The sequence below is a fragment of the Neisseria sp. P0007.S010 genome, assembly GCF_051962875.1.
GTDB lineage: Bacteria > Pseudomonadota > Gammaproteobacteria > Burkholderiales > Neisseriaceae > Neisseria > Neisseria subflava_A.
Map to the genome: position 1 here is coordinate 86,571 of NZ_JBQCUX010000003.1, position 115,343 is coordinate 201,913.

The 115,343-nt window shown below is 49.7% G+C and carries 100 protein-coding genes, 2 tRNA genes, 3 pseudogenes and 1 riboswitch; of the genes and pseudogenes, 59 read left to right on the forward strand and 46 right to left on the reverse strand.

Annotation, left to right across the window (positions count from 1 at the left end):
* From ACTHR7_RS03245 to ftsZ, 11 genes are all read left to right on the forward strand, one after another.
* Positions 1 to 483: tetratricopeptide repeat protein (locus ACTHR7_RS03245; protein ID WP_440344900.1), on the forward strand; the 483-nt coding region annotated here is incomplete at its 5' end.
* 86 nt (positions 484 to 569) lie between these two features.
* Positions 570 to 1,907: a UDP-N-acetylmuramoyl-L-alanine--D-glutamate ligase gene (gene murD, locus ACTHR7_RS03250; RefSeq protein WP_070459558.1), complete on the forward strand. Its 1,338-nt coding sequence runs from the start codon at positions 570 to 572 to the stop codon at positions 1,905 to 1,907.
* Positions 1,908 to 1,920: 13 nt separating this feature from the next.
* The gene (locus ACTHR7_RS03255; RefSeq protein WP_070459555.1) at positions 1,921 to 2,481 is read left to right on the forward strand and encodes a L,D-transpeptidase family protein; all 561 of its coding nucleotides are present in this window, start codon (positions 1,921 to 1,923) and stop codon (positions 2,479 to 2,481) included.
* Between the two features lie 203 nt (positions 2,482 to 2,684).
* Positions 2,685 to 4,181 (forward strand): amidase, encoded by a 1,497-nt coding sequence (locus ACTHR7_RS03260; protein ID WP_440370312.1) that lies wholly within the window; start codon positions 2,685 to 2,687, stop codon positions 4,179 to 4,181.
* Positions 4,182 to 4,452: 271 nt separating this feature from the next.
* A complete protein-coding gene (locus tag ACTHR7_RS03265) occupies positions 4,453 to 5,715 on the forward strand; it encodes an FtsW/RodA/SpoVE family cell cycle protein (RefSeq protein ID WP_440370313.1) in 1,263 nt (420 codons plus the stop codon).
* A gap of 4 nt (positions 5,716 to 5,719) precedes the next feature.
* Positions 5,720 to 6,787 carry an undecaprenyldiphospho-muramoylpentapeptide beta-N-acetylglucosaminyltransferase gene (gene murG / locus ACTHR7_RS03270; protein ID WP_440370314.1) on the forward strand — a complete coding sequence of 356 codons (1,068 nt, stop codon included), beginning with the start codon at positions 5,720 to 5,722 and terminating at the stop codon, positions 6,785 to 6,787.
* A gap of 166 nt (positions 6,788 to 6,953) precedes the next feature.
* Positions 6,954 to 8,363, forward strand: coding sequence for a UDP-N-acetylmuramate--L-alanine ligase (gene murC / locus ACTHR7_RS03275; protein ID WP_250579027.1), 1,410 nt, complete (start codon positions 6,954 to 6,956; stop codon positions 8,361 to 8,363).
* Between the two features lie 87 nt (positions 8,364 to 8,450).
* Positions 8,451 to 9,365 (forward strand): D-alanine--D-alanine ligase, encoded by a 915-nt coding sequence (locus ACTHR7_RS03280; protein WP_295709142.1) that lies wholly within the window; start codon positions 8,451 to 8,453, stop codon positions 9,363 to 9,365.
* Entirely contained in the window at positions 9,355 to 10,074 is a 720-nt protein-coding gene (locus ACTHR7_RS03285; protein WP_440370315.1) for a cell division protein FtsQ/DivIB, read from the forward strand. Before ACTHR7_RS03280 ends, ACTHR7_RS03285 begins: the two co-directional genes overlap by 11 nt.
* A gap of 74 nt (positions 10,075 to 10,148) precedes the next feature.
* On the forward strand, positions 10,149 to 11,402 hold the full coding sequence (gene ftsA, locus ACTHR7_RS03290) for a cell division protein FtsA (protein WP_003682483.1): 1,254 nt from the start codon (positions 10,149 to 10,151) through the stop codon (positions 11,400 to 11,402).
* 252 nt (positions 11,403 to 11,654) lie between these two features.
* The gene (ftsZ, locus tag ACTHR7_RS03295) at positions 11,655 to 12,854 is read left to right on the forward strand and encodes a cell division protein FtsZ (RefSeq protein ID WP_063076120.1); all 1,200 of its coding nucleotides are present in this window, start codon (positions 11,655 to 11,657) and stop codon (positions 12,852 to 12,854) included.
* A 119-nt stretch (positions 12,855 to 12,973) separates the two neighbouring features.
* Here ftsZ and ispH read toward each other — a convergent pair whose 3' ends face one another.
* From ispH to carA, 14 genes are all read right to left on the reverse strand, one after another.
* Complete coding sequence (ispH, locus tag ACTHR7_RS03300) at positions 12,974 to 13,942, reverse strand: 4-hydroxy-3-methylbut-2-enyl diphosphate reductase (RefSeq protein WP_070765631.1); 969 nt, start codon at positions 13,940 to 13,942, stop codon at positions 12,974 to 12,976.
* 13 nt (positions 13,943 to 13,955) lie between these two features.
* Positions 13,956 to 14,462, reverse strand: a complete 507-nt coding sequence (gene lspA, locus ACTHR7_RS03305) for a signal peptidase II (protein ID WP_107868019.1) — start codon at positions 14,460 to 14,462, stop codon at positions 13,956 to 13,958.
* A gap of 148 nt (positions 14,463 to 14,610) precedes the next feature.
* Positions 14,611 to 15,510: a glycine--tRNA ligase subunit alpha gene (glyQ, locus tag ACTHR7_RS03310; protein ID WP_003685919.1), complete on the reverse strand. Its 900-nt coding sequence runs from the start codon at positions 15,508 to 15,510 to the stop codon at positions 14,611 to 14,613.
* Positions 15,511 to 15,591: 81 nt separating this feature from the next.
* A complete protein-coding gene (yacG, locus tag ACTHR7_RS03315; protein WP_003682475.1) occupies positions 15,592 to 15,774 on the reverse strand; it encodes a DNA gyrase inhibitor YacG in 183 nt (60 codons plus the stop codon).
* Entirely contained in the window at positions 15,771 to 16,391 is a 621-nt protein-coding gene (coaE, locus tag ACTHR7_RS03320; protein WP_107868020.1) for a dephospho-CoA kinase, read from the reverse strand. Before coaE ends, yacG begins: the two co-directional genes overlap by 4 nt.
* A complete protein-coding gene (locus ACTHR7_RS03325; protein WP_107868021.1) occupies positions 16,391 to 17,278 on the reverse strand; it encodes a prepilin peptidase in 888 nt (295 codons plus the stop codon). Before ACTHR7_RS03325 ends, coaE begins: the two co-directional genes overlap by 1 nt.
* 1 nt (position 17,279) lies before the next feature.
* Positions 17,280 to 18,521, reverse strand: coding sequence for a type II secretion system F family protein (locus tag ACTHR7_RS03330; RefSeq protein WP_107868022.1), 1,242 nt, complete (start codon positions 18,519 to 18,521; stop codon positions 17,280 to 17,282).
* A gap of 78 nt (positions 18,522 to 18,599) precedes the next feature.
* Complete coding sequence (gene pilB, locus ACTHR7_RS03335; RefSeq protein ID WP_070824176.1) at positions 18,600 to 20,279, reverse strand: type IV-A pilus assembly ATPase PilB; 1,680 nt, start codon at positions 20,277 to 20,279, stop codon at positions 18,600 to 18,602.
* A 392-nt stretch (positions 20,280 to 20,671) separates the two neighbouring features.
* Complete coding sequence (locus tag ACTHR7_RS03340) at positions 20,672 to 21,733, reverse strand: DNA polymerase beta superfamily protein (RefSeq protein WP_440370316.1); 1,062 nt, start codon at positions 21,731 to 21,733, stop codon at positions 20,672 to 20,674.
* A 14-nt stretch (positions 21,734 to 21,747) separates the two neighbouring features.
* Positions 21,748 to 22,506 (reverse strand): nucleotidyltransferase domain-containing protein, encoded by a 759-nt coding sequence (locus ACTHR7_RS03345; RefSeq protein WP_440370317.1) that lies wholly within the window; start codon positions 22,504 to 22,506, stop codon positions 21,748 to 21,750.
* A gap of 91 nt (positions 22,507 to 22,597) precedes the next feature.
* Positions 22,598 to 25,813 carry a carbamoyl-phosphate synthase large subunit gene (carB, locus tag ACTHR7_RS03350; protein WP_440370318.1) on the reverse strand — a complete coding sequence of 1,072 codons (3,216 nt, stop codon included), beginning with the start codon at positions 25,811 to 25,813 and terminating at the stop codon, positions 22,598 to 22,600.
* A gap of 25 nt (positions 25,814 to 25,838) precedes the next feature.
* The gene (locus ACTHR7_RS03355; protein WP_049344526.1) at positions 25,839 to 26,591 is read right to left on the reverse strand and encodes an LEM-3-like GIY-YIG domain-containing protein; all 753 of its coding nucleotides are present in this window, start codon (positions 26,589 to 26,591) and stop codon (positions 25,839 to 25,841) included.
* 277 nt (positions 26,592 to 26,868) lie between these two features.
* On the reverse strand, positions 26,869 to 27,126 hold the full coding sequence (locus tag ACTHR7_RS03360) for a SemiSWEET family transporter (RefSeq protein WP_049225703.1): 258 nt from the start codon (positions 27,124 to 27,126) through the stop codon (positions 26,869 to 26,871).
* Between the two features lie 136 nt (positions 27,127 to 27,262).
* Positions 27,263 to 28,393 (reverse strand): glutamine-hydrolyzing carbamoyl-phosphate synthase small subunit, encoded by a 1,131-nt coding sequence (gene carA / locus ACTHR7_RS03365; protein WP_440370319.1) that lies wholly within the window; start codon positions 28,391 to 28,393, stop codon positions 27,263 to 27,265.
* A gap of 483 nt (positions 28,394 to 28,876) precedes the next feature.
* Here carA and pilC point away from each other — a divergent pair, with 483 nt between their 5' ends.
* Positions 28,877 to 32,392: a PilC family type IV pilus tip adhesin gene (gene pilC / locus ACTHR7_RS03370; protein WP_440370320.1), complete on the forward strand. Its 3,516-nt coding sequence runs from the start codon at positions 28,877 to 28,879 to the stop codon at positions 32,390 to 32,392.
* A 276-nt stretch (positions 32,393 to 32,668) separates the two neighbouring features.
* On the opposite strand, the gene ACTHR7_RS03375 is transcribed toward pilC, so the two are convergent.
* The 3 genes from ACTHR7_RS03375 to tal form a co-directional block, all read right to left on the reverse strand.
* Entirely contained in the window at positions 32,669 to 33,403 is a 735-nt protein-coding gene (locus ACTHR7_RS03375; RefSeq protein ID WP_070459495.1) for a LytR/AlgR family response regulator transcription factor, read from the reverse strand.
* A gap of 238 nt (positions 33,404 to 33,641) precedes the next feature.
* Positions 33,642 to 34,529 (reverse strand): tRNA glutamyl-Q(34) synthetase GluQRS, encoded by an 888-nt coding sequence (gene gluQRS, locus ACTHR7_RS03380; protein WP_440370321.1) that lies wholly within the window; start codon positions 34,527 to 34,529, stop codon positions 33,642 to 33,644.
* Between the two features lie 152 nt (positions 34,530 to 34,681).
* A complete protein-coding gene (tal, locus tag ACTHR7_RS03385; protein WP_296184796.1) occupies positions 34,682 to 35,737 on the reverse strand; it encodes a transaldolase in 1,056 nt (351 codons plus the stop codon).
* Between the two features lie 134 nt (positions 35,738 to 35,871).
* Between tal and ACTHR7_RS03390 the strand changes: the two genes are divergently transcribed.
* From ACTHR7_RS03390 to hpf, 8 genes are all read left to right on the forward strand, one after another.
* The gene (locus ACTHR7_RS03390; protein ID WP_070459486.1) at positions 35,872 to 36,846 is read left to right on the forward strand and encodes a KpsF/GutQ family sugar-phosphate isomerase; all 975 of its coding nucleotides are present in this window, start codon (positions 35,872 to 35,874) and stop codon (positions 36,844 to 36,846) included.
* Between the two features lie 66 nt (positions 36,847 to 36,912).
* On the forward strand, positions 36,913 to 37,449 hold the full coding sequence (locus ACTHR7_RS03395) for a KdsC family phosphatase (protein ID WP_063069321.1): 537 nt from the start codon (positions 36,913 to 36,915) through the stop codon (positions 37,447 to 37,449).
* Entirely contained in the window at positions 37,446 to 38,027 is a 582-nt protein-coding gene (gene lptC, locus ACTHR7_RS03400; RefSeq protein ID WP_003686789.1) for an LPS export ABC transporter periplasmic protein LptC, read from the forward strand. Before ACTHR7_RS03395 ends, lptC begins: the two co-directional genes overlap by 4 nt.
* A complete protein-coding gene (lptA, locus tag ACTHR7_RS03405; protein WP_063069322.1) occupies positions 38,008 to 38,538 on the forward strand; it encodes a lipopolysaccharide transport periplasmic protein LptA in 531 nt (176 codons plus the stop codon). Before lptC ends, lptA begins: the two co-directional genes overlap by 20 nt.
* A 70-nt stretch (positions 38,539 to 38,608) precedes the next feature.
* Complete coding sequence (gene lptB / locus ACTHR7_RS03410; RefSeq protein ID WP_063069323.1) at positions 38,609 to 39,343, forward strand: LPS export ABC transporter ATP-binding protein; 735 nt, start codon at positions 38,609 to 38,611, stop codon at positions 39,341 to 39,343.
* 45 nt (positions 39,344 to 39,388) lie between these two features.
* Positions 39,389 to 40,030 (forward strand): energy transducer TonB, encoded by a 642-nt coding sequence (locus ACTHR7_RS03415; RefSeq protein ID WP_157686130.1) that lies wholly within the window; start codon positions 39,389 to 39,391, stop codon positions 40,028 to 40,030.
* A gap of 135 nt (positions 40,031 to 40,165) precedes the next feature.
* Positions 40,166 to 41,521 (forward strand): RNA polymerase factor sigma-54, encoded by a 1,356-nt coding sequence (gene rpoN, locus ACTHR7_RS03420; RefSeq protein ID WP_063069325.1) that lies wholly within the window; start codon positions 40,166 to 40,168, stop codon positions 41,519 to 41,521.
* A 49-nt stretch (positions 41,522 to 41,570) separates the two neighbouring features.
* Complete coding sequence (hpf, locus tag ACTHR7_RS03425) at positions 41,571 to 41,885, forward strand: ribosome hibernation-promoting factor, HPF/YfiA family (RefSeq protein WP_049335299.1); 315 nt, start codon at positions 41,571 to 41,573, stop codon at positions 41,883 to 41,885.
* A 73-nt stretch (positions 41,886 to 41,958) separates the two neighbouring features.
* Here the strand turns inward: hpf and ACTHR7_RS03430 are convergent, their stop codons facing one another.
* Together ACTHR7_RS03430 and pgi are read right to left on the reverse strand one after the other, a co-directional pair.
* On the reverse strand, positions 41,959 to 43,209 hold the full coding sequence (locus tag ACTHR7_RS03430; RefSeq protein ID WP_440370345.1) for an AmpG family muropeptide MFS transporter: 1,251 nt from the start codon (positions 43,207 to 43,209) through the stop codon (positions 41,959 to 41,961).
* 229 nt (positions 43,210 to 43,438) lie between these two features.
* Positions 43,439 to 45,079: a glucose-6-phosphate isomerase gene (gene pgi / locus ACTHR7_RS03435; protein ID WP_440370322.1), complete on the reverse strand. Its 1,641-nt coding sequence runs from the start codon at positions 45,077 to 45,079 to the stop codon at positions 43,439 to 43,441.
* A 257-nt stretch (positions 45,080 to 45,336) separates the two neighbouring features.
* On the opposite strand from pgi, the gene ACTHR7_RS03440 reads away from it, so the two are divergent.
* From ACTHR7_RS03440 to ACTHR7_RS03470, 7 genes are all read left to right on the forward strand, one after another.
* Complete coding sequence (locus ACTHR7_RS03440) at positions 45,337 to 46,380, forward strand: LacI family DNA-binding transcriptional regulator (protein ID WP_440370323.1); 1,044 nt, start codon at positions 45,337 to 45,339, stop codon at positions 46,378 to 46,380.
* Positions 46,381 to 46,580: 200 nt separating this feature from the next.
* Positions 46,581 to 47,903: an MFS transporter gene (locus ACTHR7_RS03445; RefSeq protein ID WP_440370324.1), complete on the forward strand. Its 1,323-nt coding sequence runs from the start codon at positions 46,581 to 46,583 to the stop codon at positions 47,901 to 47,903.
* A gap of 206 nt (positions 47,904 to 48,109) precedes the next feature.
* Positions 48,110 to 50,413 (forward strand): DNA topoisomerase IV subunit A, encoded by a 2,304-nt coding sequence (gene parC / locus ACTHR7_RS03450; protein ID WP_440370325.1) that lies wholly within the window; start codon positions 48,110 to 48,112, stop codon positions 50,411 to 50,413.
* A 70-nt stretch (positions 50,414 to 50,483) separates the two neighbouring features.
* Positions 50,484 to 52,070: a two-component system sensor histidine kinase NtrB gene (locus ACTHR7_RS03455; protein ID WP_070712140.1), complete on the forward strand. Its 1,587-nt coding sequence runs from the start codon at positions 50,484 to 50,486 to the stop codon at positions 52,068 to 52,070.
* A complete protein-coding gene (locus ACTHR7_RS03460; RefSeq protein ID WP_070712141.1) occupies positions 52,063 to 53,691 on the forward strand; it encodes a sigma-54-dependent transcriptional regulator in 1,629 nt (542 codons plus the stop codon). Before ACTHR7_RS03455 ends, ACTHR7_RS03460 begins: the two co-directional genes overlap by 8 nt.
* A gap of 48 nt (positions 53,692 to 53,739) precedes the next feature.
* On the forward strand, positions 53,740 to 54,492 hold the full coding sequence (locus ACTHR7_RS03465) for a class I SAM-dependent methyltransferase (RefSeq protein ID WP_070585113.1): 753 nt from the start codon (positions 53,740 to 53,742) through the stop codon (positions 54,490 to 54,492).
* 102 nt (positions 54,493 to 54,594) lie between these two features.
* Positions 54,595 to 55,278 carry a 2,3-diphosphoglycerate-dependent phosphoglycerate mutase gene (locus tag ACTHR7_RS03470; RefSeq protein ID WP_036493345.1) on the forward strand — a complete coding sequence of 228 codons (684 nt, stop codon included), beginning with the start codon at positions 54,595 to 54,597 and terminating at the stop codon, positions 55,276 to 55,278.
* A gap of 133 nt (positions 55,279 to 55,411) precedes the next feature.
* On the opposite strand, the gene ACTHR7_RS03475 is transcribed toward ACTHR7_RS03470, so the two are convergent.
* Positions 55,412 to 56,203 carry a DsbC family protein gene (locus tag ACTHR7_RS03475; RefSeq protein WP_003748365.1) on the reverse strand — a complete coding sequence of 264 codons (792 nt, stop codon included), beginning with the start codon at positions 56,201 to 56,203 and terminating at the stop codon, positions 55,412 to 55,414.
* A 135-nt stretch (positions 56,204 to 56,338) separates the two neighbouring features.
* Here ACTHR7_RS03475 and ACTHR7_RS03480 point away from each other — a divergent pair, with 135 nt between their 5' ends.
* Complete coding sequence (locus tag ACTHR7_RS03480; RefSeq protein ID WP_107792117.1) at positions 56,339 to 58,528, forward strand: primosomal protein N'; 2,190 nt, start codon at positions 56,339 to 56,341, stop codon at positions 58,526 to 58,528.
* 79 nt (positions 58,529 to 58,607) lie between these two features.
* Here the strand turns inward: ACTHR7_RS03480 and ACTHR7_RS03485 are convergent, their stop codons facing one another.
* The 3 genes from ACTHR7_RS03485 to ACTHR7_RS03495 form a co-directional block, all read right to left on the reverse strand.
* On the reverse strand, positions 58,608 to 59,282 hold the full coding sequence (locus tag ACTHR7_RS03485; RefSeq protein WP_070585107.1) for a hypothetical protein: 675 nt from the start codon (positions 59,280 to 59,282) through the stop codon (positions 58,608 to 58,610).
* A gap of 335 nt (positions 59,283 to 59,617) precedes the next feature.
* A complete protein-coding gene (gene erpA / locus ACTHR7_RS03490) occupies positions 59,618 to 59,956 on the reverse strand; it encodes an iron-sulfur cluster insertion protein ErpA (RefSeq protein ID WP_003680162.1) in 339 nt (112 codons plus the stop codon).
* A gap of 132 nt (positions 59,957 to 60,088) precedes the next feature.
* Positions 60,089 to 60,775: a S24 family peptidase gene (locus ACTHR7_RS03495; protein ID WP_003680158.1), complete on the reverse strand. Its 687-nt coding sequence runs from the start codon at positions 60,773 to 60,775 to the stop codon at positions 60,089 to 60,091.
* Positions 60,776 to 61,036: 261 nt separating this feature from the next.
* On the opposite strand from ACTHR7_RS03495, the gene ACTHR7_RS03500 reads away from it, so the two are divergent.
* Positions 61,037 to 61,312, forward strand: coding sequence for a hypothetical protein (locus ACTHR7_RS03500; protein WP_003748371.1), 276 nt, complete (start codon positions 61,037 to 61,039; stop codon positions 61,310 to 61,312).
* 77 nt (positions 61,313 to 61,389) lie between these two features.
* Here the strand turns inward: ACTHR7_RS03500 and argC are convergent, their stop codons facing one another.
* The 5 genes and pseudogenes from argC to ACTHR7_RS03525 form a co-directional block, all read right to left on the reverse strand.
* The gene (gene argC / locus ACTHR7_RS03505) at positions 61,390 to 62,436 is read right to left on the reverse strand and encodes an N-acetyl-gamma-glutamyl-phosphate reductase (protein WP_070645868.1); all 1,047 of its coding nucleotides are present in this window, start codon (positions 62,434 to 62,436) and stop codon (positions 61,390 to 61,392) included.
* A 47-nt stretch (positions 62,437 to 62,483) separates the two neighbouring features.
* Complete coding sequence (locus ACTHR7_RS03510) at positions 62,484 to 62,669, reverse strand: hypothetical protein (RefSeq protein ID WP_141752518.1); 186 nt, start codon at positions 62,667 to 62,669, stop codon at positions 62,484 to 62,486.
* 150 nt (positions 62,670 to 62,819) lie between these two features.
* Positions 62,820 to 64,516, reverse strand: a pseudogene (locus ACTHR7_RS03515) (ABC transporter ATP-binding protein/permease).
* Between the two features lie 131 nt (positions 64,517 to 64,647).
* Positions 64,648 to 66,855: pseudogene (locus ACTHR7_RS03520) on the reverse strand (TonB-dependent siderophore receptor).
* Between the two features lie 427 nt (positions 66,856 to 67,282).
* Complete coding sequence (locus tag ACTHR7_RS03525; RefSeq protein WP_293203615.1) at positions 67,283 to 69,487, reverse strand: TonB-dependent siderophore receptor; 2,205 nt, start codon at positions 69,485 to 69,487, stop codon at positions 67,283 to 67,285.
* 321 nt (positions 69,488 to 69,808) lie between these two features.
* On the opposite strand from ACTHR7_RS03525, the gene serB reads away from it, so the two are divergent.
* Complete coding sequence (gene serB / locus ACTHR7_RS03530) at positions 69,809 to 70,639, forward strand: phosphoserine phosphatase SerB (protein WP_440370326.1); 831 nt, start codon at positions 69,809 to 69,811, stop codon at positions 70,637 to 70,639.
* 70 nt (positions 70,640 to 70,709) lie between these two features.
* On the opposite strand, the gene lpxH is transcribed toward serB, so the two are convergent.
* From lpxH to rpsT, 6 genes are all read right to left on the reverse strand, one after another.
* The gene (gene lpxH, locus ACTHR7_RS03535) at positions 70,710 to 71,420 is read right to left on the reverse strand and encodes a UDP-2,3-diacylglucosamine diphosphatase (protein ID WP_199903538.1); all 711 of its coding nucleotides are present in this window, start codon (positions 71,418 to 71,420) and stop codon (positions 70,710 to 70,712) included.
* Positions 71,421 to 71,573: 153 nt separating this feature from the next.
* Positions 71,574 to 72,959, reverse strand: a complete 1,386-nt coding sequence (locus tag ACTHR7_RS03540; RefSeq protein WP_440370327.1) for a PIG-L deacetylase family protein — start codon at positions 72,957 to 72,959, stop codon at positions 71,574 to 71,576.
* 239 nt (positions 72,960 to 73,198) lie between these two features.
* The gene (gene aspS / locus ACTHR7_RS03545; protein WP_101755990.1) at positions 73,199 to 75,007 is read right to left on the reverse strand and encodes an aspartate--tRNA ligase; all 1,809 of its coding nucleotides are present in this window, start codon (positions 75,005 to 75,007) and stop codon (positions 73,199 to 73,201) included.
* 65 nt (positions 75,008 to 75,072) lie between these two features.
* Positions 75,073 to 75,774, reverse strand: a complete 702-nt coding sequence (locus ACTHR7_RS03550; RefSeq protein WP_101756094.1) for a DUF502 domain-containing protein — start codon at positions 75,772 to 75,774, stop codon at positions 75,073 to 75,075.
* A gap of 151 nt (positions 75,775 to 75,925) precedes the next feature.
* Positions 75,926 to 77,065, reverse strand: coding sequence for a phospholipase A (locus ACTHR7_RS03555; RefSeq protein ID WP_440370328.1), 1,140 nt, complete (start codon positions 77,063 to 77,065; stop codon positions 75,926 to 75,928).
* Between the two features lie 167 nt (positions 77,066 to 77,232).
* Positions 77,233 to 77,496, reverse strand: coding sequence for a 30S ribosomal protein S20 (gene rpsT / locus ACTHR7_RS03560; RefSeq protein WP_002212556.1), 264 nt, complete (start codon positions 77,494 to 77,496; stop codon positions 77,233 to 77,235).
* A 308-nt stretch (positions 77,497 to 77,804) separates the two neighbouring features.
* Here rpsT and ACTHR7_RS03565 point away from each other — a divergent pair, with 308 nt between their 5' ends.
* A complete protein-coding gene (locus ACTHR7_RS03565; protein WP_440370329.1) occupies positions 77,805 to 78,947 on the forward strand; it encodes an extracellular solute-binding protein in 1,143 nt (380 codons plus the stop codon).
* 70 nt (positions 78,948 to 79,017) lie between these two features.
* Here ACTHR7_RS03565 and ACTHR7_RS03570 read toward each other — a convergent pair whose 3' ends face one another.
* Entirely contained in the window at positions 79,018 to 79,449 is a 432-nt protein-coding gene (locus tag ACTHR7_RS03570; protein WP_107792106.1) for an EamA family transporter, read from the reverse strand.
* Between the two features lie 178 nt (positions 79,450 to 79,627).
* Between ACTHR7_RS03570 and ACTHR7_RS03575 the strand changes: the two genes are divergently transcribed.
* Entirely contained in the window at positions 79,628 to 81,304 is a 1,677-nt protein-coding gene (locus tag ACTHR7_RS03575) for a formate--tetrahydrofolate ligase (protein WP_440370330.1), read from the forward strand.
* 64 nt (positions 81,305 to 81,368) lie between these two features.
* Here the strand turns inward: ACTHR7_RS03575 and ACTHR7_RS03580 are convergent, their stop codons facing one another.
* Together ACTHR7_RS03580 and fba are read right to left on the reverse strand one after the other, a co-directional pair.
* Positions 81,369 to 82,298, reverse strand: coding sequence for a glycosyltransferase family 2 protein (locus tag ACTHR7_RS03580; protein ID WP_107868104.1), 930 nt, complete (start codon positions 82,296 to 82,298; stop codon positions 81,369 to 81,371).
* 128 nt (positions 82,299 to 82,426) lie between these two features.
* The gene (fba, locus tag ACTHR7_RS03585) at positions 82,427 to 83,491 is read right to left on the reverse strand and encodes a class II fructose-bisphosphate aldolase (RefSeq protein ID WP_070829890.1); all 1,065 of its coding nucleotides are present in this window, start codon (positions 83,489 to 83,491) and stop codon (positions 82,427 to 82,429) included.
* Between the two features lie 150 nt (positions 83,492 to 83,641).
* Between fba and ACTHR7_RS03590 the strand changes: the two genes are divergently transcribed.
* From ACTHR7_RS03590 to ACTHR7_RS03635, 10 genes are all read left to right on the forward strand, one after another.
* On the forward strand, positions 83,642 to 84,070 hold the full coding sequence (locus ACTHR7_RS03590) for an acyl-CoA thioesterase (RefSeq protein ID WP_440370331.1): 429 nt from the start codon (positions 83,642 to 83,644) through the stop codon (positions 84,068 to 84,070).
* 1 nt (position 84,071) lies between these two features.
* On the forward strand, positions 84,072 to 84,968 hold the full coding sequence (locus tag ACTHR7_RS03595) for a tyrosine recombinase XerC (protein ID WP_440370332.1): 897 nt from the start codon (positions 84,072 to 84,074) through the stop codon (positions 84,966 to 84,968).
* A gap of 352 nt (positions 84,969 to 85,320) precedes the next feature.
* Positions 85,321 to 86,250 carry an energy transducer TonB gene (locus tag ACTHR7_RS03600; RefSeq protein ID WP_150536857.1) on the forward strand — a complete coding sequence of 310 codons (930 nt, stop codon included), beginning with the start codon at positions 85,321 to 85,323 and terminating at the stop codon, positions 86,248 to 86,250.
* A 102-nt stretch (positions 86,251 to 86,352) separates the two neighbouring features.
* Positions 86,353 to 87,012, forward strand: a complete 660-nt coding sequence (locus tag ACTHR7_RS03605) for a MotA/TolQ/ExbB proton channel family protein (protein ID WP_049321979.1) — start codon at positions 86,353 to 86,355, stop codon at positions 87,010 to 87,012.
* A 3-nt stretch (positions 87,013 to 87,015) separates the two neighbouring features.
* Positions 87,016 to 87,450, forward strand: coding sequence for an ExbD/TolR family protein (locus ACTHR7_RS03610; protein ID WP_049328855.1), 435 nt, complete (start codon positions 87,016 to 87,018; stop codon positions 87,448 to 87,450).
* Between the two features lie 132 nt (positions 87,451 to 87,582).
* Positions 87,583 to 89,244: an electron transfer flavoprotein-ubiquinone oxidoreductase gene (locus tag ACTHR7_RS03615; protein WP_440370333.1), complete on the forward strand. Its 1,662-nt coding sequence runs from the start codon at positions 87,583 to 87,585 to the stop codon at positions 89,242 to 89,244.
* Positions 89,245 to 89,327: 83 nt separating this feature from the next.
* Positions 89,328 to 90,179 carry a dihydropteroate synthase gene (gene folP / locus ACTHR7_RS03620; protein ID WP_440370334.1) on the forward strand — a complete coding sequence of 284 codons (852 nt, stop codon included), beginning with the start codon at positions 89,328 to 89,330 and terminating at the stop codon, positions 90,177 to 90,179.
* A gap of 93 nt (positions 90,180 to 90,272) precedes the next feature.
* Positions 90,273 to 90,348: transfer RNA gene (locus tag ACTHR7_RS03625), tRNA-Ile, on the forward strand.
* Between the two features lie 23 nt (positions 90,349 to 90,371).
* The gene (locus tag ACTHR7_RS03630) at positions 90,372 to 90,590 is read left to right on the forward strand and encodes a hypothetical protein (RefSeq protein ID WP_315038185.1); all 219 of its coding nucleotides are present in this window, start codon (positions 90,372 to 90,374) and stop codon (positions 90,588 to 90,590) included.
* 325 nt (positions 90,591 to 90,915) lie between these two features.
* Positions 90,916 to 91,257, forward strand: a complete 342-nt coding sequence (locus tag ACTHR7_RS03635) for a hypothetical protein (RefSeq protein WP_440370335.1) — start codon at positions 90,916 to 90,918, stop codon at positions 91,255 to 91,257.
* Between the two features lie 735 nt (positions 91,258 to 91,992).
* On the opposite strand, the gene ACTHR7_RS03640 is transcribed toward ACTHR7_RS03635, so the two are convergent.
* Positions 91,993 to 92,451 (reverse strand): RrF2 family transcriptional regulator, encoded by a 459-nt coding sequence (locus ACTHR7_RS03640; protein WP_296186551.1) that lies wholly within the window; start codon positions 92,449 to 92,451, stop codon positions 91,993 to 91,995.
* Positions 92,452 to 92,597: 146 nt separating this feature from the next.
* Between ACTHR7_RS03640 and ACTHR7_RS03645 the strand changes: the two genes are divergently transcribed.
* Both ACTHR7_RS03645 and ACTHR7_RS03650 read left to right on the forward strand, forming a co-directional pair.
* A complete protein-coding gene (locus ACTHR7_RS03645) occupies positions 92,598 to 92,978 on the forward strand; it encodes a hemerythrin domain-containing protein (RefSeq protein WP_070459407.1) in 381 nt (126 codons plus the stop codon).
* Positions 92,979 to 93,064: 86 nt separating this feature from the next.
* Positions 93,065 to 94,222: an NnrS family protein gene (locus tag ACTHR7_RS03650; RefSeq protein WP_315611170.1), complete on the forward strand. Its 1,158-nt coding sequence runs from the start codon at positions 93,065 to 93,067 to the stop codon at positions 94,220 to 94,222.
* Positions 94,223 to 94,324: 102 nt separating this feature from the next.
* On the opposite strand, the gene ACTHR7_RS03655 is transcribed toward ACTHR7_RS03650, so the two are convergent.
* The 3 genes from ACTHR7_RS03655 to ispB form a co-directional block, all read right to left on the reverse strand.
* Positions 94,325 to 94,399 (reverse strand) — tRNA-Arg (locus ACTHR7_RS03655).
* Positions 94,400 to 94,417: 18 nt separating this feature from the next.
* Positions 94,418 to 94,864, reverse strand: a complete 447-nt coding sequence (locus ACTHR7_RS03660; protein WP_440370336.1) for a DUF441 domain-containing protein — start codon at positions 94,862 to 94,864, stop codon at positions 94,418 to 94,420.
* A 4-nt stretch (positions 94,865 to 94,868) separates the two neighbouring features.
* On the reverse strand, positions 94,869 to 95,843 hold the full coding sequence (ispB, locus tag ACTHR7_RS03665; RefSeq protein WP_440370337.1) for an octaprenyl diphosphate synthase: 975 nt from the start codon (positions 95,841 to 95,843) through the stop codon (positions 94,869 to 94,871).
* A gap of 262 nt (positions 95,844 to 96,105) precedes the next feature.
* Here ispB and rplU point away from each other — a divergent pair, with 262 nt between their 5' ends.
* The 3 genes from rplU to ubiM all read left to right on the forward strand — a co-directional run bounded on the left by rplU (position 96,106) and on the right by ubiM (position 98,173).
* A complete protein-coding gene (rplU, locus tag ACTHR7_RS03670; protein ID WP_002216394.1) occupies positions 96,106 to 96,414 on the forward strand; it encodes a 50S ribosomal protein L21 in 309 nt (102 codons plus the stop codon).
* Positions 96,415 to 96,441: 27 nt separating this feature from the next.
* Positions 96,442 to 96,714 carry a 50S ribosomal protein L27 gene (gene rpmA / locus ACTHR7_RS03675; protein ID WP_002212328.1) on the forward strand — a complete coding sequence of 91 codons (273 nt, stop codon included), beginning with the start codon at positions 96,442 to 96,444 and terminating at the stop codon, positions 96,712 to 96,714.
* Positions 96,715 to 96,988: 274 nt separating this feature from the next.
* Positions 96,989 to 98,173: a 5-demethoxyubiquinol-8 5-hydroxylase UbiM gene (gene ubiM / locus ACTHR7_RS03680; protein WP_440370338.1), complete on the forward strand. Its 1,185-nt coding sequence runs from the start codon at positions 96,989 to 96,991 to the stop codon at positions 98,171 to 98,173.
* A 68-nt stretch (positions 98,174 to 98,241) separates the two neighbouring features.
* Here the strand turns inward: ubiM and ACTHR7_RS03685 are convergent, their stop codons facing one another.
* Both ACTHR7_RS03685 and queF read right to left on the reverse strand, forming a co-directional pair.
* Entirely contained in the window at positions 98,242 to 98,919 is a 678-nt protein-coding gene (locus ACTHR7_RS03685) for a 7-cyano-7-deazaguanine/7-aminomethyl-7-deazaguanine transporter (RefSeq protein ID WP_440370339.1), read from the reverse strand.
* A gap of 101 nt (positions 98,920 to 99,020) precedes the next feature.
* Positions 99,021 to 99,494 carry a preQ(1) synthase gene (queF, locus tag ACTHR7_RS03690; RefSeq protein WP_003748427.1) on the reverse strand — a complete coding sequence of 158 codons (474 nt, stop codon included), beginning with the start codon at positions 99,492 to 99,494 and terminating at the stop codon, positions 99,021 to 99,023.
* 3 nt (positions 99,495 to 99,497) lie between these two features.
* A riboswitch (PreQ1 riboswitch) is annotated at positions 99,498 to 99,542 on the reverse strand.
* A 148-nt stretch (positions 99,543 to 99,690) separates the two neighbouring features.
* Here queF and rfaQ point away from each other — a divergent pair.
* Entirely contained in the window at positions 99,691 to 100,773 is a 1,083-nt protein-coding gene (gene rfaQ, locus ACTHR7_RS03695; RefSeq protein ID WP_440370340.1) for a putative lipopolysaccharide heptosyltransferase III, read from the forward strand.
* 6 nt (positions 100,774 to 100,779) lie between these two features.
* Here the strand turns inward: rfaQ and ACTHR7_RS03700 are convergent, their stop codons facing one another.
* Positions 100,780 to 101,760, reverse strand: a complete 981-nt coding sequence (locus tag ACTHR7_RS03700) for a hypothetical protein (protein ID WP_440370341.1) — start codon at positions 101,758 to 101,760, stop codon at positions 100,780 to 100,782.
* 362 nt (positions 101,761 to 102,122) lie between these two features.
* Here ACTHR7_RS03700 and ACTHR7_RS03705 point away from each other — a divergent pair, with 362 nt between their 5' ends.
* Entirely contained in the window at positions 102,123 to 103,418 is a 1,296-nt protein-coding gene (locus ACTHR7_RS03705) for a M23 family metallopeptidase (RefSeq protein WP_070734840.1), read from the forward strand.
* 92 nt (positions 103,419 to 103,510) lie between these two features.
* Entirely contained in the window at positions 103,511 to 104,731 is a 1,221-nt protein-coding gene (pncB, locus tag ACTHR7_RS03710) for a nicotinate phosphoribosyltransferase (protein WP_049332299.1), read from the forward strand.
* Positions 104,732 to 104,772: 41 nt separating this feature from the next.
* Here the strand turns inward: pncB and mtgA are convergent, their stop codons facing one another.
* Together mtgA and aroE are read right to left on the reverse strand one after the other, a co-directional pair.
* Entirely contained in the window at positions 104,773 to 105,474 is a 702-nt protein-coding gene (gene mtgA, locus ACTHR7_RS03715; RefSeq protein WP_003684244.1) for a monofunctional biosynthetic peptidoglycan transglycosylase, read from the reverse strand.
* 2 nt (positions 105,475 to 105,476) lie between these two features.
* On the reverse strand, positions 105,477 to 106,286 hold the full coding sequence (gene aroE, locus ACTHR7_RS03720) for a shikimate dehydrogenase (protein WP_440370342.1): 810 nt from the start codon (positions 106,284 to 106,286) through the stop codon (positions 105,477 to 105,479).
* Positions 106,287 to 106,480: 194 nt separating this feature from the next.
* On the opposite strand from aroE, the gene ACTHR7_RS03725 reads away from it, so the two are divergent.
* From ACTHR7_RS03725 to ACTHR7_RS03765, 9 genes and pseudogenes are all read left to right on the forward strand, one after another.
* Complete coding sequence (locus tag ACTHR7_RS03725) at positions 106,481 to 106,867, forward strand: surface-adhesin E family protein (protein WP_128581119.1); 387 nt, start codon at positions 106,481 to 106,483, stop codon at positions 106,865 to 106,867.
* A 238-nt stretch (positions 106,868 to 107,105) separates the two neighbouring features.
* On the forward strand, positions 107,106 to 108,524 hold the full coding sequence (glnA, locus tag ACTHR7_RS03730) for a type I glutamate--ammonia ligase (protein WP_049328869.1): 1,419 nt from the start codon (positions 107,106 to 107,108) through the stop codon (positions 108,522 to 108,524).
* A 384-nt stretch (positions 108,525 to 108,908) separates the two neighbouring features.
* Positions 108,909 to 109,559 (forward strand): site-2 protease family protein, encoded by a 651-nt coding sequence (locus ACTHR7_RS03735; protein WP_293203642.1) that lies wholly within the window; start codon positions 108,909 to 108,911, stop codon positions 109,557 to 109,559.
* Positions 109,560 to 109,690: 131 nt separating this feature from the next.
* Positions 109,691 to 110,695, forward strand: coding sequence for a tRNA dihydrouridine synthase DusB (dusB, locus tag ACTHR7_RS03740; protein ID WP_440370343.1), 1,005 nt, complete (start codon positions 109,691 to 109,693; stop codon positions 110,693 to 110,695).
* Positions 110,696 to 110,765: 70 nt separating this feature from the next.
* Positions 110,766 to 111,005, forward strand: coding sequence for a Fis family transcriptional regulator (locus ACTHR7_RS03745; protein WP_070459344.1), 240 nt, complete (start codon positions 110,766 to 110,768; stop codon positions 111,003 to 111,005).
* Positions 111,006 to 111,185: 180 nt separating this feature from the next.
* Positions 111,186 to 112,061: a DMT family transporter gene (locus tag ACTHR7_RS03750; RefSeq protein WP_070459340.1), complete on the forward strand. Its 876-nt coding sequence runs from the start codon at positions 111,186 to 111,188 to the stop codon at positions 112,059 to 112,061.
* A gap of 277 nt (positions 112,062 to 112,338) precedes the next feature.
* Entirely contained in the window at positions 112,339 to 113,919 is a 1,581-nt protein-coding gene (gene purH, locus ACTHR7_RS03755; RefSeq protein ID WP_070585032.1) for a bifunctional phosphoribosylaminoimidazolecarboxamide formyltransferase/IMP cyclohydrolase, read from the forward strand.
* 202 nt (positions 113,920 to 114,121) lie between these two features.
* On the forward strand, positions 114,122 to 114,250 hold the full coding sequence (locus ACTHR7_RS03760; RefSeq protein ID WP_256388401.1) for a hypothetical protein: 129 nt from the start codon (positions 114,122 to 114,124) through the stop codon (positions 114,248 to 114,250).
* Positions 114,251 to 115,015: 765 nt separating this feature from the next.
* Positions 115,016 to 115,312: pseudogene (locus tag ACTHR7_RS03765) on the forward strand (ESPR domain-containing protein); the annotation flags it as partial.
* Positions 115,313 to 115,343 lie beyond the last annotated feature (31 nt).

A 115,343-nucleotide genomic window follows, 5' to 3' on the forward strand; every position in this document is an offset into this window, starting at 1 on the left:
GGGTATGCTGGTGCCCAAGTTAATTTGGGCCTGATGTATGAACAAGGGCAAGGCGTCCGTCAAGACTATGCACAGGCGGTGCAGTGGTATCGCAAGGCGGCAGAACAAGGGTATGCTGGTGCCCAAGTTAATTTGGGCCTGATGTATGAACAAGGGCAAGGCGTCCGTCAAGACTATGCACAGGCAGTGCAGTGGTATCGTAGGGCTGCAGAACAAGGGAATGCCGATGCCCAAGTTAATTTGGGTCTGATGTATGCCAACGGGCAAGGAGTCCGTCAAGACTATACACAGGCGGTGCAGTGGTGTCGTAGGGCTGCAGAACAAGGGCATGCTGGTGCCCAATTCAATTTGGGTGTGATGTATGCCGAAGGACGCGGCGTGCGCCAAGACCTTGCGCTCGCTCAAGAATGGTTTGGTAAGGCTTGTCAAAACGGAGACCAAGACGGCTGCGACATTTACCAACGCCTGAAGGCGGGTTATTGAACAGCTCGCGATGCCGTCTGAAAGCGGCTTGAGCAGGAGCGGACATCCCCCCTGCACAATATGATTTGTTTTAGGACAAAACCAAAATGACTTTTCAAAACAAAAAAATCCTCGTCGCCGGACTTGGCGGCACGGGTATTTCCATGATTGCCTACCTGCGTAAAAACGGCGCGGAGGTTGCCGCGTATGATGCGGAGCTGAAACCGGAGCGCGTGTCGCAAATCGGTAAGATGTTTGACGGGCTGGTGTTTTACACGGGTCGTTTGAAAGATGCGCTGGACAACGGTTTCGATATTCTGGCGCTCAGCCCCGGCATCAGCGAGCGGCAGCCGGATATTGAGGCGTTCAAGCAAAACGGTGGACGTGTGTTGGGCGATATCGAATTGTTGGCGGACATTGTGAACCGCCGTGGCGACAAGGTGATTGCGATTACCGGCAGCAACGGTAAAACCACGGTAACGAGCCTGGTCGGCTATCTCTGCATCAAGTGTGGTCTGGATACCGTTATCGCGGGCAATATCGGCACGCCGGTTTTGGAGGCGGAATTGCAGCGTGAAGGCAAAAAGGCGGACGTGTGGGTGTTGGAGCTTTCCAGCTTCCAACTGGAAAACACTGAAAGCCTGCACCCGATGGCGGCGACGGTGCTGAACATTTCTGAAGACCATCTCGACCGCTACGACGACTTGCTCGACTATGCGCATACCAAGGACAAGATTTTCCGTGGCGATGGCGTGCAGGTTTTGAATGCGGATGATGCGTTCTGCCGCGCAATGAAACGCGCCGGGCGCGAGGTGAAATGGTTTTCGTTGGAACACGAAGCCGATTTTTGGTTGGAACGCGAGACAGGCCGCCTGAAACAAGGCAATGAAGATTTGATTTCTACGCAAGACATTCCGTTGCAAGGCTTGCACAACGCCGCCAACGTTATGGCTGCCGTGGCTTTGTGCGAGGCTATCGGTTTGCCGCGCGAAGCATTGCTCGAACACGTTAAAACCTTCCAAGGCTTGCCGCACCGCGTCGAAAAAATCGGCGAGAAAAACGGCGTGGTGTTTATCGACGACAGCAAAGGCACGAACGTCGGCGCGACCGCCGCCGCGATTGCCGGTTTGCAAAATCCGCTCTTCGTGATTTTGGGCGGCATGGGCAAAGGGCAGGATTTCACGCCCCTGCGCGACGCGCTTGCCGGCAAGGTAAAAGGCGTGTTCCTGATCGGCGTCGATGCGCCGCAAATCCGCCGCGATTTGGACGGCTGCGGTCTGAATATGACCGACTGCGCCACTTTGGAAGAAGCGGTTCAGACGGCATATGCCCAAGCCGAAGCGGGCGATATCGTGTTGCTTAGCCCGGCTTGTGCGAGCTTCGATATGTTCAAAGGCTATGCGCACCGTTCGGAAGTGTTTATCGAGGCGTTCAAAGCTTTGTAAGGCCGTCTGAAAGATGAAAGTGGGTTTGAAGATCGGCTTGGCGGCAGTCGTGTTTTCGGCTGTCGCTGCTTTGGTGTTTTGGTTTGCCGCGCCGATTCGTTCCACGATAACCGTTGCCATGCCAAGCGAAGCGCCGTTGCCTGAAGATGCGGTTATCGACAGATTGGTCGTACATAAAAGCAAACGCACCATGTCGGCGTACTCGCAAGGCAGGTTGCTGAAAACCTATCCCATTTCGTTGGGCAAGCAACCGGTCGGGCATAAACAGTTTGAAGGCGACGGCAAAACGCCCGAAGGGAAATACCGCATTAATGAGCGTAATCCCAATAGCGGCTACCATAAAAATCTCGGCGTTTCCTATCCCAATGAAGCCGACAAAGCCTACGCTGCGGCACAAGGCAAAAGCCCGGGCGGGCTGATTAAAATCCACGGCATGAAAAACGGCTGGGGTTTTATCGGTAAAAAACACCTGCAAAAAGACTGGACCAACGGCTGCATCGCGGTAACGGACGAGGAAATCGACGAACTCTACCGCAGCGTGAAACACAATGCGGAAATTGAGATTCTGCCGTAAACCTTGTGCGCTATTGCCTCAAAGGTCGTCTGAAAACGTCAAGGCGGTTTCAGACGACCTTTTTGCAGCAACGATAAATTTGTTCTTTTCCTTTAACCCGTGTTACTGTTTCTTAAAGTTTGCCTATGCGGGCAAACGGCGAGGCGGCGGGCAGCCATGCCTGACCGAAAAAACGTGTGTTCATCAATCCGAAAGGAAAACCCATGAATTTTCAAGACTACATCCGTTACGATGCCGTCGGTTTGGCAGAGCTGATCCGCAAAAAAGAAGTGTCCGCCGATGAAGTGTTGCAGGCTGCTTTAAACCGCTTGGACGAAGTTAATCCCAAGCTCAATCTGTTGGCGCATGATTTGCGCGAACGCGCGGCGGCATGGCAGGGGTCGTCTGAAAATGCCGATACGCCGCTGGAGGGCGTACCGTTTTTGCTCAAAGACCTGCTGGCGGATTGGGAAGGTGCGCCGACATGGTCGGGTTCGCGCATGATGCAGCATTACATTGCCAAACAAAACAGCGATTTGACCCAAGCCTATCTCGATGCTGGGCTGCGCGTGTTCGGCAAAACCACCACGCCCGAATGGGGCGCGTATCCTGTTACCGAAACCGAAATTTACGGCATCACGCGCAATCCGTGGCATTTGGATTACACCGCGGGCGGCAGCAGCGGCGGTGCAGCGGCGGCAGTGGCTTCGGGCGTCGTACCCGCAGCGCACGGCAGCGACGGCGGCGGCTCCATCCGCTTACCCACGCACAACTGCGGCGTGTTCGGGCTGAAACCCACGCGCGGTCGCAGCAGTTACGCGCCGAACGCATCGGAGGCATGGCAAGGCTTGGTATGCGACCATGTGTTGACCCGCAGCGTGCGTGACAGCGCGGTTTTGCTGGACATCGCCGCCCAAACCCAAGCCCGCGCCCTGTATGCTTGCCCGCCGCCGCCCGAAAACGGTTTTGCAGGCAGCCTGAAACAAGAAACAGGTCGTCTGAAAATAGCTTTTTGGAAACAGGCATGGTTTGGCGGCGGCAACGACGAAGGCACGGAAGCCGCGTTCGCCCATAGTTTGAAACTGATACAAGACGCGGGACACGAATTGGAAGAAGCCACGCCCGATTTTGCGCCGCCTGAACAGCTCAACCGAGCCGCCCGCATCATCGTCATGGGCGAAACGGCAAAACTGTTCTACCAATATCAATACGAAACCGGACAAAAACTGCCGCACCGCCTGCTTGAGCCGACAACGTGGGCAATGATTGTGCAGGGTCGGCAAATCAGTGCGGGCGAAATGGCATGGGCGCGCGACGTGATGCTGGCGCAGGAACGTGCCGCCAAAGCATTTTTCACACGCTACGACGTGTTAATGACGCCCGTCTGCCCGCGCACCACGCCGAAAATCGGCGAGATGATGCCGCCGCCCGCCGCACAAAAAGCCATGCGCCTGCTGTTTGGCACGCTGCGCTTGGGTTTTCTGTTGAAAAACAACCCGTTTTTAGAAAAAGAAGCCGCCGCCGCGCTGCAATACGTCGGTTATACGTCGCCGCTGAACATGAGCGGCAACCCCGCCATGAGCGTGTCGCTTTACCGGCATAACGAGCTGCCCGTCGGTACTCAGTTTGCCGCCGCTCACGGACGCGAAGACACGCTGCTCCGCCTTGCAGCGCAGTTGGAACAGATACAGCCGTGGGTGGAAATACCGCAGTTGGCTTAGGGTTTGTATTGGATAAAAAGTAGCCTATTTTTCTGAAGAAAAAATTTATACAAGGCCGTCTGAGAACATAAAAGCGTTTTCAGACGGCCTTTTGCCGGTATCAAAGGGTAGGGGAGGGCGCAAAGAACGTCGGAATCCGGCATCTTTAAAGATTCTGAATTGTTGGTTTGGAAATAAACCTTTAAAATAACGTTAATTCATTTTTTCAGACGGCCTCTTGCCCATTAGCAGGCCGTCTGAATATTTTATTCAAGCCGTTACGGATGTTTTCATGATTAGTCTTTCCAAAATGCTTGACCGGCCGATTGCGCGCGATGGTCGGAAGTTTGATGTTTCTCTCTTGTGGATGGTCGCCTTAATGACGGTCTTCAGCCTGATTATGATTTATTCGGCTTCTATTGCGTATGCGGCATCGGAAGGGGGCAGCCAGTTTTCTTTTGTGTCTAAGCAGGCAATGTTTATCCTGTTTACGGTGGCTATATGCTTGCCGCTTTTCCTGCTGAAGATGAGTTTCTGGCGGCGGATTATTCCGTTTTATTTTGCTGTTTCAGGTTTGCTGTTGCTGCTGGTATTGTTTGTCGGCCGTGAGATTAACGGCGCGACGCGCTGGATTCATATTGGACCGCTCAACTTGCAACCGACTGAATTTTTCAAATTGGCGACGGTCTTGTATTTGTCCAGCCTGTTTACGCGCCGTGAAGAAATGTTGCGCGATTTGGATTCTTTGGGTTGGTCGTCTTTGTTTACCGGTATTGGCGATTTGGTGTGCAGCCCTTTTAAAAGTGAAGCTTGGGTAAGGGTAAAGGAACGCTTCCGCAAGTTTAAGACCTTGATTCTGCCGATTATGTTGGTGGCGTTCGGTTTGGTTTTGATTATGGGCCAGCCGGATTTCGGCTCGTTTGTCGTGATTGTCGTGATTACCATGGGTATGCTGTTTTTGGCAGGTTTTCCGTGGAAGTATTTTGCCGTATTGGTGGCGACCGTTGTGAGCGGAATGGGCTTGTTGATTTTGGCTGCACCTTACCGTATGGCGCGTGTAGCGGCGTTTTTGGACCCTTGGAGCGATCCTTTGGGTAAAGGCTATCAGCTGACACATTCCTTGATGGCGATTGCGCGCGGCGGCTGGTTTGGCGAGGGCTTGGGTGCGAGTTTGGAAAAACGTTTCTACTTGCCTGAAGCGCACACGGACTTTATTTTTGCCGTCATTGGCGAGGAGTTCGGCTTTGTCGGGATGCTGGTTTTGGTGTTTTGCTACGGCTGGCTGGTGTGGCGTGCGTTTTCCATCGGCAAGCAGGCGCGTGATTCGGGCTTGATGTTCAGCGCGTACATTGCCAACGGTATCGGTATTTGGATTGGTATTCAAAGTTTCTTCAATATCGGTGTAAACATCGGTATCCTGCCCACTAAAGGCCTGACTTTGCCGTTTATGTCTTACGGCGGTTCGGCTGTCTTTATCATGCTGGTGTGCGTTACTTTGTTATTGCGCATTGATTATGAAAACCGCCAAAAAATGCGCGGTTATTCGGTGGAGTAAAACCATGAGCGGTAAAACTTTTATGCTGATGGCCGGCGGTACGGGCGGTCATATTTTCCCTGCATTGGCGGTTGCCGAGTCGCTGCAAAAGCGCGGCCATCATGTGATTTGGCTGGGCAGTCAGGATTCGATGGAAGAGCGTATCGTGCCGCAATACGGCATACGCTTGGAAACGCTGGCCATTAAAGGCATTCGTGGCAATGGCATCAAGCGCAAGCTGATGTTGCCGTTTACGCTGTATAAAACCATCCGCGCGGCGCAGCAGATTATTAAGAAACACCGTGTCGAGTGCGTTATCGGTTTTGGCGGTTTTGTTACTTTCCCCGGCGGCTTGGCGGCAAAAATTTCCGGTGTGCCGATTGTGATTCACGAGCAAAACGCCGTAGCCGGTTTGTCCAACCGCCAACTGTCGCGTTGGGCAAAACGTGTCCTGTACGCTTTCCCCAAAGCATTTCAACATGAAGGCGGATTGGTGGGTAATCCTGTCCGTGCCGATATTGCGGCATTGCCTGTTCCCGAAGAACGCTTTGAAAACCGTCAAGGCCGTCTGAAAGTTTTGGTGGTGGGTGGCAGTTTGGGGGCGGATGTGTTGAACAAAACCGTTCCGCAGGCTTTGGCATTGTTGCCTGAGGCGGCCCGTCCGCAAATGTATCATCAGTCCGGCCGCAATAAATTGGGCAACCTGCAGGCGGATTATGATGCATTGGGTGTGCAAGCCGAGTGCGTCGAATTTATTACCGATATGGTATCCGCCTACCGCGATGCCGATTTGGTAATTTGCCGTGCCGGTGCGCTGACGATTGCCGAGTTGACGGCTGCCGGTTTGGGCGCATTGTTGGTGCCGTATCCGCACGCAGTGGACGACCATCAAACAGCCAATGCGCGTTTTATGGTGCAGGCCGAAGCTGGTTTGCTGCTACCGCAAACCCAACTGACGGCAGAAAAACTGGCCGAAATCCTCGGCGGATTAAACCGTGAAAAATGCCTGAAATGGGCGAAAAATGCCCGTACCTTAGCGTTGCCGCACAGTGCGGACGATGTGGCGGAAGTTGCCATCTCTTGTACCGAATAAGCAGGCAGACTTCGATTAAAGGCCGTCTGAAAAGTTAATTAACGGCGATTCAGACGGCCTTTATTGCTTTTGTTAAAATTCCTTTACAATAAAAGCATAGCGCAGAAGCGGATAGCCCTTTAAAATAACGCCCTTACGCACTAAAAACCAACTGGAACGCAACATTATGATGAAAAATCGAGTGACCAACATCCATTTTGTCGGAATCGGCGGCGTCGGCATGAGCGGTATTGCCGAAGTTTTACACAATTTGGGCTTTAAAGTTTCCGGTTCGGATCAGGCGCGTAATGCCGTTACTGAACATTTGAGCGCTCTCGGCATCCAAGTTTACCCAGGTCATACTGCCGAACACGTCAATGGCGCCGACGTGGTTGTTACCTCTACTGCGGTCAAAAAAGACAATCCTGAGGTTGTTGCCGCGTTGGAACAGCAGATTCCCGTGATTCCGCGCGCGTTGATGTTGGCAGAGTTGATGCGCTTCCGCGATGGTATCGCTATTGCCGGTACGCACGGCAAAACCACAACCACCAGCCTGACCGCTTCTATTCTCGGCGCAGCAGGACTTGACCCGACTTTCGTTATCGGCGGCAAGCTCAACGCCGCTGGTACCAACGCCCGTTTGGGTAAAGGCGAATACATTGTTGCCGAAGCCGACGAATCCGATGCTTCTTTCCTGTATCTGACGCCGATTATGTCCGTCGTGACCAATATCGACGAAGACCACATGGATACTTACGGCCACAGTGTTGAGAAACTGCATCAGGCGTTTGTGGATTTCATCCACCGTATGCCGTTTTATGGTAAGGCATTCTTGTGTATCGACAGCGAACACGTCCGCGCGATTTTGCCCAAAGTGAGTAAGCCTTACGCCACTTACGGCTTGGACGATACTGCCGATATCTACGCGACCGATATTGAAAACGTTGGCGCGCAAATGAAATTTACCGTTCATGTCCAAATGAAAGGACATGAGCAAGAGCCGTTTGAGGTTGTTTTGAATATGCCCGGCCGCCACAACGTCCTCAATGCGTTGGCGGCTATCGGCGTTGCGCTGGAAGTTGGTGCATCGGTTGAAGCAATCCAAAAAGGTTTGCTCAGCTTTGAAGGTGTCGGCCGCCGTTTCCAAAAATATGGCGACATCAAATTGCCAAACGGCGGAACCGCGCTGCTGGTGGACGATTATGGCCACCATCCTGTCGAAATGGCGGCAACTCTGGCCGCCGCACGCGGTGCATACCCTGAAAAACGCTTGGTCTTGGCTTTCCAACCACACCGCTATACCCGCACACGTGATTTGTTCGAAGATTTCACCAAAGTCCTCAATACCGTCGATGCGCTGGTGTTGACCGAAGTTTATGCCGCAGGCGAAGAGCCGATTGCCGCAGCCGATTCCCGCGCCTTGGCGCGCGCCATCCGCGTATTGGGCAAACTTGAGCCGATTTACTGTGAAAACGTTGCCGATCTGCCGCAAATGCTGCTGAATGTTTTGCAAGACGGCGATGTTGTTCTGAATATGGGTGCCGGCAGCATCAACCGCGTTCCGTCTGCATTGGTGGAATTGTCGAAACAATCATAATAAACAGGCATATTGGCCTTTGAGGACAGATAGGTCGTCTGAACAATATTCAGACGGCCTCTATCAGTATTTAAGAAAGTGGAAATTATGCAGAATTTTGGCAAAGTGGCCGTGTTGATGGGGGGCTTCTCCAGCGAGCGCGAAGTGTCGCTGGACAGCGGCGCCGCTATTTTGGCTGCCTTGAAAAGCAAAGGTATTGATGCCCATGCGTTCGACCCCAAAGAAACCCCGTTGTCTGAATTGAAAACACAAGGTTTTCAGACGGCCTTCAATATTCTGCACGGCACTTTCGGCGAAGATGGCGCGATTCAAGGAGCGTTGGAACTAATGGGTATTCCTTATACCGGCAGCGGGGTGGCTGCTTCCGCGCTGGGTATGGACAAATACCGCTGCAAACTGATTTGGCAGGCCGTGGGCTTGCCTGTGCCTGAGTTTGCCGTATTGCATGACGACAGCGACTTTGATGCCGTTGAAGAAAAATTGGGACTGCCGATGTTTGTGAAACCCGCCGCAGAAGGCAGCAGCGTCGGTGTGGTAAAAGTCAAAGAAAAAGGCCGTCTGAAAAGCGTTTACGAAGAATTGAAACATTTGCAGGGTGAAATTATTGCCGAACGCTTTATCGGCGGCGGCGAGTATTCTTGCCCGGTATTGAACGGCAAAGGCCTGCCGAGCATTCATATTATTCCAGCTACCGAGTTTTACGACTACGAAGCCAAATACAACCGCGACGATACGGTTTATCAATGCCCGTCGGAAGATTTGAGCGAGGCGGAGGAAAACCTGATGCGCGAACTCGCTGTGCGTGGTGCGCAGGCGATTGGTGCGGACGGCTGTTCGCGCGTGGATTTTCTGAAAGATACGGACGGTAAACTGTATCTCTTGGAAATCAATACCTTGCCTGGTATGACCAGCCACAGTTTGGTGCCAAAATCTGCAGGCCATACCGGCGTGGATTTTGCTGATTTATGTATTGAGATTTTGAAGACCGCTCATGTGGGATGATGCAGGCGCACTGGGTCGGCTGACCCGCCGGCTATTGTTGCTGATGACCTTTCTGCTGATAGGTTCGGGCATAGCTTGGCTTTACAATTCCAAATATTTTCCTGTGAAACAGATTGCTATTCAGGGTAAGCTGAAATATGCTTCCAGCAAAGAATTGCAAACCGTTGCACGAGAGCATATCAGGGGTAATATGTTCCGCGCCGATATTGATTCGGCGCAGGCCGCTTTTCAGGAGTTGCCTTGGATTGACTCGGCAATGGTACGCCGCCGTTTTCCGGAAACCGTGGAAATTATCCTGACCGAGCGTGTGCCGGTTGCACACTGGCGCGCTGGCGGCTTGGTGGACAGTAAGGGTAATGTGTTTGCCGCAAGCCTGAAACAGGACCTGCCTATATTTGAAGGGCAGCAGGGGACAGGCAAAGACATGGTCAAACATTATGCGGACTTTTCCGGAATTTTGAGCCCGTTGAAACTGACCATCAAAGAATTGATCTACACGCCGCGTTCGGCATGGCTGCTTGTATTGAACAACGGCATTACCGTGCGCTTGGGGCGTGAAAACGAAATCAAACGTTTGCAGCAGTTTGCACAGATTTGGCCATCGCTGCTGCATAAAAAACAAAGTCGTATCGAGTATGTCGATATGCGTTATAAGGATGGTTTTTCAGTCCGTTACAGGCCGTCTGAAAAACCTTCCGACAGTGAATAGCCGATTAGACGTGAAGCAATCTTGTTTCAAAAATAATCAAACCGTCAGTCAGACAACATAGCGAACGAGCAATTATGGAACAACAACAAAATAAATATATCAGTGCCTTAGACATTGGTACGTCCAAGGTCATCGCCTTAATCGGTGAGATTCGGGAAGATAACGAAATCCACATTGTTGGCTTGGGTCAAAGCCCTTCACGCGGCCTGCGTGCAGGTATGGTGACCAACATTGACGCCACTGCACAAGCCATTCGTCAGGCGGTGGAAGATGCCGAGCTGATGGCAGATACCAAAATTTCCCACGTCGTCACCGGTATTGCTGGTAACCATATCCGCAGCCTGAATTCACAAGGCGTGGTAAAAATTAAAGATGGCGAAGTATCGCAAGCCGACATCGATCGTGCCATCGAAACGGCCAAAGCCATCAATATTCCGCCTGATCACAATATCTTGCATACTGTGGTTCAAGAGTACATCATCGACAACCAGCCAGGTGTGAAAGAGCCTATCGGCATGAGCGGCGTGCGTTTGGATACCCGTGTTCACATCATTACCGGTGCGAACACTGCCTTGCAAAATATCCAAAAATGTATCCAACGTTGCGGCCTGCAAATGGATCAAATCATGCTTCAGCCTTTGGCAAGCGGTCATGCTGTTTTGACTGAAGACGAAAAAGATTTGGGTGTGTGCGTCATCGATATCGGTGGCGGTACAACCGATATCGCGGTTTATACCAATGGTGCAATCCGCCATACCGCGGTTATTCCCGTTGCCGGCGATTTGATTACCAAAGACTTGGCGCAAGCCCTGCGTACGCCGCACAGTGCAGCCGAGTACATCAAAATCCATTACGGTGCCGCCATTCCGACTATGGACGGCTTGGATGAAATGATTGAAGTTCCTAGCGTTGGCGATCGTCAATCACGTCAAATTTCACGCCGCGTCTTGGCTGAAATCATCGGCCCGCGTGTAGAAGAGATTTTGGAATTGACGCTGAACGAATTGCGCCGTTCTGGCTTCCCTGAAGAAGTGCTGACTTCCGGTATCGTTTTGACCGGCGGTGCTTCTATGTTGACCGGTATTGTTGAGTTGGCGGAAGAAGTCTTCAACCTGCCGGCGCGTATTGGTGTTCCACAAGAAATGGGCGGCGTATCTGAGCGTATCCGCAATCCACGCTATTCAACAGCGATCGGCCTGCTTCAGACGGCCTATGCCGCAGAAGAGGGTGAACAAACCAGCCGAACCGGTGCGATTGCCCTGAATGATTCAGGCAAAAAAATGGGTCTGTGGGAAAAAATCCAAAGATTCTTTAGAGATAATTTCTGATAAAAGCGTTCAGGGCAGGCGGTGTAAAATCCATTTGTCCTGAATATTTAAGTGGAATTAAACGGTTTTAAATAATTGCTAAGTGAATAATTTAAAACTTGTATATTTTCTGTTAAAAATTGTAGTAAAAATATAACGCCGACAGTCGGATGATAAGAAGATTTTTGCCAGTATCAGGATACTTCTTATATAATACGGATAATGAGTTATTTTTGAACCGTCCTTATAAAGCGGGGCGCGGAGGATTATTGAATGGAATTTGTTTACGACGTAGCAGAATCAGCAACAAGCCCTGCTGTTATTAAAGTTATCGGTTTGGGTGGCGGTGGCTGTAATGCCATCAACAACATGGTTGCCAACACTATCCATGGTGTTGAGTTCATCAGTGCCAATACCGATGCGCAATCATTGGCTAAAAACAATGCGGCTAAACGCATTCAATTGGGTACAAACCTGACTCGCGGTTTGGGTGCCGGTGCAAATCCTGAAATTGGCCGCGCCGCCGCTCAGGAAGATCGCGAAGCCATCGAAGATGCCATCCGCGGTGCAAACATGCTGTTCATCACGACCGGTATGGGTGGCGGTACAGGTACCGGCTCCGCTCCTGTTGTGGCTGAAATCGCTAAAGAAATGGGTATCCTGACCGTTGCGGTTGTAACCCGTCCGTTTGCTTACGAAGGCAAACGCGTACATATCGCTCAAGCAGGTTTGGATCAGCTTAAAGAGCGCGTGGATTCCCTGATTATTATCCCGAATGACAAATTGATGACTGCTTTGGGCGAAGACGTGACCATGCGCGAAGCTTTCCGTGCGGCAGACAATGTACTGCGTGATGCGGTTGCCGGTATTTCTGAAGTGGTGACTTGCCCTAGCGACATGATCAACTTGGACTTCGCCGACGTGAAAACCGTGATGAGCAATCGCGGTATCGCCATGATGGGTTCAGGTTTCGCACAAGGTATCGACCGTGCCCGATTAGCAACCGATCAAGCTATCTCCAGCCCGCTCTTGGATAACGTTACTTTGGATGGCGCACGCGGTGTATTGGTAAACATTACCACTGCTCCTGGTTGCCTGAAAATGTCTGAGTTCAACGAGATTATGCGTATCGTCAATCAAAATGCACACCCTGAAGTGGAATGCAAATTTGGTGCTGCCGAAGACGAGAGCATGAGCGAAGACGCTATCCGTATTACCATCATTGCTACCGGCTTGAAAGAAAACGGTACTGACAACCAACTACGCGCTGCTGCCCGTACCCAACAATTGGTACGCGGTGCGGAAGAAGCACCTCAAGCTCAAAGCCAAAGTAGTGCTGAAAGCCTGGTTCGTACCAACCGCAATATCCGTTCTATGAATCTGACTGCGGCTGATTTCAGCAACCAGTCTGTGCTGGATGACTTTGAAATTCCTGCTATCTTGCGCCGTCAGCAACATACTTCTGATAAATAATCAGGATCATATATGAAAAGACCTGCCTTTAAGGCAGGTCTTTTTTATTGGCAAAATAAACTCAAGGCCATCTGAAAATTTTCAGACGGCCTTAAGTTCAAATAAAGCAAATAACAAACTTACCCTTTATTTAGGATTTGCTTGTTTTCGCCCTCGCGACGCAACTCTTTGGGTAAGACAAATACAATGCTTTCTTCTGCACCTTCTCCTTCGCGTATGGTCTCATGTCCCCAATCTTGAATGGTTTGTAAGACTTCTCGAACCAAGACTTCGGGCGCAGATGCACCGGCAGTTACACCAACCTTGGTTTTGTTTTCAAACCATTCTTTTTTCAGATAGGAAGCATTATCGACCATATAGGCATCGACTCCGCGCAATGCGGCTACTTCACGCAAGCGGTTGCTGTTGGAAGAATTGGGCGAGCCGACAACAATCACGAGGTCGCATTCTTCCGCCAATTCTTTAACGGCAGTTTGGCGGTTGGTTGTGGCGTAGCAGATGTCTTCTTTGTGCGGATTGCGGATATTGGGGAAGCGTTGATTCAAAGCTGCAATAATGTCTTTGGTTTCGTCTACCGATAAAGTGGTTTGGCTGACGTAGGCAAGTTTGTCAGGATTTTTGACGTTCAGTCCGGCTACATCTTCCACTGTTTCAACCAGAAACATTTTGCCCGGGGGTAACTGTCCCATCGTGCCTTCTACTTCGACGTGGCCTTTGTGGCCGATCATGATGATTTCGTAATCTTGCTCATCGAGGCGGGCTACTTCTTTATGGACTTTGGTTACCAGAGGGCAGGTGGCATCAAAAACGCGGAAACCACGTTGTGCCGCTTCTTCCTGGACGGCTTTGGATACGCCGTGAGCCGAGTAAATCAGTGTGGCACCCTTTGGGACATCCGCCAAGTTATCGACAAATATAGCACCTTTTGCACGAAGATTATCCACGACGAATTTGTTGTGAACGACCTCATGGCGGACGTAAATGGGTGCGCCGTATTCTTCGAGTGCACGTTCAACAATGCTGATGGCACGGTCAACGCCGGCACAAAAGCCGCGGGGATTGGCAAGGATAATGGTTTTTTGAGTCATGTGCATTCCGTTTTCAGACGGCCTTTGTGTCGTTTGAAGGTGTTTTTTTGTGCAGCAAACCATCTATTACCAAGCAAACTGCGCCAACGCAGATAAAGCTGTCGGCAATGTTAAATGCTGGATAGAACCAGTTTTGCCAATAGAAAAGCAGAAAATCGACAACGTGGCCGTGAATTAGACGGTCAACCACATTGCCAATTGCGCCGCCGATAATCATGGCTGCCCCCAGTTTGCCCCAGCGTCCAAACTCATCGCGCCAGATGGCACGGGCCAAATACAGGCTGATGACGACGGCCAGACCTAAAAAGAAGAATTTTTGCCAGCCGCCTTGGTCGGCCAAAAAGCTGAATGCCGCGCCTGGATTATAGGCAAGCGTCAGGTCAAAAAAGTCTGGAATGATATTGAGGCGTTCGCCTTCGGTAAAGTGTTTCAAGATTTCCCATTTGCTCAGTTGGTCAAGAATGATGGCAACGAGGGAAAGTAAGAAAAAGGGCGTTTTTGTAGGAGAGGATGAACTCATGTTTTCAGACGGTTTATGTAGTAAAGGGCTTATTTTACCTGAAAGCAGGCTGGAAGTGTTTGCAATGGCATCGACGTCAAGGCCGTCTGAAAATAGAAACGCCGCAACTTGAATATATCAAAGGGCGGCGTGGTAAGTATATGCAGGCTTATTGGTTTTTAAGCAATGGGAAGCCCAGTTTCTCGCGGCTTTCAACGAATTTTTGAGCAACGATACGGCTCAGTGCACGAATACGGCCGATGTAGGTTGCGCGTTCGGTAACGGAAATGGCACCGCGTGCATCCAGGAGGTTGAACGTATGGCCGGCTTTGAGTACAAGCTCGTAAGCAGGCAGGGCAAGACTGGTGTCCTCAACTGCAAGCAGGCGTTTGGCTTGTTCTTCATAGTCGTTGAATTGGCGCAAGAGCCAATCGGCATCGCTGTATTCGAAGTTGTAGGTGGATTGTTCGACTTCGTTTTGATGATAAACGTCGCCGTAAGTTACGATGTTGCCATCAAGGGTTTTTGCCCAAACGAGGTCGTACACGTTTTCCACGCCTTGCAGATACATGGCGAGACGCTCGATACCGTAGGTAATTTCACCAAGTACAGGGGAGCAGTCGATACCGCCGACTTGTTGGAAATAGGTGAATTGGGTTACTTCCATGCCGTTGAGCCAAACTTCCCAACCCAAGCCCCAAGCGCCGAGAGTAGGGTTTTCCCAGTCATCTTCGACAAAACGGATGTCGTGTACTTTAGGGTCGATACCCAATTCGCGCAGGGAGTCGAGGTAGAGGTCTTGAATATTGGCCGGTGCAGGTTTGAGTGCAACTTGGAATTGATAGTAGTGTTGCAGGCGGTTAGGGTTGTCGCCATAGCGGCCGTCTTTAGGGCGGCGGCTGGGTTGAACGTAAGCGGCAAACCAAGGCTCCGGGCCTAATGCACGCAGGCAGGTGGCTGGATGCGAAGTACCGGCACCGACTTCCATATCGAAAGGTTGGATAACGGTGCAGCCTTTGTCTGCCCAGTAGTTTTGTAATTTGAAAATAATTTGTTGGAAGGTGAGCATGGTGGATGGAATAGATTGGAATAAAGAGGGTATTTTACTGTTTTGAGCCTGTTTTGGATAGGCTGAAGGAAGCGGCGCAGTTTATTTGCCGTCCAACAGGTCTGAAAAGGGGTCGTCTTCCGAAGAAACGGTGTATTTTTCTTGTGCCCATTCGCCTAAATCAATGAGCTTACACCGTTTGCTGCAGAAAGGGCGGTAGGGGCTGTCGGTGTTCCAAACGACTTCTTTGTGGCAGGTCGGACATTTTACAACAGGAGCAGTCATGCAGTTTCTTTCAGTGATTGTGCAATGGATTGATAGTATTGATGCAAGCGGCCAACCTTGATTTTTGCTTCTTCCATACTATGAGTATTGTCCAATACATCGTCGGCATGCAGCAGTCTGTCAGATCGAGAAGCTTGGGTGGCCATGATTTGACGCGTTTGTTCATCTGAAAAACCATTGCGCTGGTGTACGCGTTCGATTTGGACGGACTCTGGAACATCTACAACCAAAATGCGGTCGGTCTCCGCTTTAAATGCCGGATTCTCAATTAAAAGCGGGACATCGATAATGCCGTAGTTGGATGAGACAAGTTGTTGTTTCTTTTGTTGGATTTTGTTTAAGATTAATGGCAGAAGCAGGTTCTCCAGTTGTTTTTTGGATTGAGGCCGTCTGAAAACTTCTTCCCGTAAAGCGATACGATTCAGACGGCCTTCACTGTCAAAAACCTCATCGCCGAAAAGCTGGCGGATGGCAGGAAGGGCTTCGCCGTTTTCAGCTGTCAGTGAGCGGCTGATGGCATCTGCATCGATAATGGGTACGCCAAGTTCGGCAAACATTTGGGCAATAGATGATTTGCCGCTGCCGATACCGCCGGTCAAGCCTATCCATAATGTCATTATCGTAACCCTGATTGTACGAGCCACCATTGTACCAGTTGGGTAATAGATGCATTGGCAACCAAAATAATCCATCCTGCCACAGCAAGGCTGGGACCAAAAGCAAAATATTGACCTTTACCGACGCGGGCGATGAGTGCGCCCACCAGCCCGACCAAGGCAGCCATGAAGATCAGAACAGGCAAAATTCCTACGCCCAGCCATGCACCGAGTGCGGCCAAAAGTTTGAAGTCGCCATTGCCCATGCCGATTTTACCGGTCAGAAGTTTATAGACGGCGCATAAAGTATAAAGGCTCATATAGCCTGCGATTGCACCCCAAACGGCTGAATGCAGGGGCACGAATGTATCATTCAGATTAAACAGCAGGCCGATCCAGATTAGGGGCTGAGTCAGGCTGTCGGGTAAATATTGAGTATCGGCATCGATAAAGGTCAGCGCAATCAATATGGCAGTCAGAATGAATCCGCCAATAGTCGCCCATGACCAGCCGTATTGCCACGCGACAATACCGAATAAGATGCCTGTCAGCAGCTCAATCAGCGGATAGCGTATGCTGATCGCGGTTTGGCAGGAGTGGCATTTCCCACCCAGTAAAATATAGCTGAGGATGGGGATGTTTTGCCAAAGTTTGACTGGGCTTTTGCATTTGGGGCAGCGTGAATCCGGTTTGCGCAGATTAAATGGCTGTTTTTCTTCGTCTGTCAGCTCGATGCCCAAATGCTCTTTAGAAAATTGTGTCCATTCGCGTTCCATCATTATCGGCGTACGATAAATGACAACGTTCAGAAAGCTGCCAATCAGCAATCCCAAAATAACGGCTAAAGGAATAGCGAATGGCGCAAGAACGGAGAGGGTGTCGATGGCGGAGTAAATACTATCAAACATATCAACCTACGACATTACCCAAGTTAAACAACGGCAGATACATGGCAATCAGCAAGATACCGATGAGCGAACCCAATACCACCATGATGATAGGCTCCATCAAGGCAGATAAGCGGGAGACGGAGTTGTCTACTTCATCTTCGTAGAATTCGGCTGCTTTGTTCAGCATATCATCCAAAGAGCCAGACTCTTCGCCGATGGCCGCCATTTGGATTACCATATTGGGGAACATATCTGTACTTTGCATACTGGATGTCAGAGACAGGCCTTGGGTTACCTTGGCTCGAATGTCTTGAGTGGCTTCTTCATAGAGAATATTGCCGGATGCGCCTGCAACTGAATCTAATACTTCCACTAAAGGAACACCGGCTGCGAAGAGGGTGGAAGTCGTACGCGCCCAACGGGCGATGGTTGCTTTTCGGACGATGGTGCCAAAAACAGGCAGTCTCAAAATCAAAGCATCGATTCGTTTTTGGAAAGTAGGCGATTTTTCATGGAGTTTGTACAGGCCGAAGGCCAAAACAATCAAAAGGATGATCATAATCCAGCCGTAGTCGACGAATAAATCGGACAAGTTCATGACAAGTTGGGTGAGACGTGGCAGCTCTGCACCCATATTGGCATAAACTTCTTTAAAGGCAGGCAGTACAAACATCATCATGATGAAGATAAGCGCAATCGCCACCACGATAATGGCAATCGGGTAGGTCAGCGCGGTTTTAACCTTTTTCTTAATAGCCTGGGTTTTTTCTTTATAGACAGCCAGTTTGTCCAATAGGCTTTCCAGTACGCCGCCGGACTCGCCTGCGCTGACCAGATTGCAATAGAAACGGTCGAAATATTTTGGATATTTGGAGAAAGATTTACCCAATGCGCTACCTTGTTCGACATCGGAGCGAACCTGCATCAGCATTTCGGTCATGCTCGGATTGGAGTGGCCGCGCGCAACGATTTCAAAAGCCTGCATCAGCGGCAAGCCTGCCTTCATCATTGTTGCCAGTTGGCGGGTGAACACTGTAATGTCTTCTTGGGTAATACGGCGTTTGCGTGCGGTTTTGACTTTGCTGATACGCAAAGGGCGAATGCCTCTGCGTTGGAGTTTTTTGCGTGCTTCTTCTTCGTCTTTGGCAACTACTTCACCACGGACAAGACGTTCGGTCTCGGTATTTTTTCCTTCAAATGTAAAACGCTTGCCTTTGCTTCTTGAGCCGAACAGACTTCTTTTTTGCTCTGCTTGAGCCATGAGTTATCCCTTGTTAGTAAGAAATAAAGCGGACTGTTTCCCCGTGCCGCTTTATTTTAATTTTGAAAATATGGCAGTTTAGTCATTGGTATGAGCAGTCACTTCTTCCAACGAGGTCAGGCCTTGCATGACTTTCATGAGGCCGGCGCGACGCAAATCTACCATGCCTTCCTGATAGGCCATGTTCATGATATCAACTTCTGTACCGTTGTTCATAATGACCTTTTGCATTTCATCGCTGACCGGCATGACTTCATAAATACCGACGCGGCCTTTAAAGCCTTTGCCGCGGCAGCTGTCGCAACCAACCGGGCGGTAGAGTTTCCAATCTTGAGCCAAGTCCGCATCGGTAAAGCCGGCTTTTTTCAATGCCGGAACCGGCGGGCGCTCCACTTCGCGTTTGCAGTTTGGGCACAGTCTGCGCAACAGTCTTTGCGCCATAATCAGGCTGACCGAGCTGGCGATGTTGAAAGGCGCTACGCCCATGTTCAAAAGGCGGGACAGCGTGGCCGGTGCATTATTGGTATGCAGGGTAGAGAAAACCATGTGGCCGGTTTGGGCAGCTTTAATGGCGATGTCGGCGGTTTCCAAGTCACGAATCTCACCGACCATAATAATATCAGGATCTTGCCGCAAGAAGGATCGGAGTGCGGCAGCAAACGTCAGGCCTTGTTTTTCATTGACGTTGACTTGGTTGACGCCCGGCAGGTTAATCTCGGCCGGATCTTCTGCCGTTGAAATATTCACATCTTCCGTGTTCAAAATGCTCAGGCAGGTATAGAGCGAAACGGTTTTGCCCGAACCTGTCGGACCGGTAACCAATACCATGCCGTAAGGGCGGTTGATGGCCTCAAGCAGCATTTCTTTTTGGAAAGGCTCTAAACCGAGCTGGTCGATATTGAGCGATGTGCCATCGGAATTTAGGATACGCATCACCACTTTTTCGCCGAACAATGTCGGCAATGTGCTGACACGGAAGTCAATCGGACGGCCGTGTTTATGGAAGGCAATTTGAATTCTGCCGTCTTGCGGAATACGTTTTTCAGAAATATCCAAACGTGCCATCACTTTGATGCGCGATGCCAACTGGCCGCGTACGGCGACAGGCGGCTGTACGACTTCACGCAATTGTCCGTCCACACGGAAACGGACACGCGCCATTTGTTCGTAGAATTCAAAGTGGATGTCCGATGCGCCCGCGTTCAGGGCATCGGATAAAGTTTTGTGGATGAAGCGGGGGATAGGGCCGTCTTCAGCTTCTTCATTGTCGATATAAAGCGATTGAGATTGCTGCGTTGCTTCATGTTCGTCGTTGATTTCTTTCAGAATGGTGGTCGAGCGTTGGCCTAGCCATTCCAGCAATGAGCTGAGCTGGTCATCTGGCACTACGACCAAGTCGACACTTAAACCTGAAGCAAAAGCGATTTTTTGAAAGTTTTGGATTTGGGTCGGATCGGATACGGCGAAATAAACCTTGCGTCCGCGTTTGAAAATCGGAATGCAACGGTTTTGCACCATTTGCTCTTCCGTCAGAATGTCGCTGACTACATTATTGCGTGGGTAGTAGCGCAAATCCAAAAGAGGATAGCTGAATACGCGCGCGACTAATTCTCCCAAAGCTTTAGGGGAGATGATGCCGTCTGAAAACAGGTTGGGCAGGATTTCTTTGCCCGATTGTAAAAGGCTGTTGTAATGTTCCGCTTGTTGATTTGAGATGGTCTGGCTTTGAACCAAAACACGCAATAATCCGACACTCATTTTATTTTCCGTTTCTTGTGCAGTTTTCCCTTTAATTTAGAGGAAAGCCGTATTATTTTATCATTATTATGATTAAAGCATATATTTAATTATGCAAATCTGCTTAAGTTGCAAAGACATGCTTCTGCTTTAATTGTATTTTTATTTCAGACGGCCATTATAAAGCAAGGAGAATAGGCGTTAAACTCGATATTTTTGGATTATGATGAAAAAACAACAATTTTGTCGTATGAATCCAATCAATAACGAAATTATATTTCATGTTGCTATTGCTTGTTTGGAGATGGCAGAAAAGGTTGTTTTGATGGACAGACGGTTAGAATTTGAAATATGAAAAGGCCGTCTGAAAAGCGGAAACACATAATTTCAGACGGCCTCTGTTTTTGATTTTCTTATCCGTAAATCTTGGTTCGGATTTCGACGAGGGCATTGATTGCCAAAGTGCTGTTTACAGCTTCTGACAGATCGGACTGGGCGAACAAATTTTCTACTTCGTTAATCAATGTTTCTGCACGCGCCAACAGTTCGCCGTAAGGAAAAGAGCCGCGCTTGATGGCCAGCAATTCGTCACGATTGGGACGGCGTGGCCGGATTTCGCCATGAAGGGCAATATCGCGCGCGGTTTCAAGCAGGCGGAAAGTGTGCATCATATTTTTTGCATCGTAACCGTGACCGTGCGCCTGCGTGCCTTGATAGCGTGTTTCGTTGCGTTCTGCCAGCCATTGTTGATAAGAGGCATATTCGCGGCAGTAGCTGCTGTATCCGTCTTGGTTGAAGGATAGATGGGCAAGCGGTGTTTCGTCTTCTGGAATAGTGCTGAGTGACAGCGTTGTGGCTTCGGGTTTGGGTGCAATACCGTGATAGCCCATCGTGCCGTCGGCATCGTAAAACAGTGCATAAAGTTCTCGGGCGTGGGCTATTTTGATTAAGCCTACACGCCTTTGTTCCATTCCGCGTTGTGCAAGCCAGTACTGTAACGGTACGGTTTGCCTGCCTTCTATGATGTGGCAGAAATCAAGGATGCTTTTCTTTTCAGACGGCATCGGATTGCTGATTTTTTTATTCAATCCCCGTGCTTTTTTGATTTGTCCGTAGGCATAACCTGCAAAACTTTGCTGGCAGGTTTTGGAGATAAACCATTCGGTTTTGAACGCATCCATCAATGGCGAACGGTATCGCACACAGTCGGAAGGGGAAGCCAGCAGCTCCAGCGTGTTTGGATTACTTTGCAACAGCAATTCGATAAACCGTCCCAGTTCGTAATACACAATATCGTTGGTTTCATTGCTGATTTGAGGGATGTATTCCATACCGTAAAACATGGATTTAGGCAGGTAAAACACGCCTTTGATGTCGGTATCGGACTCGGGCGTTGCCAAACCGTAGGCGCGGCTGCCGGACACGGCTTCAAGCAGAATCAGATTTTGCGTGTGCAAGTCTTCGAGGGTCAGCATATTCAGACGGCCTTTTATGGATAAATACTTGCCAAGGTGGAACGGAATAATTCGTTCAAAGGCCCGCTATCGGCAGGTTCGGCAGTAGGGGCAGACAAGGCAGAAACTTCGTTGTATAGGTCAACAGTCAGCTTTTGCAGCTCTGGCGATAATGTGTGCAGATAACTTTCGTCTTGTCCTGTTTTCAATGCGACTAGATCAGTAATTTGGGTAGCACAATCTGTCTGCCACTCATTCATCAACTCAACCAAAGTCATTGGCGGAATACCGCCTTGTTTCACTGCCCAGCGTGCCGCCAATAAAGGACGCAAGACGTAAAACCATTTCTTCAATTTAATCGGCTGCGCCAAATCCATGGCTTTCAAAGCATTGCCGGCGATACCGCGATAATGGTGCAACAACGCGGCGGCTTGGACGTATTGGGGCGCAAGTTTGTTCAGACGGCCTATGAATGCCTCATCTTGTGTATAAACAATCGGAGAACGCAGCCATTCCAGCAATACGGCATTGCTTTTTCTCAACAGACGCAAAGCCTTGCGGATGTCCCAGCCGCCTACGTCAAACCATTGGTTTTCAATAAATTCAAACGTATCTTTTGCTTCATCAATTTGCAGATAATGTTCTTGCGGACGGATATAAATGGCGCGTACATCATAATCGCTGTCGGGCGAAGCAAAGCCCCATGCGCGGCTTCCGCTCTCCGCCGCCAGCAGAAAATGCAGTGGTTCGGCAAGTGAAATTTGAGTCAGTTTTTCTTGAATAGTTTGTTTCATTACGTTTTCCTAATTTTTACAGAAAGGCCGTCTGAAACTGAGTAATCAGGTTTCAGACGGCCTTTTAACTATTTAAATCCGATAGGATTGATTAGGCTTTGTTTTTCAGACGGCCATGCAATTCCTGTACGCTGTACACGCCCAAGTGCTCGCGGCTTTTTGCGCCTTCGCTCATGGCTTCTCCGCCGGCGATGGTGGTGTATTGCGGTACGCGTTGGGTGAGGGAGGTGCGGCGGATGCTGTGGCTGTCGGTAACAGATTGTACTGTGCTGCCGACGGTGTTGACCACCAGGGCGATTTCGCCGTTTTTAATGGCGTCCACGATGTGTGGGCGGCCTTCCTGAACTTTGTTGACCGCTTGCACGATGATGCCGTGTTCTTTCAAGTATTCGGCGGTACCGCGTGTGGCGCAGACACCGTAGCCGAGTGCTTGGAAGTTTTGTGCGGTTTTGACGATGAGCGGTTTGTCTTCGTCGCGTACGGCGAGGAACACTTTGCCGGTTGTGCTCAAGCGTTCGCCTGCGCCGAGTTGGGCTTTGAAGTAGGCTTCGCCGAAGCTTGCGCCTACGCCCATGACTTCGCCGGTAGAGCGCATTTCAGGGCCGAGAATGGTGTCCACACCCGGGAATTTGATGAATGGGAACACGGCTTCTTTAACGGCGTAGAAGTCTGGGATGACTTCTTTTTCTACGCCTTGCTCTTTCAGCGAAATGCCTGCCATCACGCGTGCGCCGACTTTGGCGAGCGGTACGCCGGTGGCTTTGGATACGAACGGTACGGTACGGCTGGCGCGTGGGTTCACTTCCAGTACGAAGACCACGCCGTCTTGTACGGCAAACTGTACGTTCATCAAGCCGACCACGCCCAGTGCGTATGCCATGGCTTTGGTTTGACGGCGGATTTCGTCTTGAATTTCTTCGTCCAATGAGTATGGAGGCAACGAACAGCCGGAGTCGCCGGAGTGGATACCTGCTTGTTCGACGTGTTGCATGATGCCGCCGATAACGACATCTTGGCCGTCTGAAACGCAGTCTACGTCCACTTCGATGGCGTTGTTCAAGAAGAAGTCGAGCAATACAGGGCTGTCTTCGGAAACTTGTACGGCTTCGCGCATGTATTTTTGCAACTCTTCGGCAGAGTGAACAATCTGCATGGCGCGGCCGCCGAGTACGTAAGAAGGACGGACAACCAACGGATAACCGATTTCTTCGGCTTTAACGAGGGCTTCTTCTTCGTTGTGGGCGATGCGGTTAGGCGGTTGACGCAGGCCTAAGTCGTTCAATACTTTTTGGAAGCGTTCACGGTCTTCGGCGGCGTCGATGCTGTCGGCAGATGTGCCGATGATGTTCACGCCGTTTGCCACCAAGGCATTGGCCAGTTTGAGCGGGGTTTGGCCGCCGTAATGAACAATCACGCCCCATGGGTTTTCGGTGCGGACGATTTCCAATACGTCTTCCAAGGTCAGCGGCTCGAAGTACAGGCGGTCGCTGGTGTCGAAGTCGGTAGATACGGTTTCAGGGTTACAGTTGACCATGATGGTTTCAAAACCGGATTCGCGCAGGGCGAGCGCGGCGTGAACGCAGCAGTAGTCAAATTCGATACCTTGGCCGATACGGTTTGGACCGCCGCCGAGAATCATCACTTTTTTACGGTCGGAAGGACGGGATTCGCATTCTTCTTCGTAAGTAGAGTAGAGATAGGCGGTTTCGGTGGCAAACTCGGCGGCACAGGTGTCGACGCGTTTGTAAACCGGATGCAGTTTCAGCGCGTAGCGGTGTTCGCGGACTTCTTTTTCGCTTACGTTCAATAATTGTGCCAAACGCTTGTCAGAGAAGCCTTTGCGTTTCAGACGGCGTAAAGCGGCATAATCCAAGTCTTGTAATTGGCCGTCTGAAACTGATTTTTCTTCTTTCACCAAGTCTTCGATTTGTGCCAAGAACCAAGGATCGATGGCGCAGATTTCGTGGATTTTTTCCAGCGTGAAGCCTGCACGGAACGCATCGGCTACAAACAGCATACGCTCAGGGCCCGGGTTGGCCAGTTCGCGGCGGATTTCCGCTTTGTCTTCGCTGCGCGGATTGAAGCCGCACAAGCCGGTTTCCAAACCGCGCAAGGCTTTTTGGAAGCTTTCTTGAATGGTACGGCCCATCGCCATTACCTCGCCCACAGATTTCATCTGCGTGGTCAAGCGGTCGTCTGCGGCAGGGAATTTTTCAAATGCGAAACGCGGGATTTTGGTTACCACATAGTCGATGGAAGGCTCGAACGATGCAGGCGTGCGGCCGCCGGTAATGTCGTTGCGCAACTCGTCCAGCGTAAAGCCGACCGCCAGTTTGGCTGCTACTTTGGCAATCGGGAAGCCGGTTGCTTTAGAGGCCAACGCAGAAGAACGGCTCACGCGCGGGTTCATCTCAATCACAATCATCTCGCCGTTTTCAGGGTTCACCGCAAATTGCACGTTCGAGCCACCCGTGTCCACGCCGATTTCGCGCAATACCGCCAACGAAGCGTTGCGCATGATTTGGTATTCCTTGTCCGTCAGCGTTTGCGCCGGCGCAACCGTAATCGAGTCGCCCGTATGCACGCCCATCGGGTCGAAGTTTTCAATCGAGCAAATGATGATGCAGTTGTCGGCCTTATCGCGTACCACTTCCATCTCGTACTCTTTCCAGCCGAGAACGGACTGCTCAATCAGCAACTCATGCGTAGGCGACGCATCAAAACCGCGTTCGCAAATCGCCAAAAACTCATCTTTGTTATAGGCAATGCCGCCGCCCGAACCGCCCATGGTGAAAGACGGACGAATCAGGGTAGGGAAGCCGACCTGTTCTTGCGCCGCCAAAGCTTCGTTCATTGTGTGGCAGACAAAAGATTTCGGGCAAGACAAGCCGATTTTTTCCATCGCTTCTTTAAAGCGGCCGCGGTCTTCCGCCTTGTCAATCGCGTCTTCGGTCGCACCGATTAATTCGACATTGTATTTCGCCAACACGCCGTTGCGCGCCAAATCCAGCGCACAGTTCAGCGCGGTCTGGCCGCCCATCGTGGGCAGAATCGCGTCAGGCCGCTCTTTGGCAATAATTTTTTCCACCGTCTGCCACATAATCGGCTCGATGTAGGTAACATCCGCCATTTCAGGGTCGGTCATGATTGTGGCGGGGTTAGAATTCACCAGAATGACTTTATAGCCTTCTTCACGCAAGGCTTTGCAGGCCTGTGCGCCCGAATAGTCAAATTCGCAGGCTTGACCGATAACGATAGGGCCGGCGCCGATGATAAGGATGGATTTTAGGTCGGTACGTTTGGGCATGGTGTTTTACCTTAGAGATTTCAGGTTATTTAAAACTATATTTAACGGGATTGCTGGCACCCCGTTTACGATATTCTTCAGGCAGCCTTTTACGTTGGTATTTTTGGCGGACTTCATCATTTTTAGAAAGTGATTCGCCGTGAAAACCAAAACGTCCTACTATGGTTTCATTAAGCTCAGGAAAATTTTCCTTAGTAGCTGGCAGCCATTCATGCGCTTGTAAAACATCCACAATTAAGCCTTTTTCAACCGCCAAGATGTAATGCGCACGTTTTGCCCGCTCAACATCAAGCCGCCAGGCTAGGCGAACAGCATCATAAGCCGATTTTTCTTTATCTAAAGAACGATTAATATTAATAATCAATAGATTATGATCGCTGTCAAATTGTGCAACAGGTGCATCGTATTTATCTTGTATTTCAGATACATGCATCGAACCAAATTCACTATTGCCATGTCCGCTTTGTTCATTTGATAGCCCCGGATAGGCATCTATTAAAGCAGCTTCTACTTCAAAAGCGGTTTTCTCATTCATGCCATGTCGATGAATGACATGGATAACTTCCAATTTGGCTTTTTGGATAGCGCGAATCCTACTATATTTTAAATTCAGTTCATCTTCGCCATCTTCCGCTATTTTCAAACATTGTTTCAAATGTTCAAAAACCCGGTTGTCTTTGCCTTTGCCTACATAAAAAGTTTCACCATTTCTTGGGTCAATTAAGCGGTAAACGTAATATGCAAGGGCTTTGCAAACTTCAGATGAAAACTTGTCCATATTCTTTTTTCCTCAAATGTATTTAGATAGCAAGCTATTAGCTTGTATGCAGGGTGCGTGCGATACGCACGCGTTCTCCATTTTCCCTGCACTTTAACCCATCGCGTGCGTGCCTTGCGGTACATATTAAAGGCCGTCTGAAAAAACGCTCGCGGGGTTTGTTCCATCTGCCTTGCGATAAAAAACTACCTGAAAAATTCCTGCTATTGATATTTTGGCCACTTTTTTCAGACGACCGTTTGCGTTTTTATTTTGCACAGGCCGTCTGAAAACTTCCTTAAAAACTAGTGATAAATGTAATCAAACCCAAAATAATGCCTGGGGCGTTTGCCAGTATGATGGGGTAGTCGCGTTTTTCTTTCAAAAAGCCGTAGGCAAACCATAATGTGCAGTTGATGGCGGCGACGAGGGGTTGCAACGGCGAGCCGGGGTTGCCGGCAAGGTTGTTTTGGATTTGCGGGATATAAGAAACGTACATACCGACGCCGGCCAGGGTGGCGGTGACGGAAAGAATGTGCATTTGTTTTTCAGTCATTGGTTTTCCTTTCTGATTAGACGATTGGGTTTTCAGGCTGTACAGATGTTGAGAGGGGGCTGAATTTATATTTTTGAAGTTTGGTTTTCAGACGGCCTGTTGTCGAGTTGAGTGTGGCCGTCTGAAAAAATCAGCTTTATTGTTTTGCTGCTTTGATATTGTCAATGAATTTGTCGAATAGATAGCCGACGTCTTGCGGGCCCGGGCTGGCTTCGGGGTGGCCTTGGAAGCAGAATACAGGTTTGTCTGTCAGTTCGATGCCTTGCAAGGTGTTGTCGAACAAGGATTTGTGGGTAATGCGTGCGTTGGTGGGCAGAGTGTCGGCATCGACGGCGAAACCGTGGTTTTGGCTGGTGATGACGACTTTGCCGCTGTCTAAATCTTGTACAGGGTGGTTGGCACCGTGATGGCTGAAGCGCATTTTCAGGGTTTTGGCGCCGATGGCGAGGCTGATCAGTTGGTGTCCCAAACAAATGCCGAAAATCGGTTTGCCGCTTTCCATCAGTTTTTGTACGGCTTTGATGGCGTAGTCGCAAGGCTCGGGGTCGCCGGGGCCGTTGGATAGGAATACGCCGTCAGGATTGAGTGCCAAGACGTCTTCCGCGCTGGTTTGTGCGGGAACGACGGTCAGGCGGCAGCCGCGTGAGGCGAGCATGCGCAGGATGTTGGTTTTGACACCGAAATCGTAGGCGACGACGTGGTAAGGCTGTTCGGAAGGTGTAACGAAACCTTTGCCCAATTCCCATTCGCCTTCGGTCCATTCGTAAGTTTCTGTGCAGGAAACTTCTTTTGCCAAGTCTTTGCCGACCATGCTGCCGAATGCGGCAATCAGTTCTTGTGCTTTTTCAACCGTAGCGTCCGCACCGGTCAAGATTGCACCGCCTTGCGCGCCTTTTTCACGCAACAGGGTGGTCAGGCGGCGGGTATCGATATCGGCGATGGCGACGGTTTTGTTGCGTACCAAATAGTCGTGCAGGCTTTCGGATGCGCGGAAGTTGCTGTGCAAGAGCGGCAAGTCGCGGATAATCAAACCGGCGACGTAAACGCAGCGGCTTTCTTCATCTTCGGCGTTGGTACCGGTGTTGCCGATGTGTGGATAGGTAAGGGTAACGATTTGTTTGCAGTAGGAAGGGTCGGTCAGGATTTCCTGATAGCCGGTCATGGAAGTGTTGAACACGACTTCGCCGGAAGTCGAACCTTCGTAACCGATTGATGTGCCGTGAAATACGCTGCCGTCAGCGAGAACGAGAAGAGCCGGAGTGGTCATGATGGAATCCTGTTTGCCTGATGATGGTCGGTTCGAAAAAATGGGTCAGGCCGTCTGAAAAAATAAAAATTGTTTACAAAAAAGACAGCCTTCGGAAATCTCGGCTAAAAAAAAACACGCTCCGCAGCTTTGATTTTGCTGTGTAACGTGCTTTTTCAGACATAGCGGTCTATGCCGTAGAAGCAGTGTATTTTAAGTCAAAGTAATAGGAATTTCAAGCATAGAGCAAGGAATCGATAATTTAAAAATGTTTTGCCTTTACGGGGCAATCCCTTGCTTTTGGAATGCTTGATGAGTAAGGATTGAACTAAATATCCAGTCAGGCCGTCTGAAAACTGAGCAGGCGGATTGTTTCATTTTTGTTGTGCTTGAAATGCGCGCTTAGGGAAATTCAGCCGAATCAAACATGAAATAGGCTATTTATGCTAAAATCGTAGCCCCATAAAAAATAAAAACAACGTCATTTTTAACTGAGATTATCCGATGAAAAAAGAACACATTATACAAAACGCTCCATCAGGCCGCCATCGCCTCATTCATGCAAGCATCGCTTCCGCTTTAGCCCTCATTAGCTTTTCCGTTCAGGCAAATCCCCAGCAATCTAAAGAAAAAAATGGTTTTGCCGAAATTCCGTTTTATCTGAAAAACGTAAACGAGCCTATCGGCCAACCCAAAGTCAAGCATAATATTATGTTTTTGATTGATGACTCGGGCAGTATGTTGGCTGATGCAGAGGGTAAATATTATGTAGATAATGGGAATGAAGAAATCAATGCGAATAGAAAAATCAATATTGCAAAATCGGCATTAAAGAAGATTTTGGAGCGGTATAAAGATCAGTTTAACTGGGGCTTGCAGACTTTACACAATAATCCTCGGTATTGGAAATGGGATGAGGAAAAAAGGAAAAAGGATAATGCTCTTTACGCATATGTAAAACTGTCTAAACCCGACGATACCAAAGGCGATATGAAGGATAATGAAGGCTTTACGGATGGTTCTGCCGATCGGAACTGGAAATATGTCAGTAAGAAGGTAGATGAGATGTTGGCTTACCAAGCTACGCCGACAACGCGCCGTTATTATGAAGTCGTCAAAAATTTTGTCATACCGAATATCAAATACCGCTGTCAGAAATCCTATGTTGTCGTGGTTTCTGATGGCGATGCCAATATGAGTTGTAGCAATCAGGCCTCTGGAGAAAATCCAAGTAATTCTGACAATACTAACTTCAATTATGACCGAAAATATTATTATTCAAACTATTACCGTGCTATTGATCGTAGCTCGGATGAGGTCTATGAATATTTTGGGCCGTCTGAAGTAAAAGCTTATGAAGATAAACATGGGCAAGGCAAATATTTTTCAGGAAATGGTCTTGAAGGATATTTTGATCTGCCGATTTATGATCCGAGATCGAAGACTCCTGATGGGGAGAAAAAGTTTCAATGCCAATATATGGGCGATAAAGAAATCATTGTTCCTTATTGGGATAGAAACTATGGTAATGAGAAACGCGGTATGCGTTTCTTTAGTCAGACTTTGGCAGAAAAAGATATTAAACCTGCGATTAAGTCAGAAAATCGTCTAGATGCTGCGATTAAGCCAGAAGATCGTCGAGATGCTGCAGGCAAGAGCTGGGATGGTGATCCAAGCGATCCTAAAGGCGTAGATTATAGCAAGCAATTGGTTCAGACTTTTACCGTGGGCTTTGGTGAGGGAATCTCTCCAGTCGGGAAGAAGTATCTGGAAAAGGGTGCCAGTCGCCCGGAATGGTATTTCAATGCCTCAAAACCTGAAAAGTTGCTTGAGCACTTTAAAACCATTATCGACAATATTGAAACTGACAGCAAAATAATGAAATTTGAAGGGGCAGCTTCAACTGCGCCGGTGACGACCAGTACAGGTATTCCCGATATGGCGGCAACGGTTCATTTAAATACCGGCTCTTGGAGCAGTCAGTTGCGGTTTTATAAATTAAAACGCGATGGTACGCCTATTAATACGACTGAGTTTGTTCAGCCATCATTTAATAACCGTCTTACTTTGGTTAATGATGGCAGTAAGACCTATTTCATCGATAGAGTTGCAGATAATGAGGCTTCAAACGCCGATTTTGGCATTTCAGACGGCAGTGCGAAAGATGAGTTGAAGTTGGAATGGAAAAATGCATTGTTGAAATGGACTGGCCGAGCAGGTAGTGATGAAGACATTAAAGCAAATGCAGTAGCAAAAGGTTATAGCCAGTCTTATCGTATCCGTCCGACTGACCCTAATGATCCAAATAAAGATGAACGTAATTTGGGCGATATTTTAGACGGTTCGGTTGCAGCTATTGGGGATAAGGATAAAGGCCGTCAAGAGTTTTTGGTCGCCGCTGCTAATGATGGCATGGTACATATTTTCCGTCGCAATGATACGTCAAGCAATCCTTATGACTTGAAACTCAGCTATATTCCGGCAGGCATGGAACGCGAGGACGAGAAAGGTCAAGCGACAACTTTGGGTAAAGTCCTGAAGGATATTGCTCGTGAGGGCTATGGTTCCACAAAAGGACAACCACACCGCTATATGGTCAATGGTGGTTTTGTTCTCCGTCAAACGCCTGATAAGAAGCAAACCTTTATGTTTGGTGCGATGGGTCAGGGTGGACGCGGTGCGTATGCGTTGAATATTGGTGCAGTGGCTGACAGTGTTCGTAGTAGTAGTTGGAATACGACTGTACCTTTGTTTGAAACTGCAAAAGGCACTGGCAATAAGCTGGGTTATACCATTGGTTCGACACAAATCGGCCGTGTTTCCATCAAGCGCGATACTACTCCGGTTAATCTGGAATCGAATGTGCGCTATGCGGGTTTCTTGGCCAGCGGCTATCGTACTGAAGATGTGAACAGTGTCGACAATGAAACGGCTTTATATGTCTATGATATGACAGGTAAAGAAGCTGGTACGCAAGATACCGGCAAAAATGTTTCTAGTGCCGGTAATCTCTTGGCTAAAATTCCTGCACCGAATGGCAAAGGTGGCCTCTCCACCCCCACTTTGGTAGACACCGATTTTGACGGTATTGTCGATATTGCCTATGCAGGCGACCGTTATGGCAATATGTTCCGCTTCGACTTGAGAGGTAAAACCCCGTCTGAATGGTCGGCGCAAATGATTTTCCAAGGTTCGGGTAATCAACCGATTACGTCTGCGCCTGCGGTATCACGTCGTGGTAAAGACAAGTATGTCGTCATTTTTGGTACGGGTAGCGAGATTTATCAGAATGAACTAGAAGGTACCAACGGACAAATCAATGCCGTTTATGGTATTTACGACGATGTGTCTACTGATGAATCTAAAAAAGCGGTTTTGGCAAACAGCAGTGAGTTGGAGCAGCAAACCAGAGAAAGTGACGGCGAACATATTTATGTCAGCAACAATAAGGTTGGTGAAGGCAAAAAAGGCTGGAGTCTGACTTTAGGTCCGAATGAACGTGTGACTGTCAAACCGACGATGATTTTGCGTACAGCTGTTCTGACCATTCGTAAGTATGAAAGCAAAACAATTCATACTGATTCTTCCAGTACCGATGTTTGTTTGCCGGACAGCACGTCCACACAAACGACAGCGAAAACGATTATTCTGGGCGTAAATGCCGAAAACGGCGGCCGTTTGGGCTTGCGTGATGCTCGTATCTCCAGTAAGGATCGTAAGTTTATCAGGCGCGAGAATAATGGCCAGATTGATTACGCCAACGGTATGACTTTTGATGGCGTTATCAACTTTACTTATATGAATTCCAGTAAAGCCGACGATTCTCCGGTAACTGCCGATGGCGATAGTGGTGGCATGGGTACGGATAAGGAGCTGAACGCCACGCCGAGCGTGCCAAATAATAAATGTTTTGCAACCAAAGGTGATCGCAGTCTCTTGTCTAACCAACTGGTCAGCCTAAAAGTAGAAGGCCGTACATGCGGACTCAAACGTATCAGCTGGCGTGAATTGTTCTTTTAATTTGTAAGGCTTGAATATCGAGGCCGTCTGAATTTTTCAGACGGCCTTTTCTGTTGAGTAGTAGTAATTCAAAAATGTTGGATTGGTGGATAGAAAAGCTTGTTTGAGGGCAAAACAAGCTTTGATCAAATTGAAAGCTTGGATAGAGCTAAACGACAGATTTGGACTATTCTTTTTTTAAATTTCTACCATTTGGCTGATAAGTTAAAAGGCCGTCTGAAAAGTATCTTTTCAGACGGCCTTTGATTTAAAGAGAACGAGTCAAGGAGCGCATTGTTAGATGCTGTTTTTAATGATTTTCCGCAGGGTGGAGAGTTGCCGGCGGCTGACGGGCAACGGGGTCGGAATATCGAGAATTTTAGCGCTCCACGTGGATGCGGATTCATCGTTTTCGTCATCGTCCAGTCGAATCAGACTGTCTAGGGTGTGGCGGAAGACGAGGGCATTGCGGTGGATGCGGATGACTTTGTCGCCCAGCAATTCTTCCCAGTAAACCAAGGTCTTCGGTAATTCGTAGCTTTGGCCGTCGCCAGTAAACAGATAGACGGTTTTGTGTTCCGCCATCAGGTAACGCGCCTGTTGCCATGGAATTTCAACCATGCGTTCGCGGTTGTACACTTTGAAATGGGTAAAACTGTCTGCTTTTTCGCGGTTTTTCTCGATGATGCGGTCAAGCGCGGTTTGCAGGCGGGTCATTTTGATCGGTTTGAGCAGATAGTCTGCGGCAGCCAGCTCAAATGCGCGCAGGGCGTGTTCTTCGTAGGCTGTGGTGAAGACAATTTCCGGCTGGCGCTTGGCGGTACGCTTAATGCGTTCGACAAATTCGAGACCGTCGATTTCCGGCATGCCGATGTCGGCAAAGACGATGTCAACTTCGTGGACGCTCAGCCACTCCAATGCTGGCATGGCATGGTGAAAGACGTTGAGCAGTACGACATTGCACTCTTCCAATAATACACGTAAGCGTTCTGCTGCTAATACTTCGTCTTCTACAATAATGGCACTTGGCATAGCGGTATTCTTTTTGTTGTATCGTGGGAGATCTGTCGCGCTTTGTCGTCCTTGATAACGCGTCAGCCGTATGTTGTTGTCAGCTTGAAATTATCAGTTTGTGACAATTTTAGGAAATTTTTAAAATATACATGATTTTTCGCTTCTTGGGCATGGTTTGGGATGAATCGGAAGATTACTTACATAATTTTATGAAATATTGTAATACCTAGAGTAATTTTGTTGTAATTGCGCTAATTCAGTCCGTGATAATGGACGATTTTGGGATTTTGTCCATTTGCCAGTGTACCACCGCCCAATCAAGCAATTCCTGCGGACGGTTCACGGTAGGTGCATCGGGTAGGTTGAGGTAGGTTAGGACTTGGCGTAGGAGTTGTTCTTTTTGATTCAAATCCAAAGCCGGGGCAAGGGTTTGTTTCGACCATTTTTGCCCTTGGCGGTTGGTCAGTAGGGGAAGGTGGGCGTAGGCCGGTGTGGGAACGCCGAGGCATTGTTGCAGATAGATTTGGCGCGGCGTGGAAACGAGCAAATCTTGACCGCGGACAATATGGGTTATTCCTTGATCGGCATCGTCGGCAACCACGGCAAGTTGATATGCCCAATAGCCGTCGGCACGAAGCAGGACAAAATCGCCGATGTCGTGTGCCAGATTTTGTGCGTAATGTCCGACAATGCCGTCTGAAAAACCGATCACGCGATCGGGAACTTGAATGCGCCATGCCGGAGTTTTGTTTTGCATGTCGGGTCTTTGCTGAGGATTGCGGCAACGGCCGTTATATACAAATCCGTCTGTGCCATGTGTTGCCGCCGCCTGCCAGTCTTTGCGGCTGCAATAGCAGGGATACACCAGCCCGGCTGCTTTGAGGCGGTCGAGGGTGTCTTGATATAGGTCGTAACGGCGGCTTTGATAGGCGACTTCGCTATCCCACTCAAAACCGAAAGCTTCAAGCGTACGCAAAATGTCGGCAGCGGCGCCGGGCATTTCGCGTGGGGGGTCAAGGTCTTCAATGCGGACCAGCCATTTACCCTGATGAGCGCGCGCGTCAGCATAGGAGGCAACGGCGGTCAGTAGGGAGCCGATATGAAGTAGGCCGGTAGGGCTGGGGGCAAAACGTCCTATATACATGGCAGGGTGGTTTTGTAGGGCAGGGGCAGTATGCCTGCACGGTATTCAAATCGTGATAGAAAAGGGTGTGCCGTACACGCCCGAATTTGGGTTTCAGACGGCCTGAGACTTTTCAAAATGATTTAAGTTTCTTTGCCGCCCGTTCAATCCGCTTAAGCCAAGGGAGCCAGTAGGTTGGCGAAGGCTTCTTCAAATTGTTTCAAACCGTCTTCCTGTAAACGAGTTGCCAAAGTTTCAACATCAATGCCGAGTTTCGCGGTTTCGGCAAGCTGCGCTTGGGCTTCGTTCACACCTTCGGTTAACGTGGCTTTGGCGGTGCCGTGGTCGATAAAGGCTTTGAGTGTGGCATCGGGAACGGTGTTGACGGTATGGGCGCCAATCAGGCTGTCAACGTACAAAGTGTCAGGATAGGCAGGGTTTTTCACGCCGGTAGATGCCCACAGAAGTTGTACGCGGTTGGCACCTTTTTCGGCAAGTACGGCAAATTCGCTGCTGCCGAAGTATTGCGCCCAATCTTGATAGGCGGCTTTGGCCAGCGCAATGGCGATTTTGCCTTTGAGGTGGTCAGGCAGGGTGGCGTCCAATGCGGCATCGACACGGGAAATAAAGAAGCTGGCGACAACTTGGATACGGGAAACGTCGTGTCCTGCCTCCAAACGTTTGGCAATGCCGCGCGTGTAGGCTGCATAGGCTTTGAGGGTTTGGGCTCGGGAGAAAAGCAGGGTCAGGTTGACGCTGATGCCGTCTGAAACGAGGGTTTCGAGTGCTTCGATGCCTTCGTCGGTTGCCGGTACTTTAATCATGGCATTTTTGCGGCCGATGGCGGCGTGCAGGCGGCGCGCTTCTTCAACCGTGCCTTGTGCGTCTTTGGATAATTCAGGCGAAACTTCGAGGCTGACGAAGCCGGTTTTGCCGCCGGTGGATTCATGTTCGGCAAGGCACACGTCGCAGGCGGCTTGTACGTCGGCAACCGCCATGGTTTCGTAGCGTTGTTTCGGGGTCAGGTCCTGCTGTTTGAGCGCGGCTACTTCATCGGCGTACAGGGCGTCTCCGGCAAAGGCTTTTTGGAAAATGGCAGGATTGGAAGTTACGCCACACACACCTTGCTTCAGCATTTCTGCCAATTCGCCGCTTTGTACCAGCGAACGGGAGAGATTGTCCAACCAGATTTGTTGTCCTAATGCTTTAACGTCCGATAAAATAGTCATCTCTGATTCCTTTTACATAATAGGTTTGTTTGTGAAGTGGCGGTAATGCTACGCCGATTCGATGAATTTGAACAGTTTACAGCCGATTAATTTGGGCAAAACAAACCTAAATTCAAGCACGAAAGGCGGCTTTGATGGCGGAAAACACACTTTATCTCGACTGGGCGCGCGATGTATTGGATACGGAAGCCGAAGGTTTGCGTGAAATTGCGGCGGCTTTGAACCATGATTTTGTCCGTGCGGCGGAAGCGTTGTTGCACTGCAAGGGCAGGGTGGTCATTACCGGCATGGGTAAGTCCGGACACATCGGCCGCAAAATGGCGGCAACCATGGCTTCCACCGGCACGCCTGCGTTTTTCGTCCATCCTGCCGAAGCAGCGCACGGCGATTTGGGCATGATTGTGGACCACGATGTCGTGGTTGCCATTTCCAATTCCGGCGAAAGCGATGAAATTGCAGCGATTATTCCGGCGTTGAAACGCAAAAACATCACGCTTATTTGTATCACTGCTCATCCGACTTCGACCATGGCGCGTCATGCCGATATCCATATTACCGCGGCAGTTTCCAAAGAAGCCTGCCCGCTCGGCCTTGCGCCGACTTCCAGTACGACCGCCGTGATGGCGTTGGGGGATGCGCTGGCAGTGGTATTGCTGCAGGCGCGTGCGTTTACGCCGGACGATTTTGCTTTAAGCCATCCGGCTGGCAGCTTGGGCAAACGCCTGCTGCTGCGCGTGGCGGATATTATGCACAAAGACGAAGCCTTGCCTGCTGTTTTGTTGGGTACGCCGTTGAAAGAGGCCATTGTCCGCATGAGTGAAAAAGGCTTGGGCATGTTGGCGGTAACTGATGCCGAAGGCCGTCTGAAAGGCGTATTTACCGATGGCGACTTGCGCCGTCTGTTTCAAGAACGCGACAGCTTTGCCGGTTTGAAAGTGGACGACATTATGCATGCTTCGCCGAAAACCATCTCCGCCGACCGCCTTGCCACTGAAGCTTTGAAAGCCATGCAAAGCGGCCATGTGAACGGTTTGCTGGTTGTCGAAGAAAACGGCGTGCTGATTGGTGCTTTGAACATGCATGATTTATTGATGGCACGAATTGTCTGAGTTGACGGCAAAAACGTTTTCAGACGGCCTTATGCTAGAATAGGCCGTCTGAAATAAGGAAACCTTATGCAAAACCTCTCTTCCGACCTGCAACAACGCGCTTTAGGCATCAAACTGCTGATATTAGATGTGGACGGCGTTTTGACCGACGGCCGCATTTTTATCCGCGACAACGGCGAAGAAATCAAATCGTTCCACACTTTGGACGGACACGGTTTGAAAATGCTTCAGGCCGGCGGCGTGCAAACGGCGATTATTACCGGCCGCGATGCGCCTTCCGTCGGTATCCGCGTGAAGCAGCTCGGTATCAACTATTACTTCAAAGGCATTCACGACAAACGTGCCGCCTACGCCCAATTACGCGAACAGGCAGGTGTGGAGGAGCATGAGTGCGCCTTTGTCGGCGACGATGTCGTCGATTTGCCCGTGATGGTGCGTTGCGGATTGGCGGTCGCCGTCCCTGAAGCACATTGGTTTACGTTGCAATACGCCCATTATGTAACCCGACGTTCCGGCGGCGCAGGCGCGGTGCGAGAAGTGTGCGATTTGATTATGCAGGCGCAAGGTACGCTTGAACCTGCTTTGAAAGAGTATGTACGATGAAAATCAGATGGCGTTACGGAATCGCCTTTCCGCTGGTGTTGGCCGTTTCACTCGGCGCACTGGCGGCGTGGCTCGGCCGCATCAGCGAAGTACAGGTCGAAGAAGTTGTCCTCAATCCGAATGAGCCTCAATATTCGATGAAAGGCATCAACGGCAAACGTTTTGACCAAGAAGGCCGTCTGAAAGAAAACCTGAGCGCGGTCGATGCCGTCCAATATCCGAATAGCGCGGACGTGCATTTGGATAAACCACACCTTTCGTTTTACCGCGACGGCAGCCTGTTGTACGAAGTCGGCAGCGACAAGGCAGCATACAATATTCAAAACAAAAAAGTCGTTTTTGAACAAAATGTTGTCTTAAACAAAGCGGCAGATGCCAAGCGTTTGGCCGGCATAGTCAAAACCGAACGTTTGAATGTCGATACCGAAGCGCAATACGCCCATACCGACAGCCCCGTTACTTTCCAATACGGACAGTCCGGCGGTCAGGCAAACGGCATGACTTATGACCACAAAACCGGTTTGCTGAATTTCCCTTCCAAAGTGAAAGCCACAATTTATGATACAAAAAATTTGTAAAACCTTAGCCCTTGTTGCCGTTTTTGCCGCCAGCCCGGCCTTTGCCCTGCAAAGCGACAGCAAGCAGCCGATTCAAATCGAAGCCGACCAAGGCTCGCTTGACCAAAACAATCAAAGCACCACCTTTTCCGGCAACGTCATCATCAAACAAGGCACGCTCAATATCCGTGCCGGCAGCGTGACCGTTTCGCGCAACGACAAAAGCGAGCAGTTGATGAAAGCCACCGGCTCGCCCGTCAAATTCAGCCAAGAGTTGGACGGCGGTAAAGGCGTGGTTAACGGCCAAGCCAATACTGTAACGTATTCTTCCGCAGCCAACCTCGTTACCCTGACCGGCAATGCCAAAGTACAGCGAGGCGGCGATGTAGCCGAAGGTGCGGTCATTACCTACAACACCAAAACCGAGGTTTACACCATCAACGGCAGTGCCAAGTCCGGTGTGAAATCCGCCGCGAAATCCGGCCGCGTCAGCGTGGTCATCCAGCCGTCCAGCACGCAGAAAAACAAATAAGAAAACACACAAAAAGGCCGTCTGAAAAAGGTTCAGACGGCCTGAGGTCAATATCGAAAGTCAACAGAATATGAGCGCAAACAACAGCCGTCTTGTGGTTCAAAACCTGCAAAAAAGTTTCAAAAAACGCCAAGTCGTCAAAAGCTTCTCCCTTGAAATCGAAAGCGGCGAAGTCATCGGCCTGCTCGGCCCCAACGGCGCGGGTAAGACCACCAGCTTTTACATGATTGTCGGCCTGATTGCCGCCGATGCAGGCAGCGTGATGCTGGACGGCCAAGAGTTGCGTCACCTGCCCATTCACGAACGCGCCCGCCTCGGCGTCGGCTATCTGCCGCAGGAAGCCTCGATTTTCCGCAAAATGACCGTGGAACAAAATATCCGCGCCATTTTGGAAATCAGCATAAAGGACAAAAGCCGCATCGATGCCGAACTGGAAAAACTGTTGGCCGATTTGAATATCGAGCGCCTGCGCAACAACCCTGCGCCGTCCTTGTCGGGTGGCGAACGCCGCCGTGTTGAAATCGCACGCGTGCTGGCCATGCAGCCGCGTTTCATTTTGTTGGACGAACCTTTTGCCGGCGTTGACCCGATTGCCGTCATCGATATTCAGAAAATCATCGAGTTCCTCAAATCACGCGGTATCGGCGTATTGATTACCGACCACAACGTGCGCGAAACCCTCAGCATCTGCGACCGTGCCTATATCATCAGCGACGGTACGGTATTGGCTTCAGGCAAGCCGGATGATTTGGTCAACAATGAACAAGTCCGTTCGGTTTACTTGGGTGAAAATTTCAAATATTGAGTTTAGGCCGTCTGAAAAGGTGTATCTGTGTTGAAACGAATTTTTTTGTCTTCCTTTGCCGTTTTGGCAGCTACTGCTGTGCATGCCATGCCCGAACAGTCATGGCAGGATATGGGTGTGCGCCAAGGCGTGATAGATAAAAATGGCAAGCCGATAACCGGTATCGTAACGGCGACAGCTATCGTGGATAAAGAAGGTAAGCTGGGAAAAAGCCTCCATTGGGAAGTGGATGCGCTGGAATTGTTGAAACTTGCTCAAGAAGTCAGTTTGCCAAAACAAGTCGAGCCTTATAAAGAGTGTACTTATAATCAGAAAACCCAACAAACAGATTGTAAGACACTGGAAAGCCTTAAAAAATTCAGATTCTTTTATACTGTGCCAAATGGATTCAAAGGAAAGATAAAGACGAAACCTGTCCAAGTTGCTCCCCCACGTTATCCACAGATTTCTGCAGAGAATGGTGAGGAAGGGACTGTGGTATTAAATGTCTTTATCAATATAGATGGCAAAGCATTTGTATGGGTAAAAAAGAGCAGTGGATACTCGCGTTTAGATGCTGCAGGACGAAAAGCGGTTTTGCAGGCAAAATTTCAACCCGCTACCTATCACGGGAAGCCTGTTGCCATGGTTTTTGTTCTGCCTATTACGTTTGCTTTACCGTTAGAAACCATCTCTACTGTTAAATAATTCATTTATCGGTTGATAAAAGAATAATATATTGAAATAATCATCCAATATATAAACAATATATCCGATACTTTCAGACGGCCCGTCAGATACAGGCCGTCTGAAATCCATAAAGCACATTTACTATCAAACATTATGTCTTCACTCGTCCTTAAACTCAAACAGACCCAGCAGCTCAACCAGCGGCTGCAGCAGTCTTTGCGCATCTTGCAGATGTCGGGTCTTGAGCTTGAGCGCGAAGTGGAAGACTGGTTGTCAGACAATCCTCTGCTTGAGCGTCCGGAAACCGATGAGTTTGCCGATAGCGGACTCAACCGTGCGGTAACCATGCCGCGCGCAGGTCAGCAGTTGAGCGGCGACGATGCCGAAGATATTTGGAGCAACATCGCCGAAGAAGAGGATTTCAAACACTATCTGCATGCCCAAGTGTGCGAGCATCCGCTCTCGCAAGTGGAAGCGGCCTATGTTCACGTCTTGATTGATTTTTTGGACGAACAAGGCTACCTCACCGACAGCCTCGAAGAAATCATCGACCACACGCCGTTGGAATGGATGCTGGACGAAGAAGCCCTGCAAAATGCGCTGGATGTATTGCAAACCTTTGATCCGCCCGGCGTGGCTGCGGCCGACTTGACCGAGTCGCTCATGCTGCAATTAATGCGTTTGCCGGCTTCTCCGGCTAGACAAATGGCCGCGCATTTGGTGCAAAGTTCGCTTCAAGATTTAGGCAAAAACCGCAAACAAAACGTTCTGCGTTTCCGCAAACTCTATCCCGATACCGACAGCGAAACCATAGAAGCCGCGCTCGATATGATTGCCGAGCTCAATCCCTATCCGGCCTACGGTTTCGCCTCTGCCACGCCTACACCTTATATTCAGCCTGACGTTTGGGTCAAAGAGGGCAAGGACGGCTGGGAAGTCATCAGCAACGAGGCGGCTTGGCCGAAGCTGCAGCTCAATCAGGAATATTGCGACCTGATGAAATCGGCGGAAGAGGGCGCGCCGAAGTGGAAGGAAAAAATCAGTGAAGCCAAACAGCGCATTGATTCTTTGGAACTGCGCAAAAGCACAGTCCTCCGCCTTGCCGAGTATATTGTCAAAAATCAGGAAGATTTTTTCATCTTCGGAGAAATCGGCCTGTCGCCCATGCTGATGAAAGATGCCGCCGCCGAATTGGGTTTGGCGGAAAGCACCATTTCGCGCGCTGCCAACCAGAAATATTTGTCTTGCCCGCGCGGCCTGTTTGCGTTACGCTATTTCTTCACACAGGCAGTCAATGCCGATGATGACGGCGAAGGGTTCAGCCAAGGCGCAATCAAAGCTGTCTTGAGCCAGCTGATTGAAAGCGAAGACAGCAGCAAACCTTATTCGGACGAGGCCCTCGTCAAATTATTAAAACAACGCGGCATTGAAATCGCCAGACGTACAGTTGCTAAATATAGAGAATCATTAGACATACCACCGGCACACAAACGAAAATTTACCGAGTAGATATATTCCGATCCGTTTTGACGGACTAATCAACCGAAGGAGCTGTATCATGAATCTGAAAATCACCGGTCTGAATTTTGATGTTACCGAAGCCATCAAAAACTACGTTTCCGACAAGTTGGCACGAATCAATCGCCACGCTGACAACATCATCTCCGTGACCATTACGCTCTCGGTGGAAAAAGTCAATCAAAAAGCCGAAGCCGATGTGCATTTGGCAGGCAAAGATTTGCACGTTGAAGCGATCGAACAGGATATGTACGCCGCAATTGATGTTTTGATGGACAAGCTCGACCGCGCTGTTTTGAAACATAAAGAAAAAAGCGGCGATGTCCGCAGTACTGTCAAACCTGCTGCCGAATAAAGTTTTTGTATGATAAAGGCCGTCTGAATATTCAGACGGCCTTTTGTTTTGCTAGAAGTTTTAGACTGGCAATCTAGTTACTCACTTTTTGACCATTCCACGGTGCCACTTTAAACAGCAGCAACATGCCCGGTATGCCCAAAGCGAAACACAGCCAGTAGAAATTGAAGTAACCCATCGCTTCAATCAGATAGCCTGCCGAAGCATTGATAAATGTACGTGGAACGGCTGACAGGCTGGTAAAGAGGGCCAATTGTGTGGCCGTGAAAGCAGGATTGGTTTCACGGGCCATATAGGCGACAAATGCCGCCGTACCCAAGCCTACGCCTGCTGCTTCTGCACCAATCACGGCCGCAAGCATCATTTGCTCTGTCAGTGTGATGGTTTCAAACTTGCCAAAATTTGCCAACCAGGCAAAGCCTAGAATCGTTACCCATTGGGCTACACCGAAAACCCATAATGCCCTGTTGATGCCGAGCTTTATCATCCAAATACCGCCTACAATACCGGCAATGACAGCAGGCCATAAACCGGCATTTTTGGCAATGAGGCCGATGTCGGTTTTGCTGAAGCCCATGTCCAGATAAAAAGGTGTAGCCAAAGAAGTGGCCATGCTGTCGCCCAGTTTGTAGAGAAAGATAAACAGCAATACCAATATGGCCTGTTTGATTCCTTTGCGGGAGAAGAACTCACTGAAAGGGTCAGAGACTGTTTGGGCAAATGTACGCGACACAGATGGTGGAATGTCAGGCTCTTTAGCTAAAAACAGGGTCATCAGCAGACCGGGCAGCATAAATAGTGCAGTAATGATGAATACGTTGTGCCAAGGCATCAAGTCGGCCAAAATCAAGCTGAGTGAGCCGGGTACTAAAGCAGCAATACGGTAGGCATTGACGTGGATGGAGTTGCCCAAGCCTAATTCTTCATCTGACAAAATTTCGCGGCGAAATGCATCCAATACAATATCTTGGCTGGCAGAAAAAAAGGCGACCACCAATGATAAGCCCATAATTACATATAAATGCTGAGCAGGATTTAGGAAGGCGTAAATGAGCAAGGTCAGCAGCAAACCAATTTGCGTAACCAGCATCCAACCGCGTCGCCGTCCTAAAAAAGGTAATCTGACCAAATCAATGACGGGAGACCAGATAAATTTCCAAGTGAAAGGCAGCCCGATAAGTGCCATCAGGCCGATGGTTTTCAAATCGACATGTTCGCTGCGCAACCATGCCGGAATCAGGTTGATCAGAAAATAAAGCGGCAGCCCCGAAGTGAAGCCTGTAAAGATACAAATCAGCATACTGCGCGAGAAAATTCGCTGCATAGTGCTGGGTTGGGGTGCGGTTGTCATAGTGGAATCAATAAAAAAGAAAAGGGATATTGTAGCAAAGATGGGGGATATGGCGAATGAGCTTCTGCTATCTTTATTGAATAAAGGCCGTCTGAAACTTTGACAAATTAAGTTTCAGACGGCCTTTTGTTGGAACAAGCCGATAGGTTTTTGAAATGTCCGTAAGACAGGCAGATATGTTTGTTTTACGGATATTTTATTTTCAGACGGCCTTCGATCTTGCGTTGCAGTTGCGGTAGAAGGCAATCAGACCGTTGGTGGAGCTGTCGTGTGCCGGCGTGCCGCGTTCGAGTTCGGGCTCGATGGTTTTAGCCAGTTCTTTACCGTATTCCACGCCCCATTGGTCGAAGGGGTTGATACGCCAAATCACGCCCTGAACAAAGGTGCGATGTTCGTAGGCTGCCATCAGCATGCCGAGGTTGAAAGGTGTCAGGCTGTCGATGAGCAGGCTGTTGCTCGGACGGTTGCCGGGGAATTCTTTTTGCGGTGCAAGGCGGTCGCGTTCATCTTGGGACAGGGCGGCCAATTCGACTTGTACTTCGTCTAAGGTCTTGCCTTTCATCAGCGCTTCGGCTTGTGCGAAGGCGTTGGCAACGGTAAAGCGGTGTTGGCGGTGGTTGCCGTAGATTGTGGTCATGGGGACGATAAAGTCGACGGGAATCAGACGCGTGCCTTGGTGCAGAAGCTGGAAGTAGGCATGTTGGCAGTTGACACCTTCATCACCAAAGACAATGCCGCCGGTAGTGCAGGAAACGGGTTGACCGTCTGAAGTACGCTGTTTGCCGAGGCTTTCCATATCGAGCTGGTTGAGCCACGGGGTAAAGAGGCGCATGTTGTGGCTGTATGGGACAACGGTTTGGCCGTCTGAATGTTGGAAGTTGTTGTACCAAACGTTGATGAGTGCCATCAGGACGGGAATATTGCGGCGGAATGGCGTTTCGAAGAAATGGGTATCCATCGCGTGTGCGCCAGCCAGCATTTTGCGGAACGCTTTTTCGCCGACGGCAACCATCAGTGGCAGGCCAATGGGCGACCAGACGGAATAGCGGCCGCCGACCCAGTCGGACATGGCAAAGACTTTGTCGGGGGAGATACCGAAATTTTGGGCTGCGGCCACATCGGCGGAAATGGCGCAGAAGTGGCGGTAGATGCCGGAATCAGGCAAACCTGCATCACGGTACCAAGTACGCGCCGCATAGGCATTAAGCAGGGTTTCCGGTGTGCGGAACGATTTGCTGGCAATGCTGAATACGGTGGTTTCGGGGTTGAGGCCGAGAAGGGTTTGGGTCAGGTCGGCATCATCGGAGTTGCTGACAAAGTGGACGCGGATGTTTTGCCAATAGGGTTGTAGAGCCTGTGTGGCCATGCGCGGGCCTAAATCGGAGCCGCCGATGCCGATGTGAACCAGGTCGGTAATCGGTTTGCCGGTAATGCCTGCGTGGGTGCCGTCTAGGAGTTGGCGTGCGAATTCGAGGGTGCGGTTGAGTTCGTGATGAACTTTGGACACGATGTTTTCGCCGTCGACGTAAACAGGTTTGGCATTGGCAGGCAGGCGTAGGGCAGTGTGGAGGACGGCACGGTGTTCGCTGGTGTTGATTTTTTCACCGCTGCTCATGGCCTGCATATATTGTGGCAAATCGGCCGCTTCGGCCAGTTGGCACAATAAATCAAGGGTATTTTCATCTAGGCGGTTTTTACTGTAATCAAATAACAAACCATGCAGAATTTCGTGCATATTATTGAAACGTTCGGCATCTGCGGCGAAGCGTTCGCGCAGGGTAACGTGTTGCGTATCGGCATGATAGGCTTCCAAGGCCTGCCATGCGTCTGAGTATGCGGTCATCTCGTTTCCTTAGTATGTAACGGTAAAATAAGCAGGATAGATAGGTATTTCCTGCTTTTTTGTAGTGGCTTGTAGTTTAACAAATTTGAACAGATTTTGGGAGATGGTAGGGTCGGTTTTGTTTAAGAAATGTATGCAAAATGCAATAGAAACGGTTGATTATCATCAAGTTTCTGTAAAAAAGGGGGTATGACACCGATGTCTGCTGTGTTATCCTATGTAACATTATTGAAATCTTGTCGGGACGGGTCCGTAAGATGGCTACAATTTATGATGTCGCTGCTTATGCCGGGGTATCTCCCAAGACGGTCAGCCGGGTGATTAACGGCGATGCGCCGGTCAGTGATAAAACCCGTTCCAAAGTAGAAACAGCGATTGCTGCTTTGGGCTATATCCCGTCTTCTGCGGCGCGGATTATGCGGTCACACCGTTCCGGATTGGTCGGTCTGATTACCGGCGCCATTTCACGGACAGGCGAGAATACGGGCGGACACGGTATACCGGATATGTTCTTGATTAAGGGCATTCAGCAGCAGATTCGTGCACAAGGCAAGATTTTGATGATTGCTGACATCGACAATAAGCCGGGTCAGCCCGGTCAGATGGAGCCGCTGATTCGTACCTTTATGGAGCATCGTGCCGAGGGGATTTTATATGTGGCAGGTTTCCATCAGGAAGTATTGTTGCCGGAAGTGCCCAACCGTTGCCCGATGGTGTTGGTCAACTGTTTTGATTTGGCAGGTACGCCGTCGGTTTTGCCGGATGACGAAGCAGGGCAGTATGGCTTGGTGCGCCGGATTATCCAAAGCGGACACAAACGGATTGCTTATGTGACTTTGCAGCCGGGCGTGGAAGCGACGAGATTGAGATTGGCCGGATACCGCCGTGCTTTGGCTGATGCGGATATTGTCTTCGATCCTGATTTGGTGCAAACTGGTTATCCTGACTTCAGCAATGACAGCAGATCTTTGATTTCGGCTATTTTGAAACTGTTGTCTTTGCCGCTTCCGCCGACGGTAATTTGCTGCGGTAACGATGAAATGGCCGTGCGCGTGTACGGGATTTTGAGGACGCGCGGCGTGCGGGTTCCCGAGCAAGTCTCTGTTGCCGGATATGATAACCACAGCGCGATTGCGGAGACGCTGTTTCCGCCGTTGACCAGTACCGAACTGCCGTATCTGCGTATGGGCGCGATGGCGGCGGATTTGCTGTTCCAATACATCGAACATCCGAACGGCTCGGTTCAGTCAGTCAAGGTCGTTGGGGAAACCATCTGGCGTCAGTCTGTGATTAATAAATAGTTTCAGACGGCCTGAAAATAATAAGCTTTAAACAACACAAACACACATCAAAATAAGATTCATGCAAACGGCCAAAATAAAGGCCGTCTGAAAACGGAGTTGCCTCAGTAAAAAGGGCAGCCCAAATACAATAAAAGCGTCATACTGCTGAAATTGGAGTTTGTTGTTTCCATAGTTTATTACCCAGGAGTAGCCTTCCTATGAAAATCTCCCCACAAGTGGCGATGACACTTCGCCAGATTATGCTGATGAACTTCGGTTTCTTCGGTATTCAATATAGCTTCGGGTTGCAGCAAACTGCGATTAATCCGATTTTCAGCTTTCTTCATGCCGACCCGAGCCAATTGCCGATTTTGAATATGGCAGGTCCGATTACCGGTTTGCTGGTGCAGCCGATGATTGGTGCGATGAGTGACCGCACTTGGGTGCCTGGATTGGGCCGCCGCCGTCCGTATTTCTTGATTGGTGCCATCGGTTGCAGCCTCTGTCTCTTTATCTATCCGCACGTTACCGCATTGTGGGTGGCCGTATTGCTGCTGTGGCTCTTGGACATTAGTAACAACACTGCAATGGAACCTTTCCGTGCCTTTATTGCCGATACGGTTCCTGAACATCAGCAATCTACCGGTTTCTTGATGCAGTCTGTGTTTACCGGTTTGGGTATTACACTGGCCAACCTTTCCCTCTACATCTTCCAGCAAATCGGCTGGTTGCAACAAACCTCCGAAGCGGGCATTCCGTATTGGGTATTCGGTTCGTTTTATATTGGTGCGGTCTGCTCCATCGGTTCGGTTTTGGTTACCGTTTTATCAACGGCTGAACGCGAGCCTAGTCCTGCAGAAATGGCGGCCATTAAAGCGCAACCAAGCGGTCCGGCGCATGCCGTTAAAGATATTATCGTTGCTGTCCGCGAAATGCCGACTGCCCTGTGGCAACTGGCCTTGGTGTATCTCTTCCAATGGTACGCACTCTTCATCTACTGGCAATATATTTCCCATAGTATCGTTCAATCCGTTTGGGATTCGACTGTTGAAAATACCGAAGCGTATAGTCAAGCGGTTGCATGGACCGGTTTGGTAAACGGTTTCTACAACGTGGTAACCTTTATCTCCGCTTTCGGCCTGATGTGGATGGCGCGCAAATACGCTGCCAAATATGTTCACGCCTTTGCCGTTACCCTTGCTGCGCTGGCTTTGCTCACCATTCCGCACATCAGCAACAAATACCTGATGTTTGCGCCGATGATTGGTTTCGGTGTCGGCTGGGCAAGTATGATGGGCGTGCCGTTTATGATTGTGGTCGGCTCTATCCCTAAAGAACGTTACGGCGTGTACATGGGTATTGTGAACATGATGATTGTGATTCCAATGCTGATTGAAACCGTATCTTTCGGCTGGGTGTACAAAACCTTCTTGGGTTCAAACCCTGCCAACGCGATGACTTTTGCCGGTGTTTTCCTTGCCATCGCCGCCGCGTTGACCTTAACCATTAAAACTGCGGCCAAACCGGCTACTGCAGAATAATAAAGTTTGATTTAAAAACAAAATGAAAAGGCCGTCTGAAACATGAAATGGTTTCAGACGGCCTTTTTTGTCGAAGCGGATTCCATTTACTGACCTGATTCGGTAAGCCTTATTGTCGCTGTACTACCGTTCATCACTCAAATTGGCTATGACTACCGATTTTGCTTTACAATATCTTCTTTAATTTATTTCGTTTTACCATCCTGATGACAGAACACATTTCCGCTCCAAGCCCATCTCCTATCGGCGAAGACTACCTGCTGTTAGGTCAATACGCCGAACGCGCCTATCTCGAATACGCCATGAGCGTGGTCAAAGGCCGCGCGCTGCCTGAAGTTTCAGACGGCCAAAAGCCTGTACAACGACGTATTTTGTTTGCCATGCGCGATATGGGTTTGACGGCAGGTGCGAAGCCGGTGAAATCGGCGCGTGTGGTTGGCGAGATTTTGGGTAAATACCACCCGCACGGCGACAGTTCCGCCTATGAGGCGATGGTCCGCATGGCGCAGGATTTTACCTTGCGCTATCCCTTAATCGACGGCATCGGAAACTTCGGTTCGCGTGATGGCGACGGAGCGGCGGCGATGCGTTATACCGAAGCGCGGCTGACGCCGATTGCGGAATTGCTGTTGTCCGAAATCAATCAGGGGACGGTGGATTTTGTGCCGAACTACGACGGCGCGTTTGACGAGCCGCTGCACCTGCCAGCCCGTCTGCCTATGGTCTTGCTCAACGGCGCATCAGGCATTGCGGTGGGCATGGCGACTGAAATCCCATCACACAATTTAAACGAAGTCACGCAGGCGGCGATTGCGCTGTTGAAAAAGCCGACGCTGGAAACCGCCGACCTGATGCAATACATTCCTGCGCCCGATTTTGCCGGCGGTGGTCAAATCATCACGCCGGCGGATGAATTACGCCGCATTTACGAAACCGGCAAAGGCAGCGTGCGCGTGCGTGCGCGTTATGAAATCGAGAAGCTGGCGCGCGGACAGTGGCGCGTGATTGTGACCGAGCTGCCGCCGAACGCCAATTCCGCCAAAATCCTTGCTGAAATCGAAGAACAAACCAACCCGAAACCGAAAGCAGGCAAGAAGCAGCTCAACCAAGACCAGCTCAACACCAAAAAGCTGATGCTGGATTTAATCGACCGCGTGCGCGACGAATCAGACGGCGAACATCCTGTGCGCCTTGTATTTGAACCAAAATCCAGCCGCATCAATACCGATACATTCATCAACACGCTGATGGCGCAGACTTCGCTGGAAGGCAATGTCTCCATGAACTTGGTGATGATGGGTTTGGACAACCGTCCCGCGCAGAAAAACCTGAAAACGATTTTGCAGGAATGGCTAGATTTCCGCATCGTAACCGTAACACGCCGTCTGAAATTCCGTTTGAACCAAGTGGAAAAACGGCTGCACATCCTTGAAGGCCGTCTGAAAGTCTTTCTGCACATTGACGAAGTGATTAAAGTCATCCGCGAATCAGACGATCCGAAAGCCGACCTGATGGCGGCGTTCGGATTGACCGAAATCCAAACCGAAGACATTTTGGAAATCCGCCTGCGCCAGTTGGCGCGTTTGGAAGGTTTCAAACTCGAAAAAGAATTGAACGAATTGCGCGAAGAACAAGGTCGTCTGAATATCCTTTTGGGCGACGAAAACGAAAAACGCAAGCTGATTATCAAAGAGATGCAGGCGGACATGAAGCAGTTTGGCGACGCGCGCCGCACGCTGGTGGAAGAAGCCGGACGCGCCGTGCTGACGCAAACCACCGCCGACGAACCCATCACGCTGATCCTGTCGGAAAAAGGCTGGATACGCAGCCGCGCCGGACACAACCTCGATTTGAGCCAAACCGCGTTCAAAGAAGGCGATCGTCTCAAACAAACCCTTGAAGGCCGCACCGTTTTACCCGTCGTCATCCTGGATTCATTGGGCAGAACCTACACGCTCGATGCCGCCGAAATCCCCGGAGGACGCGGCGACGGCGTACCGGTTTCATCCTTAATCGAGCTGCAAAACGGCGCGAAACCCGTCGCCATGCTCACCGGCCAGCCCGAACAGCATTACTTGCTTTCAGGCAGCGGCGGCTACGGCTTTATCACCAAGTTGGCCGATATGGTCGGACGCGTGAAAGCGGGTAAAGTGGTGATGACCGTGGACAGCGGCGAGACCGTCCTGCCGCCGGTTGCCGTCTATGCTTCTTCGCTGATCAATCCCGACTGCAAAGTCGTACTGGCCAGCAGCGACCACCGCCTCTTGGCGTTTTCCATCGGCGAGCTTAAAGTCATGCCTAAAGGCCGCGGTTTGCAGCTGATGTCGTTGGCTGATGGTGCATCTTTGGAACACATTATGGTGACGACTTCTCCTGAATTTACCGTTGTATCGGTCGGCCGACGCGGTGCAGAACATCAGGAAAAACTGCGTATTGCCGATATTGACGGCAAACGCGGTAAAAAAGGCAAGGTATTGGAAATATCAGGCCGTCTGAAAAGTTTGTCCTGAAACAAGAACAAATATATCTAAATAAATTAAATTTATACGACATTGCATGATAATAAAAAAAGGTTCATTTATGAACAGAGCCAATCTTCAAGAACTGGGTAATCTGAGGGAGCGGATTCCCGGTGTAATCAACATTGCCCGAATAGCCATCGTCTTACCGCTTTTGGTTTTGCACGCTTTCGGCAGCTACACGGGTGGCAACCTGATTGGCATTTCGTTGCCGGACGTTGAGTTTTATATCTGGGTAACGCTGTATTTCCTCCTGATTATGCTCTCCGTGTTCCGCCCGGGCTGGCAGTGGCAGTCTTTGGATTTGCCCAATGCCAGTGCCGTGGTCGACATCACCATGATGATGGTTTTGGTGTATATCTCCGGCGGTACGGCTTCCGGTTTCGGGATTTTGGTTTTGCCGTTTGTTGCTACGTCGTGTCTGCTTAGTTATGGCCACTACCCTATGCTGTATGCAGGCTATACGGCCATGCTGTTTATTTTGAACCTGTTTTTAGACGGCAGCATGCGTTTCGATTCGTTTAATTGGGACGCGAAATCAATGGTGAATTCTTCGATGCTGATCGGCGCAGGCTATCTGGTGGCGATGCTGACATCGTTTGCTGCCCGTTATCTGGAGCAGGCCACAGAGTCCGCCAGCCGTCATCAACTGGCCTACCGCCGTATTAGCGGCTTGAACCATTTGGTTTTGAACCGCGTACAGGAAGCGGTTGTGGTGATTGATGCGACCCAACGCGTGTGGCTGTTTAACAAACAGGCAAAAATCTATTTCCCCAGCCTGATTATCGATCAGCAGGAAATCGTGTTTGGCGAACTGGTAGCACGTTGGCAGCGCCAACCCGACAAACCTTTTGAAACCGATATCCATATTTTCCAACACGCCATGCACGTTCGAGCCGTTCCGCTGATTCAGGAGCAGACCGAGCTGCTGATGTTGTATGTCCGCTCATTGCGTGAAGTGGCTGCGGAGGCCATGTCCACCAAGCTGACTTCGCTCGGACAGTTGACTGCCAACCTTGCCCACGAAATCCGCAACCCGATGTCCGCCATCCGTCATGCCAGCGATTTGTTGCAAGAGGGTGATGAGGCAGATCCGCTCAAGGCCAAGCTCTACAACATCATCGACAGCAATATCCAACGTATCGACAAGATGTTGGAAGACGTATCCCTGCTTAACAAACGAGACAACATCAGCCGCCAGCCGATTAATCTGATGAAATTTTGGTTGGAATTCAAGCAGGAATTTACCTTAAACAATCCCGATGCCATCGGCTGTCTGCGCATGAATATGGACGGCAACAACCTGACCGTATTGGTTGACTCCATGCACTTGCAGCAAGTGATGTGGAACTTGTGCAACAACGCTTGGCGACACAGCCGTCAGGACGAAAACGCCATTACCGTTCTTATCCGCTCTAGCGGCAGGATGCATATTTCCATCGTAGTGGCGGACAACGGCAAAGGCGTGCCGCCCGATGTACGAAATCATCTGTTCGAGCCGTTTTACACCACCGAAAAACAAGGCACCGGCTTGGGGCTTTACGTCGCACGCGAGTTGGCACACGCCAATATGGGGCAGCTGCATTATCACCCTGAAATGAACGGGTTTGAACTGATTTTACCGAAGGAGCAAGCGCAGGATGAATAAATTGCAAGAGCCGGTTTTGGTTGTCGATGACGAGGCAGACATCCGCGACCTGATGGAAATGACCCTGATGAAAATGGGTCTGCGCGTCGATACTGCGGCTGGTGTTGAAGAAGCCAAAGACAGGCTAGACAACAACGATTATTCACTGGTGTTGACCGATATGCGTATGCCCGACGGCTCAGGCCTCGAGGTTGTCCAATACATTGATGAACTGATGCTCGACACGCCCGTCGCCGTGATTACGGCTTTCGGTAATGCCGACCAAGCCGTTGAAGCCTTGAAAGCAGGGGCGTTTGATTATCTGCAAAAACCGATTACGCTGTCGCAGTTGCGTTCATTGGTTAAATCGGCAGTATCGGTTTCCGACAATACTGCCGAACCCACGCCGTCTGAAAAAGTCAAATCGCAGCCTGCGCCTGTTTCTGCCGCCCTGTATAAACCCGAACCTCAGCCGGTCAAGCCTGTCGTTACGCCTCCTAAGAGTGTACAGAGCGAATTTAACCGGCCTTTGACTGTTCCGGAAGGGCTCAATTCCTTAAAAGAGCGTTTTTCGGCTGGCAGCATCAATCATGCTCTGCAACAAGATGCACCTATATTGGAAGGCGAGGACGATATGCCGCGCCTGTTGGGTACTTCGCCGCAAATGGTCGAAGTGCGCCACCTGATTCGCAGATTGGCCCACAGCCTTGTTCCTGTTTATATCTCCGGCGAGTCCGGTACGGGTAAAGAGCAGGCGGCGCGCACGATTCACGAGCTGTCCGACCGCGCTGACAAACCGTTTATTGCCGTCAACTGCGGAGCCATTCCTGAAAACCTGATGGAAAGCGAATTTTTCGGCTACAAAAAAGGCAGCTTTACCGGCGCGGATCAAGACCGTTTAGGTTTTTTCCAACACGCTGACGGCGGCACTTTGTTCCTTGACGAAGTTGCCGATTTGCCGCTTGCCATGCAGGTCAAACTCCTGCGCGCCATTCAAGAAAAAGCCGTGCGCCGTATCGGCGATGCGCGGGAAACCTCTGTGGATGTGCGCATTATTTGTGCAACCCATAAAAACCTCGAAGCTTTGGTTGAAAGCGGCGCATTCCGTCAGGACTTGTATTACCGCCTCAACGTTGTCACCCTGCACATGCCGCCTTTGCGCGAAATGCGCGAAGACTTGGGCGCACTGATTCTGTATCTGTTGTATAAACACCGTCACGGCAATCAAACCTACAAACTCAGCCCGAAAGCCCAAGAAGCCCTGTTGCATTACAGCTACCCCGGCAACTTCCGCGAGTTGGAAAATATCCTTGAACGCGCCGTTGCGTTGACGGTAGGCCAAGTGATACAAGTGGACGACTTGCAGATTCAAAACGCCCCACAGGTTAAGGCTGAACGCAGCGGCTTTTCCTTTGACGATATTGCCGAACCTGACGCGCGCGAAACCACGCTCAATCACAGCCCCATTCCGCCGTTTGATCCGCGTACCATGCAGATACAGGATTACCTCGACCAAGTGGAACGCAGTATCATCGAGCAGGCTTTGCAGCAAACCCGTTACAACCGTACCCAAGCCGCCAAACTTTTGGGCATCAGCTTCCGCTCTATGCGCTACCGCATGGAACGCTTGGACATCAATTAAAACGTTCAGACGGCCTGAGTTTTCAAGGCCGTCTGAAACATAAGCCTTATGTACAAGATTTATTTTGACGAAACCGCATCTGCCGAACTTCGCAGCCTTACCGAGCCGTTCGGGTTGACCGTTATCGACCGGCAGCCTGAAGAAGGCAGTTTCCTTATCGCTGACGAAAGCGGCATCAGTTTGTGCCGCGCCGGTGAAAAAGGCCGTGTCCGCGTTGATTTTGATGGCGGTGCCGCCCATTATCGGCGCACTAAAGGCGGAGGCGAGTTGATTGCCAAAGCAGTCAACCACACTGTACAACCGACTGTCTGGGACGCTACCGGCGGACTGGGGCGCGACAGTTTTGTGCTTGCCTCGTTGGGTTTGAATGTACACACTTTTGAACAAAATCCTGCGGTTGCCTGTCTACTTTCAGACGGCCTCAATAGGGTGGGGCAAAGTGAAGAGACACGGGAGATTGCCCAACGCATTACTTTGCATTTCGGCAATTCCGTTGATTTGATGCAGGAATTGGCAATGGAAAACGGTATGCCCGATGTAGTGTACCTCGACCCGATGTATCCGGAGCGTCGCAAAACCGCCGCTGTGAAAAAAGAAATGGCTTACTTTCACGACTTGGTCGGCTCGGCACAAGACGAAGCCGAGTTATTGGACGCAGCATTGAATACCGCCAAAAAACGCATTGTCGTCAAACGCCCGCGCTTGGGCGAATTTCTCGATGGGCGCAAACCTGCTTATCAATACACCGGCAAAAGCACGCGGTTTGACGTTTACCTTCCGACAAGGCCGTCTGAAGACTAGAAGCAAACTTGCAACATATCAAAAGAAGCCGCCGACGTTATCAGCGCGGCGGCAAAGTGTGCTATAAATACCTTTTCCCAAACTTCATTGGAGCAAACTATCATGGAATTAGTATTCATCCGTCACGGACAAAGCGAATGGAACGCGAAAAACCTTTTCACCGGCTGGCGCGACGTCAAGTTGAGTGAGCAAGGTTTGGCAGAAGCCGCCGCAGCAGGTAAAAAGCTGAAAGAAAAAGGCTATGAATTCGACATCGCCTTTACTTCCGTCCTGACCCGCGCCATCAAAACCTGTAACATCGTTTTGGAAGAATCCGACCAACTGTTTGTTCCGCAAATCAAATCATGGCGTTTGAACGAGCGCCACTACGGCCAGCTGCAAGGTTTGGATAAAAAACAAACCGCAGAAAAATACGGCGACGAGCAAGTCCATATCTGGCGCCGCAGCTACGACACCCTGCCTCCGCTGCTCGATCCTAAAGACCCGCATTCCGCCCACAACGACCGCCGCTATGCCAACCTGCCTAGCGATGTTATTCCCGATGGCGAAAACCTCAAAGTTACCCTCGAGCGCGTCCTGCCTTTCTGGGAAGATCAAATCGCTCCGGCCATCCTGAGCGGCAAACGTGTTTTGGTTGCGGCACACGGCAACTCTCTGCGCGCGTTGGCCAAACACATCGAAGGCATTTCCGACGAAGACATCATGGGCTTGGAAATTCCGACCGGCCAGCCGCTGGTGTACAAATTGGACGAAAACCTGAAAGTGGTTGAGAAATTCTACCTGTAAGGTAAAAGGAAAAAGGACGTGGCGGACACGTCCTTTTTTGTATTTGTCTGTTTGAGGCCGTCTGAAAGCAATTGATGCGGGCGAAATGAAAAAAGGACGCGTAAAGCGTCCTTGATGGAGATTAAACCCTGTATTACTGGTTTTTCTCGATAACTTCTTTGAGGTGGGGCATAGGGCTGTAACCGCTTTGGCTGCGGCCGTTAGGGAAGACCAGGGTCGGCGTGCCGTTGAAGCCGAATTGTTCGCCCAATGAAGTGGTTTCCGCAACAGGGTTTTCGCAGTTTGCTTTGCCGCTTGGGAGTTTGCCTTTGCGCATCCAGTCGGTCCATGCTTGGGTCGGATTAGGTTGGCACCACAACAGCTCGGCTTTGCGCGCGGCATCAGGGTGCAGGCTCGGAATCGGCATCATGAAGGTGTAAATCGTGATGTCGGTCATTTTTTCAAATTCATGCTCCAAGCGTTTGCAGAACGGGCAGTCCGGATCGGAGAAAACGGCGACTTTCAGTTTGCCGTTGCCGCGCACTTCTTTGATGGCTTTGTCCAAAGGCAGGGAAGCGAAGTCGATTTTGTTCAAATCGGCGGCGCGTTCTTCAGTCAGGCTTTGGCGCGTGTTGACGTTGATGAGGTCGCCGACGAGCATATAGTCGCCTTTGGCATCGGTATAGATGATTTGTTTGCCGCTGACAACAACTTCGTAAATGCCTTTAATCGGTGTTTCACTAACGCTCAAAACTTTCAAATCTTGGGCGGCATAGACTTTTTCCAAACGCGCTTTCAAAGAAGCGGCAACGGATTTGTCGGCAGGCGCTTCCGCTTTGGCAGCCGGCGCAGGCGCGGCGTTGGCGTTGGATACGGCAGGTTGACCGCATGCCAACAAAGGAAGGACGGCAAACGGTGTTAAGATTTTGATTAACTTGGTTTTCATGCGAGAGACTTGCGTGTGTTAAAAGTAAGGCATTGTATCAAACCTCTGTCATGCCTGCATTGTATTGAGGCTCAATTTATCGTCTGAAAATAGCTTTCGGCTGTTAAAATACGAAAAAATGATTTGATTGTTTGTATGATTTACCACCGCATCGCTGTGAACGTGCCGCTTTCAGACGGCCTTTTGACTTATTCGCATTCCGAGCCGCTCCCTCCGGGAACGCGGGTGCTTGTGCCTTTCCGCAATAAAACCGTGGTCGGGATTGTGTGGGAAACGGATATTGCGCCCGATATGGACGCGGCGCGGATTTTGAGTGTTCAGACGGCCTTTGTGGAAGAAAAGCCATTGCCTCAAAGCTGGCGTGATTTGTTGGCGTTTACGTCGCGTTATTACCACTATCCGACGGGGCAGGCGGTGTTTGCCGCGCTGCCGCAGGGTTTGAAGGAAACGCGCGCGGTGGAAATGCCGCGGCCGCCGTTGTTTTACGCGCTGAACGAAGCGGGCAGGGCGCAAACGCCGCCGCCGGCGCGGTTCAATAAAAAAGCGGCTTTGTGGGACGCGTTGCTGTCGGGCGGGATGACGATGGCGGCGTTGAAGCAAGTGAACGCGCAGGCGGCGAAATTAATCGAAGATTGGGCGGAACAGGGTTGGATTGAAACGACGAAAGCGGCGCAGTCTGCTTTAAGGCCGTACCACGGGCAGGCTTCGCACTCTGAATTTGTATTAAACGCCGACCAGCAGAAGGCTTCCGATGAAATTCAGACGGCCTTTGGCAAATTCCAGCCGTTTTTGCTGTACGGCATTACCGGCAGCGGCAAGACCGAAGTGTATTTCGATGCGATGGCGAAAGTGTTGGCGCAGGGGCGGCAGGTGTTGTTTTTGTTGCCCGAAATCAACCTCACGCCGCAGCTTTTGAAGCGGGTGGAAGACCGTTTTGCCGACGTACCGACCGCCGTGTTGCACAGCCAGATGGCGGCAGGCAGGCGCACGCAGGATTATTTGCGCGCGATGTTGGGGCAGGCGAAATTGGTCATCGGCACGCGGCTGGCGGTGTTCACACCGATGGATGATGTCGGGCTGATTGTGGTCGATGAGGAACACGACGGCTCGTTCAAACAGGACAACGAATTGCGCTACCACGCCCGCGATTTGGCGGTGTGGCGGGCGAAGCAGAGCGGCTGTCCCATCATATTGGGCAGCGCCACGCCCAGCTTGGAGAGCTGGCACAAAGCGCAAAGCGGCGCGTACCGCCTGCTGCAACTGACCGAACGCGCCCATACCGCCGCGCAATTGCCGCAAGTGGAAATACTTAATGTAGGCCGTCTGAAACTCGACAACGGCTTCTCGCCGCAAGCCTTGCAGCTTTTGAAACAGAATTTTGAAGCGGGCGGCATGTCGCTGGTGTACCTCAACCGTCGCGGCTTCGCGCCCGCGCTGTTTTGCGGCGACTGCGGCCATACCTTCGGCTGCCCGAACTGTTCCGCCAAAATGGTGCTGCACCAACGCGCCCGCCAACTGCGCTGCCACCACTGCGACCACCGTGAACCCATCCCGTTCAAATGCCCCGACTGCGGCAACCAAGACCTGACCGCCGTCGGACACGGCACACAGCGCGTCGAAGAAACCCTGCGCGTCTTCCTGCACAAGGCCGCCGTCGTCCGTGTCGACAGGGACAGCACTGCGCACAAAAACGACTGGGCGGATTTGTACCGCCGCATCGCAGACAACGAAATCGATATTCTGGTCGGTACGCAGATGCTCGCCAAAGGCCATGATTTCGCGCGGCTCAACCTTGTTATCGTGTTGAACGCCGATGGCAGCCTGTACAGCGCGGACTTTCGCGCGCCGGAAAGACTGTTCGCCGAGCTGATGCAGGTGTCCGGCAGGGCGGGGCGTGCCGACAAACCCGGCAAGGTGTTGATACAAACCCAACTGCCCGAACATCCCGTCTTCGCCGCCGTCAAAGCGCAGGACTACGCCGTGTTTGCCGAAAACGAATTGAACGAACGGCAAATGTTCGCCATGCCGCCTTTCGGTTTTCAGACGGCCGTCCGTGCCGATGCGCCGCGCTTTGCCGATGCGATGGAATTTCTCAACACCGCCAAAGAAACCCTCGCTCCGCTTTTGCCCGAAAGCGTCTCCCAGTTTGGTGCCGCTCCGATGCTGATGGTGCGCCTTGCCGAACGCGAACGTGCGCAAGTTTTCCTCGAATCGACATCCCGACAAGATTTGCACCGTGCCGTGAGTTTGTGGGTGCAGGTGTTGCAGCAAAACCGCGACGGTAAAATCAGATGGTCGGTGGACGTTGATGTGCAAGAGGCTTGATTGAAATGGCTCAATCAATAAGGAAATAAAAGGCCGTCTGAAAATCTGTTTTCAGACGGCCTTAAGTTTTTGAATCGGTTTAGAAGAATTTTGCAGCTATATAGCCGAGTGCAAGCAGGCTCAAAACGGCGAATACGATAGCCATTGTAAGCAGGAACTGTGTTTTCTTCCTCGCTGCAAGTGCTGCCAGCTCAGGATTTTGGTCTAACTCTTCGCGTAGTTGGGATTCCAACTCGGCACGGATTTTCTTGCGCAGCTTTTTCTCTTCCTGCTCGCGCTCGTATTTGAGCTTGTGGGCAATTTCGGTTTGTTTTTTATGCTCGAAAGAGATTTTTTCCTGCCATTCAATGCGCTTACGCTGGATGGCCAGCTCATTTTTTTCTGTCAAATCAAAGTGGCAGGTTTTACATTCCTGTGCATCTAGTTCGTCAATAATCGTCATGCAGACGGGGCATTGGATAGGGTCGGGAGTATTGGCTGCCGACATAGTTTCTTCTTCAACTGCTTCCAATTCCATAGACTGACGGACGATCACGTCCAAACCCAAATAGCTGAAGTAATGCTGCGCATTTTCGCGCTCATCTTGGGTACATTTTTCGGCCACAATCGCTTGCGGACGCTCAGCCAAGGCTTGAATCAGGCTCTCGACTTCGTTTTCGGGCAGGTTCTCATACAGGCAGGCGTGGATGAGCTCCCTATCCGTGTTCGGCGGATAGGAAACGTATACGTCGAAAAATTTTTCTTGTTTGCTCATTGATATCCCATGAGTATTTCGACTGCGTCAACCAAATGGGTTTAGCCTAAGGTTTTGTTATTGTGTTTGAGCTGTTTTGGCTTATGATACGAGCCAAAACAGAGGCTGCAGTCTCAGGCAGACCAGGTACGGTTTGCCTTTGTGTCGTTAATCGGCTGGACAATAATTTTTTATTTATATGGAAACATACATGTCCAATGTTATGTCTATTGTAGAGTAAATATTCACGCCCGATATTATTATTATAAAGTAAATCTAAAATTGTTTAAAATAAATTCACACAAAAGGCCGTCTGAAGATACAGACGGCCTGTTTTTGTGGCAAAAACGGATTGTTTATACGGAGAAGGACGAACCGCAACCGCAAGTTGTCTCTGCATTCGGATTGCGGATGACGAATTGAGAACCTTGCAGGCTTTCGGTGTAGTCGATTTCCGCACCAACCAAATATTGGTAGCTCATCGGGTCAACCAAGAACGTCAGGCCGTTTTTCTGGATTTCAAAATCGTCGTCATTTTTGATTTCGTCAAAGGTAAAACCGTATTGGAAGCCGGAGCAACCGCCGCCGTTGACGAATACGCGCAATTTCAGGTCGGGATTGTTCTCTTCGGCAATCAGGTCGGCAACTTTGGTGCAGCAGCTGTCAGTAAAGATAATAGGGCTTTCGTCTGACATGATGTGATTCCTTTTATATGAATATTTTTACTATTGTCGCGCAAACCGTTAGTCAAGGCAAGTTTGTGCAGACAGGGTCTGCCAGCTTACATGGAGGGCATGGCAGAAATTTCAAGCACCAGTATGTCAGATTTAGATGCTTCTGCCAAACCATTCTACACGGCCGATGATGGCAACGTCGTCGGTCGGGTTTTTCAAGTCGATTTCAAAAGTAGGGTAGGCCTCGTTGGCAGAAATGACGTTGACGATGCCGCCGGGTATCAGTTGCAAGCGTTTGACCAAAAGGTTTTCGTTAAGGCGTAAAACATAGAGGCCGTCGCGCGGCGTGGTTTGGCCGTGGTTGATGAGGATGGTGTCGCCATCATTCAGCACGCCTTCCATCGAGTCGCCTTTGACTGAGATAACGGAAAGGTTTTTGATGTCGCGCGTCACATAATTTTCTATCCAATAGCGTCGGAACGCCATGGCGAACATGGGCTGTTCATCGCCGACGAGCTGGCCGTGTCCGGCCGCTGCTTGGATGTCGTAACGCGGTACGAAGACAAATTCGTCTATATCGACAGGGTTGCCCAGTGTGTCGGTTGCTGTGGCTTTTGGGGCTTCGGAATCGGGGAAGGGAGAACCTTCGCCTGTCAAAAGCCAGTCTATGCTACAGCCTTTAAGTTGTTTGATTTTTTTTAGCGTTTCCGATTTCGGCAGGCCGCCTTCGTTCCAGATACGGCTGAATCCGGCGATGGTCATATCAATGTCGGCGGCGATCTTGGCTTGGCGGGCTTCATCTTTCCATAAGAAAGCCAGGCGGTCTTTAAAGGTATCCATGTTTATGCCTTTATGGAGGTATGTTTTTTATATGGTTTGGACGATTTGAGTGTATTTTACCTTAGTTTTTATAAAATTGTAAGAAAAAAATTACCTAACCTAAGAAAAAGTATTGCACATTCTATTTTTTCTTAGTATTATTCGTTTTGTCTTAGATGAATCGATATTTCTAGTTTTATATTTGATTTTTCTTAGTTTGGTTTTATTTGGTTTAGTTTTTCTGACTTGAACCTGCTATGTGATTATGATGAGAGGTGTGAAATGACTCGTTCGCGTAAAAATATTTTTTGGGTGCTGCTGGCGTTGGTGCTGGGTTTTTTTGCCCTGCCTTTCGGATCTTCGGAAGCGCATGAAGCGGACGGTAATTTGACGGCTTCGGAATGCGAACGCTTGGGCAGTTTGAGTCTGGATCAGATGGACGGCAGGCTGCTTGCCTTCGCCAAAGAATGCGATATGGTGGAGGCTACCCACGATTGGGAGCAACAGTACGGCAACTTGAATGAAGAAGAAATGCTTGCCGGCGTGGTGTATGAGTGATGTTTGTGAATAAATTGATAAAGGCCGTCTGAAAAACCATTGTTTCAGACGGCCTTGTGTTTTTAATAAGGATGATATTAAGGCATCAATGGTGCATTAGTCAGGCCGGTGGTTTCGGGCAGGCCGAACATAATGTTCATATTCTGCACGGCTTGACCGGCTGCGCCTTTAACCAAGTTGTCGATGACGGAAAGAACAATCCACACATCGTCTTGATCGGGCGCTTTTTGAACGCTGATACGGCAGAGGTTGGCGCCGCGCACGCTGCGGGTTTCAGGTGTCGAACCTGAAGGCAGGATATCGACAAAAGGACTGTCGCGGTAGTATTCGCGCAGTAAGGCTTCGGGATCGGTATGTTCTTGCAGGTGCAGATACAGGGTGGCATGCATACCGCGTATCATCGGAACAAGGTGTGGCACGAAAATCAGGCCGTCTGAAACATGGTCTTGCAGTCTGGACAGGGTTTGTTGGATTTCAGGCAAATGGCGGTGGCCGCTGACGCCGTAGGCTTTGAAGTTTTCACCTGCTTCACACAATAGGGCGTGGGTACTGGCTTTGCGGCCTGCACCAGAAACACCGGATTTACAGTCGGCAATCAGCGGCGCGTTGGCTTTCAGACGACCAGCCTGAAGCAGCGGCAATAAGGGCAGAGAAACGCAGGTAGGGTAGCAACCCGGATTGGCCACCAGCATGGCTTTGGCGATGTCGTCTTTGTAAAGTTCGCACAAACCGTACACTGCTTGGGAAACGAGTTGCGGCGCTGCATGGGTCATTTTGTACCATTGTTCCCATGTGGGGATGTCGCGGATGCGGAAGTCGGCAGATAGGTCAATCACGCGTACGCCTTTTTCCACAAGGGCCGGTGCTTCTTTCATGGCTACGCCGTTGGGCGTAGCGAAGAATACGAGGTCGCAGAGGTCAAGCCCGGCCTCTTCGGGCGTTTGGAATGCAAGGTCGTAAATGCCGCGCAGGCTGGGGAAGTAGTCGGCAACCGCAATACCGGCTTCGCTTCGGCTGGTGACGGCAGTGACTTCTGCGTTGGGGTGGCTGCTGAGCAGGCGCAACAATTCGACGCCTGTGTAACCGGTTGCACCAACGATACCAATTTTAATTTTTGTGGTCATGGTGTGGCTCCTTTGTAGGGATGACAATGCGTTTGATTATATAGTAATTAATTGCAGTCGGTCAGCGATGCTTGTGCCAAGCTTTGCAAGGGACGGTTAAACAGGCCGTCTGAAATATAGCATGAATAATATTCGAGAGCGGGTTTCAGACGGCCTGAGCGTTTGAAAAACGCAGTTTGCGGTTCGATTTGTCTGTTGATTTGTGGTGGGTGTTTCGTCTTTATCCTATCCATACAAACACAAAATAAAAACGCAAAAAAATGCCCCCGGGTTGGAGAACCGGAGGCAAGTATCCAAGGAGTAGCTCTCATTAATAAGAACTAGTTACTTAGTACTATATCTCTTGTTAGGATTGAAAGCAAGCGTTTTGCACATTTTAACATTTAAATAATTTTTTCATTCAAATTCAGAGAGCTATCAAACAGGGCTTGAATTTTGGGTTGGTGGCTGATGCCGATGACCAAAGTATTGGGCAAATGTTGCTTGAGGGTCTGCATCAACATCAGGGCGGATTCGTCATCAAGCTGGTTGGTGGCTTCATCTAGGAACAGGATTTGCGGTTTGTGCAGCAGTGCGCGTGCAAGGCTGAGGCGTTGTTGTTCGCCGCCGGAGAGAATGCCGTGCCATTCGTATGAAGTGTCCAAATCGTTCATCAACGTGTGCAGTCTACCCGTGGGGCTGTTTAGGCCGACTTGTTTCAAAACGGTTTGAATCAAATGGTCGTCTTGGCAGGCTGAGTAAGGGTAGCTGACGGTTTGACGCAGGGTATCGGTAGGCAGGTAAGGGCGTTGCGGGAAGAACAGGCGGCTGCCTTCAAGGGAAAAACTGCCGTGATAATACGGCCATAAACCGGCAAGCACGCGAAGCAGCGTGGATTTGCCGATGCCGCTTCGACCTTCAAGCAATACCCATTCCGGAGAACGGGCTTGGAGGTGAATATCAGTAAGCAGGGGGCTGCCGGTTTGGGTGTAGACGGTAAGGTTTTGCAAGACGACCTTGCCGCTATGATGCGGCAAATCTGTTTGGTGTGACTGAAGGGAGGGGCTTTTTTGTTCTGCTTGTTCCAAGGCCGTCTGAAAACCGGAAAGCCGTTCGATGACTGCCGCCCATTCAATCAGGCGGCGGTATGCATCGGTAAACCAGCCGAAACTGTCTTGAACGCGGGCAAACGATGTGCGCGTCTGCATCATGTCGCCGAAGGTCATGGTTTTGGCGAGGTACATGGGCAGGGTGGCGAGGATGGGGATGAAGATGCTGATGCGGACATAGGTTGCCCAGAAGGTTTCTTGGCGGAATTCGCAGTTGGTGAGCCGCCGCCAGTTGTCGCGGATGCGGAGGTAACGTTGTTTCAGACGGCCTGTTTCCGCTTCGCCGCCGTTGTAGAAGGCGATTTGTTCGGCATGGTCGCGTACACGTAAAAGGGCTGCGCGGTAGTCAGCTTCGCGATGCTGGCGGTCGATATTGAGGTTTTTTAGTTTGCGGCCGACAAGATGGGCGATGACGGTGCTGAAGATGGAATAAATCAGTGCAACCCAAACAAGGTAGCCGTAAACGGTAATGCTGTATCCGCCGATGTTGAAAGTCTGTACGCCGGAGAGCGTCCACAGTACGGTGACAAACGCGCTGAATTTGGCAATATTATTGATGAAGGAGCGAAAGAGGCCGATGCTTTTGTCGGCAAGCAGGTAAATGTCTTCGGCGATACGTTGGTCGGGGTTGTCCGGTTCGCCTGTCAGGCGCAGACGGTAGTGTTTGTGGCCTTCGAGCCAGTTTTTTTGAAATTGCTCGGTCAGATGGGTGCGCCAACGGAAGATGAGGCGTTTTTGCAGCCAGTCGGCACAAACGATACAGCCGATAACCATCGCCATATAGCCGAGGTATTCGACAATGAGCGAAGGCATGGATGCGCCGCAGCCAGTGCGTCGTAGAAGCGTTTGTCCCATGCGGCAATCCAAACGCTGATGGTAATAGAGAATAGGGTGAACCCTATCAAAACGGTGAGCATCAGCCATTGGAGGTGACCGTGTGCCCCTGCCCAAAAAGGGCGGGCAAGGTAAAAGAATTTTTTGAGTGTTTTCATAATGCTTGTGAATGCATGCGAATGGCCGTCTGAAAGTGAAATTGTACTTTCAGACGGCCTTTTTATCAGCAATAGTTGGTTTTTATATGCTTTTGAAGAGTGGGGGTAATCCACTCTCGGTTTGTCGCTACTTACATCTTCCACTTCAGGCTGAACACGGCATTGCGCGGTTCGCCGTAGAAGTTGCCGCTGTTGGCGGCACGGCTGTATTGGTTTTCGTAGTAGCGTTTGTCGGTCAGGTTGTTGACTGCCAGCCCCAGTTGCAGGTTTTTGCTCGGGCGGTATTGGACGTTGGTGTTCCAAACCGTGTAGCCGCCTTGCTTGATGGAGCCGTAGGAATTGGCGGTTTTGCTGCTGCTCTTCAAGCCAAGACCGACCGTCCATTTGCCGTCATCCACCGGCAGGACATAGCTGGTGTAGAGGCGGAACATATGCTTCGGCGTATGGCTGCTGAAGTTGTAGCCTTTTCGGCGCGATTCAACATTGCCGGTAACGCTGCTGCGGTTGGTGCTGCGGTTGAAGGTGTAGCCTGCGTAAACTTGCCAACGGGCGGTCAGGCTGCCGGAGATTTCGGCATCCAAGCCGCGGCTGCTTTGGTTGAGCGGTTCCCAGTAGGCGTGCGGTTTGGCATTGACGCGTTGGTTGTTGTTGTCTTTGTCGGTGCGGTAGAGGGCGACCGAGGTGTTCAGACGGCCTTCGTTCCATTCGCCTTTCCAGCCGAGTTCGTAGTTGCGTCCCATAATCGGCGGCAGTAGGTTGTCGTTGTAGTCGCGGTTCATCGTTTGTTTGAAGATGGACGTATAGGCGGCGTAAATACTTTGTTTAGGCGTGATGTCGTAAGTGATGCCGGCATAAGGAACGAAGCGGTTGCGTTTGAGCGAGTCTGATGAACCTGCTACCCCGTCTTTGAGGTCGCGATCCCAATAGTAGCCGCGTTTCCAGCTGGTGTAGCGTCCGCCTGCGATGATGTGCAGTTTGTCGGTAGGATTGATGCGCGCGCCCAAACCAAAGGCATGGGTAGTATAACGGCCGTTGCCGCCACGGGCTTTGGTTGTGGCAGAATCCCAATCGGGTTTGGCTTTCTCGCTGCCGTTAAAGGCATCTGCGTCATAGGTGCTGCTGTCGTTGAGCCAGCGGTTGCTTGAATTCACGTTCTCTTTGGAATAGCTGTGCATGAAGAAGAGGTCGTGATTTTGGCCGAAAGCGAAGATGCGGCCGGTCAGGTTGTTTTGGAAAGTGAACTGGCGGTTGCCTGCATCGTAACGGTCGAAGCTGTATGTGGTTCCCAGGCCGTCTGTACCGATGCCGTTACCTGTGCCGCCCAGCGTGTAATATTCTTTTGAACTGGTGTTCTTACGCCAGTCCAACTTGCTGCTCAGTTTCCAGTTGTCGTTGAAATAATGTTCAAATTCGGTAAAAAGATTGTATTTTTTCAGGCGGGCTTCGTTCCAATCCGCACCCAGATAGCGGCTGCGTTTCCACTCTTTGCCGTCTGCACGCATAGGTAGGCCGTCTGGATCGGGTGTTTCGGTTTGGTTGAGATAGCTTGCGCCCTAGGTAAGTTTGCTGTTGTCGCCGATGTCTTTGTCCATCACGCCATACAGAAGGAGGTCGCGGCCGCCGGATTGGTCTTTGAAGGTTTTGTTGCTGCCTACCGAGCCGACAAAGCGTCCGCGCAGGCCGTGCTCTTGGCTTAAGGTACCGGATGCATCAAAGACGCTGTTTACTTTGCCCCATGAGTTTGCCATCAAATCGGCGGAAAGCTGGCGTTTTGCAGTCGGCTTTTTACGGACGGCGTTTACAGTGCCACCGGGTTCGTTGTTTGCCTGTGTCAAACCTGCCGCACCGCGCACCACTTCAATGTGGTCGTACATTGCCATATCGGTTGCACTGGTCGGGTCGCCGGCCGGGCCGCCTAAGCCGAATCCGCCGGGTGAGCCGAGTTGAGTGGCAATACCATCTTCTTCAAACTGTTCGATAAAATAGCCGCGCGACATGAAATGCGTGCGTCCGCCGCTTTTGAAAACATTGATGCCGGTAGCGTTTTGCAACGCACCTTCTAAGTCGGTGATGCCTTGGTCTTCAATTTGTTTTTTAGTAATGACGCTGACAGATTGGGGGATTTCCCGCGGAGAGAGCACTAATCCCGTAGTCGAACGCAGGGCGGATACTGTGTAGCTGTTTTGACTTTCAGTGCGCAGGCTTTTGTTTTTACCCACTACGGTAACTTGTTCCACTTCAGCCTGCCGTACCTCTTCGGCAGCTTGTGCGGCTTGGGGCAATGCGGCAAGGCAGAGAGCAAGTGTGCTCAGTTTGAATAGTTTCTCAGAATGATGCATTTGATGAGGTCCTTGATAAAGAAAGATCTGTTTGTTTTTAAATATTGGCGGCAATATCTGTTTAAATTGAGCAGTTATTTTTTATAATCCGTTTGTTTTAAAAATTAAATTTAAATCTCCGAATCATTTTATTTGATTCAATTTCGATTTTGCCAAACCATCGGGTCAAAAAAAGGTTGCCGCCGGAAAGGGAGCCGTTGGCAACGAATGGAGGTGGTAATGCAATGAAAGCTAGATATAAGGAGTAGTACCAAACTAGCTATAAAGAACTATATCGAAACGGTGAAAAAAATCAACAGGAATTTTTTTCGGTTAAGAAAATTTTTTAGACTGTTTGCTTTATATCAAGGTTAAAAAAAGTTTGATTGGAAAAGGCCGTCTGAAAACGGAAAGAATCGGTTTCAGACGGCCTTTGAATCAAGCGGGGTTAGAACTTGTAATCGACTTTGAACATGACGTTGCGCGGTTGGCCGTAAATATTGTTAATGCCCATTGTGCGAATACGGTGGTTTTCATAGTAGCGGCGGTTGCCCAAATTGCTGCCGATCAAACTGAGGTTGAGATTTTTGGTCGGTGTGTAATGAACATCGGCATTCCAAAGCAGGTAGCCGCCTTGGCCTACATTCCACAAACTGTTGGTTTTGCTTTGTACGGTCATGCCGCCGCCGATGGTCCATTTACGGTCGGTAAAGGGGAGGCGGTAGCTGGTGTACAGGCGGAACATATGTTTGGGCGTATGTTTGCTGAAGTTTGTGCCGATGGGGTAACGCGCCCCTTCGCTTTCTTTATATTTGCTCATATTGAAAGCGTAGTTTGCCGATATTTTCCAATCTTCGGTGAGGTCGCCGGAGAGTTCGGCTTCAAAGCCGCGGCTTTGAACTTTGCCGATGGCCTGATATGCCCATTCGCCCATAGCGTTGCGTTTATCTAAATCATACGGACGGTTTTTTTGAATGATTTGGTAGAGGGCAAACGAGCTGTTGAGCCTGCCGTTGCCAAACCAGTCGGATTTGAAGCCGATTTCGGTATTGGTACCGGTAATCGGGTTCAGGAGGTTGTTGTCCATATCGCGGTTGGTCTGCGGTTTTTTGATTTGGGTGTAGTTGGCATAGATGCTGTGGTTTTTGTCGACATCGAATGTAATGCCCAAGTAAGGGACAAGGCTGGATTTTCGGTATTCGGACAGTTTGCCTGTTTTGCGGTTGTCGAAGTCGTATGCCCAGTGTGTGTAACGCAATGCGCCCAAAATATGGAGTTTGTGCCAAGGGGTAAAGAGAACGCCTGTCGATACGGCATGGTTGGTGATGGTACGTTCGGTATCGGTATAGTTGGCGTTGCCGCTTGTCCAATTGGTGCGCGCCACGCTCTTCCAGTCGTAATCGAAAATATTGTATTCGTTAGAGGTACGGGCTTTCCATAGGTTGTAGGAGCTGTTGTTTTCCCGTGAATAAGTGTAGTTGGCAAATGCCTGCTGTTCGTTGCCTAAGGCTTGGAATTTGCCGGATACGCCGGTTTGGAAGGCAAATTGTTTGCCGGTATTGTCGTATTTTTGGATGTTGTCGGTTGCACCGGTAAAAATACCGTTCTGTCCGATGCCGGCGAACCTGCCGCCTGTATTGGCTGCGGTGGCGAAGTTTTGGGCGGATGAAGAACGGTTGTAGTTGAGCTTGCTGCTCCATTTCCAATTGTCGTTGATTTGATGGTCGAATTCGGCAAAGACATTGCGTTTGTAAAAGCGGATTTGATTCCATTCCGCGCCCAGATAGGTATCTCTCGGAAGGTTAAGGTCAAAGCCATTGCCCATCGGTACGCCGTAAAAATCGGGTGTTTCTTCGGTGCGTTGGTACAGGCCGCCAAGTGTGGCTTTGCTGTTCTCGCCGATATCGGCCTCTAAAATCCCGTACAGCATTTGGCCTTTGGTTGGGTTTTTGTCTTGGAAAGTTTTATTGCGTGTCAGGCTGGAAACCAAACGGCCGCGGACGCTGTGACTGCTGTTTAAGCTGCCCGATACGTCGCCGATCAGGCCTGCTGCGCCGAAACGGTCGGCCATAAAACTTAAGGTTGCCTGCGTATTGGCGGTCGGACGTTTGCGTACGGCATTGATTGTGCCGCCGGGTTCGCTGTTGGATTGGGTCAGACCGGTCGGACCGCGGACAACTTCGATATGGTCGTAGATGGCCAAATTGCTCATGCTTTGAGGGTCGTTGTACGGGTTGCCGGATGAGCCTGCAACGGTAGTGGATAAGCCGTCTTCTTCAATTTGATCGATGTAAAAGCCGCGCGACTGATAACGCCAACGGCCGGAATCGGGAATCACGTTGATGCCGGTTGTGGTTTTTAAGGCTTGTTCCATATTGGTCATGCCTTGGTTATCCAGCTGCGTTTTGGTAATCACGCTTACCGACTGCGGCGTTTCTTTCGGAGACAAGGCAAGCCCGGTGGTAGTACGCATGGCTGAAGTTGTGTAGGAGTCGCGGTTTTCGGTGCGGGTAGAACGGTTTTTGCCGGTTACATTGACGGTTTGCAGCTCGGCAGTTTGTTCTGGCCGGGGTGTTGCAGTGTTTTCTGCTAAGGCTGCATAAGGCAGAGTGGCAATAATGAGTGCTAATGTTTTAAGGGCTGGGGCGTTCATGAACGTCTTTCTATAATTAAAATTTAATCGAACTAAAATAAGAATAATTATATTTTACGATAATTTTGTTGTTTTGTAATTTAAGAACAAGGTTTTGAGGTTTTTTAGCGGATTTATGTTGTTTCTATGGTTTTTGAAGGTGTTTTTGAAATTAAACTAGCTAAGGGAATCAAGCGACAGGCCGTCTGAAAATTTTCGGGGTGGTTCGGCTATAATGCTGTTTTAGATTTTTAAGGCCTTCGCAAAAATACGGTTTCGGGGCTTTAGGCTGAATGTGTACCCGATATGTTTGCAAAGGTTTTGGGGTATGAGGAGAATGAGATGAAGAAAGTTTTGGTGTTGCAACATGGGGATTTGGGCGCTTGCGACTGGTCGGCGTTTGGCGGTTTGGTGTCTGCACCATTAGGAAAGTCGGTATTGCGTCTGCCGGTTGATGATGATTTTGAATTGACGGACGAGATGCGTGCGGCGTTGATTGCGCAGCAGATAGATGGTGCGGTGTTGCCGGATGTGGCTTTTGCTGATTTGGGACTGATTGTCAGCGATATGGATTCGACGCTGATTACGATTGAGTGCGTGGATGAGATTGCGGACGGTGTCGGGCTGAAAGATGAGGTGGCAGCGATTACGGAGCAGTCGATGCGCGGCGAGCTGGACTTTGAGCAGTCTTTGCGTAAGCGTGTGGCTTTGCTGGCCGGTTTGGACGAGCGCGTGTTGGAAGAGGTGTACGAGAATGTGTTGCAGCTGTCGCCGGGCGCGGAATTTTTGTTGGAAGAGTGCAAACGGAATGATGTGAAGTTTATGCTGGTGTCGGGCGGATTTACGTTCTTTACGGAACGCCTGCAACGGCGTTTGGGCTTGGATTTCCATTTTGCGAATGTGTTGGAAGTGGAAAACGGCAAGCTGACAGGCCGTCTGAAAGGGCGGATTATCGATGCGCAGGCTAAGACGGATTTATTGCGTGAATACCGTGAGCGTCTGGGTTTGGCTCCGTGGCAGGTGGTGGCGATGGGTGATGGTGCGAACGATATTCCGATGATACGGGAGGCGGGATTCGGCATTGCTTATCGGGCGAAACCGAAAACTGAAGCGAATGCGGATGCGTGCGTGCGCTTTGGTGGTTTGGAGCGGATACGCGGTTGGTTTGCGTAAACTGTTTGAGAATATTTGTCAGTCAGGTCGTCTGAACAATCGGGAAACCGGTTTCAGACGGCCTGATGTTTTATAAGGCGATAAAACGGTAGCCTTCGGCATCGACTTCGAGAATGGAGGCGTAATTGTTGCGCCAGTCGCCAAGTACGATGCGGGTGTAATCGGCGTTGCGATGGATGTTTTCGCGGTGGGTATGGCCGTGGATGAGCAGGGGAGTGTGGAAGCGTTGGACGGTTTCGTGGGTAAAGGTTGGATTAACGTCCATGATGTCGGCGGTTTTGTGTTGCTTGTCCTGTTTGCTCTGCTTGCGGATTTTGGTGGCGATGTTCAGCCGGAGTGTGAGTGGCAGGAGCAGGAACAGGCGTTGCAGCCATTTTTGATGGACGGTACGGCGGAATTTTTGATAAGAATGGTCGTCGGTGCAAAGGGTGTCGCCGTGACAGAGTAGGGTGGGTGTGCCGAATAGGTCGATCACGGCGTACTCGGGCAGTAAGGTCATGCCGGTATCGCGGGTGAAGGTTTTGCCGATGAGGAAGTCGCGGTTGCCATGGATAAAATAGCAGGCGACGCCGCGCTCGGTCAGGCTGCGGATGGTTTGCTTGATGGTTTGCACCAAAGGGCTGTTTTCGTCATCGCCGATCCAAAAATCGAAAAGGTCGCCAAGAATGTATACGGCTTGGGCATGAACGGCTTTTTCTTGCATAAATTTCTGGAAGAGTGCGGTCAGTTGAGGATAGGATTCGCTCAGGTGCAAATCGGCGATGAAGTAAATCGGCATGATGATGTGGGACGTATGGGAAGGGTTTTATTATAACTTGGGTTGCCGCGTTTGGATTTGGGCTTGGTGTTTTTCGTTTGTAATGCGGTGATTTTATTGTTTTGATTTGGTGTGATAAAGGCCGTCTGAAACATCTTTTCAGACGGCCTTTGTGGTTTATTGGGCTTTGCCCTGATAAGTGATTTGTTTCAGTGTATCTTCTTGGTACAAGTCGCTGATGGGGACGGTATAGAAGAATTCGTTGCTACGAACAAAGCGGTTGACCAAGTCTTTGTCGAGATGGAGGATGTGGTGCCGCAGTTTGTTTAGGCCTTTGAATATCATGGTGCTCCAACGCATATAGCCGTCTGAATTGGGGCGGATGTCGTTCATGGCATCAAGGGCGAGGAGTTTGCGGTTTTGCTCTTCTTTATCTAAAGGATGGGAATAGATGCTTTGGAAGTAAAACGGTTGCTCGGTGGATGGCGGCAGGCTGAGGGAGGAACCTACTTTGCCGATAGGGAAGTCGTCGCTCAGATAATGTATGGTGTGTAAAAACAGATTGCCACGGCGGTAATCGATTTTGCGTAGGGCTTCGATGGCGGCCAGCGCAGTATGTTGGTGGTCGGGATGCGCATCAATATTTGGGGACGGCGACACGATAATATCCGGCTGGAACGTTTCTATCAGATAGCCAAGGTTGTCCACCAAGCTGTTCCAAGTTGAGCCGGGCTTGAAGTGTTTCGCCAATGGGGAGGTATTGGCACGACGGAAAATATCGACGTCGGTTGTATCGATTTTGGTCGATTTAATCTCTGTTTCCGGATTTTGGCGCATGGCGGTCAAAGTGCTGTCGAAGTAGCCCAGTTGCAGGATGTTTTCAGACGGCACACCGGCCAAAAGGGGAACGGTCAGGCTGTTCCAAACGCGCATTCGGCCTTTTTGCAGATATTGTGCCTGAGTATCGCAGTCGCATGTGCTGTAAAGATTGCCATAGTGAAAGCTGCCGCCTTCGCTGGCGGTTAAGGTGCAGATCATTGAATTGGCCGCGTGTTTTTCGTACAAACCGTATGTGCTGAGTTCGGCATCGTCGGCATGAGGCGCGAGGACAAGGATTTTTTTCCCATCTAGGTTTTCACGTGGGTAAACAGAGAGTTCGATTTCTTGATCGGACAAGGTTAGGTATTTGCCTTCCAAGCGGATGGTTTTGTCGCTGTCGGAGAAGGTGTCGCTCAGATTGATATAGCGCACGCCTTTTGCGCCATATTCGAAATATTGCTTCCATTTGCCTTTGGATGAAATGGTTTCAACAAAAGGCAATACCAGCAATCCTGCCCAAGTGGATTTGATACGGATTTTGGCAATGACGGTATCTTGCCCGCTGATAGTGGCAGGTAAAGTCAGGCTGCCACCCTTGAGGGTAGCATGCGCGGTAGAGGGGAGGGAGGGATAGTTATAGTCTTGGTGTGTGTTATAGGCAAACTGTTTTTTATGAATAATTGAAGTAATAATAAACAACAAAACAAAAAAAGTCAGTATCAGCCCCGTCAGTATCAGAAACATTGTTGGGTTCCTTTATTGTTGTAACAGTCATGATATTGCTTGTGGAGCCTATTTGTTTGTTTTTCTTATAAACGGTTGTTTTTTATACTCTAACGTCATTGAAGTGAACATTTAAAATAAAACAGTTTATTAGTTGATTATATATAAACGACTAAAATACAGAAAGGCCGTCTGAAAAGTTTGAAAGAAATTTCAAAAATTTCAGACGGCCTTGATATTTTAAAGGTTAAGCCGATAAATTACGCTTCTTTTGTTTCAACTGCTTTCTGACGCAGACGCAGGCTCAACTCGCGCAGCTGTTTGTCGTCGACCACATTAGGTGCATTGGTCAGCAGACATTGTGCACGTTGTGTTTTCGGGAAGGCAATCACGTCGCGGATAGATTCGGCACCGGTCATCAGGGTAACCAGACGGTCGAGGCCGAATGCAAGGCCGCCGTGAGGAGGCGCACCGAATTTCAGATTGTCCAAGAGGAAGCCGAATTTCTCTTGTTGCTCTTCAGGGCTGATTTTCAGCGCGGCAAACACTTTCTCTTGTACGTCTGCACGGTGGATACGGATAGAGCCGCCGCCGATTTCCCAGCCGTTCAATACCATGTCGTAGGCACGAGCCAGGCAGTTTGCAGGGTCGGAAACCATCAGGTCTTCATGACCTTCTTTAGGCGCGGTAAACGGATGGTGTACGGCAACGTAGCGGTCGGCTTCTTCGTCGTATTCGAACATTGGGAAATCGACAACCCACAAAGGTTTCCATTCGTCTACGAAGTAGCCGTTGTCTTTGCCGTGTTCCAAGCCAACTTTGATACGCAGTGCGCCGATGGCTTCGTTCACGACTTTGGCTTTGTCTGCGCCAAAGAAGATGATGTCGCCGTTTTGCGCGCCGGTACGCGCGATGATTTCTTTCAGGGCGTTTTCAGACAGGAATTTCACAATTGGAGATTGTAGGCCGCTGTCTTCGCCGTTGGAGAGGTTGCTCACATCGTTTACTTTGATGTATGCCAGACCTTTCGCGCCGTAGATGCCGACAAATTTAGTGTATTCATCGATTTCTTTGCGGCTGAATTTCGCACCGTTAGGTACACGCAGAGCGACTACGCGGCCGCCTTTCATGTCGGCTGCGCCACGGAAGACTTTGAATTCTTCCGTTTTCATCAGGTCGGTCAACTCGGTGAATTTCAAGTTGATGCGCATATCCGGTTTGTCAGAGCCGTAGTAGAACATGGCTTCAGAGTAAGGCATGCGTGGGAAGTCGCCCAAATCTACGTTTAAAGCATCTTTGAAGACTTGTTTGGCCATGCCTTCGGAGATGTCCATGATTTCATCCTCGTTCAGGAACGAGGTTTCCAAGTCGATTTGAGTGAATTCAGGTTGGCGGTCGGCACGCAAGTCTTCGTCACGGAAACATTTGGTGATTTGGTAGTAACGGTCGAAACCGGCAACCATCAACAGTTGTTTGAATAATTGCGGAGATTGCGGCAGAGCGAAGAATTCGCCCGGATGAACGCGGCTTGGTACGAGGTAGTCGCGCGCGCCTTCCGGAGTGGAACGGGTCAGCATCGGCGTTTCGATGTCGATGAAGCCTTGTGCGTCCAAGTAGCGGCGAACGCCCATGGCCACTTGGTAACGCAGGCGCAGGTTGCGTTGCATGGCAGGACGGCGCAAGTCGATAACGCGGTTGGTCAGGCGAACGTTTTCGCTGATGTTTTCATCGTCGATTTGGAACGGAGGCGTAGCGGCAGCGTTCAAGACTTCGATTTCTTTGGCAAGGATTTCGATTTTGCCGGAAATCATTTTGTCGTTGGTTGTACCTTCAGGACGATTGCGTACGCGGCCGGTAATGCTCAAAACGTATTCGTTGCGGGAAGAGTCGGCAGCGGCAAATGCTTCCGGAGTGTCAGGGTCGATAACGACTTGAACGATGCCTTCGCGGTCGCGCAGGTCGATAAAAATTACACCGCCGTGGTCACGTCGGCGGTGTACCCAGCCTTTGACGGTAACGGTTTGGTCTAAGTATTGCTCGCTGATAAGGCCGCAATAGTTGGTACGCATAAAATCACCTTTTTATATTGTTCAATTTGAAAAGAAGGAAAGGCCGTCTGAAAAAAAAGAAGACCTTAATTGTTGTGTTCGGTATCACCGTCTTTAGACGGTTTTTGGGCAGGTAGGGCTTTAACCGGTAAGTCGTCCGGCATGACCATGCCCAGTGAAATCACATATTTCAATGCCTGATCCACACTCATGTCCAGCTCGCGCACATCGCTTTTTTTCACCATGATGTAATAGCCGCCGGTCGGGTTGGGTGTGGTTGGTACGTAAACGGAAATATAGTCGTCATCTTGCGGCAGGCTGCCTTTGAGTTTAGCAGGGATATGGCCGGAAACAAAGGCTATCGTCCAAATGCCCGGTTGCGGAAAGGGAACCAGTACGGGGGTTTTGAACGAGCGGCTGCTGTCGGAGAGCAGGGATTCGGAAACTTTTTTAACGCTGGAGTAGATGGATTTGACGACGGGAATGCGTCCCAAAAGGCTGTCCCACGCGCCTAGAATCCGTCTGCCCAATACGTTGGCGGCAAATACGCCGGTAACGAACAAGACGACTGTGGCGGCAACAATGCCCAAACCGGGTATGTTGAATCCCCAGAAATGCTGGGGCTGCCAGCTTTCCGGCAATAGGCTGATCAGTCTGTCGGCGGCGGATATGATGTAAGTCATCGCCCAGATGGTTACGGCAATCGGCAACCAAACCAGTACGCCTGTAATCAGGTATTTCTTTAAAGCCTTGGCGATTTTTCCGCTTTCGGCTGCGGCTTCTGTCATCTTTGTTTCATTCCGGCAAGTTTTGCCCAAACTTTGCATTATACGCGTTTGGGCGCTAGGAAACGAGTATTTTAAACGAATGGCTTGTTTTGTTTTATTGTTTCAGACGGCCGCCTTGATTGCACAGGCCGTCTGAAACAATATGGGGGAATTAGATACCGTCCCAGTCGTTGAACATCAGGCCGAAGCCGATGCCGTTTTGTTTGTGGTTGTAGTCAATCAGGCTTTCGCCATAGCCGTGGAAGCCGCGGACAACGCCTTTGAGTTTGCCTTTGATGGGGAAAGTATAGGCCGCTTCAACGGCGCCGCGTCCGCTTTTCGGGTTGTAACGCAGGACGGAATAAACATTTTGTTTGTCATTGAAGCGGTATTGGACTTTCAAATCGCCGTAGCCCATGTATTTGTTGATGTCCGGATTGTCATCGTCATCCCCTTTTTGGTCGAAGGCGCGCATCCAAACTCTAGGGATGACGGTCAGCTTGCCCCATTCCATGCCGGCCATGGCGTAAACCCGGTTCCATGAGCGTGATTCGGGGCGGCTTTGACCGTTGGACTGGTGAACAAAACCTGCGCCGACCATGCGCAGTTTGCCGCCGAAAGGCAGGTCTGCTTTAACGGGTTGGGTAATGAAGATTTCAGGCTCGTAGTCGGTGTTACGGAACGGAGCGGATTTGCGGCCTTGGTTGAAGATTTGCCAGTCGGATTTTTGGGTATAGCCAAACCATACGTCGGCACGGGTTTTGAATAAATCTTCGGCAATCTTGCTTTTGAAGGAAACCTGCATTTTGGTTTCGAGGCGTTTCTGCTCGCTGAATTTTTCCTGCGTGGTTACACCGCGACTGGGGGATTCCGGGTGGTAGTTGGGGCTGCTGTTGTACCAAACAGGCATGAGGTACATAGGGTTGTGTTCGCGTACGCTCAACAGGCCGCGTGTGTCGTTTTTATCCAAATCGTACATCAGGCTTAAAGGCGTGTAGCTGTCGGCAGTTTCGCTTAATACGTCGTCTGAAATATTCGGATGGGTAGGGTTGTTGAGTACGATGGCCGCTTCTTTTTTCTCAATGCTCTTGCGGACGCTTTGTTCGAGGTCAACCGGTGTTTTGGTGCTTTCGGTTTGCGCTTGCGGCAGTGGGGATTGAGGGGGGAGTTGCGCCGAGTAGATGTTGTCGTAACACGCCAAACGGGTGGCGTTGTCTTGAATGGTGGTGCAGTGTAGGGCGGTATCGGCTGCAGCCAGCGGGGCGGCGGTAATGAATCCGATACTTAGGGAATGTTTCAACATCTTGTTCATGAGAGTTTCCGTTGTTTTTCAGACGGCCTGATGAAGGGTAAATGGTTTTATTTGGTCGGTTTGGGCTGTGAATACGGCAATGCCCCTGAAAGGCAAGACCTCAGGGGCATCGTATCAGCTCGATTATCCTGCTTGGGTTGTCAGGATTTCCGGCATCTGCGTCAGTATTAAGCCAAAGCTTTTACTTTAGCAGACAGACGGCTTTTATGACGGGCTGCTTTGTTTTTGTGGAATACGCCTTTGTCAGCGATGCGGTCGATGACTTTAACGGATTCTTGGTAAACTGCTTGAGCAGCAGCTTTGTCGCCGGCTTCAACTGCTTTCAACACTTTTTTTACAGCGGTACGGAATGCAGTACGCAGGCTGGCGTTGTGGGCGCGTTGTTTAACCGACTGGCGGGCACGTTTGCGGGCTTGTGCGCTGTTTGCCATATTGAATATCTCCTGAAAAATAAATTCTGTAAACGCGCAATTTTAAAGACAGATTTCCTTGTATGCAAGCTTTTTCTCTATAAACGCGCGCAAATCAGCCGTATTTTGCCCAAAAACGACAGCCGGTGCAACGCTTTTGGTAAAAAGATGGTGTTGCTTTGCCTTATTTCAATAAAAATCAGATGGATATTGCTTTGCGTTTGCTTACGTTTCCATTACAATAGCCTAACTCTGCGCCGGGGTGTTTATGGGGTGCAGGGTTTCTTATTTATTGACATTAACCACTCTTTCATCAGGAATCTGCCCGTATGAAAAAATCTGTATTAGCCGTATTGGCCGCATTGTCTTTGGCCGCGTGCGGCGGTGGCGAGAAAAAAGCCGAGCAACCTCAAGCAGGCAGCGCGCCTGCTGCCAATGCCGAGGCAGCCGCTACCGATACTTTGAATATCTACAACTGGTCAAACTACGTTGACGAAAGTACAGTCGAAGACTTCAAAAAAGCCAACAATTTGAAGCTGACTTACGATTTGTATGAAAACAACGAAACGCTGGAAGCCAAAATGCTGACCGGCAAATCCGGCTATGACTTGGTTGTGCCCGGTATTGCCTTCCTGCCGCGCCAAATTGAGGCGGGTGCATACCAAAAAATCAATAAGGATCTGATTCCGAACTATAAAAACATCGACCCTGAATTGCTGAAGATGTTGGAAACCGCCGACCCGGGCAATCAATACGCCGTTCCATACTTCTCAGGTGTGAATACGATTGCGATTACGGCGAAGGGTAAGGAGCTTTTGGGCGGAAAATTGCCTGAAAACGGCTGGGATTTGCTGTTCAAACCCGAATACACCAACAAGCTGAAATCTTGCGGCATCGCTTTGTGGGATACACCGAGCGAAATGTTCCCAATCTTGTTGAATTACTTGGGTAAAGATCCTAAAGGCTCGAATCCTGAAGATTTGAAAGCAGCGGCGGAAGTTTTGAAAACCATCCGTCTTGACGTGAAACGTTTCAGCCCTTCCATCATTGACGAATTGGCACGCGGCGACATCTGCTTGGCGGCAGGTAACGGCGGCGACTTGAACTTGGCTAAAGCGCGTTCTGAAGAAGTGAGAAATAATGTCGGCATCGAAGTGTTGACTCCGAAAGGCATGGGCTTCTGGATTGAGTCTTGGCTGATTCCGGCCGATGCGAAAAACATCGCCAATGCCCACAAATACATCAACTACACGCTTGATCCCGAAGTGGCTGCGAAAAACGGTATCGCCGTAACCTTCGCACCGGCCAGCAAACCGGCACGCGAAAAAATGCCTGCCGAGCTGGTGAACACACGTTCTATTTTCCCGAACGAGCAAGATATGAAAGACGGTTTCGTCATGCCTCAAATGAGCGCAGATGCGAAAAAACTGTCTGTCAACTTGTGGCAAAAAATCAAAGTCGGTTCAAATTAATATTGAGCTGATTGTTTGATGCAAAGGCCGTCTGGAATTTTTCAGACGGCCTTTTTTAATGTCCCAATCTTTATCGTTTCAAAGCCAAAGTCAACACACCTGCCGTTACCAAACCTAAGCCTATCCATTCCTGCGTACTTGGGCGTTCGTCTAAGAAAACGACGGCCATCAGGGCGACCAAGACCAGGCTGAATTTGTCGACAGGGGCGACTTGTGAGGCGTTGCCCAGTTGCAGGGCTTTAAAATAGGCGAGCCAAGATGCGCCGGTAGCAAGGCCGGATAGGATGAGGAATGTCCAGTTGCGGCCGGTAAAGCCGTTCACACCCTGCCATTTGCCGGTGTAGGTTAAAAACAATAACAAAGCGGCAAGGATGACTAAGGTGCGGATGAAGGTGGCGAAATCTGAATCTATACCCTGTAAACCCATTTTGGCGAAGATAGCGGTCAATGAGGCGAAGCCTGCCGATGCCAATGCCCAAAACAGCCATGCGTTGCTGCTCATGTTTTATTCCTTTGTTTTAAATTGTTGACAATATGAATCCGCTTGTTAATGAAATATCGAAATTTTCACTGCGGTTTGTCTTTGGAAAACGCTATAATAGAACGAATATTCTTTTTCTTCCAGCCGTCTTTATTGTATTGTTTCAGATGGCCTTTCCCTCTCTCAATAAAGGAAAATCATGAGCTTCAAAACCGATGCTGAAATTGCCCAGTCTTCCACCATGCGCCCGATTGGTGAAATTGCCGCCAAGCTGGGTTTGAACGTTGACAACATCGAGCCCTATGGTCATTACAAAGCCAAAATCAATCCTGCCGAGGCATTCAAGCTGCCGCAAAAACAAGGCCGTCTGATTTTGGTTACCGCCATTAATCCTACTCCTGCGGGTGAGGGTAAAACCACTGTAACCATCGGTTTGGCAGATGCATTGCGCCATATCGGCAAAGATTCGGTGATCGCCCTGCGCGAGCCTTCTTTGGGTCCGGTGTTTGGTGTTAAAGGCGGTGCTGCAGGTGGCGGCTATGCCCAAGTTTTGCCGATGGAAGACATCAACCTGCACTTCACCGGCGACTTCCACGCCATTGGTGCGGCGAATAACTTACTCGCCGCCATGCTCGACAACCATATCTACCAAGGCAATGAGTTGAACATCGATCCGAAACGCGTGCTGTGGCGTCGCGTGGTCGATATGAACGACCGTCAGTTGCGCAACATCATCGACGGCATGGGTAAACCTGTTGACGGCGTGATGCGTCCTGACGGTTTTGACATTACCGTTGCGTCCGAAGTGATGGCGGTATTCTGTCTTGCTAAAGACATCAGCGATTTGAAAGAGCGTTTGGGCAACATCCTTGTCGCCTATGCCAAAGACGGCAGCCCTGTTTACGCCAAAGATTTGAAAGCGAATGGCGCGATGGCGGCATTGCTCAAAGATGCGATTAAGCCTAACTTGGTACAAACCATCGAAGGTACGCCTGCCTTTGTACACGGCGGCCCGTTTGCCAACATCGCCCACGGCTGCAACTCCGTTACCGCCACCCGCCTGGCGAAACACCTTGCCGATTACGCCGTAACCGAAGCAGGCTTCGGCGCGGATTTGGGTGCGGAAAAATTCTGCGACATCAAATGCCGTCTGGCGGATTTGAAACCTGATGCGGCTGTTGTCGTGGCCACCGTCCGCGCGTTGAAATACAACGGCGGCGTAGAACGTGCCAACCTTGGCGAAGAAAACCTTGAAGCCTTGGCAAAAGGTCTGCCTAATCTCTTGAAACACATTTCCAACCTGAAAAACGTATTCGGCCTGCCTGTAGTGGTTGCCATCAACCGCTTCGTGTCCGACTCCGATGCCGAGTTGGCCATGATTGAAAAAGCCTGTGCGGAACACGGCGTTGAAGTTTCTCTGACCGAAGTATGGGGCAAAGGCGGCGCGGGTGGTGCAGACTTGGCGCACAAAGTCGTCAATGCCATCGAAAACCAACCGAATAACTTCAAGTTTGCCTACGATGTTGAGTTGGGCATTAAAGACAAAATCCGTGCGATTGCCCAAAAAGTGTATGGTGCGGAAGATGTTGATTTCAGCGCGGAAGCGTCTGCCGAAATCGCTTCACTGGAAAAACTGGGCTTGGACAAAATGCCGGTCTGCATGGCGAAAACCCAATATTCTTTGAGCGACAACGCCAAACTTTTGGGCTGCCCTGAAGGCTTCCGCATTACCGTGCGCGGCATTACCGTTTCTTCCGGTGCGGGCTTCATTGTTGCCTTGTGCGGCAATATGATGAAGATGCCGGGTCTGCCGAAAGTTCCGGCTGCCGAGAAAATTGATGTGGACGCAGAAGGCGTGATTCACGGCTTGTTCTGATTTAGATTGATTTTGAAATAGATAAAGGCCGTCTGAAACGAGGTTTCAGACGGCCTTTTATAATTTAAGTGAATTTCAACCGGCTTTTTAAGAAATTGAAGAAATTGTCTATCATGTCGAACATCGTATTGCGGTCTTCGCCAAACAAAGAAATGCTGCGGTCTTTGCTGATTCTGTCATACGCGGCAAAAATGGTTTTAAGCTCTTCAGTGGTCAAGCGCAGTTGCTTTTCGTACAAGATGCGGCTTAAGAGCGTTACTTCCGTCGCGTTTAAATCAGGGAAGAGATGACTGATCCACAGTTCCATGGTGTATTGGACAGATCTGTTGATTTTGTCTCTTTTTTTGCTTTCTTGAGTTTGATGTATCCTGTAAAACAACAAAGGTTCGGGCAGATTGGCAAAGGTTTTGCCATGTAGGGCGCATTGCACCCACATATGGAAATCGGGCGCGGTTTCTGTCGCGGTGTAGTTTATCCCGAGGTTTTTAATGCTGTCGTGCCGCCACATGGTGGTGGGGTTGAACATGTTTTGGGCGGCAAAGGAGAGAAAAGCTTTAATGTCTTTGTCGAGCAGGGGAAGGTCGCTTAAAACGGGTTCTCTTCCGGTTTGGTCATTAAAAAAGATGGTGGCTTGGCTGCCGACAATATCGATTTCGGGATGGCTGTCTAAAAACTGAATCTGTTTTTCAAAACGATCCAAGGCGCAAATATCGTCCGCGTCCATTCGTGCCACATATTCGACCTCTACGTCTTTGAGCATATCCATGGCAAATTGGCAGGCAAACGGCTCGCCCCTGTTTTCCGGAAGGTGGAAAACCTGCAAACGTGAATCTTTGGCTGCGTAAGCCTCGAGGATTTTGCCGGTTTTGTCTGTTGAAGCATCGTTGATGGCGATGACGAAAAAGTCGCGGAATGTTTGATTCAATACCGAATCCAAGCATTCGGGCAAATAAGCTTCGGCACAATAGGCCGGCAAAATAACGGCGAGTTTCATGTTTGCTTTCGATGTGTTTTGATGTGTAGTCGGTGGAAGATTTTACTATAAATTTCCCAAAAGCTAAGGCCGTCTGAAACCTTATTGCCAAGTTTTCAGACGGCCTTAGTGTGAATCTGATATACGGATTATTTAATGATTTGGTTCAATTCGCCTTTGGCGTATTTGGTTGCCATTTTTTCCAAAGAAATCGGTTTGATTTTGCCAGCTTGGCCTTCGCAACCGAATGCGAGGTAGCGGTCAAGACAGATTTGTTTCATGGCTTCGACGGTTTTGCTCAAGTATTTGCGCGGGTCGAATTCGGCTGGGTTTTCTGCCATGAAGCGGCGGATGGCACCGGTAGAGGCGAGACGCAAGTCGGTATCGATGTTGACTTTGCGGACACCGTGTTTGATGCCTTCGACGATTTCTTCAACCGGTACGCCGTAGGTTTCACCGATTTTGCCGCCGTGTTCGTTGATGACTTTCAACCATTCTTGCGGAACGGAGCTGGAGCCGTGCATCACGATGTGGGTATTAGGCAGGGCTTGGTGGATTTCTTTGATGCGGTCGATACGCAATACGTCGCCTGTGGGCGGACGAGTGAATTTGTATGCGCCGTGGCTGGTGCCGACGGCAATAGCCAATGCGTCAACGCCGGTATCTTTAACGAAACGTACGGCATCTTCAACGCTGGTCAGCATTTGGTCGTGGGAAAGTTTGCCCACTGCGCCGACGCCGTCTTCCTCGCCGGCTTCGCCGGTTTCGAGGTTGCCCAATACGCCGATTTCGCCTTCAACGGACACGCCGCAAGCGTGGGAGAAGTTGACCACGGTACGGGTGGCGTTGACGTTGTATTCGTAAGAAGAAGGGGTTTTGCCGTCTTCCATCAGCGAGCCGTCCATCATCACGGAGGAGAAGCCCAGTTGGATAGAGCGTTGGCACACATCAGGAGATGCGCCGTGGTCTTGGTGCATCACGACAGGGATGTGCGGGAATTCTTCGACTGCGGCCAAAATCAGATGGCGCAGGAATGGGGCACCTGCGTATTTGCGTGCGCCTGCGGATGCTTGAACGATAACGGGGGCGTTGACTTGATCGGCCGCCTCCATGATGGCGCGCATCTGTTCGAGGTTGTTAACGTTGAATGCGGGCAGACCGTAGCTGTTTTCGGCAGCATGGTCCAATAATTGGCGCATGGATACGAGTGCCATGAGGAGCTCCTGAAGTAGTGAAGGGTAAATTTATCCAATAAATTATAATGTTTTTTGAAATGAAAGACTACAAGCTGTTACATTGTTTTTATATATTAACGAACAGGGTCTCAGTTTATAATGGCAGAGTATTGAAAACGGGTGTGCAAAATGGATAGGATTTCGGTAGCCGAGTGTGATAAGCCTTTGTTTCAGACGGCCTTGACGGTGCAGGTGGGCGATGTGAACTATGGCGGCCATCTGGCAAACGATGCTGTGTTGCGTTTGTGCCATGAAGTGAGGATGCGTTGGCTGGCGAAGCTGGGTTGGAGTGAAATGGATGCCGGAGGGGCTGGCCTGATTATGGCGGATGCGGCGGTGCAGTATTTGGCGCAAGGTCATCATGGCGATGAGCTGTCGGTAGAAATGGGGGCAGCGGGCGTGGCCGGAGTGGGCTTTTCTTTGCTGTACCGTATCTGCAGGATTTCAGACGGCCTTGTGCTGGCGAAAGTGCAGACAGGCATGGTGTGTTTCGATTATGGCAAGCAACGAGTTTGCCGTCTGCCTTCGGCATTGAAAACGGCATTGGAGGCCGTCTGAAATGGCGGAATCAAACAATTTTGCGCTTCATCTTGAACGCTATCTGAAAACCTTGCTGCAACAAGGCAAGTCGGAGCATACCGTTTCCGCTTATCGGCGCGATTTGAGTGAGTTGATGCGCCTGTTGCCCGATAACCTGGGAAACGGCCTGCCGACGCGCCGTGATTTTGTGGCGGTATTGAAAAAGCTGTCGCAAAAGGGCTTGAGCGAAAGCAGCTTGGCGCGGAAATTGTCGGTGTGGAGGCAGTATTGCAGTTGGCTGGTGCAGATAGAAGTCATGGAAAGCGACCCGACATTTAATATGAAAGCGCCGCGCCTGCCCGAGCGCCTGCCCAAAGCGCTGCCGCAAGAACCTTTAAACCATATTCTCGACCATGCGCCTGTTGATGACGAGCTGGATGTGCGCGATAAGGCCATGTTTGAGTTGATGTATGGCAGCGGTTTGCGCCTGAGCGAGATACAAGGTTTGAATCTGGACGGTATTGTCTTGGGCGAAGGCTGGGTCAGCGTGAAGGGTAAAGGCGGCAAGCAGCGGCAAGTGCCTTTGGTGGGCAAGAGCATTGCGGCATTGCGCGATTATTTGGCAGTACGTATTGCCAAAGAGGGCGAGCAGGCCTTGTTCACCAATAAGAACGGCGGTAGGCTGGGGCAACGTCAAATCCAAAAACGCCTGCAGGCGTGGGCAGTGCGCGTGGGCAGCGCCAGCCATATCTCGCCGCACATGATGCGCCACAGCTATGCAACCCATCTTTTGCAGGCATCGGGCGATATCCGCGCTGTGCAGGAATTGTTGGGACACAGCAATCTTTCTGCTACGCAAGTTTATACAAAGCTGGATTTCGACCATTTGGCGCGTGTTTATGATGAGGCGCACCCAAGGGCAAAACGGAAAAAATGATTTTGTTTGAATCAGGCCGTCTGAAAGAATGTTTTCAGACGGCCTGATGTTTTATGGATAAAAAATACAGATGATTTGAAACCATTTGAATTTTTATCGGTCTGATGAGGTTTCAATATTGGCCTGATGTGCGGATGGCATAAAGATTGTAAGAGTCGATGGCTTTTTTAATACCGTTTATCTTTTCAGATGGCCGCTTGTTTGATAATATTAGTAATGAGAGCTAATATCATATTATGATATGCAGCCTTTAAAACAGCAGGTCTATAAACTTTCTCTATAAGCATTAATGCTTATTTTGACTGTAAAACGACTTGCAAACGGGAATTGTTGCTATTAACATAACGGAATTATGGATAAAAAACGAATTTTAACTCCAGCCGTCGTGACTTCCGTTGCGTTGATTCACGTCGGCTTGGTTGCACTTTTATGGCACGCGCACAAACCACCTCCTGTCGAAATGGCGAATATTGAATTTGTCGATTTGGGCGATTTCGGCGGTGGCGACGGTAGCCCTGAGGGCGAAGGCGCACCTGCCGCCCCCGAGCCTACCCCCGAACAACCAAAACCCAAGCCGAAACCCAAACCTAAGCCTGTCGAGCCGCCCAAACCTGTTATCAAACCTGTGGTAACGAAAAAAGAAAAAGCGGATATCGTACAGCAAAAGGAAAAACCGAAACCTATCGAGAAACCTAAGCCCGAGCCTAAGCCGGAACCCAAACCTGAGCCGAAGCCCGAGCCAAAACCTGAACCAAAACCAGAGCCGAAGGCAGAACCTAAACCATCTCCCAAAGCATCTGAATACTCAGGCAGCAAAACCGGGCCGAATACTGCGGAAAACGGTAAAGGCAACGGCGAAGGCAAGGCCTTGAGCGGAGAAGGAAAAGGCAACGGCGGCGGTACGAAAGGTACAGGCAGCGGCCGTGGCGAAGGCAGCGGATCCGGCAGCGGTGGTGCGAAAGGCGAACATGGCTCCGGTACTGGTGGCGGAGGTGGTGGCAGCGGTACAGGTGCCGGCAGCAGTAAAGGCAATCCGGCAAAAGGAACCTGCCATATTCCAAGACCTCCGTATCCTTCACTGTCCACTGAAAATGGTGAAGAGGGCTTGGTTGTTTTGAAAGTCTTGGTTGGTCCCGGCGGTAAAGTGGATTCAATTAGTGTGAATAAATCAAGTGGTTATAGTCGTCTGGATAACGCAGCGCGTAAAGCCGTTAAGGATGGTAGCTGTCATGCAAGCGTTTGGACTGAATTTAAAGTACCTGTCAAATTCACGCTCGAATAAGTATCTAGGCCTAAGCTGATTGATTAGAAAATATATGCTGTTGGGAAATGATTTTAAATGACCCGATAGAAATTTTAATTTTATTTTTAACTTGGAAAAATTATGGATTTAAGTTTAGTTTTCAAATCAGGTGATGTGGTACTGATTGGTGTATTTGTCCTGATGTTGTTGATGAGCGTGGTAACATGGAGCGTTATCGTGATCCGCTGCATCAAATACTGCAAAGCGAAAAAAGGCAATGCTCAGGTAAAAGAGTTGATGCTGAATGCGTTTACTCTGGCCGATGCTGTACAGAAAGCCAAAGCGGTAGAAGCACCAATGAGCAATGTTGCCGATGAGTCTCTGCGCGCATACCAAAACTACCGTCAAACGACAAGCAAATCGCTGATTGACGAATTGCCTTTGAACGAATACTTGGTTGTTCACATCCGCAACAGCATGTCCCAAACCATGCGTCAGTTCGACTACGGCATGACCGCGTTGGCCTCTATCGGCGCAACCGCTCCGTTTATCGGTCTGTTGGGTACTGTTTGGGGTATTTACCATGCTCTGATCGGCATCAGCGAAAGCGGCCAAATGAGCATTGCTGCGGTAGCCGGTCCGATTGGCGAGGCTTTGGTATCGACTGCCGTCGGCCTGTTTGTAGCGATTCCGGCTGTATTGGCATACAACTTCCTCAATCGCGGTACAAAAACCATCGCGCAAGATATGGACGCATTTGCACATGACCTGCATGTCCGCCTTCTGAACCAAAAGGATTAAACCATGGCTTTCGGATCAATGAATTCCGGCGATGATGCGCCGATGTCGGATATCAACGTTACACCTTTGGTGGACGTGATGCTGGTGTTGCTGATTGTATTTATGATTACCATGCCGGTGCTGACCCACTCGATTCCTTTGGAGTTGCCGACTGCTTCGGAAAAAGCGGCGAAAGAGGATAAGCAGCCTAAAGATCCTTTGCGTTTGAGCATTGATGCCAGTGGTGCTTATATCGTTGGCGGCGATTCCGATACCAAAGTGGATTTGGCAACGGTAACTGCCAAGCTGAAAGAAGCCAAAGCGAAAAACGAAGATGTGATTGTGGCGATTGCGGCGGATAAAGCGGTTGAATACGATTACGTTAACCAAGCCCTGCAAGCGGCACGCGAAGCCGGTATCAGCAAAATCGGTTTTGTAACGGAAACCAAAGCGCAATAATCTTTTGAATACAGTAAAGGCCGTCTGAAATTTGAGTAAAGTTTCAGACGGTCTTTTGTTGTATTTGGTAACTATATGTCCAGGCTGTATAATTAGCGGATTAAATTTAATAACGACAATACAGGAACCGCCATGACAGAAACCATCGAACGCGACAGTATGCAATACGATGTCGTGATTGTCGGCGCAGGCCCGTCGGGTTTGTCCGCCGCCATCAAACTCAAGCAGCTTGCTGAAAAGAATGGACGCGAAATCAGTGTTTGTGTGGTGGAGAAGGGTTCGGAGGCCGGTGCGCACTCGCTTGCCGGTGCCATCATCGATCCGATTTCTTTGAATGAGCTGATTCCCGATTGGAAAGAAAAAGGCGCGCCGCTGACGCGTACAGTGACGAAGGACAGGGTTTTGTTCCTGACCGAGAAAAAAGCCTTCAACTTGCCGGTTACCCCGAATTTCGACAACCATGCGAACTATATTGCCAGCTTGGGCGAAGTCGTGCGCTGGCTGGCAGAGCAGGCGGAAAATATGGGCGTGGAAATCTATCCGGGCTTTGCCGCTGCCGAAGTGCTGTATCACGAAGACGGTTCGGTCAAAGGTATTGCGACCGGCAATATGGGTGTGGGCAAAGACGGCGAACCGACCGATTCATTCCAGCCAGGCATGGAGCTTTGGGCGCAGCAAACCCTGTTTGCCGAAGGCTGTCGCGGCTCGCTTTCCAAGCAAGTCATTGAACAATTTAAGCTCGACCAAAACAGCGAGCCGCAAACTTACGGCTTGGGCATTAAAGAAATTTGGGAAGTGCCGTCTGAAAAACATCAGCCCGGTTTGGTCATGCACAGCGCAGGCTGGCCGTTGGACAGCAAAACCTACGGTGGCTCGTTTATTTATCACTTTGACGAAAACAAAGTCGCTGTCGGTTTTGTGGTCGGCTTGGATTATCAAAACCCTTATCTGTCGCCGTTTGAAGAGTTCCAACGTTTCAAAACCCATCCCGAAATCCGCAAAACCTTTGAAGGCGGCCGCCGCATTGCTTATGGCGCGCGTTCGCTGATTGAAGGCGGTTTGCAAAGTTTGCCGAAGCTCTCGTTCAAAGGCGGCGTTTTAATCGGCGATGCGGCGGGTTTCCTCAATATGCCGCGCATCAAAGGCATTCATACCGCGATGAAATCCGCCATGCTCGCCGCCGAAGCCGTGTTCCCCTTGTTGGAAAACCTTGAAGAAGTGGAAAACTTCAACAACGGCAAAGAGGCGACGGATTATCAGCAACGTTTTGAACAAAGCTGGCTGTATCAAGAGCTTTACGCCGCGCGTAACGTCCGTCCGTCATTCAAATGGGGCGTTTACCTCGGCTCAATCTATACCGGCATTGACCAGATGATTTTCAGAGGCAAGGCCCCGTGGACCTTGAAACATCACGGCAAAGACAACGAGCAACTCAAAAAAGCCGCCGCGTGCAAGCCGATTGATTATCCGAAACCCGACGGCGTGTTGACCTTCGACCGCTTAAGCAGCGTCTTCCTCGCCAATCTTGCGCACGAAGAAAACCAGCCCGACCATTTGGTGCTGAAAAATCCGCAGGTCATGATAGACGTAAACTACAAAGAATACGCCTCGCCCGAAACCCGCTATTGTCCTGCCGGCGTGTATGAAATCGTCGAAGAAAACGGCAGCCCGCGCCTGCAAATCAACGCCGCCAACTGCGTACACTGCAAAACGTGCGACATCAAAGACCCGACGCAAAACATCACTTGGATTTGTCCCGAAGGCGCAAGCGGGCCGAATTACGGCGGAATGTAATTGACTGTTTGAAGTCAAAACCTAAAGGCCGTCTGAAAAATTTCAGACTGCCTCTATCCTATTATTTCATCAATGGACGCATTATGAACACACGCATTTGGCAGGCAGGCCGATTTGAAATCGCCTTGGACAAACCGAAAATCATGGGCATCGTCAATATGACCCCCGATTCACTTTCCGATGGCGGCACCTATTCGCAAAATGTCTCAATAGCATTGGCACATGCCGAGCAGCTGCTGAAAGACGGCGCGGATATTCTTGATATCGGCGGCGAATCTACCCGCCCGGGTTCGGATGATGTTTCTCTCGAAGAAGAATGGGCCAGAGTGCAGCCGGTTTTGGCGGAAGTGGCCAAGTGGAATGTTCCCGTCAGCTTGGACACGCGCCACACGGCAATCATGGAAAAAGCCTTGGCGCAAGGCGGCGTCGATATTATCAACGATGTTGCCGCATTGAGTGATGAAGGCGCAGTCGCATTATTGGCTCAACAGCCGACGACAGGCGTGTGTCTCATGCACATGCAGGGTTTGCCCAAAACCATGCAGCTTAATCCGCAATATCAAGATGTCGTCGAAGAAATCACGCGTTATTTAAAAGCACGCGCGGCAGAATGCGTTCAAGCAGGCATTGACCCTGAACGCATCACGCTCGACCCCGGCTTCGGTTTCGGCAAAAACCTGCAACACAACATTACCCTGATACAACATTTGCCTGAGTTGATGGAAGCAACCGGATTCCCCCTTCTGATCGGCATATCGCGCAAAAGCATGATTGGCGAGCTGACAGGCGAACAAGATGCCTCTAAACGCGTACACGGCAGCGTCGCAGCCGCTTTGGCCACAGTCGCCCGAGGCGCGCAAATCATCCGTGTTCACGATGTCAAAGCAACATCGGACGCTTTGAAAGTTTGGGAAGCATTGGGCATATCGGCATAATGCCCGAATAGAAAACCAACAGGCCGTCTGAAACATTTGCCCGGCATCTTGAACAAGCAACAAGTTATGCTATAATCCGCTTTTACTCTTGACGGGTCTGTAGCTCAGGGGTTAGAGCAGGGGACTCATAATCCCTTGGTCGTGGGTTCGAAACCCACCGGACCCACCAAATATTAAAAATGCCCGAGGCTTTTGGCTTCGGGCATTTTTGTATTCATTGTTTTTGATGGGGTTAACATTCAAATTGATAAAGGTGAAGAGATAATTTACACTGCGAAATTAGGTTCAGGTAGTGGATTTTCGACAAATGGAACTATAGGGTGGCAATGGACAGCATTTAAGAAAAAAACACCAAATATAAGATTAAAAGCACCAATATCTAAGTTTAGTGCAAATGTAAGGAAAAATTAAATGATAGCATTAATACCTTATATATTTTTTGGTTTGATATTTTTGTATCTTGTTACTATAGTAACTAATTTTGTATTGGTCTATAAAATTCTAAAATCAGAAGGAATGACCTTAAGTTTTTTTGAGTATTTCATTACTGCTAGGTTTATGAGTTTTAAGTTTTTTAGGGTTTTATTTGGGTGGAAAAAATATCAAATAGATCTTATTTAAGGGCATTGAGAATAAATTGTATCTTTGCTACAATTATTTTTCTGTTAGAAGCTTATCATTATATTTTGTGATTTTGCTTCCTAAGCCTCATAACTACGACCCCAGGTAGAATACAATGAAGAATAATGTTAAAAATTGGACAACGAAAGAAGTCAAGCAATCATTAGATGAATTTAATGATGTTTTAATTAAAAATACTTTTCTTCTTCAGTATCTGAAAAAAGAGTTTTTAGCTTCAAGTGCTTATTGTTTGTCTATGCTGCCTGAAGAAGAAGATATATATGAAATATTGGTTAATGGGAATATTATTGTTGATTTAGAATTTAATAAACATACAAATGAAACAGTTGTTATTAATGTTACTGATGTTGATGAATACTTGAAAACTTTAACCAATGAGAGTGGTAGAGTATTTTTTACATTAGCAAAAGAAATCGGCAAACAGAAAAACATTTAACAAGAGCGAAATACAAATTTAAAACTCAATGGAGTGATGGCGTATTTAGGATAGATATGTTGAATGAAAAAAAACAAATCTTTGTTTTTGGGGCTGACGTAGATTAGCAGTATGGAAATTTTTGTCGTGTAGGAATATGTCGCCCAGACTTGCAAGCAACGCTTCCATCAGGTAAAAGAGTGTATATTGAGTACGATCGAAGCACTTCATCGCGCGGAATACCACACGCAGATAGAATATTCAGCAATGATAAAAATGCTATTGTTATTTTAAGGACGTTAGATTGATTATGTAATTACTCTACGGTATTTGGCTTCATTACCATTGCCAGAAGGTTAATCTGTAGAAAAAGTGTAATCATTTTAATGGTTGATATTTTATAAACCAAAATAATACCGTCTGAGATTTCACAATCCAGACGGTATTTTATATTCTAAAGAAATATTTACAAGGTAAAACTCTATGGACTCATAATCAAAATTATGTTCATCATGGCTACGAAAGTTTTACTAACATTCCCAATTTTGTATTGGAAAAAGACCGTTACGTTGATTGGGAAGATACTTGGCGTACTTTTTGACTAGGGAATAAGTAAATGGAGAGCAGTTACTTTTTGCTTGCTCTGGTCGATATCTTTCTACTATTAATTTTTCCGAGTAATACTACATGCCCCTATATTGAGAGGCTGATGATTATTTCGATATAGCTGGACTGTTTTTCAGACGGCCTGAAGATTTAATCAACCATTCTGCGTATTTCGTTGATTGGGATACGCGGGGTATAGAGTATGTCGTAGGTTGGTTTGTCCAAAAGATCTTGCAGGGAGTATTGATCTAAATGGTTGAAGAAGGCTTTGATGGCGCCGGTAATGATGCCGGTCAGTCGGCAGGAGGGGGTGATAAGGCATTCGTTGTTATCGCCCATGCATTCGACAACTTGCATCGGCTCAAGATGGCGTACGACTGCACCGATATTGATGTTTTCAGGATTGTCTGCCAAGCGCAAACCGCCGCCTTTGCCGCGCACGCTGACCAGAAAACCACCTTTGACTAATGAGGTAACCACTTTCATCAAATGGCTTTTGGAAATATTGTAAGTCTCGGCAATGGTGCTGATATTGACGAGGGTGTCATCATTGATGGCGGTATAAACCAATACGCGCAATCCGTAATCGGTATGTTGGGTCAGATACATGGCTGGCTCTTTAGATATTTTTATTATATGTCAAAAGCATAGTGCTTGGAGAGAGGCTGTTTGACTTTATGTGGGGTTGGGTTTCATAATATCTGAAACATTTGAATTAATCCAGTTTGACAGACTGTTGCCATTATAACGAACTTATGAAACCCTTGAAACGCCACCCTGCATTAATAGAACTTTCCCGTGAGCATCATGGCTCGCTGTCGTTGTGCGTCCGTCTCCTGCGTACGCCCGAGCAAAGCCATCAAGCGGAGCTGGATCCTCATTTTGTGGAACTTGAGCCACATTTTTTGGAGGAGGAAACCATGTTTGCGCCGTATTGGGATAAGGTTGATCCGGCGTTGAGACAGCGTTTTGAAGGTGATCATGCCAAGTTGCGTGCGATGATGGCTCATCCTGAATATATGAATGAATCATGGAATAAGGATTTTGCGGTAACTTTGCGCGATCATGCGCGTTTTGAGGAACGCGAGCTTTTTCCTGCGATTGAACCTTTTTTGCCTTTGCCTGAGAATGTGTAATAGGGAAGGGAATCGATGGCCGTCTGAAAAGTTTCAGACGGCCTCTGTTGCTGTTTTATGATGATATAAAAATTGAAGGAACCACCATGAACGATTTGTTCAAACATCCTGTATGGGCAATGGCCTTCCGCCCGTTTTACTCGTTGGCGGCTTTGTATGGCGCATTGTCTATATTGCTTTGGGGCTTCGGCTATCAGGGTACGCCTGAATTGCCGGGTTTTTATTGGCATGCCCATGAAATGATTTGGGGCTACGCCGGATTGGTCGTCATTGCATTCTTGCTGACGGCCGTGGCAACTTGGACTGGCCAGCCGCCCACACGCGGTAAGGCGTTGGCAGGTTTGACTGCATTTTGGCTGCTTGCGCGTTTGTGTGCGTTTATTCCCGGCTGGGGTGCGACGGCAAGCGGTATATTTGGTACGATCTTTTTCTGGTATGGCGCGGTATGCATGGCTTTGCCGGTAATCCGTTCTCAAAACAAGCGCAACTATGTTGCCGTATTTGCTATTTTTGTTTTAGGCGGTACCCATTTCGCGTTCCATATGAAAATGCAGCCGTTTGATGCCATTGCGCTGATGACCGGTTTGCAATCCGGTTTGATTATGGTGGCCGGCTTTATCGGTTTGATCGGCATGCGGATTATCTCGTTCTTTACGTCCAAACGCCTGAACGTGCCGCAAATTCCCAGCCCTCAATGGGTAGCGCACGCATCGCTTTGGCTGCCTATGCTGACTGCCATGATGATGGCTCATAACATATTGCCGGGATTGGCTGCTTTGTTCTCTTTTGCTGCCGGTGTGATTTTTACCGTGCAGGTGTACCGCTGGTGGTATAAAGCCGTACTGAAAGAGCCTATGCTTTGGATTTTGTTTGCTGGCTATCTGTTTACAGGCTTGGGCTTGATTGCTGTCGGTCTTTCTTATTGGATTTCAAGTTTCCTGAATTTGGGCGTACACCTTATCGGCGTTGGCGGTATCGGCGTGCTGACTTTGGGTATGATGGCACGAACTGCGCTTGGCCATACCGGCAACTCTATTTATCCGCCGCCTAAAGTGGTTCCTGTCGCCTTTTGGCTGATGATAGCCGCAACGGTTATCCGTGTTTTGGCTACCTTTGTGAGCGGTACGGCATACACGCACAGTATCCGTTGCTCCGCCGCTTTGTTTGCCGTGTCTCTGCTGTTGTACGCATGGAAATATATTCCTTGGTTGATCCGTCCGCGTTCGGATGGTCGTCCGGGTTAACGGTTTGGCAAAATGAAAAGGCCGTCTGAAAAGTTTCAGACGGCCTTTATTTCTTGATAACAAAAAAGCCTTTCAATGTATGAAAGGCTTTCATTGAGACTGTGGCCTCGCCAACAGGAATCGAACCTGTATTTTACGCTTAGGAGGCATACGTTCTATCCGTTGAACTATGGCGAGGAGTTAAAGGAGGGGATTTTAAACCTTTCCGGCAAAAAAAGACAATAAGCCGGCGGCAATCAAAGGGCCGACCGGAATGCCGCCGATAAAGGCAACGCCGATGACCGTGCCGATTAATAATCCGGTTACCAAAACAGGCTGTTCGCTCATCAATGGAACGCCGCGTCCGGCAAGCCAGGCAACCAAAATGCCGATCAGGACGGCGGCAATCATTTTGAAATTGATAAACTCGGACAGCGGCGGAATCTGGATTTTACCGGAAACCAGTGGACTCAATACGCCGATGGTCAGCATAATGATGCCCACTTGTAGGCCGTGTTTTTCCACGAAGGGAATGTATTGCGACAAAGCGGTTTGCTGCATCAACAATAAGACGGCCGCTGAAATTGTAATCGAGTTGTTGTTGCTGACAACGCCTAAAAAAATCAGCGTAACCAGAAACAAAGGGACAAAACTGAAATTCATCGGATTAAGATACTCGGGCCAAGGATTCTTTTGCCAGTTGGATCATAGCATCTTTGACTTCGCTGTCAGGCAACACGTTTAATGAAGCGATGGCTTTGTCGACGGCTTTTTTCGCTTCGGAAATCGAATACGGCAAAGCGTCGGAGTTGACGACATAGTCGTGGATTTTTTCAAAATAGCTGCGGTCGGCATTTTCCAAAGCATGGCGCACATCGTTGGCTGTCTGCTCGGAGCCGTTTCGCATCAGGTAAATCAATGGCAGGGTAGGTTTGCCTTCTGCCAAATCGTCGCCGACGTTTTTGCCGATTTCTTCGGTTTCGCCTGAATAGTCCAATACATCGTCAATGATTTGGAAAGCCGTACCGACGTACATGCCGTAGTCTTTCAAGGCTTGCTCGTGTTCGGGGGACGCCTTGCCCAAAATTGCGCCGACTTGAGCGGCCGCTTCAAACAGTTTGGCTGTTTTGTATTGGATAACTTGGACGTATTGCTCTTCGGTAATATCCGTATTGCCGATGTTCATCAGCTGCATGACTTCGCCTTCGGCGATGATGTTGGTCGCATCTGCCATCACTTCCAAAATACGCATGCTGCCCGAACCAACCATCAGTTGGAAGGCGCGTGTATATAGGAAGTCGCCGACCAAAACAGCCGCCGCGTTGCCGAAGAGGTTGTTTGCGGTTTTACGGCCACGGCGCAAATCGCTTTCATCGACGACATCGTCGTGCAGGAGGGTGGATGTGTGGATGAATTCCACCATCGCTGCCAGCGAGTACAGTTTTTCATCGTCATGCCCGACTGCTTTGCCTGCCAAAATGGTAATAATCGGACGCAGGCGCTTACCGCCCGCGCTAATGATGTATGTGCCGATTTGCGAAATCAGCGCAACATCGGATTGAACAGCTTGGTTGATGACCGCATTAACTTTGGCAAGGTCATCGGGCAGGTGGCGTTGGAAGTAAGGCAGGTTTTCGAGCATAAAACATTCTCTGTTGATAAAACGGAGCGGGGGCTCCAATGAATCTGTTTAAACCCGTACATTCGGTCGGGGTAATAATGTTGCATAAAGATATCAGCAATCCAGCGCGTGATTATATCAGTTAAAAAGCATGCAACATATCTTTCAGACGGCCTTTTCACTTGTAAATAAAATAAATTTTGACAAAACAGGCAAATAGAAATAGAATAGCTCGTTTCGCACATGGTGTGCGGAATGTTAACCTAATTCTATGGAGTTGAGTATGTACGCGGTCGTAAAAACCGGCGGTAAACAATACAAAGTTTCCGTTGGCGAAAAATTGAAAGTAGAACAGATACCAGCCGAACTCGACAGCCAAATCGAACTGACTGAAGTTTTGATGATTGCTGACGGCGAATCTGTAAAAGTAGGCGCACCTTTTATCGAAGGTGCAAAAGTAACAGCTAAAGTCGTTGCTCATGGTCGTGGCGAGAAAGTACGCATTTTCAAAATGCGTCGTCGCAAACACTACCAAAAACGCCAAGGCCATCGCCAAAATTTCACCCAAATCGAAATCGTGGCAATCGCCTAATTTCAAGTAAGTTCAGGAGTATTACAAATGGCAAGTAAAAAAGCAGGCGGTAGCACCCGCAACGGTCGCGATTCAGAAGCCAAACGCTTGGGCGTTAAAGCCTACGGCAACGAGCTGATTCCGGCAGGCTCTATCATCGTTCGTCAACGTGGTACTAAATTCCACGCAGGTGACAACGTAGGCATGGGCAAAGACCACACTTTGTTTGCTAAAGTCGACGGTTACGTTGAATTCAAAACCAAAGGCGCGCTGAACCGTAAAACTGTCAGCATCCGTCCTTACACCGGTTCTGAAGAATAATCGTTTTACGATTGAAAGCCGCATTCCTTTTCGGAATGCGGTTTTTGTTTGTCAGACTGTTCTTTCTGTTTGATAAAATCCGTATGTCGTGAAGCTTGATTTATATTAAGGCCAAAGTAAAAACGTGCTTACAATTGATAACATTTGTTTTATTCTATCGACTCTTTCTATATAATCTATCAAATGCCTTTGATTTACCTTCATGTAGCTAAACACAGTAAACTTAAGGCCGTCTGAAAAAATCCGTATCAGTTGAATACAAGGAATTCCTCCCATGAGCTTACACAGTGATATTCTCGTCGTCGGCGCAGGCCCTGCCGGATTAAGTTTTGCCGCAGAGTTGGCCGGAAGTGGTTTGAACATAACCCTGATTGAAAGAAGTCCTTTAGAAGTGTTGCAAAATCCGCCGTATGACGGCCGTGAAATCGCATTGACGCACTTGTCGCGTGAAATCATGCAGCGATTGTGTATGTGGGATTTGATTCCAAAAGACGAAATTTATCCTTTGCGCGATGCCAAAGTGTTGAACGGTCATTCCGATTACCAGCTCCACTTCCCGCAACCGACTGAGGCGCGCGGCGAGCCTGCCGATTGCTTGGGCTATTTGATTTCCAATCACAACATCCGTAAAGCCGCTTATGAAGTCGTTTCCAAATTGGACAACGTGAAAATTCTGACCGGCACCAATGTTAAAGAAGTCAAAACTTCCGGCAATGAGGCGCAAGTCATTTTGGAAAGTGGCGAAGTATTGAACGGCCGTCTGTTGTTGGCCGCCGATAGCCGTTTCTCGCAAACGCGCCGTCAATTGGGCATTTCTTCCGATATGCACGATTACAGCCGCACCATGTTTGTGTGCCGCATGAAGCATACTCTGTCCAACCTGCATACCGCATATGAATGCTTCCACTACGGCCGTACCATTGCGTTGCTGCCTCTGGAAGAGCATTTGACCAATACGGTGATTACGGTGGACAGCGATAAAGCCGAAACGATTAAGAATATGTCGCCGGAAGAATTGGCGGCCAGCGTGAAAGAGCAACTCAAAGGCCGTTTGGGTGATATGGAATTGGTCAGCACCATTCACAATTATCCTTTGGTCGGCATGATTGCCCAACGTTTCTACGGCAAACGCAGCGCGTTGATTGGCGATGCCGCGGTCGGTATGCATCCGGTTACTGCGCACGGTTTCAACTTGGGTTTAGCAAGTGCCGATCTTTTGGCCAAATTGGTTCTCGAAGCCGAGCAACGCGGTCAGGATATTGGTGCGAAGAGCCTGCTGGAAAAATATAGCACCAAGCATATGCTCCATGCCCATCCGATTTACCACGGCACCAATATGCTGCTGAAACTCTTTACCAATGAAACTGCTCCGGCGAAACTGCTGCGCGGTTTGGTATTGCGTGCAAGCAATAACTTCCCTCCGCTGAAAAAACTGATTACCAAACAATTGACCGGTTAATCATTTGAAAACATAAAAAGCCGTCTGAACGATTAAAGTTTCAGACGGCCTTGTTTTTTATCTACTGCTTATTTGGCTAAAACCGATTCGGGCATTTCTTGACGGACGTTTAACGAAGTCAGTTTTTTGGTCAAGATGCTCAATACGATGCCGTAGGCAGGCAGGAAGAAGAGGGTGCAGATGGCGAGTTTGAACAGATAATCGACAAATGCGATGCCCTGCCAATTTGCCGCCATAAATTCATCGTTGCTCGCGTAAAAGGCAACGGCAAAAAACACCAGCGTGTCCAAAGCGTTGCCGACCACGGTAGAAGCGGTGGGGGCAACCCACCATGATTTCAGACGGCGTAATCTGTTGAACACGAAAATATCGAGGATTTGCCCGAGCGCATAGGCGGAAAAGCTGGCCAATGCGATACGGCCGACGAAGGTGTTAAATTCGGTTAACGATGCCCAGCCTGTCCAGTTGCCGTCATGAAAGAGGACGGAGAAAACGTAAGAGAGCAGCAGGGCGGGGAACATTACCCAAAAAATAATCCGTCTCGCCAACGGCGCGCCGAAAATGCGCACGGTCAGGTCGGTAGCGAGGAAGATAAAGGGGAAGGAAAATGCGCCCCAAGTGGTAAAAATACCGAAAATTTGAAAGGGAAACTGCACCAGATAGTTGCTGGCCGCAATAATAAAAATATGGAAAAGCACCAGCCAGAAGAGCGCTTTCTTCTGCTGTGCGACAGTAAATTCGTACATGGAAATCTTTCGGAAGTTTTTTCAGACGGCATGAAGCCTTGAAAGACCGTGCAATAGAGAAAGTCTTGCAATGAAAAGGACGTTAGGCCGTCTGAACGGGATTATTGTGCATCGTGCTCAAACAGGCGTTTGCGTGCCAAAGCTTCAAACTCTGTACCTGCTTTGCCGTAGTTGGCAAACGGATGAATGGCGATGCCGCCGCGCGGTGTGAATTCGCCGAATACTTCGATGTATTTCGGATCCATCAGGGCGATGAGGTCTTTCATGATGATGTTGACGCAGTCTTCATGGAAGTCACCGTGGTTGCGGAAGCTGAAGAGATAGAGTTTCAGGGATTTGCTTTCCACCATTTTGATATGGGGGATGTAGCGGATGTAGATGGTGGCAAAGTCGGGCTGGCCGGTCATCGGGCAGAGGCTGGTGAACTCGGGGCAGACGAATTTGACGAAATAGTCGTTGTCGGGATGTTTGTTGTCGAACGCTTCCAAAATTTCAGGCGCGTATTCGCTCGGGTATTGGGTTTTCTGGTTGCCCAAAAGGGAGATGCCTTGCAGCTCTTCGTTGTTGCGGGACATGAGGTTTCCTTAGTTTTTTAATGTGGGAGGTTTTCGAACCACGGGGTGCGGATTGTAATATAAATTGCATGACTTGTGCGGATTTTATAGCGATGAATCAGCAGGATAGCTTTCAGACAGCCTGTTTTGTATTTTATGAAACCTGTTTTCCGCTTTACAATAGCAGCCAATCAACAGGCCGTCTGAAAGTATTTGTATGTCTTTAGCCCAACCCAAACGCATCCTGATCATCAAATTGCGCCATCATGGCGATGTGCTTTTGAGCACGCCGGTGGTCGATGCGCTGAAAACCCGTTTCCCCGATTGCGAAATCGATATGCTGGTATACGCCGGTACGGAGCAGCTGATTGCCGATAATCCGCAGATTGCGCAGATTTTTACCATTGATCGAAATTGGAAGAAGCTGGGCGTATTCAAGCAGTTGGCGTGTGAGAAAAACCTTTTGTCTAAGCTGAAGGCACGCGATTACGACTGGGCTTTTAATCTGTCCGATCAATGGCGCGCAGCGGTAATTGCCAAACTGTGCGCCCGTTGCAGCGTGGGTTTGGACTGCATTAAGCGCGACGGTTTCTGGTGGCGTTTCTGTCATGATTTTATCAACCATGAGCTGGATACCAGCCATCATATCGTTGAAAACCAATTGAATATCCTTGCGCCGCTTATCCAGCCGGAAGACGTGGCCGATGCGAAAGTACGCCTTTGGGTGGCACAAGATGCAAGGGAAAGCATGCGGCAGAAATTGCGTGAGCAGGGTTGGAACGGTGAAGATTATGTGTTGCTGCACCCGGGTGCGCGTTGGCATTTCAAATGTTGGGAAGACGGCAAAAATGCCGCCATCGTACAGCTCCTGCTCAACAGCGGGCAGAATGTCGTATTGACTGCTTCTCCCGACACTGTCGAGCAATATATGCTTCAGGAAATTATAGGCCGTCTGAATATTCCAGAGGGCAGAAAAGTATATGTGTTGTCCGGATGCTTGAGTCTGCGTGAATTGGCGGCGGCCATTGAGGGAGCGAAGCTGTTTGTCGGTGTCGATTCTGCACCGATGCACATCGCCGCTGCTTTGGATAAACCGCAAATCGCTTTGTTTGGCGCGTCATGGGTGGATAAATGGCGTCCGTATTCCGAACAGGCGGAAGTCATTTATGCCGGCGATTATGCAGAACTGCCCAATCCCGACAGTATCGATACCAACGATCCGACACGTTTGTTGAAAGCGATTCCGTTGCAGGATGTGTGGGATAGAATTTCTGCCAAATTGGAAGCATTGGAGGCTTAAAACCGCTTACCACAATCCGTTAAACGTTTTAACTTTGCGCCAAAATGCCCATTTGGAACGGCGGCCGATTTCCAGCGTGCCGCCGTTTTCGCCGTCTGTGGCAATGCACACGGTTTTCAGACGACCTGAAGCGAGTGCGTCCCATAAAGGCGCAAACCAACGGGTTTCCCAGCTTTCCAAAATATCTTTGTATGCCCAAACATCGCCTGTCTGTAAGGTGGAAACCAAGTCGTCCAAAAAGATAAGGCCGTCTGAAACAGTATTTCCTGTTTCTTGAACCATCTCAAACCAAGCCTTCAAATCGTATGGCGCATCGAGTTTGGGCGTATCCGAAAAACGCGCCCATACGCTGTCTGAGGCGACAATATCCGCAGACTGTGTACCGTCCGCATCATTCCACAGCCACAAACCGTTGATTTCCGGCAATCCTTGTTGTTCACGCGCTTGGTTAATCGGATGCGTGTGGAGAAACATTTGGATTTCCGTCTGCATGGCCAACCAAGACACCGCATCTTTGCCGTGTGCCTGACCGTCCATTTCCGGCTGCCCGCACACATCCAAAACACATTCCGCTCCCCAATCTTCCGTTGTCGGCATACTGAGCAGCCACATGCTTTCGCAAAGCGGCTCGAATTGCCAATCTTTATCTTGATAAAACGCCGACAAATCCACACATAACCGTTGCACCTCCTCTTTTTGGATGCCGATAAACTCGCCGCTGATAATGTTGACATGGTGCATGCCCATTTGTTGCCAAACCGGAGAGGCAAAAGCGGCTGTGCGTTTTTGGCTTGTGTGGCGTAAACGTTGCACTTGGGCAATAAGGCTGCCGTTCCACAAATGGCGTCCGTAAAATTCAGACGGCCTGAGTGTTTCTTTGTGTAATGTGCCGTAACGCAAAAGACGGTTAAAAGCAGGTAAGGCAAGCTCAGGGACGGATTCGTCGGCAAAGCGGTTGAGCGAGGGGAGGGCGAGGGTCAGCTTCATAAGCGCAAATAGATAGGAAAACCGTTATTTTACGCGACAAATGATGCGTTTCGGAACCTTGCCCTCACGCCCTGAAAAAGATCTGTTCGGACGGCCGGTTTGGAAAAAATGGACTGTCATGCTAGAATGTGTGGCGTAAATTTCAGAAAAACAGGGTGAAAATCAACACAATAGCCCTGATAATAACGTCAATCTCAAACACGACCTCATTCATTCCGAGTGAAAACCTGATTTTCAGATCGGAAAAAAGACTCCAAGTCCTTTATCCCCAAAACTGTTTAAACCAGCAGGCGGTCGCGGCAGGCCGGATGTGCCGGCATTCTGCAAACTTCAAAAACAGACCGCCCCATTAAGGATAACGCGTGATTAAAAACAAATATTCCACTCGATTCAAAGCAACCCTCTTAGCGTTTCTGCTGCCGGCTTCAGGCATCATGACCGCATACGCCATTACCGATCCTCAACCTGCACAAACCGATTTCAAAGTCGAGCGTATTTCCGAAGAGCTGCCTGCCGTTTATGTGGAAACCAATACCTATCAATCCAGCTATTGGGCGCAAGAAGCCGTCCAAGCCGGCGACTCTTTGGCAGACGTTTTGACGCGCATGGGTGTCAACCAAGAAGACATCAAGCAAATCATGGCGAAAAACAATGCCAACCTCGACATGAAAAACCTGCGGACCAACCAATCCGTCAATATCCGCATCGATTCTTCAGGCCAAGTGACCGACGTTCAATTCTTTACCGATGAAGAATTGGAACGCAACTTGGTGGCTTTGGAAAAAGTTAAGGGCAAATGGCGCATCTCCAATGCCGAAATCGACATGAAAACCATGCCGACCCTGCGCTCCGTACAAATTCGCACTTCCGCTATCGGCGATATGCTCCGTGCCGAAATTCCTTCCGAAGTGTATATCCAGCTCAAAGAAATCTTTGCCGACTCGTTCAATATGAGCGACTTGGGCGAAGGCGATACCGTGCGTCTTTTGTACAACAGCATGTATTTCCGCGGCCAGCAAATGGCGGTCGGCGATATTTTGGCGGCTGAAGTGGTTAAAGACGGCAAAACCTACCAAGCCTATTATTACAGCCAAGGCAAAGGCGACGAAGAAAGCGGTAGCTACTACGACCAAAACGGTAAGTCCCTGCAACAAAAAGAAGGCTTTAATACCGAGCCTGTTGCATATACGCGCATTTCCTCCCCGTTCGGCTACCGTGTCCACCCGGTTCTGCATACCGTCCGTATGCACACCGGTATCGACTATGCCGCGCCGACCGGTACGCCGATTAAGGCCGCTGCCGACGGTGAAGTGATTTTTAAAGGTTGGAAAGGCGGCTACGGTAATACCGTGATGATTCGCCATGCCAACGGTGTGGAAACCCTGTACGGCCACATGAGCGCGTTCAGCCCTGCCGATGGCAGAGTCCGCGCCGGCGAAGTGATTGGTTTTGTCGGTACAACCGGCCGTTCTACCGGTCCGCACCTGCACTACGAAGCACGCGTCAACGGCCAGCCGGTTAACCCGACTACCGTTGCCCTGCCGACGCCGAAATTGACTCCGACCAATATGGCCGCGTTCCGCAAACAGCAAAAAGATGCCAGCACGATGTTGTCTACCATCCGCTCTTTGCCGGTTTCCGTAGCGCAGCTGGATTAATAAGATAAAGGCCGTCTGAATAAGGTTTCTTTCAGACGGCCTTTCCTATTAAAATCGATACCTCAACGCCCACGTTTACTCAGAGAAAGCTTATGTCTGCTCATCAGCCCATTATCCAATCCCTGCTTGATACCGACCTGTACAAATTCACCATGCTGCAAGTCGTGTTGCACCAATTCCCGCAAACCCACAGCCTCTACGAATTCCGCTGCCGCAACAAAGAGATGGTGTATCCGCTGGCCGATATTCAAGAAGACTTGGAACGCGAACTCGATTCCCTGTGCCAGCTGCGCTTTACCCATGACGAACTCGACTATCTGCGCAGCCTGCGCTTTATCAAAAGCGACTTTGTCGATTATCTCGAACTTTTCCAACTCCAACGCCGCTTTGTCCAAGTCAGCCCCGACGATCAAGGCCGTCTGAACATCCGCATCGAAGGCCCGATGATACAGGCGATGTTCTTCGAGATTTTCATTCTTGCCATCGTCAACGAACTCTATTTCCGCCGCTTGGAAACGCCTGCCGTCATCGAAGAGGGCGAGCGCCGTTTGCAGGCCAAAGCGCAACAGCTGAAAGAAATCGCGGCCACTCAAAATCCGAATGATCCGCCGTTCCTTATTTCCGATTTCGGCACGCGCCGCCGCTACACCCTTGCATGGCAGGAACACGTTATCCGCACCTTGCTGGAAGCCGCTCCCGATATCGTGCGCGGTACCAGCAATGTTTATCTGGCCAAAAAACTCGGCATCACACCAATCGGCACCATGGCGCACGAGTTCCTCCAAGCCTTTCAAGCCTTGGACGTACGTTTGCGTAATTTCCAAAAAGCCGCGCTGGAAAGCTGGGTACACGAATACCGCGGCGACCTCGGTATCGCCCTGACCGACGTAGTCGGCATGGATGCTTTCTTGCGCGACTTCGACCTTTACTTCGCCAAACTCTTCGACGGCCTGCGCCACGACAGCGGCGATCCTTATGTTTGGGGCGACAAAGCCTACGAGCATTACAAAAAACTCAAAATCGACAGCCGCACCAAAATGCTGACCTTTTCAGACGGCCTCGATATTGAGCGTTCATGGGCGTTGCACCAATACTTCAAAGACCGTTTCAAAACCAGTTTCGGTATCGGTACCAATCTGACCAACGACTTGGGACACACGCCTTTAAACATTGTTTTGAAACTTGTCGAGTGTAACGGCCAATCCGTCGCTAAGCTCTCCGACTCCCCGGGCAAAACCATGACCACCAACAACACCTTCCTCGCTTACCTGCGCCAAGTGTTTGACGTACCGGAGCCGGAAGAGAAAGCCTAAAAAAACAAAGGCCGTCTGAAATGTTCAGACGGCCTTTTAAATTAATCCATATCGCTTTCGGGCAATTCTGCCGAACCCATGCGGCGCAGGATGATATTGGTTTTGTTGTGCATCCGTTTGCTCTTAGGGTGGTCTGCGTAAAACAGCGGAGCCGGAACGCGCGCCGTGAGCTTGGCGGCTTGTTGGCGGGTGAGGGCGGAGGCAGGTTTTTTGTAGAAATACTGGGATGCCGCTTCCGCGCCGAATACGCCGTAGTGCCATTCGATTGAGTTCAGATACAGCTCAAAAATGCGGTCTTTATCGGTAACCGCTTCCATCATCGCGGTAATTGCCGCTTCTTCGCCTTTGCGGATGTAGCTGCGGCTTTCGTTGAGAAACAGGTTTTTCGCCAGTTGTTGGCTGATGGTCGAACCGCCGGCTTTGACTTCGCCGCTTTGCTTATTGCGTTTCATGGCGTATTTGATGCCGTTCCAGTCAAAGCCGCTGTGTTCGGCAAAGTTGGCGTCTTCGGAAGCAATCAGGGCTTTTTTGAGGTTGACGGAGATTTGGTCGTAAGGCACCCAGCGGTAATCCAGCTCGACATCGCGGCCTTCTTTTGCAAACTGGCTCATGCGCATGGACATGAAGGCGGTTTTGCTGGGTGCGACGGCGCGGTAGGTAATGATGTTGCCGTACACATAAGCGTTGAAGAAAATGAAGATGCCGATGGGCAGGGCAATCAGCCATTTGATGATGCGGAACATGGTTACAGGGCTTTCATGTATTCGATAACGGGGCGGATATCGGGTGTAAATCCGCGCCAAATATGGTAGGAGGCGGCAGCCTGACCGACCAGCATGCCCAGGCCGTCTGAAACTTCGGCCGCGCCGTTGCTTTGGGCAAAGTTCAAAAACGCCTGTGCCGCTTCGCCGTAAACCATATCGTAGGCAAGGCGGCAGTTGCGGAAAATTTCAGGATTGACGGCAGGAAGCTGACCGCTCAAGCCGCCGGACGTGCCGTTGATGATGATATCAAAACCGCCGTTCAAATCCGCCATCGGGACGGCTTCAATGCCGAAAAGCTGCGCCAATTCCTCGGCTTTGGCGTGGGTACGGTTGGCAATGACGATACGGGCAGGGCGGTGTTCTTTCAAAACCGGAATCACGCCGCGCACAGCACCGCCTGCGCCCAAAAGCAAAATGGTTTTGCCTTCGATGGCAATATTTTTGACCTGCGTGATGTCGTTGGCCAAACCGATACCGTCGGTATTGTCGCCGCGTATTCTGCCGTCTTCCAACCACACCAGCGTATTGACCGCGCCGGCAGCCAAAGCGCGGTCGGAATGTTCGTCCGCCAGCGCAAAAGCTTCCTGCTTGAACGGGACGGTTACATTCGCACCTTGCCCGCCCTCGGCACGAAACGCCGCAACAGCCTCGGCAAAACCGCTGATTTCGGCACAAATGCGCTCATATTCGATGGCCGCACCTTCTTGCAGCGCAAACTGCTGATGGATTTGCGGCGATTTACTGTGTGCAACGGGATTGCCGAAAACGGCGTAACGCGGGAGGGTAGTCATGGTCGTGTTCCAAAAGACGGGACGGCTATTTTATAACGGCGGCGTACAGATGGAAACGATGTCGTCTGAAACGGTTGTCAGGTAGCATGATGGAATATTTGTTTCTTGAAAAAAAGTCGTTTTCTTTTTACAATTTAACTTTATTTTTTTACAATTTAACTTTGATTTTGTTGACAAGGACGAAAGGGGCGGACATGAAAAAGGTGTTGTGCTTGGCAGTATTTGCATTAGGGTTGGCAACGCCGGCGGTGGCGGCGGATTGGGTGTGGTTAGGTAATGACAGTAACAATACTGCCGTGTTTGGTGATGCAGACAGCCGTACGGACAATAGTGCATGGGTTGAAATGAGGTATGCCAAGCCGAAAAAGCATAGCAATGGAAAATTTTATAATACAGATAAAGGGTTGGAAGAAATAGATTGCAGTGGTAAACGTCGTAGGTCTTTGACGGTAACGTGGTATTCCAAATCGGGAAACCCTATCGGCTCTGATACACGATCCTATGCCGAATGGGATTATGTTATTCCCGGTACGCTTGGAGAGAGTATGTACAAATTTGTCTGCAACCACGATCCTCGTTGACCATTTTCAAATCAAACAACAGATGCCGTCTGAACTGCTTTCAGACGGCATCTGTTTTGTCGGCATTCGGACAAAAGAGCGGGCATTCCGCTTTTGAACAGATAAACCAAAGCATATTGTTGACAATCTTGCCGTCTGAAACTATATTTCATTGCGTAAAAACGGGGGCCCTGATGTATTTCAGACGGCCTTACCGTGGTAGAATAACAACTTAAACCCATTCCCTCAGGAGCTGAAGATGTCCATCAAAGACGCTGTAAAACTGATTGAAGAAAGCGAAGCCCGCTTCGTAGATTTGCGCTTTACCGATACCAAAGGCAAGCAGCACCACTTTACCATCCCCGCCCGCATCGTCCTCGACGATCCCGAAGAATGGTTTGAAAACGGTCAAGCGTTTGACGGTTCGTCCATCGGCGGTTGGAAAGGTATTCAGGCTTCCGATATGCAGTTGCGTCCTGATGCGTCTACAGCCTTCGTCGATCCTTTCTACGACGATACCACCGTTGTCTTTACCTGTGATGTCATCGATCCGGCCGACGGCCAAGGCTATGACCGCGACCCCCGCTCTATCGCACGCCGCGCCGAAGCCTATTTGAAATCTTCCGGCATCGGCGACACCGCCTATTTCGGCCCAGAACCTGAATTCTTCGTCTTTGACGGCGTAGAATTTGAAACCGACATGCACAAAACCCGTTACGAAATCACTTCCGAAAGCGGCGCATGGTCAAGCGGCCTGCACATGGACGGTCAAAACACCGGCCACCGTCCGACCGTCAAAGGCGGTTACGCACCTGTTGCGCCGATTGACTGCGGCCAAGACCTGCGTTCTGCCATGGTCAATGTTTTGGAAGAACTCGGCATCGAAGTGGAAGTCCATCACGCCGAAGTCGGTACCGGCAGCCAAATGGAAATCGGCACCCGTTTCGCCACTTTGGTTAAACGTGCCGATCAAACCCAAGACATGAAATACGTGATTCAAAACGTTGCCCACAACTTCGGCAAAACCGCCACCTTCATGCCCAAACCGATTATGGGCGACAACGGCAGCGGTATGCACGTTCACCAATCCATTTGGAAAGACGGTCAAAACCTGTTCTCAGGCGACGGCTATGCCGGTTTGTCCGATACCGCCCTTTATTACATCGGTGGCATCATCAAACACGCCAAAGCCTTGAACGCGATTACCAATCCGTCCACCAACTCCTACAAACGCCTCGTGCCGCACTTTGAAGCGCCGACCAAACTGGCTTATTCCGCCAAAAACCGTTCTGCTTCCATCCGCATTCCGTCTGTGAACAGCAGCAAAGCACGCCGCATCGAAGCGCGTTTCCCTGACCCGACCGCCAACCCATACTTGGCGTTTGCCGCTTTGTTGATGGCCGGTTTGGACGGTATTCAAAACAAAATCCATCCGGGCGACCCTGCCGATAAAAACCTGTACGACCTGCCACCGGAAGAAGACGCATTGGTGCCTACTGTTTGCGCTTCTTTGGAAGAAGCACTGGCTGCCCTCAAAGCTGACCACGAATTCCTCCTGCGCGGCGGCGTGTTCAGCAAAGACTGGATCGACAGCTACATCGCCTTCAAAGAAGAAGACGTACGCCGCATCCGCATGGCACCGCATCCTTTGGAATTTGAAATGTATTACAGCCTGTAAAACAGCTGAGGCATTTTAAATAAGAAATCAAAGGCCGTCTGAAACTGGATTTGAAGTTTCAGACGGCCTTTAGGCTTGAATTAGCTAGGGTATTCTGATTTGCCATGATAGCGAGCAGCAATGAATCATGCTGTTTGAGGCCTTTATGGAATCGGTACTGCGTGTTAAATTTCAGCATGACAGGCCTTTTATTAAAGATATTCGCCATTACTTTATAATGAACCAGTCTTCAAATTGAATCCGCAAGGTAAGGGCATTACTTGGGAAGAGCTGAAAGAGTCTTTCGATTCGGATAAGACAGAAGAAGATTAAAGCCTCAGGCCGTCTGAAAGGATATTTAAGGATATTTTCTGTTTTCAGACGGCATGTTTGATAAGGAAAACCATGTTTGCAAATTTTGATTTAGGCGTATTTCTGCTGGCAGTATTGCCCGTGTTGTTGGCCATTACCGTGCGCGAAGTGGCACGCGGTTATACGGCGCGGTATTGGGGCGACCATACCGGCGAGCAGTTTGGGCGTTTAACCCTCAATCCGCTGCCACACATCGATCCTGTCGGTACGATTGTCGTGCCGCTGGTGTGTCTGATGATAGGCAGTTTTCTGTTCGGCTGGGCGCGTCCTATGCCCATCGATTCGCGCAATTTCCGTGATCCGCGCCGCGCGTGGCGTTGGGTGTCGATTTCGGGTCCGATAGCCAATCTGATTTTGGCGTTCTTTTGGGGTTTTGTCGTCGTATTTTCCGCGTATGTGCCTGAGTCTTATCAAGCGCCGTTGGTGCAGATGGCAGGTTACGGCGTGATGGTGAACTCGATTTGGGTCGCATTCAGCCTGATTCCGATATTGCCTTGGGACGGCGGTATTTTTCTCGATACCTTCCTTAACGCCAAGCAGTCCATGCAGTTCCGTAAAATCGAGCCATACGGTACATGGATTATCCTGATTCTTTTGTTTACCGGCCTGCTGGCCAAACTGATTTGGCCGATTATTGCCATGATTCAGACAGCAGTGCAGATGGTTGTCATGCTGTTTATTTAAATGTTGTGGCTGAAAAGGCCGTCTGAAACTCAGTTTCAGACGGCCTTTTTCATTGTGCAACATGTAAATACGATTGGAAAAGTTGCTTAAAAATTGTACAATCTCAGCCCTTTCAATTTGGCGCACACATTATGCACATCGGCGGCTATTTCATTGACAACCCCATCGCACTTGCCCCCATGGCAGGTATTACGGACAAACCGTTCCGCCGGATTTGCCGCGAGTTTGGTGCAGGGTGGGCGGTATGCGAAATGCTGACCAGCGATCCGAGCTTGCGCCATACCAAAAAAACCTTGCGCCGCAGCAATTTTGAAGGCGAGGGCGGAGTGGTGGCTGTGCAGATTGCCGGCAGCGATCCGCAGCAGATGGCAGAAGCCGCGCGTTATAACGTCGGCTTGGGCGCGCAGGTCATTGATATAAACATGGGCTGCCCGGCCAAAAAAGTCTGCAATGTGCAGGCAGGCAGCGCATTGATGCAAAACGAGCCTTTGGTTGCCGAAATCTTGGAAGCCGTTGTCAACGCGGTGGACGTACCCGTTACCCTCAAAACCCGTTTGGGCTGGCATGACGAACATCAAAATTTGCCGACCATCGCCAAAATTGCCGAAGAATCAGGCATCGCAGCCCTTGCCATCCATGGCCGCACCCGTACGCAGATGTACAAAGGCGAAGCGCGTTACGAACTGATTGCCGAAACCAAAGGCCGTCTGAACATCCCCGTTTGGGTCAACGGCGATATTACCTCGCCGCAAAAAGCCGCCGCCGTCCTCAAGCAAACTGCCGCAGACGGCATCATGATAGGGCGCGGCGCACAAGGCAGGCCGTGGCTTTTCCGTGATTTAAAACATTACGCCGAACACGGCGTTTTGCCGCCAGCCTTGAGCTTGGCAGAATGCAATACCACCATTTTGAACCACATCCGCGCCATGCATGAATTTTATGGAGAAATTGCCGGAGTACGCATCGCCCGAAAACACATCGGCTGGTACATCGACGAAATGCCCGAAGGCGAACAAACACGCCGGGAAATCAACCGCTTGGACAGCGCCGCAGCACAATACGATACCCTTGCCGCCTATCTTGAGACGCTTTCGGAGAAAACCGACCGCTGGGTATGCCACTATCGGGAAAGCTGAAGAGTTTCAGACGGCCTTATCATCTAAAAAATAAATCTATTTAAAAACAAACTCAAAGAAAGATATCACGATGAATCAAACGACTACTGACATTGCGCAATGTATTGAACAAAACTTACGACAATACTTCAAAGACTTGGATGGTACGGAACCTTGCGGCGTGTACGATATGGTGTTGCACCAAGTCGAAAAGCCGATGCTAATTTGCGTGATGGAACAATGCGGCGGCAACCAATCTAAAGCGGCGGCCATTTTGGGGTTAAACCGCAATACCCTGCGTAAAAAGCTGCAGCAGCATGGTTTGTTGTAATAGAGAGGAATAGGGTGCATTGCTGCCTACCTATCATGAAAGAGCCGGCCGGGTCATTCATCCATTAGTTGGATATTTTTGGATTTGTTGACACAATCAAAATAAAAACAGCTTGAAAAGGCTTCAGGCCGTCTGAAGACCAGAGAAGAAACGATTAATTTTTTTACCATGAGTTGAACCATGCTTTACCAAATACTCGCACTGTTAATCTGGGGCAGCTCGTTTATCGCTGCCAAATATTCCTACGAGATGCTCGATCCGACGCTGATGGTTGAGGCGCGATTGTTGATTGCCGCATTGATGGTGCTGCCGTCGTGCCGCCGTCATTTGGGCAGGATTCCGCGGAGCGAATGGAAGCCGTTGTTGTGGATTTCCTTTGTCAACTACGTTGTCGTTTTGATGCTCCAGTTTATCGGTTTGAAATATACATCTGCCGCCAGCGCGGTTACCATGGTGGGGTTGGAGCCTTTGCTGGTGGTCTTTGTCGGTCATTTCTTCTTCAACGACAAAGCCAAACTTTACCACTGGATTTGCTGCGCGGTGGCGTTTGCCGGCGTGGGCATGATGGTAATGGGCGGCGCGGAAGAGGGCGGTACGATTGACTGGTTCGGCTGTTTGCTGATTTTACTTGCAGGATTCGGTTTTGCAGGCGTGATACGTCCGAGCCAGCAGATGATTGTCCGTATTGGTGCGCCTGCATTTACCGCGGCTTCCATGGCGGTGGCGGCGGTGTTGTGCCTGCCGTTTTCGCTGGTGTTGGCAGACAGTTATCAAATCAATTGGTCATGGGGCGGTACGCTGTCGGTTTTGTATATGGGGATTGGTTGCAGTTGGCTTGCCTATCTGTTGTGGAACAAAGGCATGAACACAGTCCCTGCCAACGTCTCCGGCCTACTGATCTCGCTTGAGCCGGTCATCGGCGTTATCATGGCGGTGTTAATTTTGGGCGAACATTTAAGTACCATGTCTGCGATGGGCATTACCGTCGTTATTGCGTCCACTTTTGTCGCCGGTATGCTGACGCGTGTGAGCAACAAACATAAAAAGGCCGTCTGAAAACGGTTTCAGACGGCCTCAAGTAAGCAGTATTATTTTCAATAAAACATTTTGGGAAAATTTCTATGAAACACATTATTTCCCTACTTTTAAAAGAAAATGGGATTTAAATAGGTAAAAGCAAAAGGCCGTCTGAAACCAAGTTTCAGACGGCCTTTTGCAATAAAATTGTTAACAATATTTGTAAAAACCTACTGCCAAAAATGCGAAACTGGAGGATAATACCGCCCTGAAATTTCATCCCATACTGATTAAACCTTCAACAAAGGAAATCCAAATGTCTTCCATCAAACGCGCCCTGATCAGCCTATCCGACAAGACAGGCGCAGTCGAATTTGCCCAAACCCTGACCAAGCTCGGTGTTGAAATTCTCTCTACCGGCGGTACAGCAAAACTCTTGGCTGATGCAGGCGTTCCCGTTATCGAAGTTGCCGACTATACCGGCTTTCCCGAAATGCTCGACGGCCGCGTGAAAACCCTGCATCCGAAAATCCACGGCGGTATCCTCGGCCGTCGCGATTTGGACGAACACGTCGCCAAGATGGAAGAACACGGCATCGGCAACATCGACCTCGTGTGCGTCAACCTCTACCCCTTCGCCGCCACCATCGCCAAACCAAACTGCACGCTGGAAGACGCGATTGAAAACATCGACATCGGCGGCCCGACCATGGTGCGTTCTGCCGCGAAAAACTGGAAACACGTCGCCATCGTTACCGATACCGCCGATTTCCCGGCCATCGCCGTCGAACTCGAAGCCAACAACGGCGCATTGAGCGACAAAACCCGTTTCAACCTCTCACGCAAAGCATTCAGCCATACCGCCCAATACGACGGCATGATTTCCAACTACCTGACCTCGCTTTCAGACGACGTCTTGAGCGGCCAGCCCCAAATCGGCGAATTCCCGAGCCAGTTCAACCAAAGCTGGATTAAAGTGCAAGATATGCGCTACGGCGAAAATCCGCACCAACGCGCCGCGTTCTACCGCGATATTTACCCAGCCGCGGGCAGCCTTTCCGCCTACAAACAGCTGCAAGGCAAAGAATTGTCTTACAACAACATCGCCGATGCCGATGCCGCATGGGAAGCCGTCAAATCCTTTGACGCGCCAGCCTGCGTGATTGTGAAACACGCCAATCCGTGCGGCGTAGCCATCGCCTCCAATACCTTGGATGCATACAAACTCGCTTACGCCACCGACACCACCAGCGCATTCGGCGGCATCATTGCCTTCAACCGCGAAGTTGACGGCGAAACCGTCAAACAAATTACCGACAACCAATTTATGGAAGTCCTTATGGCGCCGAAATTCACCGCCGAAGCCCTCGAAATCGCCGCCGCCAAGAAAAACGTGCGCGTATTGGAAGTGCCGCTTGAAGCAGGTGCCAACCGCTTCGAACTCAAACGCGTCGGCGGCGGACTATTGGTGCAAACCCCCGATATCCACCGCATCAGCCGCGCCGATTTGAAAATCGTCTCCAAACGCCAACCGACCGAGCAAGAATGGAACGACCTGATGTTTGTATGGAACGTCGCAAAATACGTCAAATCCAACGCCATCGTCTTCGGCAAAGGCGGTCAAACCTACGGCATCGGCGCAGGCCAAATGAGCCGCGTGGACAGCACCCGCATCGCCGCCCGCAAAGCGCAAGATGCCAATCTCAATCTCAACGGCGCATGTGCCGCTTCCGATGCCTTCTTCCCATTCCGCGACGGCGTAGATGTCATTGCCGAGCAGGGCATCAAAGCCATCATCCATCCCGCAGGCTCCATGCGCGACCAAGAAGTCTTTGACGCAGCGGACGAACACGGCATCGCCATGGTCGTCACCGGCATCCGTCATTTCCGCCACTAATAAGCTGATATAAAATAAAGGCCGTCTGAAAACAAAGTTTCAATATCATGAAACCAGTTTTCAGACGGCCTTCTTCAATCATCAAACAATTTAGCGGCCTAACTGTAAATCAGGACAAAGCAACCAAGCTCTAGCCAGCCCGATTAATACGGCAACACAACGCCACACAAGCCTAAAACCCAACCCACTCAGAGCAAGAAACATGAAACACATCCTCCTCATCCTTACCCTCGCCACACTCACCGCCTGCGCCTCCAGCCATACCGGAGGCTACGGCTATGCCGGCAACAACGGCGCTTCCGCAGGCGTGACCCAAACATTCCGTTGGTAAGGCCGTCTGAAAAAACAACACAGTTTTCTACAATAGAGAACAAACAAATCCCAAACGTAAAGGCAAGTTTTACACTTGCCTTTTTAATGTTATCTATCGGCTTAATAGCGCATAAATTCGTGTCATTTGCGCACTATTTATATGTTAGGAAAGGTCAAGGCCGTCTAAAAACAGGCTATGCAAAGCCATTACACGTTTCAAACCAATTTTCAATACAAATTTCATTAATTACCTAAATAAATCCAATATTCAAATCTATTGCAATAGAAACTATCTAAATTATATATTATTTAATAATCATTATTGTTTGAGAATAAAAACGTAAAATCAAATAGCTAGAAAAAGCGTTTAAATAAAGCAACAAGTAAATCTAACGGGGATTACCGTTGAGGGAGAAAAAATAACACTTTATCGGAAGAGTTGATTTGCGAAACCAAACGCATATAAAATTTGGACAAGGATTCCGAATGCATTGAAGGAAGTTGACAAAAAGTGACTTGTTAAGAAACAAGCTGACAAAAAACGGCACATCGTTTCCCAAACTTCACAAGCTTCTGTAAATGTATCAGCATAAAATCCCATAAAACAGGCTTTTAGCTGCTATTCGGCCGAGTAGAGACTTTTGGCACGGGAATTGCATACACGAGATTACGGCATGAAACCGCATAAAGGGGAAACTCTGAAATGCGGCAAATGTGTGGACAGGCGGTTTACAGCCGAGCAACACGTCCCAAAAGAAATCAAACCCCTTACAGGAAAATCGATATGAATAAAGTCTTTAAAGTCATTTGGAACCACGCGACCCAGACATGGACCGCGGTTTCCGAGATTAGCCATGCACACGGCAAAAAATCCGCTTCTGACAAGCGTAAAGCCGTAGCTGCTGCAGTTGCAGCGGCAGGTGCTTTGATGGCGTCCGGTAGTGCAATTGCTGGTTCTGATCTTGCTACTAATGATGCAGTTAATCTTTGGCCGAATGGTGTGAAAAACCCTGCTGCTGGACGCGAAGCTGTCGCTGTAGGCGCTAACGCAACTGCCTCACATCAACACACAATTGCGATTGGTAGAAATGCTACTGCCAAGTGGACCGATG

Bases quoted from the DNA above. Each gene is read 5' to 3' on its own strand.
- ACTHR7_RS03660 (WP_440370336.1), bottom strand. From the start codon at position 94,864: ATGAATTTCAGTTTTGTCCCTTTGTTTCTGGTTACGCTGATTTTTTTA.
- lptC (WP_003686789.1), top strand. From the start codon at position 37,446: ATGAAAATCAGATGGCGTTACGGAATCGCCTTTCCGCTGGTGTTGGCC.
- ACTHR7_RS03445 (WP_440370324.1), top strand. From the start codon at position 46,581: ATGAAAATCTCCCCACAAGTGGCGATGACACTTCGCCAGATTATGCTG.
- yacG (WP_003682475.1), bottom strand. From the start codon at position 15,774: ATGACTGCTCCTGTTGTAAAATGTCCGACCTGCCACAAAGAAGTCGTT.
- murC (WP_250579027.1), top strand. From the start codon at position 6,954: ATGATGAAAAATCGAGTGACCAACATCCATTTTGTCGGAATCGGCGGC.
- ACTHR7_RS03360 (WP_049225703.1), bottom strand. From the start codon at position 27,126: ATGACTGAAAAACAAATGCACATTCTTTCCGTCACCGCCACCCTGGCC.
- gluQRS (WP_440370321.1), bottom strand. From the start codon at position 34,529: ATGTATATAGGACGTTTTGCCCCCAGCCCTACCGGCCTACTTCATATC.
- pilC (WP_440370320.1), top strand. From the start codon at position 28,877: ATGAAAAAAGAACACATTATACAAAACGCTCCATCAGGCCGCCATCGC.
- ACTHR7_RS03280 (WP_295709142.1), top strand. From the start codon at position 8,451: ATGCAGAATTTTGGCAAAGTGGCCGTGTTGATGGGGGGCTTCTCCAGC.
- folP (WP_440370334.1), top strand. From the start codon at position 89,328: ATGAACACACGCATTTGGCAGGCAGGCCGATTTGAAATCGCCTTGGAC.
- ACTHR7_RS03725 (WP_128581119.1), top strand. From the start codon at position 106,481: ATGAAAAAGGTGTTGTGCTTGGCAGTATTTGCATTAGGGTTGGCAACG.
- parC (WP_440370325.1), top strand. From the start codon at position 48,110: ATGACAGAACACATTTCCGCTCCAAGCCCATCTCCTATCGGCGAAGAC.
- ACTHR7_RS03480 (WP_107792117.1), top strand. From the start codon at position 56,339: ATGATTTACCACCGCATCGCTGTGAACGTGCCGCTTTCAGACGGCCTT.
- lptB (WP_063069323.1), top strand. From the start codon at position 38,609: ATGAGCGCAAACAACAGCCGTCTTGTGGTTCAAAACCTGCAAAAAAGT.
- ACTHR7_RS03345 (WP_440370317.1), bottom strand. From the start codon at position 22,506: ATGAAACAAACTATTCAAGAAAAACTGACTCAAATTTCACTTGCCGAA.
- ftsZ (WP_063076120.1), top strand. From the start codon at position 11,655: ATGGAATTTGTTTACGACGTAGCAGAATCAGCAACAAGCCCTGCTGTT.
- ACTHR7_RS03390 (WP_070459486.1), top strand. From the start codon at position 35,872: ATGGCGGAAAACACACTTTATCTCGACTGGGCGCGCGATGTATTGGAT.
- carA (WP_440370319.1), bottom strand. From the start codon at position 28,393: ATGACCACTCCGGCTCTTCTCGTTCTCGCTGACGGCAGCGTATTTCAC.
- ACTHR7_RS03640 (WP_296186551.1), bottom strand. From the start codon at position 92,451: ATGTATCTGACCCAACATACCGATTACGGATTGCGCGTATTGGTTTAT.
- fba (WP_070829890.1), bottom strand. From the start codon at position 83,491: ATGGCACTCGTATCCATGCGCCAATTATTGGACCATGCTGCCGAAAAC.
- purH (WP_070585032.1), top strand. From the start codon at position 112,339: ATGTCTTCCATCAAACGCGCCCTGATCAGCCTATCCGACAAGACAGGC.
- ACTHR7_RS03430 (WP_440370345.1), bottom strand. From the start codon at position 43,209: ATGCAGCGAATTTTCTCGCGCAGTATGCTGATTTGTATCTTTACAGGC.
- ACTHR7_RS03550 (WP_101756094.1), bottom strand. From the start codon at position 75,774: ATGACAGAAGCCGCAGCCGAAAGCGGAAAAATCGCCAAGGCTTTAAAG.
- dusB (WP_440370343.1), top strand. From the start codon at position 109,691: ATGCACATCGGCGGCTATTTCATTGACAACCCCATCGCACTTGCCCCC.
- rpoN (WP_063069325.1), top strand. From the start codon at position 40,166: ATGTCTTCACTCGTCCTTAAACTCAAACAGACCCAGCAGCTCAACCAG.
- rpsT (WP_002212556.1), bottom strand. From the start codon at position 77,496: ATGGCAAACAGCGCACAAGCCCGCAAACGTGCCCGCCAGTCGGTTAAA.
- ACTHR7_RS03440 (WP_440370323.1), top strand. From the start codon at position 45,337: ATGGCTACAATTTATGATGTCGCTGCTTATGCCGGGGTATCTCCCAAG.
- aspS (WP_101755990.1), bottom strand. From the start codon at position 75,007: ATGCGTACCAACTATTGCGGCCTTATCAGCGAGCAATACTTAGACCAA.
- ACTHR7_RS03645 (WP_070459407.1), top strand. From the start codon at position 92,598: ATGAAACCCTTGAAACGCCACCCTGCATTAATAGAACTTTCCCGTGAG.
- ACTHR7_RS03525 (WP_293203615.1), bottom strand. From the start codon at position 69,487: ATGAACGCCCCAGCCCTTAAAACATTAGCACTCATTATTGCCACTCTG.
- tal (WP_296184796.1), bottom strand. From the start codon at position 35,737: ATGACTATTTTATCGGACGTTAAAGCATTAGGACAACAAATCTGGTTG.
- glnA (WP_049328869.1), top strand. From the start codon at position 107,106: ATGTCCATCAAAGACGCTGTAAAACTGATTGAAGAAAGCGAAGCCCGC.
- ACTHR7_RS03485 (WP_070585107.1), bottom strand. From the start codon at position 59,282: ATGAGCAAACAAGAAAAATTTTTCGACGTATACGTTTCCTATCCGCCG.
- ACTHR7_RS03470 (WP_036493345.1), top strand. From the start codon at position 54,595: ATGGAATTAGTATTCATCCGTCACGGACAAAGCGAATGGAACGCGAAA.
- rplU (WP_002216394.1), top strand. From the start codon at position 96,106: ATGTACGCGGTCGTAAAAACCGGCGGTAAACAATACAAAGTTTCCGTT.
- rfaQ (WP_440370340.1), top strand. From the start codon at position 99,691: ATGTCTTTAGCCCAACCCAAACGCATCCTGATCATCAAATTGCGCCAT.
- ACTHR7_RS03260 (WP_440370312.1), top strand. From the start codon at position 2,685: ATGAATTTTCAAGACTACATCCGTTACGATGCCGTCGGTTTGGCAGAG.
- ACTHR7_RS03455 (WP_070712140.1), top strand. From the start codon at position 50,484: ATGAACAGAGCCAATCTTCAAGAACTGGGTAATCTGAGGGAGCGGATT.
- pilB (WP_070824176.1), bottom strand. From the start codon at position 20,279: ATGAGTGTCGGATTATTGCGTGTTTTGGTTCAAAGCCAGACCATCTCA.
- ACTHR7_RS03340 (WP_440370316.1), bottom strand. From the start codon at position 21,733: ATGCTGACCCTCGAAGACTTGCACACGCAAAATCTGATTCTGCTTGAA.
- erpA (WP_003680162.1), bottom strand. From the start codon at position 59,956: ATGTCAGACGAAAGCCCTATTATCTTTACTGACAGCTGCTGCACCAAA.
- ACTHR7_RS03510 (WP_141752518.1), bottom strand. From the start codon at position 62,669: ATGGATAGGATAAAGACGAAACACCCACCACAAATCAACAGACAAATC.
- ACTHR7_RS03635 (WP_440370335.1), top strand. From the start codon at position 90,916: ATGAAGAATAATGTTAAAAATTGGACAACGAAAGAAGTCAAGCAATCA.
- ACTHR7_RS03325 (WP_107868021.1), bottom strand. From the start codon at position 17,278: ATGTTTGATAGTATTTACTCCGCCATCGACACCCTCTCCGTTCTTGCG.
- ACTHR7_RS03475 (WP_003748365.1), bottom strand. From the start codon at position 56,203: ATGAAAACCAAGTTAATCAAAATCTTAACACCGTTTGCCGTCCTTCCT.
- ACTHR7_RS03395 (WP_063069321.1), top strand. From the start codon at position 36,913: ATGCAAAACCTCTCTTCCGACCTGCAACAACGCGCTTTAGGCATCAAA.
- ACTHR7_RS03285 (WP_440370315.1), top strand. From the start codon at position 9,355: ATGTGGGATGATGCAGGCGCACTGGGTCGGCTGACCCGCCGGCTATTG.
- ACTHR7_RS03590 (WP_440370331.1), top strand. From the start codon at position 83,642: ATGGATAGGATTTCGGTAGCCGAGTGTGATAAGCCTTTGTTTCAGACG.
- ACTHR7_RS03495 (WP_003680158.1), bottom strand. From the start codon at position 60,775: ATGGATACCTTTAAAGACCGCCTGGCTTTCTTATGGAAAGATGAAGCC.
- pncB (WP_049332299.1), top strand. From the start codon at position 103,511: ATGTCTGCTCATCAGCCCATTATCCAATCCCTGCTTGATACCGACCTG.
- ACTHR7_RS03575 (WP_440370330.1), top strand. From the start codon at position 79,628: ATGAGCTTCAAAACCGATGCTGAAATTGCCCAGTCTTCCACCATGCGC.
- ACTHR7_RS03750 (WP_070459340.1), top strand. From the start codon at position 111,186: ATGCTTTACCAAATACTCGCACTGTTAATCTGGGGCAGCTCGTTTATC.
- ACTHR7_RS03700 (WP_440370341.1), bottom strand. From the start codon at position 101,760: ATGAAGCTGACCCTCGCCCTCCCCTCGCTCAACCGCTTTGCCGACGAA.
- ACTHR7_RS03600 (WP_150536857.1), top strand. From the start codon at position 85,321: ATGGATAAAAAACGAATTTTAACTCCAGCCGTCGTGACTTCCGTTGCG.
- glyQ (WP_003685919.1), bottom strand. From the start codon at position 15,510: ATGCTCACCTTCCAACAAATTATTTTCAAATTACAAAACTACTGGGCA.
- argC (WP_070645868.1), bottom strand. From the start codon at position 62,436: ATGACCACAAAAATTAAAATTGGTATCGTTGGTGCAACCGGTTACACA.
- ACTHR7_RS03610 (WP_049328855.1), top strand. From the start codon at position 87,016: ATGGCTTTCGGATCAATGAATTCCGGCGATGATGCGCCGATGTCGGAT.
- lptA (WP_063069322.1), top strand. From the start codon at position 38,008: ATGATACAAAAAATTTGTAAAACCTTAGCCCTTGTTGCCGTTTTTGCC.
- ACTHR7_RS03265 (WP_440370313.1), top strand. From the start codon at position 4,453: ATGATTAGTCTTTCCAAAATGCTTGACCGGCCGATTGCGCGCGATGGT.
- ACTHR7_RS03255 (WP_070459555.1), top strand. From the start codon at position 1,921: ATGAAAGTGGGTTTGAAGATCGGCTTGGCGGCAGTCGTGTTTTCGGCT.
- murG (WP_440370314.1), top strand. From the start codon at position 5,720: ATGAGCGGTAAAACTTTTATGCTGATGGCCGGCGGTACGGGCGGTCAT.
- ACTHR7_RS03570 (WP_107792106.1), bottom strand. From the start codon at position 79,449: ATGAGCAGCAACGCATGGCTGTTTTGGGCATTGGCATCGGCAGGCTTC.
- carB (WP_440370318.1), bottom strand. From the start codon at position 25,813: ATGCCCAAACGTACCGACCTAAAATCCATCCTTATCATCGGCGCCGGC.
- ACTHR7_RS03745 (WP_070459344.1), top strand. From the start codon at position 110,766: ATGAATCAAACGACTACTGACATTGCGCAATGTATTGAACAAAACTTA.
- coaE (WP_107868020.1), bottom strand. From the start codon at position 16,391: ATGACATTATGGATAGGCTTGACCGGCGGTATCGGCAGCGGCAAATCA.
- ACTHR7_RS03465 (WP_070585113.1), top strand. From the start codon at position 53,740: ATGTACAAGATTTATTTTGACGAAACCGCATCTGCCGAACTTCGCAGC.
- murD (WP_070459558.1), top strand. From the start codon at position 570: ATGACTTTTCAAAACAAAAAAATCCTCGTCGCCGGACTTGGCGGCACG.
- lspA (WP_107868019.1), bottom strand. From the start codon at position 14,462: ATGAGTTCATCCTCTCCTACAAAAACGCCCTTTTTCTTACTTTCCCTC.
- ACTHR7_RS03555 (WP_440370328.1), bottom strand. From the start codon at position 77,065: ATGAACAAGATGTTGAAACATTCCCTAAGTATCGGATTCATTACCGCC.
- ACTHR7_RS03565 (WP_440370329.1), top strand. From the start codon at position 77,805: ATGAAAAAATCTGTATTAGCCGTATTGGCCGCATTGTCTTTGGCCGCG.
- aroE (WP_440370342.1), bottom strand. From the start codon at position 106,286: ATGACTACCCTCCCGCGTTACGCCGTTTTCGGCAATCCCGTTGCACAC.
- pgi (WP_440370322.1), bottom strand. From the start codon at position 45,079: ATGACCGCATACTCAGACGCATGGCAGGCCTTGGAAGCCTATCATGCC.
- ACTHR7_RS03355 (WP_049344526.1), bottom strand. From the start codon at position 26,591: ATGGACAAGTTTTCATCTGAAGTTTGCAAAGCCCTTGCATATTACGTT.
- ftsA (WP_003682483.1), top strand. From the start codon at position 10,149: ATGGAACAACAACAAAATAAATATATCAGTGCCTTAGACATTGGTACG.
- ACTHR7_RS03460 (WP_070712141.1), top strand. From the start codon at position 52,063: ATGAATAAATTGCAAGAGCCGGTTTTGGTTGTCGATGACGAGGCAGAC.
- serB (WP_440370326.1), top strand. From the start codon at position 69,809: ATGAAGAAAGTTTTGGTGTTGCAACATGGGGATTTGGGCGCTTGCGAC.
- ispB (WP_440370337.1), bottom strand. From the start codon at position 95,843: ATGCTCGAAAACCTGCCTTACTTCCAACGCCACCTGCCCGATGACCTT.
- hpf (WP_049335299.1), top strand. From the start codon at position 41,571: ATGAATCTGAAAATCACCGGTCTGAATTTTGATGTTACCGAAGCCATC.
- ACTHR7_RS03330 (WP_107868022.1), bottom strand. From the start codon at position 18,521: ATGGCTCAAGCAGAGCAAAAAAGAAGTCTGTTCGGCTCAAGAAGCAAA.
- ACTHR7_RS03500 (WP_003748371.1), top strand. From the start codon at position 61,037: ATGACTCGTTCGCGTAAAAATATTTTTTGGGTGCTGCTGGCGTTGGTG.
- ACTHR7_RS03605 (WP_049321979.1), top strand. From the start codon at position 86,353: ATGGATTTAAGTTTAGTTTTCAAATCAGGTGATGTGGTACTGATTGGT.
- ACTHR7_RS03595 (WP_440370332.1), top strand. From the start codon at position 84,072: ATGGCGGAATCAAACAATTTTGCGCTTCATCTTGAACGCTATCTGAAA.
- queF (WP_003748427.1), bottom strand. From the start codon at position 99,494: ATGTCCCGCAACAACGAAGAGCTGCAAGGCATCTCCCTTTTGGGCAAC.
- ACTHR7_RS03650 (WP_315611170.1), top strand. From the start codon at position 93,065: ATGAACGATTTGTTCAAACATCCTGTATGGGCAATGGCCTTCCGCCCG.
- mtgA (WP_003684244.1), bottom strand. From the start codon at position 105,474: ATGTTCCGCATCATCAAATGGCTGATTGCCCTGCCCATCGGCATCTTC.
- ubiM (WP_440370338.1), top strand. From the start codon at position 96,989: ATGAGCTTACACAGTGATATTCTCGTCGTCGGCGCAGGCCCTGCCGGA.
- ACTHR7_RS03735 (WP_293203642.1), top strand. From the start codon at position 108,909: ATGTTTGCAAATTTTGATTTAGGCGTATTTCTGCTGGCAGTATTGCCC.
- ACTHR7_RS03375 (WP_070459495.1), bottom strand. From the start codon at position 33,403: ATGCCAAGTGCCATTATTGTAGAAGACGAAGTATTAGCAGCAGAACGC.
- ACTHR7_RS03540 (WP_440370327.1), bottom strand. From the start codon at position 72,959: ATGTTTCTGATACTGACGGGGCTGATACTGACTTTTTTTGTTTTGTTG.
- ACTHR7_RS03615 (WP_440370333.1), top strand. From the start codon at position 87,583: ATGACAGAAACCATCGAACGCGACAGTATGCAATACGATGTCGTGATT.
- ACTHR7_RS03760 (WP_256388401.1), top strand. From the start codon at position 114,122: ATGAAACACATCCTCCTCATCCTTACCCTCGCCACACTCACCGCCTGC.
- rpmA (WP_002212328.1), top strand. From the start codon at position 96,442: ATGGCAAGTAAAAAAGCAGGCGGTAGCACCCGCAACGGTCGCGATTCA.
- ACTHR7_RS03580 (WP_107868104.1), bottom strand. From the start codon at position 82,298: ATGAAACTCGCCGTTATTTTGCCGGCCTATTGTGCCGAAGCTTATTTG.
- ispH (WP_070765631.1), bottom strand. From the start codon at position 13,942: ATGACTCAAAAAACCATTATCCTTGCCAATCCCCGCGGCTTTTGTGCC.
- ACTHR7_RS03685 (WP_440370339.1), bottom strand. From the start codon at position 98,919: ATGTACGAATTTACTGTCGCACAGCAGAAGAAAGCGCTCTTCTGGCTG.